The following is a 115,343-nucleotide window of genomic DNA, read 5'->3' as shown; positions in this document are numbered from 1 at the left end:
CCGGGCTCCCCGGTGCCGGGGCCGGCTGCGGTGCCGGCCGCTGTCGTGGTGTGGTCGCCGTCACGCTAACGGGCCGGACCCCCGACGACGAGTGGCTCAGTCCGCGGCGGCGAGCAACCGGGGCAGGGCGGTGCCGATCGGCTCCCGCACGACCAGGTCGGCGAGCCCGTCGTAGGGGGTCGGCTCCGCGTTGACGATGACCACCCGGGCACCGGAGGCGGCGGCCACCTCGACCAGCCCGGCCGCCGGGTGCACCCCCAGGGAGGTGCCGACGGCCAGGAGGACGTCGCAGTCGGCGGCGGCCTGCGCGGCGGCGTCGATCACGTCGGCGTCCAGCGCCTGGCCGAAGCTGATCGTCGCCGACTTCAGGATCCCGCCGCAGTCGGTGCAGGCCGGGTCGGCCTCGCCGGCGTCCACCCGGGCCAGCGCCTCGGCCATCGGCGTGCGCGCTGCGCAGGCCAGGCACTCGACCTCCCGGACCGAACCGTGCAGCTCCAGCACCGCGGTGCTGCCCGCGTCGGTGTGCAGCCCGTCGACGTTCTGGGTGAGCAGCGCCCGCAGCCGGCCCTGCCGTTCCAGGTCGACCAGCGCGGCGTGGCCGGCGTTGGGCCGCGCGTCCGGGGCGGTGTCCCGGCGCATCAGCCAGGCCCGGCGGCGGATCTCCGGGTCGGCCACGTAGTACGAGAGGGTGACCAGCTTCTCCGCGTCCGGGTCGCGGGTCCAGACGCCGTTGGGACCGCGGTAGTCGGGGATGCCGCTGTCGGTGGAGATGCCGGCGCCGGTGAGCACGCAGATCCGGCGCGCCGCGGCGAGCCAGTCGGGGACGGTCACAGCCCCAGGCTAGGCAGCCACGACGTCCGATTGGGGAGCCCCGACCTCGGGCTGGGCAGCCACGACGTCCGGCGCGGCAGCCCCGACCTCGGGCTGGGCAGCCACGGTCTCCGGTCGGTCGGTCACGGCCTCCGGCCGGGCTGCGCCGGCCACCGGCTGCGGCGCGCCACCCGGACGCCGGACCGCGTGGGCGACCGCGGCGACCAGCCGCGGCAGCAGGAACCACACCGCCCCGGCGTAGACCGCCCCGAGGAGCGTGTCCACCACGTAGTGCTCCCCGGACCACACCAGCACGACAGGCATGGCCACCGCGTAGCCCACCAGCGCCGCCCGCTGCCAGACCCGGTGCGCGACCGGCAGCAGCACCAGCGCGGTCAGGACGGCGAAGGCGGTGTGCAGCGAGGGCACCGCCGCCACCTGGTTGACCTGCCCCTGCCCGGAGGAGAGCAGGGCACCGGCCTTGTGCAGCCCCAGCACCGCCCAGCCGGAGTTGCTCAGCCGGTCCACGTGCTCGATGACGCCGTCCTTCGCGGCCAGCCAGGGCGGCGCCGCCGGGTAGAGCACGTAGGTGACCAGCCCGGCTGCCGACAGCCCGACCACCAGGCGGGCGTAGCCGGCCCAGCGATCCCGGTCGCGCAGCCAGAACACGCCGAGCACCACCGGCGTCACCACGAAGTGGCTGCTGTAGACCAGTGACGCGAACACCGCCCACCCGTCGGCGCCCCAGTGCTCCTGCAGCCACACGGTGGGCAGCACGCCACCGGTGAGCCACCGGTCGGCGGCCGCGAGCTCCCCCACGGCCACCGGCACGCCGAGGCCGTCGGCGAACCCGCGGCTGAGGTCGTAGAGCAGCAGCACCCCGGCCAGCGGCAGCCAGTCCACGAGCAGCCGCAGCAGCGCCGACCACCCCCGCCCCAGCGACTGCACCGCCAGCACGGCGAGCACCCAGCCGAGCAGCACCAGCCGGTCGGTCGGCAGGCCGGTGACGAGGCAGGTGGCGACGAAGGCGGCCAGCAGCCCGCCGGTGCCCAGCAGGCGCGCACCGCGGTACCGGGCGACCGGGAGGACCGGCAGGCCGACCGGGGACGCCGTCGTTCCCGTGGTCTCCGCGAGGCTCATGGCGCGGCACGCTAGGTGACCCAGCACACCCGTGGGGGCCGCCGGTGCACGGCACGCCGCGGGCCCGCGCCCCCCGTGACTGCGGTGACGGGCCGGGCGCGTGGGGTCGGCCGGGTCGGCGTCCGCCGGGACGAGCTGCTCACCGAGGGTGAGGAAAGGGTGGCCTTGCTCCACATCTCCGAGCGGGGGCTGGGATGATCGGGGGTGGCACATCGAGGCGCAGGACGCGCGCAGGACCAGCGAGGGTGAGGCGCAAGCAGTGGCAGCCAGCAAGAACAGCTTCGGAGCCCGGGCGACGCTCGACGTCGACGGCACCGAGTACGACATCTTCCGGCTCGACGCGGTGGAGGGCGCCGACAAGCTGCCCTTCAGCTTGAAGGTCCTGCTGGAGAACCTCCTCCGCACCGAGGACGGCGCGAACATCACCGCGGACCACATCCGCGCCCTGGCGAACTGGGACCCGTCCGCGGAGCCGGACCAGGAGATCCAGTTCACCCCGGCCCGTGTGGTGATGCAGGACTTCACCGGCGTCCCGTGCATCGTCGACCTCGCCACCATGCGCGAGGCGATGGCCGACCTGGGCGGCGACCCGCAGAAGATCAACCCGCTCGCCCCGGCCGAGCTGGTCATCGACCACTCGGTCATCGCCGACGTCTTCGGCACCCCGGAGTCCTTCGAGCGCAACGTCGAGATCGAGTACGAGCGCAACGGCGAGCGCTACCAGTTCCTCCGCTGGGGCCAGGGCGCCTTCGACGACTTCAAGGTCGTCCCCCCGGGCACCGGCATCGTGCACCAGGTCAACATCGAGCACCTGGCCCGCGTGGTCTTCCCGCGGGCCGAGGGTGACCGCACCCTCGCCTACCCCGACACCTGCGTGGGCACCGACTCCCACACCACCATGGTCAACGGCCTGGGCGTGCTGGGCTGGGGCGTCGGCGGCATCGAGGCCGAGGCCGCGATGCTCGGCCAGCCGGTCTCGATGCTCATCCCCCGCGTGGTCGGCTTCAAGCTGACCGGCCAGCTGCCCGACGGTGCCACCGCCACCGACCTGGTGCTCACGATCACCGAGATGCTCCGCCAGCACGGCGTGGTCGGGAAGTTCGTCGAGTTCTACGGCGCCGGCGTCTCCGCCGTCCCGCTGGCCAACCGCGCCACCATCGGCAACATGAGCCCGGAGTTCGGCTCGACCGCGGCGATCTTCCCGATCGACGGCGAGACGATCACCTACCTCGAGCTGACCGGCCGTTCGCCGGAGCAGATCGCGCTGGTCGAGGCCTACGCCAAGACCCAGGGCCTGTGGCACGACGACAGCCGCGAGCCGGCCTTCTCCGAGTACCTCGAGCTGGACCTCGCGACGGTCGTGCCGAGCATCGCCGGCCCCAAGCGCCCGCAGGACCGGGTCGCGATGACCGACGCCAAGGAGGCCTGGCGCGAGGCGCTGCCCACCTACGTCAAGGACGACGAGACCGGCGGCGAGGACCGCAAGCCCGGCGTCCCGTCCAACGAGCAGCCCTACGGCGTCGAGTCCGCCGCCGACGAGGCCTCGGCCGAGTCGTTCCCGGCCTCGGACCCGGTCAGCCCGTTCGCGCACGGCAACGGCGAGGCCGGCAAGCCGCACCCGTTCGTGGCCGACGACGTCCTCCCCGACCGGCCGAACAAGCCGACCAAGGTGGTGATGGAGGACGGCACCGAGACCTACGTCGACCACGGTCACGTGGTCATCGCCGCGATCACCTCCTGCACCAACACCTCCAACCCGTCGGTCATGATCGGCGCCGCGCTGCTGGCCAAGAACGCCGTCGAGCGGGGCCTCAGCAGCAAGCCGTGGGTGAAGACGACGCTGGCCCCGGGGTCGAAGGTCGTCACCGACTACTACGAGAAGTCGCAGCTCACCCCCTACCTGGAGAAGCTCGGCTTCTACCTGGTCGGCTACGGCTGCACCACCTGCATCGGCAACTCCGGCCCGCTGCCGGAGCCGGTCAGCAAGGCCGTCAACGAGGCCGACCTCGCCGTCGTCTCGGTGCTCTCGGGCAACCGCAACTTCGAGGGCCGGATCAACCCCGACGTCAAGATGAACTACCTGGCGTCCCCGCCGCTGGTGATCGCCTACGCGCTCGCCGGGACGATGGACCTGGACCTGACGACGGAGCCGCTGGGCAAGGGCAGCGACGGGCAGGACGTCTACCTGCGCGACATCTGGCCCTCGCCGCACGAGGTGCAGCGGGTCATCGACGAGGCGGTCTCGGCCGAGCAGTTCGGCGACAGCTACCAGGACGTGTTCGCCGGCACCGAGCAGTGGCAGAACCTGCCCACGCCCACCGGTGACACCTTCGCCTGGGACGCGGAGAGCACCTACGTCCGCAAGCCCCCGTACTTCGACGGCATGCCGGCCGAGCCGACCCCGGTGCAGGACATCACCGGCGCCCGCACGCTCGCCGTGCTGGGCGACTCGGTGACCACCGACCACATCTCGCCGGCCGGTTCGATCAAGGCCGACTCCCCCGCCGGCAAGTACCTGCAGGAGCACGGCATCGAGCGCCGCGACTTCAACTCCTACGGGTCCCGCCGCGGCAACCACGAGGTGATGATCCGCGGCACGTTCGCCAACATCCGGCTGCGCAACCAGCTGGTGCCGGGCACCGAAGGCGGCGTCACCAAGGACCACCTGACCGGCGAGACGACGTCGATCTACGACGCCTCCCAGGCCTACCAGGCGCAGGGCATCCCGCTGGTCGTGCTGGCCGGCAAGGAGTACGGCTCCGGGTCCTCCCGCGACTGGGCGGCCAAGGGGACGGCGCTGCTGGGCGTCAAGGCGGTCATCGCCGAGAGCTACGAGCGCATCCACCGGTCGAACCTGATCGGCATGGGCGTGCTGCCGCTCCAGTTCCCCGAGGGCCAGGACCGCGAGTCCCTCGGCCTGACCGGGGACGAGGAGTTCACCATCACCGGGATCACCGAGCTGAACGACGGCTCGATCCCGCGGACGGTGAAGGTGACGGCCGGGGACGTCGAGTTCGACGCCCGCGTCCGCATCGACACCCCTGGTGAGGCGAACTACTACCGCAACGGCGGGATCATGCAGTACGTGCTGCGGTCCCTCCGCGGTTCCGCCACCGCCTGATGGACCTGGGCCTGGGTGGTCGCGGACTCCTGCTCACCGGTGCGAGCCGGGGGCTGGGGTTCGCGACCGCCCAGGCCCTCGTCGCGGACGGGGCCCGGGTGCTGCTCAGCTCCCGGTCCCCGGAGTCCGTCGACGCCGCCGTCGCCTCGCTCGGCGGGGCGCCGGCAGCGTCCGGGCTCGCCGCCGACCTGGCCGACCCCTCCGCCGCCGAGGAGCTGGTCGGCGCGGCGGTCGACCGGCTCGGCCGGGTCGACGGCGCGCTGATCTCCGTCGGCGGCCCGACCCCGGGCAGCGTGCTCGAGGTCGGTGAGGACGCCTGGCGGGCCGGTGTGGAGAGCGTGCTGCTCGGGCCGCTGCGGCTGATCCGGGCACTCGTCCCGCACCTGTCCCCCGACGCCGCGATCGGGCTGGTCCTCTCCACCTCGGTGCGCCAGCCGATCGGGCACCTGGCCGTCTCCAACGGCCTGCGGCCCGGGCTGGCGATGACCACCAAGGCGCTGGCCGACGAGCTCGGACCGCGCGGCGTCCGGGTGTTCGGCCTGCTGCCCGGCACCATCGCCACCGACCGGGTCACCGAGGTCGAGGCGGCCTCCGGCGACCCGGCCGGCGCCCGGGCCCGCACCGAGGCCGCCATCCCGCTGCGCCGGGTCGGCCGCCCCGAGGAGTTCGGCGCGGTCGCCGCCTTCGCCCTCTCCCCCGCTGCCTCCTACGTCACCGGCACCATGCTGACCGTCGACGGCGGCATCACCCGCGCCCTGTGACGCTGCCGCGCCACGACTGGTCGCCGACCGCGGTCCCGATGCCCAGGAGGCAGCCATGAACGACCACTCGCAGCCGGTGCTGGTCGCCTGCGCCCACGGCACCCGGAACCCCACCGGACGGCGGCTGATCGGTCAGCTCGCACTGGCCGCCCGCGCGCTGCGGCCGGGGCTCACCACCACCGCTGCCTTCGTCGACGTGCAGCCGCCCACCGTGGTCGACGTCGTCCGCGGGCTGGGCGAGTCGGCGACCCCCGCCGTCGTCGTCCCGCTGCTGCTGTCCGGCGGGTTCCACGTGCACGTCGACATCGCCGGGGCCGTCGCCGACCACCCGTCGGCGGTGGCCGCGCGGCCGCTGGGTCCCGATGGCCGGCTGGTGGGCGTGCTCACCGACCGGCTGCTCGCCGCCGGCGCCGACCGCGACGACCAGGCCACCGCGATCGTGCTGGCCGCCGCCGGGTCCAGCGACCCGCGGTCGGTGCAGGACGTCGAGGACACCGCGGCGCTCCTCCAGCGGGACTGGGCCGGCCCGGTCACCACCGGCTACGGGTCGGCCGCCCAGCCCCCGGTGCCCGACGCCGTCGCCGCCGCCCGCGCGGCCGGCGCCCAGCGGGTCGTCGTCGCCGCCTACCTGCTCGCGCCCGGGCACTTCCACGACAAGCTCCAGGGCGCCGGCGCCGATTGCGTCACGGCACCATTGCTGCCCGACGAGCGGATCGCCGCCGTCCTGCTCGACCGCTACGACGCAGCCCTCACCCCGGCGCAGTAGGCGCCGGGGTCCGCCTCACTGCAGGGCCAGGACCAGGCAGACGAGTGCGAGCACCAGCGCGACCGGCGTCATGACCAGGCACTCGCGGCGGCTGCGTGAGGCGGCGTTCATCAGCACCCCGAGCGTGAAGTAACCGGTCAGCACCCAGATGGCCACGTCGGCCACCCCGCGCGGGAGGACGTCCAGCGCGCCGGCCACCTGCAGGAGCAGTGCGGCGAAGACCCCGTAGAGCACGATCGACACGGCGCTGCCGATCCGCAGCCCACGCGGCAGGACGACGTGCTGACCGCCCCAGGCGAACCGGCCCAGCGGCGCGCCGGCGATCAACGACACCTGGAAGACGGCGAGGCAGCCGAGCAGCACGACACCCACGACGGCAGCGAGCATGATCACCGGCGCAGGCTATCGGCGCGTGGCCTCCCGCGGTCGTGCTCCGTCAGCGGACCCTCGTGTGACCCGGAACACCTGGTCGTCACCGCTCCGAGGTCCGGGTGCACCACTCGGACGACGTCCCGACCGCGGCCCTCACGGTCCGGTGGCCACCGGGCGGTCGGGGTCGTTCGACCACTCCGACCAGGAGCCGGGCCACAGAGCCGCCTCGATGCCGGCCTCGGCGAGCGCAGCCACCTCGTGGGCGGCGGTCACACCCGAGCCGCAGTAGACGCCCACCGCCGTCTCCGGCCGGACGCCGAGGGCGGCGAACCGCTCGGTGAGTACAGCGGCTGTAGCGAAGCGCCCGCTGCGATCCAGGTTCTCCGTGGTGGGTGCGCTGACCGCGCCGGGCACGTGGCCCGCCCGTGGGTCGACCGGTTCCACCTCACCGCGGTAGCGCTCGCCGGCCCGGGCGTCGAGCAGCACCCCACCGGCCGTGGGCAGTGCAGCCGCCTCGTCCGCGGTGAGCACGGGCATCCCGCCGCCGGTCAGCACCACGTCGCCGGGCTGGGGGACGACGTCACCCTCCACCAGTTCGCCCCCGGCCGCGGTCCAGGCGTCCAGCCCACCGTCGAGGACCGTGACGTCGGGAAGGCCGCCCCAGCGCAGCAACCACCAGGCCCGGGCCGCCGCCAGGCCACCCGTGGCGTCGTAGACGACGACACGGGAGCCGGTGGAGATCCCCCACCGGCGGGCCGCTGACTGCAGTGCCTGTACCGACGGGAGCGGGTGGCGGCCGGCCGTCGGCGAGGCGCCCTCGGCCAGCTCGGTGGGCAGGTCGACGTACACCGCACCCGGCAGGTGGCCGGCCAGGTACCGGTCGCGGCCGTCGGACCTGCCGAGCGCCCAGCGGACGTCGAGCAGGACGACGTCCCCGGTGCGGCCGAGCAGCTCCGCGGCCGCGGTCAGCACGCTCACCGCGCGGCCTCCTGCCGCGCCGCCTCCAGTTCCGCGGTCAGCGCGGTCAGCGCGTCGGCCCGGCCGCCGTAGCGGGCCGGGGTGCTCTGCAGGAGGGCGATCTTCCACCGGCCCTCCTCCTCCACGGCGGTGAGCGCGTGGACGGTGTGCCGGGACGGGTCGACGGCGTCGGCGCCGGCCGGGACCATGCCGGCCACCGCGTGCAGCACGACCACCCGGTCGGTCAGCCGGCGCACCGAGCGCACGACACCGACGAAGGTGGGGGTGGCGTGCTCGGTGAACATCCGGCGCATGTCGGCGGCGATGCTCAGCCGGCCGCTGCGCAGGGTGCCGTCGAGGTCGATGAGCTCACCGTCGTCGGCGAACACCGACGAGACCGTCACGCCGCTGCGCTGGTTCCATCCCGCCAGGTACCGCGCGTACAGCGCCCGGATCTGGGTGTCCTGCGGATGACCTGCGCTCAAGGGAGTGCTCCTGCGGGTGGTACGAGTGGGTCAGGAGTGACCGTAGTGTGCCCGCCCAGACGGCAGCCGACCCCGTGCCGTCCGGCGCGGCTCCCGAGCGGCTGCAGGTGGCTCAGAAGGCCGCGAGGGGCTCGGCCACGAACCCGCCGTCCCGCTGCGAGATGTGCCAGACCCGGACGTCCTTGCCGCCGATCTCGTCCTTCTCGTGGAAGCGGACCCGCTCGCCGAGCGACACCCCGTGGCCGCGGACCAGCAGCGGCCCGCCGCTGTCGACGGTGAACTCGGCGTCCCCGACGAAGAGCTCCAGGGACGCGGCCTCACCGGCCGGCGGCTCGGTGACCGGACACGGCCGGCCGGACGCGACGGAGGGCGGGGGCTGGATGGTCACGGTGGGCCTCCCACGGTGGCGGTGCACGGTGGCGGATCAGGTGACGGCGGTGTCGGTGGGAACGTGCCATGGAGCGCGTGATGCCTGCAGTCCCCGCCGACACCCTCCGGCACGGCTCTTACTCTCCGTGCCCGCGTCCTGACGTACCGCTCACCCCACCTGGACGGCCCGGTCGTCTCCGGCCGGGGCGAACTGGGTGCGGTAGAGCTCCGCGTAGTGGCCGCCGGCGGCGAGCAGCTCGTCGTGGGTGCCCCGCTCGACGATCCGGCCGGCCTCGACGACCAGGATCTGGTCGGCGCCGCGGATGGTGGACAGCCGGTGCGCGATCACCAGCGAGGTGCGCCCGGCCAGCGCCGCGTCCAGCGCGTGCTGCACGGCCACCTCGGACTCGCTGTCCAGGTGGGCGGTCGCCTCGTCGAGGATCACGACGCCCGGTGCCTTCAGCAGCACCCGGGCGATCGCCAGCCGCTGCTTCTCCCCGCCGGACATCCGGTGCCCACGGTCCCCGACCACGGTGTCCAGCCCGTCGGGCAGCGAGTGCACCAGCGCGGCGATCCGGGCCCCGGTGAGCGCGGACCACAGCTCCTCCTCGGTGGCGTCCGGCTTGGCGTAGCGCAGGTTGGCCCGGATGGTGTCGTGGAACAGGTGGGCGTCCTGGCTGACCACGCCGATCGCGTCGCGCAGCGAGGCGGTGGTCGCCTGCCGGACGTCGATCCCGCCGACCCGCACCACGCCCTCGGTGACGTCGTAGAGCCGGGAGACCAGCGCGGCGATCGTCGACTTCCCGGCACCGGAGCTGCCGACCAAGGCGACCAGCTGGCCCGGCTCGGCCCGGAAGGAGACGTCGTGCAGCACCTCGGCCGGGAGCCCGTGCTCGGGGACGGCGACGTCCTCCAGCGACGCCAGCGAGACCTCGGCGGCGGACGGGTAGCGGAAGGAGACCGACTCGAACTCCAGCGACCGGTCCGCGTCGGGGACCGGCACGGCGTCGGGGGCCTCGGCGATCATCGGCGCCAGGTCGAGCACCTCGAAGACGCGGTCGAAGCTGACCAGCGCGCTCATCACGTCGACCCGGACGTTGGCCAGCGCGGTCAGCGGTCCGTAGAGCCGGGCCAGCAGCAGGGCCAGGGCGACGACGTCACCGGCCGACAGCGATCCGGTGAACGCCAGCCAGCCACCGAGCCCGTAGACCAGGGCGGTGGCCAGGGCGGCGACCAGGGTGAGGGCGGTGAAGAAGGTGCGGCCGTACATCGCCGACAGGACGCCGATGTCGCGCACCCGGGACGCCCGGCCGCGGAAGGACTCCGCCTCGACCTCCGGGCGGCCGAACAGCTTGACCAGCAGCGCACCGGCCACGTTGAACCGCTCGGTCATCGTGGCGTTCATCGACGCGTTGAGCCCGTAGGACTCCCGGGTGATCGTCTGCAGCTTGCGGCCGATCCGCTGGGCGGGCACCACGAACAGCGGCACCATCACGATCGACAGCAGGGTGATCTGCCAGGACAGGGTGAGCATGACCCCGGCGGTGAGCACCAGGGCGATCACGTTGGAGACGACGCCGGACAGCGTGGAGGTGAAAGCCCGCTGCGCACCGATGACGTCGTTGTTCAGCCGGCTCACCAACGCGCCGGTCTGGGTGCGGGTGAAGAAGGCGACCGGCATCCGCTGGACGTGCTCGAAGACCCGGGTGCGCAGGTCGTAGATGACGCCCTCACCGATCCGGGCGGAGTACCAGCGCTGGACCAGCGAGCTGGCAGCGTCGAGCACGGCGAGCCCGGCGATGAACAGCGCGATCCGGACGACGTCGCCGGCGGTGCCGGTCAGGTTGGCGATCCGGTTGACGATGTCGCCGGCGAGCAGCGGGGTGACCACCCCGATCACCGCGGAGAAGACCACCAGCGCCAGGAAGCCGATCAGCTCCCGCCGGTAGGGCCCGGCGATGCCCAGGATCCGGCGCACCGTCCCCTTGGGGACGCCGCGGGACGTCACCGACCGGTCGGTGCTGAACGACCGCATCGCGGCCATGGACGTCATCGGTGAGCTCACGACGCGCCCCCTGCTGCTGGATCCGGTTGACCACCGAGCCGAACAGCGACTGCGGTCGTCCTGTTCCGCGCGGTCAGTCCTGCCCGGCCAGCCGGCGCAGCCGCCGCACCTGGGCAGCGCGCTCGGCGGCGTCCTGCTCCTCGGGGCCGTTGCGGACGGCCGAGCGCACCAGCGCCAGCGTCTCCCGGGCGGCGTCGGCGTCCGGTCCGAGGAGGGCCGCGGTCAGGTCGGCGACCGCCCCGTCCAGCTCGGCGGTCGGGACGGCGAGGTTCGCCAGCCCGGTGGCCACGGCCTCGGCCGCGCCCACCGCCCGGCCGGTCAGGCAGATCTCCACGGCTCGGCTGTAGCCGACCAGCTCCACCAGCGTGCTGGTGCCGGTCAGGTCGGGCACCAGCCCGAGGCCGGTCTCGGGCAGGCGCAGCTGGGCGTCCTCGGTGACCACCCGCAGGTCGCAGGCGAGGGCCAGCTGGGCGCCTGCGCCGATCGCGTGCCCCTGCACCGCGGCCACCGAGACGACGCCGGGCGAGCGCAGCCAGCGGAACGCCGCCTGGTACCCCCGGATGCGCTCCTGGGCCGCCTCGGTGGGCAGGGAGCCCAGCTCGGCCAGCCCGCCGGGCACGCCGGGGTCGCTGCTGAAGAGGGTGCGGTCCAGGCCGGCGGAGAACGCCCGGCCCGCACCGCGGACGACGACCACGCGCACGTCGTCGTCCAGCGACTCACCCACCGCGCGCAGCGCGGCCCAGGTGGCCGGGGTCTGCGCGTTGAGCTGATCGGCCCGATCGAGGGTCACGGTGAGGACGGCACCGTCGCGCGCCGTCCTCACCCAGCCGTCGGGCTGCTCGCTCACGCAGACTTCTTGGCGTTCCGGTTCGCCCCGCCCCGCCCCCGCAGGGTGGCGCCCGACTCCGACAGCAGACGGTGCACGAAGCCGTAGGAGCGGTTGGTCGAGGTCGCCAGCGAGCGGATGCTCTCGCCGCTGTCGTACCGCTCCCGGAGCTCGCCGGCCAGCGACGTCCGGTCGTCCCCGGTGATCCTCTTGCCCTTGCTCAGGTCCGCAGTGCTCGAGTCGGCCATGACTCCCCTCCGTGTCAGGGGTGCTGCCGACTCGTGCCGACGACATCCCGCTGATCCCCCGGCGCCGATGTCCCGGTGACCTCGGCGTCCCACTGGCCATGATCACCCAGGCGCGGGGGCTCGGCCACCGCAACAAGACCGCGCACAGCCGGACCCGCAGGTCAGGCCGGGGACGACCGGATCCGGTCGTTACGCGAGCGAGACCAGGTCGGCGAAGTCGGCGCTCCAGGTGTCCTCGGTGCCGTCGGGCAGGATGATCACCTTGTCCGGGTCCAGCGCAGTGACCGCGCCCTCGTCGTGGGTGACGAGCACGATGGCGCCCTGGTAGGTGCGCAGCGCCTCGAGCACCTGCTCGCGGCTGGCCGGGTCGAGGTTGTTGGTCGGCTCGTCCAGCAGCAGCACGTTCGCCCCGGAGATGACCAGCGTGGCCATGGCCAGCCGGGTGCGCTCGCCGCCGGAGAGCGTGCCGGTGCGCTGGTCGACGTTCTCCCCGGAGAAGAGGAAGGCGCCCAGGATCTTGCGCAACTCGGTGTCGGTGGAGCCCGGCGCCGACGACCGCATGTTCTCCAGCAGCGTGCGGTCCATGTCCAGCGTCTCGTGCTCCTGGGCGTAGTAGCCCACCCGCAGCCCGTGACCGGGCTTCACCTCGCCGGTGTCCGGGGTCTCGGTGCCGGCCAGCATCCGCAGCAGGGTGGTCTTGCCCGCGCCGTTGAACCCGAGGACGACGACCCGGGCGCCCTTGTCGATGGCCAGGTCGACGCCGGTGAAGATCTCCAGCGAGCCGTAGCTCTTGGACAGGCCCTCCGCGGTGAGCGGGGTGCGGCCGCACGGTGCCGGGGTCGGGAAGCGCAGCTTGGCGACCTTGTCCTGCACCCGGACGTCGGCCAGGCCGGCGGCCAGCCGCTGGGCGCGCTTGTCCATGCTCTGCGCGGCCTTGGCCTTGGTGGCCTTGGCGCGCATCTTGTCCGCCTGGGCGGTCAGCGCGTCGATCTTCTTCTCGGCGTTGGCCCGCTCGGAGCGGCGGCGGCGCTCGTCGGTCTCCCGGGCGTCCAGGTACCGCTTCCAGCCGAGGTTGTAGACGTCGACGGTGGCCCGGTTGGCGTCCAGGTGCCAGACCTTGTTGACCACGGCCTCCAGCAGCTCGACGTCGTGGCTGATCACGATCAGCCCGGCGCGGTGGCTGGCCAGGAACCCCTTGAGCCACACGATCGAGTCGGCGTCCAGGTGGTTGGTGGGCTCGTCGAGCAGCAGCGTGTCGGCGTCGGAGAACAGGATCCGGGCCAGCTCCACGCGGCGGCGCTGACCGCCGGAGAGGGTGCGCAGCGGCTGCTGCAGCACCCGGTCGGGCAGGCCGAGGTTGGTGCAGATCCGCGCGGCGTCGCTCTCCGCGGCATACCCGCCGAGGGCGGCGAACTGGTCCTCCAGCCGGCCGTACTGCCGCACAGCGCGGTCCATCTCGGCGTCGTCGGCGGGCTCGGCCATGGCGACCTGGGCCTTGGTCAGCTTCGCCTTGAGGACGTCGAGCCCGCGGCCGGAGAGCACCCGGTCGCTGGCGGTGATGTCGAGGTCGCCGCTGCGCGGGTCCTGCGGGAGGTAGCCGAGCTCGCCGGTCACCTCGACCTTGCCGGCGTGCGGCACGCGTTCGCCGGCGAGGGTGGTGAGAGTGGTGGTCTTGCCAGCACCGTTGCGCCCGACCAGCCCGATACGGTCACCGGGCTGGACCCGCAGATCGGCGTCGCTGATGAGGATCCGGGCGCCGGCACGCAGCTCGAGGCCGGTCGTCGTGATCACTGATGCCATGGTAGGCGCTCGGCGCCGGTCTTCCGACCCCTTTCCCGGGTGACCTCCACATCACCTCGGGTACGCAGGGCACGGCCGTGGCGTCGCAGTGGTCCGGACAGCGGAGGTGGGCGGTGCCGAGCGACCCCGAGGTGGTCTACCCGCCGCCGCTGGACCGCCCCTCGCCGACCACAGCGCCGGCGCACGCCAGCCCCGGTGCCGCCGCGGATGACCGTGTTGGCGGCGACGGCACCAGTGACGGCTCCCTCGACCTCGGCGGAGACCGCACCCATGACGGCGGCGGCCTCGTCGGCGACCGCACCAGTGACGCCGCCGGCGACCTCGACGGCGACCACCCAGGTGGCGTCGGCGACGACCTCGCCGGTGACGTCGCACCCCAGCAGGTGCTGCTCGGCGCCGGTGTGGTCGCCGTGGTCGCCGCCGGCGCCGCCTCGCTGACCGACGCCGGGTCGGTGCCCGGGCTCCTCGTGGTCACCCTGCTGACCGTCGCCGCGACGCTCGGCTCGTTCCGCGCCGGTGCGCGCGGTCTGCGCAGCAGCGAGGAGGCGCTCGCCTGCGCTGCCGTGGTGCTCGCCGCGGTGGCCGCCTGGTCGGCCGGGGACGGCCCCGGCGGGCCCACCGCGGTGCTCCTCTCGCTGCTCGCCGCGGTCTTCGCCGTCCTGGGCCTGCTCGCCAGGACGACGCGGACCTGGCCGATCGCCGCCTGGGGGGCCGGGCAGGTGGCGGTGCTGAGCGCGCTGACCGGCTCCGGGCTGTCGCTCGCCCCGCACGCCAGCGTCGTGTTGGCCACCGCCGTCGCCGGGCTCGCGATCACGCTGGCCGCGCGCCGGGACGTCGCGGTGGTCACCCTGGTCACCGCCGCCGCCTGGTGGGCGACCGGGGTGGTCGAGGGCTCGCTGCACGTCTGGACGTCGGAGTCGGTCGCGGCCGCCCTGGCGCCCGCCACGCTGATGCTGCTGGCGGCCGGGGCGCTGCTCGGGCTCGGCCGCCGACCGGAGCTGCGGCCGCTGCTGGGCCGTCCGAACGCGGCGCCCGTGCTCGCCGGGCTGGCGGCCGGGTCCGCCGTGGCGGGTCTGCTCCAGGCTGCCGGGCTCGCCGGGGTGGTCACCAGCGGACACCTGGGCGTCGCCCTTGCGGCGGTGGTCGGTGCCCGGGCGGCCCCGGGCCCGGCCGCCCTGCCCCGGCCGGCGGGGCTCGCCGCCGCCGCGGTGCTGACCGGGCTCGCCGTCGTCCAGCTGCTCGGGTCGGGGCACTGGTCGGCCCTCGCCACGGTCGTCGCCGGCGCGGCGGTGCCGGCGGTGCTGGTCGCCGTCCGGCGACCGACCGGACGCCGGTGGGCGCTGCCGGTCGCGGTGGGGTGCCCGGCCGCCGCCGTGCTGCTGACCGAGGCCGACGGCAACCTCTCCCCCGCGCCGGCTGGTGCGCTGCTCGTGCCGCTGTGCCTGCTCGCCCTCGGCGGCGCGACCGTGCTCCGCCGGCAGCCCGCGGAGCTGCCGCTGACCTGGGCGGCCGCCGTCGTGGCCGTCGCCGGGTCGGTGGAGCTCGCCCGCACCGGGCACCTGTTCGGGCTGGGCCTCGGGCTGGCCGTCGTCGGTGCGGGCTTCCTCGCCGCCGGCACGGTCACCGACCGGGCGCGGACCCGGGCCGGTGGGTGCGTCGCGCTCGTCCTGGCGGCCTGGCTCGCCGCCGGGGACGCCGGGACCGGCGTGCCGGAGGCCTACACGCTGCCGGCCGCCTCGGTGCTGTGGCTGTACTCAGGACGGCGACTGGCCACCGGCGCCTCTTGGCCGGCCTGGGGCCCGGGCCTGGTGGTCGCCTTCGTCCCGTCGGTCTGGCTGGCGGTCGTGGAACCGGACCTGCTGCGACTGGTGCTGGTGGTCCTCGCCGCGACGCTGACCGCGATCGCCGGCAGCCGCTGGCAGGTGCAGGCGCCGCTCGTCGTGGGCGCGGCCTCGCTGACCGCGGTCGCTCTCGGCCGGGTCGTGGCCTACCTGCCCGTCACCGGTCTGCTGGTGGTCGGGGCCGCCGGTGCGGTGCTGCTCGCGGCCGGTGCGGTCTACGAGGAGCGGCGGGCCCGCGCGCGGGCGGCCCTCGCGCGCGTCGCCGACCTGCGCTGACGCGCGCTGGCTACAGCCACTGCATCGACTCCGACCGCGTCACCGCGGCGCGGGTCAGGAGCCGAACAGCACCTCGGCGCCGACCGGGCGCCAGCCGGCGGCCAGGAAGGACCGCAGCGAGGCGGTGTTGGCCGGGGCGACCTGCGCCCACAGCGACGCCACGCCCGGGACCAGCGCCGGAGCAGCCGCGGCCAGGGCGGTGCCCAGCCCGCGGCCACGGGCATCCGGGCGGACCTCGGTGCCGGCCTCCCACCGGCCGGCGACCCCTCGGCCGAGGACCAGCAGGCCGGCTCCGTCGGGCGTCGTCCAGACCCGTACCCCGGTGCGGTGCCGTAGCGCGCGCCGGACCCGGGGGTGCTCCCCCGGTGCCACCTCGACCAGCTCGGGCCCGGGGGCCGTCGGCGCAGGCGGCGCGATCAGCAGGGCGTCCAGGACGCCGGGTTCGGCACCGACCTCCTCGGCGAGGGCCGTGAGGAAGCGCGCGCCCAGCGGCGCCTCGATCGGCTCGCGGGCGACCTGCCCGGCGACCCAGCCCGGGTCGACGTCGGCGGCCACCACGTGCCACCCGGTCCCACCCACGACGAGTGCCGGCACCCGCTGCCCGTCGAGGAGCAGGGGTGCCGGCACGGTCGTGACGCTGGCATCAGCCGGCGGGGTCTCCCCCGCAGCCAGCCGGGTGAACAGCTCGTCGAGGCCCTCGCCCCGCGCGAGCGGAGGGAGGGGTGCCTCCACTAGACCCGGAAGCCCAGGGCGCGGAGCTGCTCGCGGCCGTCGTCGGTGATCTTGTCCGGGCCCCACGGCGGCATCCAGACCCAGTTGATCCGGATGTCGCCGACCAGGCCGGGCCCGGGGCCGCCGGTGAGGGCCTGGCGGGCCTGGTCCTCGATCACGTCGGTCAGCGGGCAGGCCGCCGACGTCAGCGTCATGTCGATGATCGCGACGTTGGCGTCGGTGTCGACGTCCAGCCCGTAGACGAGCCCGAGGTCGACGACGTTGACGCCCAGCTCGGGGTCGACGACGTCGCGCATGGCCTCCTCGATGTCCTCGATCAGCGCGGACTTGCCGCCGTAGAGGCCTGCGTCGGGGGCCACTGCGTCCGTGGTGGGGGTGTCCGTGGTGTTCTCGGTCATGCGTCTGCTCCTCCGGTCGGGACCGCGAGCGCGCGGGCGCTCGCGTCCTTCAGCGCCATCCAGCTCATCAGTGCGCACTTGACCCGTGCCGGGTACTTCGAGACGCCGGCGAACGCCACGGCGTCCTCCAGGTCGTCCTCCAGCTCCTCGGCCACGGCCGTGTCGCCCTTGCTCTGCATCAGCGTCATGAACTGATCGCCGGTGTGCATCGCCTCGGGCACGCTCTTCCCGATCACCAGGTCGTACATCGCCGAGACCGACGCCTGGCTGATCGAGCAGCCCATGCCCTCGTAGGAGACGTCGGCGATGGTGTCGCCGTCCAGGTGCACCCGCAGGGTGACCTCGTCGCCGCACGTCGGGTTGACGTGGTGCACCTCGGCCTCGAACGGGTCGCGCAGACCGCGCCCGTGGGGGTTCCGGTAGTGGTCCAGGATGATGTCCTGGTACATCGACTGCAGCTGCATCAGCTCGTTGCTCCCTCGTCCTCAGAGGGTGCAACACCGAAGAACCGCTGGGCTTCCCGCACGCCCTCGACGAGCGCGTCGACGTCGTCGTAGCCGGTGTGCACGTAGAACGTGGCCCGGGTGGTGGCCGGGACGCCGTAGCGGCGCACCACCGGCCAGGCGCAGTGGTGCCCGACCCGGACGGCGATGCCCAGGTCGTCGAGGACCTGGCCGACGTCGTGCGGGTGGATCCCCTCGACGGTGAAGCTGATCGCGCCGCCGCGGGCCACGGTGTCCGGCGGGCCGATCACGGTGACCCCGGGGACGGCCCGCAGCTGCGCCAGGGCGTACTCGGTGAGCGCCTCCTCGTGCGCCTGCACCTGGTCCATCCCCAGCCGCTGCAGGTACTCCACGGCGGCGGCCAGCCCGATGACCTGTGCGGTCATCGGCACGCCGGCCTCGAAGCGCTGCGGCGGGGGCATGAAGGTGCTGCCCTCCATCCGGACGACCTCGATCATCGAGCCGCCGGTGAGGAAGGGCGGGAGCGCGTCGAGCACGTCGTAGCGGCCCCACAGCACGCCGACCCCGGTGGGCCCGAGCATCTTGTGCCCGGAGAACACCAGGAAGTCCGCACCGAGCTCGGTGACGTCGACCCGCTGGTGCGGCACCGACTGGGCGCCGTCGACCAGCACCAGGGCGCCGACCTCGCGGGCCCGGGCGACGATGTCGCCCAGCGGGTTGATCGTGCCCAGGATGTTCGACTGCTGGGTCACCGCGACGAGCTTGGTCCGCTCGTTGACCACGGTGGCCAGGTCGGAGAGGTCCAGCCGGCCGTCGTCGGTGAGCCCCAGCCAGCGCAGGGTCGCCCCGGTGCGCTCGCAGAGCTGCTGCCAGGGCAGCAGGTTGGCGTGGTGCTCCATCTCGGTCACGACGATCTCGTCGCCCTGGCCGACGGCGTACCGGCGGAACTCCGGCTCCTTGGCCGTCGCCGCGTTGGACAGCGCGTAGGCGACCAGGTTGATCGCCTCGGTGCTGTTCCGGGTGAAGACGACCTCGTTCTCCGGCGCCCCGATGAACGCACCGATGGTGGTGCGCGCCGCCTCGTAGGCCGCGGTGGCCTCCTCGGCGAGCTGGTGCGCACCCCGGTGCGGGGCGGCGTTGACGTTCTCGTAGAACCACCGCTCGGCGTCCAGCACGCTGGTCGGCTTCTGCGAGGTGGCGCCGGAGTCGAGGTAGACCAGCCGCTTCCCGTCCCGGACGGTGCGGGACAGGATCGGGAAGTCCGCCCGGATCGCCTCGACGTCCAGCGGGAGCGGCACCTGCTGCGCCCCGGCGGGACGCGAGACGGTCTCGGTCATGCGGTCGCAGCCTCGCTGGCGGCCTGCTCGTTCGAGTCCTTTACGTACGCGGCGTAGCCCTGGTCCTCGAGCTTCTGCGCGAGCTCCGGGCCACCCTCGTCGACGACCCGGCCGGCGACGAAGACGTGCACGAAGTCGGGCTTGATGTACTTGAGGATCCGCGTGTAGTGCGTGATCAGCAGGACGCCGACCGGGCTGTCGGCCTTGGCCCGGTTCACGCCCTCGGAGACGACGCGGAGCGCGTCGACGTCCAGGCCGGAGTCGGTCTCGTCCAGGATCGCCATCTTCGGCTTGAGGAGGCGCATCTGCAGGATCTCGTGGCGCTTCTTCTCACCACCGGAGAAGCCCTCGTTGACGTTGCGCTCGGCGAACGCGCTGTCCATCTCCAGCGCGGTCATCTCGGTCCGCACGTCCTTGACCCAGGTGCGCAGCTTCGGCGCCTCGCCGGTGATCGCGGTGGCGGCGGTGCGCAGGAAGTTCGACACCGAGACGCCGGGGACCTCGACCGGGTACTGCATGGCCAGGAACAGGCCGGCCCGGGCGCGCTCGTCGACGGTCATCGCGAGGACGTCCTCGCCGTCGAGGGTGACGGTGCCGCCGGTGATCGTGTACTTCGGGTGCCCGGCGATCGAGTAGGCCAGGGTCGACTTGCCCGACCCGTTGGGGCCCATGATCGCGTGGGTCTCGCCCGCGCGGACGGTCAGGTCGACGCCGCGGAGGATCTCCTTGGCGTCGTCACCCTCGCCGACGCTGACGTGCAGGTCGCGGATCTCGAGCACGCTCCCGGCCGAGAGGCCGGTGGCGGACGGGGTCGCGGTGGGGCTGGTCACGGGTTTCTCGCTCCTCAGTGGGTGGCCGCGGCGAGGGGGGCGTCGACGTCCACCAGGACGTCGTCACCCTCCACCCGGACCGGGTAGACGGGGACCGGCTCGGTGGCCGGGAGGTTCGTGGGCTGGCCGGTGCGCAGGTCGAAGCACGAGCCGTGCAGGGCGCACTCGATGGTCGGCGCGCCGTCGACGTCGTCGACGTCGCCGTCGGTCAGCGGGACGTCGGCGTGCGAGCAGACGTCCTGGATCGCGTAGACCTCGCCGTCGAGCTGGACGACGGCGACGTCGACGTCGGCGAGCTCGACCCGCAGGGACCCGTCCTCGGGCACCTCGGACAGCGCGCAGACCCGCTCGTACGTCATGCGCCGACCTCGACCGGCTGCTCCTCGAGCTCCGGCAGGGCACCCAGGCGGGCCTCGATGGTGCCCATCAGCCGGTCCTGCAGCTCGGGGATTCCGATGTGCTGCACGACGTCGGCGAAGAAGCCGCGCACCACGAGGCGACGCGCGGTCTCGGCGTCGATCCCCCGCGAGCAGAGGTAGAACAGCTGCTCGTCGTCGAACCGGCCGGTGGCGCTGGCGTGACCGGCGCCGACGATCTCGCCGGTCTCGATCTCCAGGTTCGGCACCGAGTCGGCGCGGGCGCCGTCGGTGAGCACCAGGTTGCGGTTCAGCTCGTAGGTGTCCGTGCCGGTCGCGGCCGGCCGGATCCGGACGTCGCCGACCCAGACCGTGTGCGCCTTCTCCCCCTGCAGCGCGCCCTTGTAGACGACGTTGCTGCGGCAGTTCGGCGTGCCGTGGTCGACCCACAGCCGGTGCTCCTGGTGCTGGGTCTCGTCGGCGAAGTAGACGCCGTAGAGGTCCACGGAGCCGCCGGGGCCGGCGTACTGGACGTTGCTGACCAGCCGGACCAGGTCGCCGCCGAGGGTGACCACGACCTGCTTGAGCGAGGCGTCCCGGCCGACGACGGCGTCGTACTGCCCGCCGTGCACCGTGCCCGGCGCCCAGTCCTGGACCGAGACGACGGTCAGCTGCGCACCGTCACCGAGCACGAAGGCGACCCCGCCGGAGTAGCGGGCCAGACCGGAGTGGTCCAGGACGACGGTCGCCTGCGCGAACGCGCCGACCTCGACCACGAGCTGGCCCCACACGACGTCGTCGCTGCCGGTGCCGGACAGGCCCAGGGTGACCGGGCGGTCGAGCACGGCCTCCTTGGCGATCCGCAGCACGGCCGCGCCCCCGCTGCGCTGACGGGTCAGCGCGGCGAGCCGGTCGACCGGCTCGGGCAGGCCCTTCAGCAGCGGGTCGCCGGCCTCCACCGAGGTCAGCTCGGCGCCCTCGGGGAGGTCGCTCTGCCACGTCAGCGAGGCGTCGGACGGCGCGCCGTCCAGCAGCGCGCGGACCCGGCGCATCGGGGTGAAGCGCCACTCCTCCTCGCGGCCGGTCGGGGCGCCGAACGCCTCCGGGTCGGTGGAGGTGAACCGCTCGGCCGGCGAGCCGGTCGGCGCCGGCCCGCCGTGCGAGTGCGACCCGGGGGGCGCGTCGCCGGCGGTGCCGGTGCCGGCCGCCGGGGTGGTCGGCGGACCGGCCTGGGCACCCACGCCGGGAGCGAAGAGCTCGCCGGCGAGGGTGGCCGTCTCGGTGGTCAGGGTGGTCTGGTCGTCAGTACCGGGGTTGCGTGGAGCCGACATCAGCCGACGGCACCTTCCATCTGGAGCTCGATCAGGCGGTTGAGCTCGAGGGCGTACTCCATGGGCAGCTCCCGGGCGATGGGCTCGACGAAGCCGCGCACGACCATCGCCATCGCCTCGTCCTCGGAGAGCCCCCGGCTCATCAGGTAGAACAGCTGGTCGTCGCTGACCCGCGAGACGGTCGCCTCGTGGCCCATCGACACGTCGTCCTCGCGGACGTCGACGTAGGGGTAGGTGTCCGAACGGCTGATCGTGTCGACCAGCAGCGCGTCGCACTTCACCGTCGACTTGGAGCCGTAGGCGCCCTCGTCGACCTGGACGAGACCGCGGTAGGAGGTGCGGCCACCGCCCCGGGCGACCGACTTCGACACGATCGTCGAGGAGGTGTGCGGCGCGGCGTGCACCATCTTGGCGCCGGCGTCCTGGTGCTGGCCCTCACCGGCGAAGGCGATGGACATGACCTCGCCCTTGGCGTGCTCACCGGTCATCCACACGGCCGGGTACTTCATCGTCACCTTGGAGCCGATGTTGCCGTCGACCCACTCCATGGTCGCGCCCTCGTGGGCCACGGCCCGCTTGGTGACCAGGTTGTAGACGTTGTTCGACCAGTTCTGGATGGTCGTGTACCGGCAGCGCGCGTTCTTCTTCACGATGATCTCGACGACCGCGGAGTGCAGCGAGTCGGTCTTGTAGATCGGCGCGGTGCAGCCCTCGACGTAGTGCACGTAGGCGCCCTCGTCGATGATCATGAGGGTCCGCTCGAACTGGCCCATGTTCTCGGTGTTGATCCGGAAGTAGGCCTGCAGCGGGATCTCCACGTTCACGCCCGGCGGCACGTAGATGAACGAGCCACCGGACCACACCGCGGTGTTCAGCGCGGCGAACTTGTTGTCCCCGGAGGGGATGACCGAGCCGAAGTACTCACGGAACAGGTCCGGGTGCTCGCGCAGCGCGGTGTCGGTGTCCAGGAACAGGACGCCCTGCTCCTCGAGGTCCTCACGGATCTTGTGGTAGACGACCTCGGACTCGTACTGCGCCGCGACACCGGCGACCAGGCGCTGCTTCTCCGCCTCCGGGATGCCGAGCTTGTCGTAGGTATTCTTGATGTCGTCGGGCAGCTCGTCCCAGGTGGTGGCCTGGGCCTCGGTCGAGCGCACGAAGTACTTGATGTTCTGGAAGTCGATGCCGGAGAGGTCCGAGCCCCAGTCGGGCATGGGCTTCTTGCCGAAGATCTTCAGCGCCTTGAGCCGGCGCTCGAGCATCCACTCGGGCTCGTTCTTGCGGCGCGAGATGTCGCGGACGACGTCCTCGTTGAGGCCGCGGGTGGCGGAGGCACCGGCGGTGTCCGCGTCGGCCCAGCCGTACTTGTAGCGGCCGAGCGCGTCGATCGTCTCGTCCTGCGTCATCGGCGTGCTCACTGCCGGCTGCTGGGTGCTGGTCATGCGGGGGTCCTCTCCCGGTCGATCGAGGGGGTGGTGCGAGTGCTGGCGCCGGCGGTCGGGTGCTCCGAGGCCGTGGCGCGACCAGCAGGTACAGGGCGTGCAGAGGTGGCTTTGTTCCCGGCGCGGAGCCCGGCCCGGAGGGCGAGCTGCGCGGGGATGTGGGTGGTGCAGATGCCGTCGCCGTGGGCGATCGTGGCCAGCCGCTGCACGTGGGTGCCGACCAGCCGGCTGATCACCGCGGTCTCAGCCTCGCACAGCTGCGGGAACTCGGCCGCGACGTGGGCGACCGGGCAGTGGTGCTGGCACAGCTGCCCGCCGCTGGAGATCGCCGAGGCGGTCGCGGCGTAGCCCTCGGCGGTCAGCGCGACGGCGAGCACCTGCGCGCGGTCGACGTCCTCGGAGCCCGGCTCCGCCTGCTCGATCGCGGACTCCACGGCGGTGGAGCACCGCTGCGCCAGCCCGGAGAGCTGCTGCTCGGCGACGGCGCGGACGGCCTCGGGCCCGCCGTGCTCGGCGACGAAGCGCAGCGCCGTGAGCGCCAGGTCGTCGTAGGCGTGCGGGAAGGACTCGCGGCCGGCGTCGGTCAGGGCGAACCGGCGGGCCGGGCGCCCTCTCCCCCGCTGGCCGCCGGGCGCCTCACGCTCGGTGACCCGACCTGCGGCCACCAGGCCGTCGAGGTGCCGGCGTACGGCGGCCGGGGAGATCCCCAGCCGGCCGGCGAGCTCGGCGGCGGTCTGCGGACCGTGCTCGAGGAGGAGGCTGCTCACCCGGTCACGGGTGCGTCCGTCCTCGGCCGGCGCACCGGCTTGGGGGACGGCGGCTCGGGCCGCAGCGGATTCCACAACACGATTGTGTGCTTAATCGGGGAGCCCGCAAGCAAGGCCGTCCTTACCTGCGGGCTCCCCGAGAGGCAGGTCACATCGCCGCCGGGGCCTCCGCGTCGGTGGCCCGGTCGCCCGCGGCCACCTGCAGGTCCAGCTCCCCGTCGGTGACGTCGACGGTCACCCGCTGGCCGGCCCCCAACTGCCCGCCGAGCACCAGCCGGGAGAGCCGGTTGTCGACCTCCCGCTGGATCGCCCGGCGCAGCGGCCGAGCCCCGAACTGCGGCTCGTGCCCCCGCTCGGCCAGCCAGGCCACCGCCTCCGGCGTGAACTCGATGGCGACGTCCTGGGCGGACAGCCGTCGCCGGGTCTCGTCCAGCAGCAGGTCGGTGATCCGCGCCAGCTGCTCGGCCTCCAGCTGTCGGAAGACGACGATCTCGTCGATCCGGTTGAGGAACTCCGGCCGGAAGGCGTCCCGCAGCCGCCGCATCACCTGGTCGCGCAGGTCGTCGCCCGCGTTGCCGTGGGCGGTGAAGCCCAGCGGGCCCCGGCCGGCGTTGACGATCGCCTCCGACCCGAGGTTGCTGGTCATGATCACGACGGTGTTGGTGAAGTCGACCGTGCGGCCCTGCGAGTCGGTCAGCCGGCCGTCGTCCAGCAGCTGGAGCAGCGTGTTGAACACGTCCGGGTGCGCCTTCTCCACCTCGTCGAGCAGCACCACCGAGTAGGGACGGCGCCGCACCGCCTCGGTCAGCTGACCGGCGTCCTCGTACCCCACGTAGCCGGGGGGCGAGCCGACCAGCCGGCTGACCGCGTGCCGCTCCTGGAACTCGCTCATGTCCAGCCGGGTCATCCGGTCGGAGTCGCCGAACAGCGCCTCCGCCAGCGCCCGGGCCAGCTCGGTCTTGCCGACCCCGGTCGGGCCGAGGAACAGGAAGCTGCCGATGGGCCGGTCCGGGTCGCCCAGGCCCGCCCGCGAACGGCGGATCGCCTCGGCGACGACCTCGACGGCCTCGTCCTGGCCGACCACCCGCTGGTGCAGGACGTCCTCCAGGCGCAGCAGCCGGTCGCGCTCCTCCTCGGTCAGCTGGGCCACCGGCACGCCGGTCGCCCGGGAGACGACTTCGGCGATCTCGGCGACGCCGACCTCGGGGATGCCGGCGTCCCCACCGGAGCGGGCGCGGTCCAGCTCGGCCTGCGCCGCCTTGCACTCGTCACGCAGCGTCGAGGCGCGCTCGTACTGCTCGGCGGCGACCGCCTGGTCCTTCTCCCGGTGCAGCCGCTGCACCTCCTGCTCCAGCGCCCGCAGGTCGGTGGTGGGCCGCTTGACGCGCAGCCGGGTGCGGGCACCGGCCTGGTCGATCAGGTCGATCGCCTTGTCCGGCAGGTGCCGGTCGGTGACGTACCGCTCGGACAGCTCGGCGGCGGCGACCAGCGCCTCGTCGGTGAACCGGACCTGGTGGTGCGCCTCGTAGCGGTCCCGCAGCCCACGCAGGATCGCGATGGTGTCCTGCGTGCTGGGCTCGGGGACCAGGACGGGCTGGAAGCGCCGCTCCAGCGCCGGGTCCTTCTCGACGTTGCGCCGGTACTCCTCCAGCGTCGTCGCGCCCACGATGTGCAGCTCCCCGCGGGCCAGCGCCGGCTTGAGGATGTTGCCGGCCCCGGCCGATCCCTCCGACCCGCCGGCGGCGACCACGGTGTGCAGCTCGTCGATGAAGACGATGACCTCGTCGCTGTGCTCGCGGATCTCGTCCATCACCTTCTTGAGCCGCTCCTCGAAGTCACCGCGGTACCGGGTGCCGGCGACCAGTCCGGTGAGGTCCAGCTCGACCAACCGGCGACCACGGAGGGACTCGGGGACGTCGCCCTCGGCGATCTGCGCGGCGATGCCCTCGGCGATCGCCGTCTTGCCGACGCCGGCCTCCCCGATAAGCACCGGGTTGTTCTTGGTCCGGCGGGAGAGCACCTCGATCGTCTGCTCGATCTCCTGCGCCCGGCCGATGACCGGGTCGATCTTCCCGTCCCGGGCCAGCTGGGTGAGGTCGCGTCCGAACTCGTCGAGGGTCGGGGTGGAGGACGGCGGCTGCTCGCCACCAGCCCCGCCGCCCCGGACCGCGCTGGGCCCGCCGGCCGCGGCCCGCTGCAGCGCCTCCGGGGTGACCCGGGCGCCGCCCAGCAGACGGCCGGCACCGGAGTCCTGGTTCACCGACAGCGCGAACAGCAGGTGCTCGGGGCCGATGTAGGTCGAGCCGCTGGCCCGGGACACCTGGTGGGCGTCCAGGAGCGTCCGCTTCGTGGCCGGGCTCAGCGACACCGGCTGACCGGTCGGCTCGCCCTGCTGGAGCAGGCCGGCCAGCTGCTGGCGCAGCTGCTCCGGGTCGGCCCCGGCGCGGTCGAGCAGGGTGCGGGTCGGCTCGTGGCCGGCCAGCGCCCAGAGCAGGTGCTCGGTGTGCAGGTCCGCGCTGCCCCACTCGCTGGCCTGCTGTGCCGCGGTGGTGACCACCTCACGGGAGTGCTCGCTGAGCAGCTGGGTGATGTCCACCCGCTGCATGCCGCGCCGCGCGCCGGGGCCGCCGAGGAAGGCGGAGAAGAAGTCGTCGAACGGGCTGCCCCCGAAGGAGCCGCCGGGGAAACCACTGGTCATCGGAGATGGCCGCCTCTCGTGTCGATGTGGCGGTGCACACAGGCCCACGGCGGTCGCTGCCCACGGATCGCCGGGTTCTCGGCGCGGGGCTGCACGCTCGTGGCGCGGGCCGCCGGACGGCTGATCGGGCCGGGCGGCGCGGGCACCGAGATAAGTAGCATCGGGAGCGTGTCGGTTCTTCCCGCGTCGGTGCGCTCAGCCTCGGTGAGCCCGTCGACCGTCTCGCGCATCGCGCTGGCCAACGTGGTCGCCAACGGGGTGATCGTGGTGACCGGCGGTGCGGTCCGGCTGACCGGCTCGGGCCTCGGCTGCCCGACCTGGCCCGAGTGCACCGACGGGAGCATCCGCCCCACGGCGGAGCTGGCCGGCCACGGGCTGATCGAGTTCGGCAACCGGCTGCTGACCTTCGTGCTGGTGGCCGTGGCGTTCGCCACCGTGGTGGCGGTGTTCCGCTCCGCGCGCCGCGACCTGCGCCGGCTGGCCGTGCTCGGCCTGCTCGGCATCCCGGCGCAGGCGCTGCTGGGCGGGGTCACCGTGCTGACCGGGCTGAACCCGTGGACGGTCGCCGCACACTTCCTGGTCTCCAGCGTGCTGGTGGCCATCGCCACGATCCTGTGGCTGCGGTCGCGCGAGCCCGGGGTCGGTCAGCTGGTGGTCCGGCGGCCGTTCGCCCTGCTGGTCACCGGGGTCGCCGCCACCGTGGCCGCCGTGCAGGTGCTGGGCACCGTGGTCACCGGCAGCGGGCCGCACAGCGGCGACCCGGAGGCCGGGCGCACCGGTCTCGACCCGGAGCTGATGAGCCAGTTGCACGCCGACGCCGTCTTCCTGCTGATCGGGCTGACCATCGCGCTGCTGGTCGGGCTGCACGCCACCGACTCCCCCGGCCGGGTGCGCCGGGCCGCGCGGGACCTGCTGATCGTCGAGCTGGCCCAGGGGGTCATCGGCTACGTCCAGTACTTCACCGACCTGCCCGCCTTGCTGGTGCTGCTGCACATGGCCGGCGCGGTGCTGATCGTCGTCTACACCGCCCGGCTGGCCTGGTCGGTCCGCGGCCCAGCGTCCGAGCTCCCCGTGGCGGCCACCCCCACCCGCGAGCGCGCCACCCGCTGACAAGGGTGCGGCGCCGTCACCTCCTGCGTGGCGCCCCCCCGCGCGCCACCCGCTGACGCGCCCCCCGTTCGCGTCGCACCCGCCGCACGCCGCTCAGGCGCCCCGCGTCGTTCGCTCTCGCGGCCACCCGCGCGGCGTGCACGGCAATGTGCGCCCACTGCCCACCTCTGCGGGAAGCGGGCACCCAGCGCACAGTGCCCGGCTGCTCCGGACACCCAGCGCACAGTGCCGCCTGCTCCGACCACCCCCGCGCTGCTCCGTGCTCCCACGCGCCAAGCGCCCGGCGATGTGCGCCTGCTGCCCACCTACCCGGCGAAGCGGGCACCGGCCGCACAGTCCCCACCTGCACCGCGGTGGGCCAGCCCATGCCGCGTGCCACGGTCCTGGCCGGCCTCGCGCGTCGGCCGCGGCCGTCGGCCGGGCCTCAGATCGCGCAGCACAGCCGTGGCGCGGCAGTCCGGGCCGCCAGAGAGGACGGCCGAACCGACAGCGCGTCCCTCGGGCAGCGCGACCCGCCAGGCAGCACGACCCGTCAGGCAGCGCGTCCGTCAGGCAGCACGACCCGTCAGGCAGCGCGTCCGTCAGGCAGCGCGTCCGTCAGGCAGCGCGTCCGTCAGGCAGCGCGTCCGTCAGGCAGCGCGTCCGTCAGGCAGCGCGTCCGTCAGGCAGCGCGTCCGTCAGGCAGCGCGTCCGTCAGACGAGGACGTCGGCCACCAGGCAGGGCGACCGCCAGGCAACGCGTCCGCCAGGCAGGGCGACCGCCAGGCAGGGCGACCGTCGGGCAGGGCGACCGTCAGACGAGGACGTCGGCCACCAGGGCGATCGACAGCAGCGTCATGTAGGTGATCGACACCGAGAACAGCCGCATCGGACGGTCCGGGACGCCGGCCTTGATCCGCCGCAGCCAAGCGTGCGACTCCGCGACGTACCAGGCGCCCAGGCCCAGCGTGGCGAGGCCGGTGACCCAGCCCAGCTGCGGCGTCGCCGGCACCATCAGCAGCGAGGTGCCCAGCGTGCCCCAGGCCCAGGCCACGGACTGGCGCCCCACGGTGACCGGCCCGGCGACCACCGAGAGCATCGGCACCCCGGCCCGGAAGTAGTCGAAGCGGAACCGGCTGGCCAGCGCCCAGAAGTGCGGCATCTGCCAGCAGAAGACGATGCCGAAGAAGACGAAGGCGGGCCAGTCCAGCGAACCGGTGACCGCGGCCCAGCCGATCAGCACCGGCGCGGCACCCGGCAGCCCACCGAAGACTGTGTTGTGCCTGGTCCGGCGCTTGAGCACCATCGTGTAGAGCACCGAGTAGGCCAGCACCGCGGCGGCCGCGAGGGCCGTGGCCAGCGGCGTGGTGAACAGGCCGAGCAGGATCAGCGAGACCCACGCCAGCAGGACACCGAAGACCAGCGCGTTGCGCGGCGCGATGACCCCGCTGGGGATCGGCCGGTCGCGGGTGCGCGACATCAGCCGGTCGATGTCCCGGTCGTACCAGCAGTTGATCGTGTTGGCGGCCCCGGCGGCGAGCATGCCGCCGACCAGGGTGGCGACGACCAGGCCGGTGCCCGGCCAGCCCCCGGCCGCGAGCATCATCGCCGGCAGCGTGGTGACCAGCAGCAGCTCGACGAGCTTCGGCTTGGTCAGCGACACGTAGGCGGCGACCGTCCCGCCGGTGGACCGCAGTGGCCGGGGCCGGCTCACGGCGCGGTCGGCGATCGCCGTCACCGGGGGCCCAGAGGCGCGGCGTCGCGCGGGCAGCAGGGCACCACGAGGTCCTTCTCCGCCGGGGATGGGGTAGCCCGACCACTGTAGCCCGGCCCACCTACGGGGAATTGCCGGACACCACTAGGGTTTGATCACGTTGACTCTGCGCGTGATGCGGGTAGGGCGGACGTCGAGGACGACGGCGCGCCCACGCTCACGACCTCCGACCGCGCCGACCGGGGCGGCCGTGGTGTGCATCGTCGTCCGCCCGGGGTGAGATCGCCCCCGCGCCCCCGGGCGGGTCCGACACCGACCGATCCCCGAGGGAGCTCCGAGCGCCACATGACCAGCGACAACGGAACCAAGAGCACCGCAGCCGAGGCCCCCGCCGAGGCTGCCACCGACTCCTCCACCGGCTCGCCCCGCCAGCCCGAGCCGACCCTCCCCGAGGGCTTCGGCGACCTGGACCGCGCGGCCATCGACACGGCGCGCGTCCTGGCCATGGACGCGGTGCAGAAGGTCGGCAACGGCCACCCCGGCACCGCGATGAGCATGGCCCCGGTCGCCTATCTGCTGTTCCAGAAGTGGCTCAAGCACGACCCCAGCGACCCGAACTGGGCTGCCCGCGACCGCTTCGTGCTCTCCATGGGGCACTCCAGCCTCACCCTCTACGTGCAGCTCTACCTGGCCGGCTACGGCCTGGAGCTCGAGGACCTGCAGGCGCTGCGCACCTGGGGCTCCAAGACCCCGGGCCACCCCGAGGTCGGGCACACCGCCGGCGTCGAGACCACCACCGGCCCGCTGGGCCAGGGCGTCGGCAACGCGGTCGGCATGGCGATGGCCGCCCGCCGCGAGCGCGGCATGCTGGACCCCGACGCCCCCGAGGGCGAGAGCCTGTTCGACCACACCGTCTGGGCCTTCGCCTCCGACGGTGACCTGGAGGAGGGCGTCAGCGGCGAGGCGTCCTCGCTGGCCGGCACCCAGGAGCTGGGCAACCTCGTCCTGGTCTACGACGACAACAAGATCTCGATCGAGGACGACACCACCGTCGCCTTCACCGAGGACGTCGGCGCCCGCTACGCCGCCTACGGCTGGCACGTCCAGCACGTGGACGACGGCGAGGACCTGGCCGCCGTCGACGCCGCCTTCGCCGCTGCCAAGGCCGAGACGACCCGCCCCTCGATCATCGTGCTGCGCACGGTCATCGGCTGGCCGTCGCCGAACAAGCAGAACACCGGCGCCGTGCACGGCTCGGCGCTCGGCGACGACGAGGTCAAGGCGACCAAGGAGATCCTCGGCTTCGACCCGGAGAAGTCCTTCGACGTCTCCTCCGAGGTCATCGAGCACACCCGCAAGGCGATCGCCCGGGGCCAGCAGGCGCACACCGAGTGGCAGCAGCGCTTCGACGCCTGGACCTCCGCCAACCCCGAGGGCGCCGCCCTGCTGGAGCGGATGAGCACCCGCACCCTCCCCGAGGGCTGGGCGGAGAAGCTCCCGTCCTGGGACGCCGACCCCAAGGGCGTCGCCACCCGCAAGGCCTCCGGTGAGGTCCTCGCCGCCCTGTACCCCGAGCTCCCCGAGCTGTGGGGCGGGTCGGCCGACCTGGCCGAGAGCAACAACACCGCGGTCAAGGGCGAGCCGTCGTTCCTGCCGGCCAGCCGCCAGACCAAGATGTGGACCGGTGGCCCCTACGGCCGCACGCTGCACTTCGGTGTCCGCGAGCACGCCATGGGCGCGGTCATGAACGGCATCGCGCTGCACGGTGGCACCCGTGTCTACGGCGGCACCTTCCTCACGTTCTCCGACTACATGCGCGGTGCGGTGCGGCTCGCCGCACTCATGCAGCTGCCGGTCACCTACGTGTGGACCCACGACTCGATCGGCCTGGGCGAGGACGGCCCGACCCACCAGCCGATCGAGCACTACGCCGCGCTGCGCGCCATCCCCGGGCTGGACTTCGTCCGCCCGGCCGACGCCAACGAGACGGCGGTCGCCTGGCGCACGATCCTCGAGCACAACGACCGGCCCGCCGGGCTGGCGCTGTCCCGGCAGAACCTGCCGGTGTTGGACCGCACCGAGTTCGCCTCTGCCGAGGGCACGGCCAAGGGCGGCTACGTGCTGGCCGAGGCCTCCAACGGCCAGCCGGAGGTGGTGCTCATGGGCACCGGCTCCGAGGTGCAGATCGCGGTGGCCGCCCGCGAGCAGCTCGAGGCCCAGGGCGTGCCGACCCGCGTCGTCTCCCTGCCCTGCTGGGAGTGGTTCGCCGAGCAGGACGAGGCGTACCGCCTCCAGGTGCTGCCGCCCTCGGTCCGCGCGCGGGTCAGCGTCGAGGCCGGGGTGCCCATGGGCTGGCGCGAGTTCGTCGGCGACGCCGGCCGGATCGTCGGCCTCAACCACTACGGCGCCAGCGCGTCCTACTCCACGCTCTACGAGGAGTTCGGGCTGACCGCGGAGGCCGTCGTGGCCGCCGCACAGGAGAGCATCCAGGCCGCTGCCTCCGGCGCCACCCCGCCGAGCGGCGCCGGCGTCTCCCGCGGCGGGGTCTTCGGCTCCGACGCAACCGCCGACCACTGACGCAAGGACCCTGGTGCCCTCCACAACGTGCTCCGCGCGTCGTGGAGGGCACCGGGGCCGGAGAACACACACCGACAGGAGGGCATGAGATGGCCCAGAACGAGAACCTGGCACAGCTGTCGAAGGCGGGGGTCGCCGTCTGGCTCGACGACCTCTCCCGGGACCGCATCCGCAGCGGCAACCTGCAGTCGCTGGTCGACGAGCAGAGCGTCGTCGGCGTCACCACCAACCCGAGCATCTTCGCGGCGGCGATCAGCGGCTCGAAGTCCTACGACGACCAGCTGCACGCGCTGGCCGTCCGCAAGGTCAGCGTCGAGGAGGCGCTGCGCACCATCACGGCCGCCGACGTCCGCGACGCCTGCGACCTGCTCGCCCCGGTCGCGGCCCGGACCGGCCGCGACGGCCGGGTCTCCCTCGAGGTCGCGCCGGGCCTGGCGCACGACGAGGACGCCACCGCCGCCGAGGCCGCCCACCTGTGGTGGCTCGTCGACCGGCCGAACCTCTTCATCAAGATCCCGGCCACGCTGGCGAGCCTCCCGGCGATCACCACCTCGATCGCCAAGGGCATCAGCGTCAACGTGACCCTGATCTTCAGCCTCGAGCGCTACAAGGCCGTCATGGACGCCTACCTCTCCGGCCTCGAGCAGCGGCTGGCCGAGGACCCGGACGCCTCCTTCGAGGGCATCGAGTCCGTGGCGTCGTTCTTCGTGTCCCGCGTGGACACCGAGATCGACAAGCGGCTGGACGCCAGCGGCGCGGACGCCTCGCTCAAGGGCAAGGCCGGCGTCGCCAACGCCCAGCTGGCCTACCAGGCCTACGAGGAGGTCTTCTCCTCCGACCGCTGGAAGGCCCTGGAGGCCAAGGGCGCGAGCAAGCAGCGCCCGCTGTGGGCCTCCACCGGGGTGAAGAACCCGGAGTACTCCGACACCCTCTACCTGTCCGAGCTCATCGCCCCGGACACGGTGAACACGATGCCGGAGAAGACGATGCAGGCCTACGCCGACCACGGCCAGGCCGGCACCCCGGTGCAGTCGGCCTACGCGGATGCCGAGAAGGTCATGCAGTCGGTGGCCGACGCCGGCGTCGACCTCGACGACGTGTTCCGCGTCCTCGAGGACGAGGCCGTGCAGAAGTTCGTCGACGCCTGGGACGAACTGACCGGCTCGGTGCAGGAGCAGTTGCAGGACAAGGCCTGAGGTAGGACCCCTGCTCCCCCACCGCTCGCCAGCTCGCGGCGGGCGCCTGCAGGGACCGACGGGGGGCACGGCGCACCGTGCCCCCCGTCAGCACGACCCCACCACCTGAGCACCGCCGCCGTCCGGTCCGGCGCCGCACCGGACGGCGGCACCCAGCGAGCTGATCGAGGACGGACACGATGCCCACCAACCCGTTGCGCGACCCACGGGACCGGAGGCTGCCCCGGGTCCCCGAACCCTGCGCCCTGGTCGTCTTCGGGATCACCGGGGACCTCTCGCGCAAGAAGCTCCTCCCCGCCGTCTACGACCTGGCCAACCGCGGCCTGCTGCCCACCAACTTCGCGCTGCTGGGCTTCGCCCGCCGCGACTGGGGCGACGTGGAGTTCTCCGAGCTGGCCCGCTCGGCCGCGCGCGAGCACGCACGCACCCCGTGGCGCGAGGAGGTGTGGGAGCGGCTGGCGAACAGCGTCCGGTTCGTCCAGGGCTCCTTCGACGACGACGACGCCTTCGACGAGCTGGCCAGCAACCTGGCCGAGCTGGAGGGCAGCCACGGCATCGGCGGCAACGCCGCCTTCTACCTGTCCATCCCGCCGGCGCTGTTCCCCACCGTGCTGAAGCAGATGCAGCGCACCGGGATGGCCGAGAGCAGCATGGACCGCTGGCGCCGGGTCGTGGTGGAGAAGCCCTTCGGCACCGACCTGGCCTCGAGCCGCGAGCTGAACGAGCTGGTCGACTCGGTGTTCACCGCCGACGACGTCTTCCGGATCGACCACTACCTGGGCAAGGAGACGGTCCAGAACCTGCTGGCCCTCCGCTTCGCCAACTCGCTCTTCGAGCCCATCTGGAACGGCCACCACGTCGACTCCGTCCAGATCACCATGGCCGAGGACGTCGGCATCGGCGGGCGGGCCGGGTTCTACGAAAAGACCGGCGCCGCCCGCGACGTCCTGCAGAACCACCTGCTCCAGCTCCTGGCCCTGACCGCCATGGAGGAGCCGGTCGAGTTCTCCGCGGAGGAGATCCGCACCGAGAAGCTCAAGGTGCTGCGCGCGGTCTCCGTCCCCGACGAGCAGGACATGGTCCAGTTCGCCATCCGCGGCCAGTACGAGCAGGGCTGGCTGGCCGGCCAGCGCGCGATCGGCTACCGCCAGGAGGAGGGCGTGGCCGGCGACTCCACCACCGAGACCTATGCCGCCGTCCGGCTCGGCGTGGAGACCCGCCGCTGGGCCGGCGTGCCGTTCTACCTGCGCACCGGCAAGCGGCTGCCCCGCCGGGTCACCGAGATCGCGCTGGTGTTCAAGCGGGCTCCGCACCTGCCCTTCGCCCCGACCGACACCGAGGAGCTCGGGCACAACCAGCTCGTCATCCGGGTGCAGCCCGACGAGGGCATGACGCTGAAGTTCGGCTCGAAGGTCCCGGGCAGCGTGATGGAGGTCCGCGACGTCGCGATGGACTTCCTCTACGGGGAGCAGTTCACCGAGGCGAGCCCGGAGGCGTACGAGCGGTTGCTGCTCGACGTGCTGCTCGGCGACGCCACGCTCTTCCCCCGCAACGCCGAGGTGGAGGCCTCCTGGGCCGTCATCGACCCCCTCGAGGCCTACTGGGCGTCCACCGAGCCGCACCCGTACCGGGCGGGCGAGTGGGGCCCGCGGGCCGCCGACGCCATGCTCGAGGCCGACGGCCGGCAGTGGCGGCGACCGTGAGCAGCGACTCCCCCACCGCCCGCGCCACCCCTCAGGAGGGGATCTCATGACCACGCTGTGGGACACCACCGGATCCGCGGTGGTCAAGGAACTGGCCGCCCAGCGCCGCACCGGCGGCGCCGTGATGAGCGGGGTGGCGCTGACCCTGGTGGTCGTCGCCGACGAGGGCCGGGTCGCCGAGGCCGAGCAGGCAGCGTCCGCCGCGGCGGAGGTGCACCCCTGCCGGCTGCTGATCGTGGTGCGCCGCCAGGTGGAGGCGCCGGTGCCGCGGCTGGACGCCGAGGTGCAGATCGGTGGCCGGCTGGGGCCGGGCGAGGCCGTCGTCATGCGGATGTACGGCCGGCTGGGGCTGCACGCGGAGTCCGTCGTGCTGCCGCTGCTGGCCGCCGACGCCCCCGTCGTCACCTGGTGGCACGAGGCGCCGCCGGAGCAGATCGCCCGGGACGCCCTCGGCGTGATCGCCGACCGCCGGATCACCGACTCCGCCATGGCCGCCGACCCGATCGCCGCGCTGCGGACCCGGGCGCACGACTACGCGCCAGGTGACACCGACCTGGCGTGGACGCGCAGCACCCCGTGGCGCGCGACCCTGGCCTCGACCCTGGACTCGGTGTCCGGGCGCCGTGGCGACTCCGTGCGCGTCCGGGGTGGGCAGGTCGAGGGAGACCCGGAGAGCGCGACCGCCCAGCTGGTCGCCGGCTGGCTGTCCTCCCGGTGCGGCTGCGACATCCCGGTCGTCCCCACCCCACGGGTGCCCGGGTCCGCCGGCATCGACAGCGTCGAGCTCCGGCTGGACCAGGACGAGGTCGTCCGGGTGCAGGACGACCGCAAGGGCGGCGCGGTGATCAACCAGCCGTTCCGCCCGGAGGCCATCGTCGCGCTGCCCGACCGCAGTCTCGGTGAGCTCATCGGCGAGGAGCTGCGCCGGCTGGACTCCGACGAGCCCTACAGCGAGGCCCTGGAGGCGGTGACCGGCGCGGCCGGCCTGTCGGATCGCCCGGCCTGCCGCGACCACGTCTGGTACGACCCCATGCGGCCGCAGCAGACCTCCGAGCCGGCCAACGGCAACGGGGGCGGCACACCTCCCAGCGCCTCCCCTGCGGCGTCGGCGGCCACCCCGGCCCCCACGGTGCCCGCCGACTCGGCCGACGCCGACGAGGTGGCCGAGAGCGGCGAGCACGACTCCCCCGCCGACGACTCCGACGAGCAGGCGGTCGTGCAGTCCCCCGCCGCCCCGCCGGCGGCGGGCGGCCGTGCACCGACCAGGAAGGCGCGCACCCGATGACCCACAGCTCCCCCGGTGACCAGGTCGACCAGGCCCTGTCCGAGTCCGGGCGGCCGACCCCGGACGTGGTCGTGCAGCCCGACGCCGACCACCTGGCCCGCGCCGTGGCCTCCGCGCTGGTGGCCCGGCTGGCCGCCGCGCAGGCCGTGCACGGGACGGCGTCGGTCGTGCTCACCGGCGGCGGCATCGGGACGGCGGTGCTGGAGCGGGTCGCCGCCCTGGCCGCCGAGCCGGAGCACGCCGTCGTCGACTGGGGCGCCGTGGACGTCTGGTGGGGCGACGAGCGGTTCGTGCCGGTCGACCACCCCGACCGCAACGAGCTCGGCGCCCGGGAGTCGCTGTTGAGCAAGGTGGCGCTGGACCCGGAGCGGGTGCACCCGATCCCCTCCTCCGACGCCGGCTTCGACGAGCCGGAGGAGGCCGCAGCCTGGTACGCCGAGCAGCTCGCCACCGCTGCTGGCGAGGGCCGGACGATGCCGCGCATCGACGTCCTGCTGCTGGGCATGGGGCCGGAGGGGCACGTCGCCTCGATCTTCCCCGACTCCCCGGCCGCCACCGACGACCGTCCGGTGGTCGCGGTGCGCGACTGCCCGAAGCCGCCCCCGACCCGGGTGAGCCTCGGCTTCCCCGCGATCACGGCGGCGGAGGAGGTCTGGCTGCTGGTCAGCGGCGAGGGCAAGGCCGAGGCCGTCGCCCGGGCGCTCGGCGGCGCCGAGCCGGTCGATCTCCCGGCCGCCGGGGCGCAGGGGAAGCAGGCCACCCGGTGGCTGCTGGACGCTGCAGCGGCCAGCCGGCTCCCCCGCGCCTGAGGACCGTCCCGCTCCTGCAGACGGCGACGGCCCGGTCACCCCAGCTGCTCATGGGGTGACCGGGCCGTTTCCCGTCCTGCTGACCTGGCCCGGTCCCGGCACCGCCCCGACGTCGGGTGGAGTGCGGCTCGGTCAGGCGCCGCGGCGGGCGCGCAGCCGGCTCAGCGCCTCCTCCAGGAGCGCGTCACCGTCGGCGTCCGACCGGCGCTCCCGGACGTAGGCCAGGTGCGTCTTGTACGGCTCCGTCCGCGGCGCGGGCGGCGGGTTCTGCTGGTCGGTCCCGGCCGGGAGCCCGCACCGCGGGCAGTCCCAGGTCTCCGGGACGTCGACGTCCGTCGCGAACGCGATCCGCGACTCGTGGTTGTTCGCGCACCAGAAGCCGATCCTGTTCCGAGGCGCCACCTCGCCACGTTCGGCCTCACCCATCGGTCCCGCACCGACCCGGCTCCCCCGGATCGCGTTCCCACCAGCCACGAGCGGCCCCCCTGATCGCTGCCACGTCGCGGTGACTGAGTTGATCACCGCGGGGGCAGTCTAGGGCCGGACCAGCCGGTTCTGGGTCACGATGTGGACACCCTGTGTTCCGACACGACCCGGTTCCGCGATGGGATCGTTCGCATGCGTGCGTACCGGGAGAACCAGGACCACGCCGGTCCCGCGGGGGTGGACCACCCCTCCCCGGGCAGAGCCGACGAGGGAGAGGACGCGCCTCAGATCTTGAGCAGGATGCCGAGCGCCACGATGCAGACGGCCCACAGCACACCGGCGAAGACGGTCAGCCGGTTGAGGTTCTTCTCCACCACCGAGCTCCCGGACAGCTGGGAGGACACCGCGCCACCGAACATCGAGGACAGGCCGCCGCCCTTGCCGCGGTGCAGCAGGATGAGCACGATCAGCAGCAGGCTGGTGAGCACCAGCAGGACGTTGAGGAACAACTCCATCGTTCTTGGTCTCCTGTCCCGTACACACGGGTGGGTGGGCTCGCACCCGTCGGTCGGGGGCTCTCGACGGTCCAGCCTAACCGACGGGGCGCGGGGGCCGGCTCAGCCTGCGCCGGTCAGCGGACTCCGGCCGTCGCCACGTCGTAGCCCCCGTAGGGCTGCATGACCACGCCGTTGCGCAGCCGCTGGCCGGCCAGCAACTGCACCCGGTTCTCCACCAGCGGGACGTAGGCCGACGTCTCCTGCACCGCGTACCCGACCTGGCGCCAGGCGTCGGCGGCCGCGGCCGGGTCGGTCGCCGCCCGAGCGGTGTCCACCAGCCCGTTGACCGCCGGGTCGTCCAGGTGGGCGTAGTTCGTGTTGCCGACCCGGCGGATCGACCGCCCGTCGACCAGCGGGAGCAGGAAGGACGCCGAGGTCGGGAAGTCCGCGGTCCAGGTGGCCAGCACCATCCCGTAGCCCGCCGCGGTCACGGCGTCGGGGTTGCCGACGTCGGTCGCGTAGTAGGTGGCCGGGTCCAGCGGACGGACCTCGACGTCGATCTGCACCTCCGCCAGGTCGGCCGCGATGGCGTCGGCCACCTCGACGCTGGACGGCACGTCGGGCACGGCCAGCACGGTGCTGAAGCCGTCGGGCCGGCCGCACGCGGCCAGCGCCGCCCGGGCCGCGGCCAGGTCCGGCCGGGGGTCGGACTCCTCGGGGGCGCCGGCGACCGCGCGCGGCCAGAGCACCGAGGTCCGCACGGCGTTGCCGGCCCCCTGCAGGGCCTGCTGCACGGCCGAGCGGTCGACGGCGGCGGTCACCGCGGCCCGGCAGGACGGGTCGTCCATCGGGGCCACCGTCATCGGCAGCGCCAGCAGCCGCACCGTGCCGGTGGTGACGTCGTCGATCCGCCCGGCCAGGTCCTCGTCGTCCAGCCGGCTGGTGGTGGCCTGCTGCACGCCGGTCCCGGAGAGGTCCGCGTCGGCTGACCCGGCCAGCAGGGCCTGGTCCCGGGTCACACCGGACAGGCCGGTGCGCACGACCACCTGGTCCGGCAGGGCGGTGCGGACCTCGTCGGTGGCCGGGTCCCACTGCGGGTTGCGGGACAGCACGATCCCGGCCACCGGGTCCACCGAGGTGATCAGGTAGGGGCCGGAGCTGACCGGGCGGGCGCCGTAGTCGCCGGCGGTGTCGCTCTCCACCGGCACCGGGCTGCTCGAGGGAAGCGCCATGACGAAGGGGAAGTCCGGCGCCGGGCTGGTGAGCCGGAAGACGATCGTCCGGTCGTCGAGGGTCTCGATCGAGGCCAGCCCCAGCCGGTCGGCGGTCTCGTCCTGGTAGGGGCCGGCGTAGGGGTCCGCCGGGTCGTCGAGCAGGTCGACGACGTAGGTGGGCCCACCGACGACCACGTCGGAGGCGAAGGAACGCTCGATCCCGTACTTCACGTCGCGGGAGGTGATCGGCCGGCCGCTCTCGAACCGCACGCCCTCGCGCAGGGTGTACGTCCAGGTGCGGCCGCCGTCGGTGCTGGTGCCGAGGTCGGTGGCGAGGTCGGCGACCAGTTCGTCGGTGCTGCCGGGCTCGGCGGAGTAGGTGACCAGGGTGCGGGTGTACAGCCGCATCAGGTTCCACACCGACGGCATGTAGGAGCGTTGCGGGTCCAGGCTGTCGATCTCGCCGGTGACCAGCCGCAGGGTGCCGCCGGTCTCCGCCGAGGGGGCTCGCACGCCCTCGACGCCGCTGCCGGCCTCCGCCGCCACGGTCGGCACGCCGGCCACCCCGCTGTTGTCGCTGCCGCACCCGGTGAGCACCGCCAGGAGCGCGGTCAGGACCACGACGACGACCGACCGCCCTGCTCCCCGGGGGGTGCGCTGGGCGGCCGGTCGCCGTGTGGTGCCGTTCCTCAACTGCTGTGCCTCAACGTGGGTGCTGCTCCGCCCGGTCAGTGCCGGCGGCGGTCAGCTCCCACCGGCAGCGGTACGACAGATCTGTGCGAACTCGTCGGCGTCCAGGCTGGCCCCGCCGACGAGTGCACCGTCGACGTCCGGCCCGGCGAGGATGCCGCCGGTGCTGGCGGCCTTGACCGATCCCCCGTAGAGGATACGGATCGCGGCAGCCGTCTCCGGGCCGTGACGTTCGGCGAGCCGTGCCCGCAGCGCCCCACAGACCTCCTGCGCATCATCCGGCGTCGCCACCTCGCCGGTGCCGATCGCCCACACCGGTTCGTAGGCGACCACCAGCTCCTGGAGCTGCTCGGTGGGGATGCCCTCCAGCGCCCGGTCGAGCTGGTCGGTGCAGTGCGCGACGTGGGTGCCCGCCCGGCGGACGTCCAGCCCCTCCCCCACGCACAGGATCGGGACCAGGCCGTGCCGCAGCGCCGCCTGCACCTTGGCGGCGACCACCGCGTCGTCCTCACCGTGCAGCGTGCGCCGCTCGGAGTGGCCGACCAGCACGTACCGGCAGGCCAGCGCGGCGAGCATCGCCCCGCTGACCTCACCGGTGTAGGCGCCGGAGTCGTGCGCCGAGACGTCCTGCGCGCCGTACCCGATCTCCAGCTTGTCGCCGGCCACCAGCGTCTGCACGCTGCGCAGCGCGGTGAACGGCGGGACGACGACGACCTCGGCGTCCTCCAGCTGCGGCTCGGTCAGCGAGAAGGCCAGCTTCTGCACCAGCCCGATCGCCTCGAGGTGGGTCAGGTGCATCTTCCAGTTGCCCGCGATGAGCGGACGGCGGCCCTCCCGGGGCGGCCGGGGCTTGGTGCGTGCCATCGTCGCCCCCTCAGTCCGCGAGCACCGCGAGCCCGGGGAGCTCCCGGCCCTCGAGGTACTCCAGCGACGCGCCGCCGCCGGTGCTGATGTGACCGTAGGCCGCCTCGTCCAGTCCGAGCTGGCGCACGGAGGCCGCGGAGTCGCCGCCGCCGACGACGGAGAGCCCGTCGATCGCGCCGACGGCCTGGGCCACCCCACGGGTGCCGCCCTGGAAGGGGGCCAGCTCGAACACGCCCATCGGCCCGTTCCAGAACACGGTGCGCGCACCGGCGAGCGCCTCGGTGAAGAGCTCGACGCTCTTCGGCCCGATGTCCAGGCTCATCTCGTCGGCCGGGATCTCGGTGGCCGGCAGCACCCGGGTGGGCACGTCGGCGCTGAACTCCGGGGTGACGACGACGTCGACCGGCAGGACGATCCGGTCGCCGGCCTCGGCGAGCAGGCGCCGGCAGCTGTCGACCTGGTCGGCCTCCAGCAGCGACGTCCCGACCTCGTGGCCCTGGGCGGCCAGGAAGGTGTAGGTCATCCCGCCACCGATGAGCAGCCGGTCGACCTTGGGCAGCAGCGCCTCGATCACTCCGAGCTTGTCGCTGACCTTGGAGCCGCCGAGCACGACGACGTAGGGCCGCTCCGGGCTCTCGGTGAGCCGGGTGAGCACCTCCAGCTCGCGGGCGACCAGCCGGCCGGCCGCGTGCGGGAGACGCTCGGCGACGTCGAACACCGAGGCGTGCTTGCGGTGCACCGCGCCGAACGCGTCGTCGACGTAGAGCTCGGCGAGCCCGGCCAGCCGGTCGGCCAGCTCGCCGCGGACGGCGTCGTCCCTGCTGGTCTCGGCCGCCTCGAAGCGGACGTTCTCCAGCATCAGCACCTCGCCGTCGCCCAGCGCCGCGGCCTTCGCCGTGGCGTCGGGGCCGGCGACGTCGGTGGCCAGCGGCACCTCGGTGCCGAGCAGCTCACCGAGCCGGGCGGCGACCGGGGCCAGGGAGTACCGCGGGTCGGGCTCGCCCTTGGGGCGGCCCAGGTGCGCGGCGACGAGGACCCGGGCACCGGCCTCGCGGAGCGCGGTGATCGTGGGCAGGCTCGCCCGGATCCGGCCGTCGTCGGTGATCGCGCCGCTGTCCTTGTCGAGCGGGACGTTCAGGTCGGCGCGCAGCAGCACGCGCCGACCCGACACCCCGTCGGCGATGAGCTCGTCGACGGACCGCATCAGAGCTTGCTGCCGACCAGCACGACGGAGTCGACGAGGCGGTTGGAGTAGCCCCACTCGTTGTCGTACCAGCCGACGACCTTGACCTGGTTGCCGAACACCTTGGTCAGGCCGGCGTCGTAGATGCACGAGGCCGGGTCGGTGACGATGTCGGAGGAGACGATCGGCGCGTCGGTGTAGACCAGGTACGGCGCCAGCGGGCCGGCGGCCGCCGCCTTGTAGGCCTCGTCGACCTCCTCGACGGTGACCTCGCGGGACAGCGTGACGGTGAGGTCGGTGGCCGAGCCGGTCGGCACCGGGACGCGGAGGGCGTAGCCGTCGAGCTTGCCCTTCAGCTCCGGCAGCACCAGGCCGATCGCCTTGGCCGCACCGGTGGAGGTGGGGACGATGTTCAGCGCGGCGGCGCGGGCGCGGCGCATGTCCTTGTGCGGGCCGTCCTGCAGGTTCTGGTCGGCGGTGTAGGCGTGGATCGTGGTCATCAGGCCACGCTCGATGCCGAAGGCGTCGTTGAGCACCTTGGCCAGCGGGGCCAGGCAGTTGGTGGTGCAGGACGCGTTGCTGATGATCGTCTGCGAGCCGTCGTACTGCTCGTGGTTGACGCCCATGACGATCGTCAGGTCGTCGCCGGTGGCCGGCGCCGAGATGATGACCTTCTTGGCCCCACCGGCGTCGACGTGCTTGCGGGCGTCGTCGGCCTTGGTGAAGAAGCCGGTGGACTCGACGACGACGTCGACGCCCAGCTCGCCCCAGGGCAGGTTGGCCGGGTCGCGCTCGGCCAGCACCTTGATGGTGGCGCCGCCGACCTTGATGCCGTCACCGACGACCGAGACGTCCTCGGCGAGCTTGCCCAGGATGCTGTCGTACTTGAGCAGGTGCGCGAGCGTCTCGGGGGTGGTCAGGTCGTTGACCGCCACGACCTCGACGTCGGCCCCGCTGGCGGCGACCGCCCGATAGAAGTTGCGGCCGATCCGACCGAACCCGTTGATCCCGACCCGTACCGTCACTGTGGACCTCCCAGACCGTGTTGCCCAGCCGGGCCGGTCGGCCCAGCGGCGCCCGTGGGCCGTGCGTGCGCACGACCACATTCCGGGGACAGCCTATCGGCCCGCGGACCGGCGCCCGACCGCGCGTCCGGGCCGTTCCCGCTGCTCCGGAAGACGTCGCGGACGTCTCCACGGCCTCTCAGCGCGCTCGCCACCGGCAGTTCGGCGGCCGTTGGGCCACCCGTCCACCCGCCGTCACCGGGGACGACGGGGTCCGGCCCTGCGCCCCGGCCGCCGGCAACGGCCCGGACCCCGTGGCCGGCCGGCTGCGGAGGGTCGGCCGGGCTACTGGGCCAGCATGTCGTCGGTGACCACGGACTCGGTGTCCGGGATGCCGAGGTCCTTGGCCCGCTTGTCCGCCATCGCCAGGAGACGCCGTATGCGCCCGGCAACGGCGTCCTTGGTCATCGGCGGGTCGGCGCGCTGACCGAGCTCCTCCAGCGACGCCTGACCGAACTCCAGCCGCAGCCGCCCGGCGACGAGCAGGTGCTCGGGCGCCTCGTCGGCCAGGATCTCCAGGGCCCGCTCGACCCGGGCGCTCGCCGCGACCGCCGCCCGCGCCGAGCGGCGCAGGTTGGCGTCGTCGAAGTTGGCCAGCCGGTTGGCCGTGGCGCGGACCTCGCGGCGCATCCGCCGCTCCTCCCAGGCCAGGACGGCGTCGTGGGCGCCCATCCGGGTCAGCAGCGCGCCGATCGCGTCGCCGTCCCGCACGACCACCCGGTCGGTGCCGCGCACCTCACGGGCCTTGGCCGCGATGCCCAGCCGGCGGGCGGCACCGACCAGCGCCATCGCCGCCTCGGGCCCGGGGCAGGTGACCTCCAGGGACGACGAGCGCCCCGGCTCGGTCAGCGACCCGTGCGCCAGGAAGGCACCGCGCCACGCCGCCTCGGCGTCACCGATCCCGCCGGAGACCACCGACGGCGGCAGGCCCCGGACCGGCCGGCCCCGCTGGTCGACCAGCCCGGTCTGCCGGGCCAGGCCCTCGCCGTGCTTGGCGATCCGGACCAGGTAGCGCACCCCCCGGCGGATGTTGCCGCCGGCCAGCACGCTCACGCCGCTGGTGTAGCCGTACACCTCGCTGATGTCCCGGCGGAGTCGCCGGGCCACCGAACCGGTGTCCAACTCGGCCTCGATGACCACCCGGCCACCCACGATGTGCAGACCCCCGGAGAAGCGCAGGAGGGCCGTCACCTCGGCCTTGCGCTCGGATGTCCTCGTGCACTCCACGCGGGAGAGCTCGTCCTTCACCATCGCCGTCATCGCCATCAGCGGTGTTCCCTTCCCCCTGTGTGCCGGCCGGTGTCACGGTCGTCCCCGTGTCCGGCCACTGCCCTCCCGGTCACCGCGCGCCGACCACGGAGGCCAGCGCGGCGGCGAGCCGGGAGGGGTCGTGCTGTGGTGTCCCGTCGGGTGCAGCCACCGGTGCGAGCACCAGTTCTGCACCACATGCCTGCACAGCAGACAGCAGACCACGCCGGTCAACAACCGCAGCGGTGTCCGCGATCACCGTGTGCAGCGACACGCCCCCGAGATGGGCCAGCAGGACGCGCAGGTGCTCCTCGGGCGAGAAGCCGTCGGTCTCGCCCGCCTGCGGCTCCAGGTTGAGCACCACGACCACCCGCGCCGTGGTCTCCGCCAGTGCCGTCCGCAGCCGCGGGACCAGCAGGTGCGGCAGCACGGAGGTGTACCAGGACCCCGGCCCGAGGCTGACCACGTCGGCCTCCGCGATCGCCGTCAGCACCTCCGGGGGGACCGGGGGGTCGGCCGGGGAGACCCGGATGTCCTCGACGTGCCCGGGGGTGGACGCGATCGCCACCTGGCCCCGGATCCGCCGGGTCTCCTGCGGGTCGTCCGGGTCGACGCTGGCCACCGTGGCCACCAGGTCCAGCGGCACCTCGGCCATCGGCAGCACCCGGCCCTGCGTCCCGAGCAGCTCCTCGAGGACGCCGAGGGCCCGCACGGCGTCGCCGCCGTGCATCTCGGTCAGGCCGGTCAGCATCAGGTTGCCGACCGGGTGACCGGCGAGCACCCCGCTGCCACCGAAGCGGTGCTGGAGCAGGTCGGCCATCTGCTGGGTGCGCGGGGACTCCCCGGCCAGTGCGGCCAGCGCCATCCGCAGGTCGCCGGGGGGCAGCACCGGCATCTCGCGGCGGATCAGCCCCGAGGAGCCGCCGTCGTCGGCGACGGTGACCACCGCGGTCAGCTCCGCGGTGAGCCGTCGCCAGGCGGCCAGGGCGGCGGCCAGCCCGTGGCCGCCGCCGAGGGCGACGACCCGCAGGCCGGGGGTCTCCACTACTCGCGCCCCAGGTCGCGGTGGCGGGCGGTCGCCGGGACTCCCTCGGCGTTGAGCCGGCGGGCGAACTCCTCGGCGATGGCGACGCTGCGGTGCTTCCCGCCGGTGCACCCCACGGCCAGGGTCAGGTAGCGCTTGCCCTCGCGCCGGTAGCCGGGCAGCAGCAGCCGGAGCACCTCGCTGTACCGGTCGAGGAAGGCCCCGGCGTCGTCCTGGGCGAGCACGTAGTCGCGCACCTCGGGGTCCCGGCCGGTCATCGGACGGAGCTCCGGGACCCAGTGCGGGTTGGGCAGGAACCGGGCGTCGACGACGAGGTCGGCGTCCAGCGGCAGGCCGTACTTGAAGCCGAAGCTCAGCACGGTCGCGACCACCTCGGGGAGCTCGCCGTCCGGCACGAACGACGCCTCGAGGGTGGCGCGCAGCTGGTGCACGTTGAGGTCGCTGGTGTCGATCCACAGGTCGGCGTCACCGGCGATGCCGGTGAGCAGCTCCCGCTCGGTGTCGATGCCGTCGATCAGCCGGCCGCTGCCCTGCAGGGGGTGCTCGCGCCGCACCGACTCGTAGCGCCGGATCAGCACCTCGTTGCGGGCGTGCACGTACACGACGCGCGGGCGGTGCCCGGCGTCGGCGAGCTGCCGGATGGACTCCTGCAGGTCGCTGGAGAAGGCCCGGCTGCGCACGTCGACGACGGCGGCGAACCTGCGCAGGTCGCCGCGGGCGCCCAACTCGACCATCGGCTGGAGCAGGGCCGGGGGCAGGTTGTCGACCACGAAGAAGCCGAGGTCCTCCAGCACGCGGCCGGCGCTGTTCTTGCCCGCGCCGGACAGCCCCGTCACGACCACGACGTCCAGCGGGGCGAGCTCGGTGCTCGACCCGTCGGCCGCCGGCGGGACGTCGCTCTGCGGACCGGCCGCAGCCGCCTGACCGGCGGTCATGCCGGCTGCCCGGCGGCGGGGTGGACCCGGCCGATCTCGGCGGTCCCGCCGGCGTCCGGCCCGCGCACCGGCGCCGCGGCGGCCGGCGGCTCCAGCTCGACGGCGTCCTCGGCGACCGCGTCGGGCGACGCCCCGGCGGCCACCGGCTCGGCGACGGCGGCGAGCACCGCCTCGGCCGTGCGCCGGCCGATGCCGGGCACCGCCGTGAGCTCCTCCACCGAGGCCGCACGCAGCCGCTTGAGGGATCCGAACTGCTTCATCAGCGCCTTCCGCCGGGTGTCGCCGAGCCCCGGGACGTCGTCCAGGAGCGAGACCAACATGGTGCTGGATCGCTTCTGCCGGTGGTAGGTGATGGCGAACCGGTGCGCCTCGTCGCGGACCCGCTGCAGCAGGTAGAGGGCCTCGGAGGTGCGCGGCAGGATGACCGGGTCGGGGTCGTCGGGCAGCCAGACCTCCTCCATCCGCTTGGCCAGGCCGCAGACGGCGACGTCGACGATGCCCAGCTCGGCCAGCGAGCGGCTGGCCGCGGCCACCTGCGGGGCGCCGCCGTCGACGACCAGCAGGTTCGGCGGGTAGGCGAACCGGCGCGGCCGGCCCTCCTCCGCGGCGACGCCCTGCTCGTCCTTGCGGTCCTGCTCCTCCTTGAGGTGCCGGGCGAACCGGCGCCGCACGACCTCGGCCATCGCCGCGGTGTCGTCGGTGCCCTGGGCCACGGAGAAGCGCCGGTAGTCGGCCTTCTTGGCCATGCCGTCCTCGAAGACGACCATGCTGGCGACCACGTTGGTGCCCTGCACGTGGGAGATGTCGATGCACTCGATCCGCAGCGGCGCGTCGGGCAGGTCGAGGGCCTCCTGGATCTCCGACAGCGCCAACGAGCGGGCGGTGAGGTCGCTGGCCCGCTTCACCCGGTGCCGGGCGAAGGACTCCTTGGCGTTGCGCTCGACGGTCTCCATCAGGCTGCGCTTGTCGCCGCGCTGCGGCACCCGCAGCGACACCCGGGAGCCGCGCAGCTCGGTGAGCAGCTCGGCGTAGACCTCGGCGTCGTCGGGCAGCTCGGGCACGAGCACCTCGCGGGGCACGGACTCCCCCACCTCACCGACGCCGGTCTCCTCGTCGACCCCGCCGTAGACCTGCAGCAGGAACTGCTCGACCAGCTGGCCGGTGGTGACGTCCTCGACCTTGTCGATGATCCAGCCGCGCTGCCCGCGCACCCGGCCGCCGCGGACGTGGAACACCTGGACCGCGGCCTCCAGCTCGTCCTGGGCGAAGGCGACGACGTCGGCGTCGGTGCCGTCCCCGAGCACGACGGCCTGCTTCTCCAGGGCCCGGCGCAGCGCGCCGAGGTCGTCGCGCAGCCGGGCGGCCCGCTCGTAGTTCATCTCCTCGGCGGCCTCGGTCATCTGCCGCTCGAGCCGGCGGATCATCTGCTCGGTGCGGCCGCCCATGAAGTCGCAGAAGTCGTCGACGATCTCCCGGTGCTCCTCGGCGCTGACCCGGCCGACGCAGGGGGCCGCGCACTTGCCGATGTAGCCGAGCAGGCACGGCCGGCCGATCTGGGCGGCGCGCTTGAAGACGCCGTTGGAGCAGGTACGGGCCGGGAAGACGCGGGTGAGCGTGTCGACCGTCTCGCGGATCGCCCAGGCGTGCGCGTAGGGGCCGAAGTACCGGACCCCCTTGCGCTTGGGGCCGCGCATGACCTGCAGCCGCGGGAACTCCTCGTTCAGCGTCACGGCGAGGCTGGGGTAGCTCTTGTCGTCCCGGTACCGGACGTTGAACCGGGGGTCGAACTCCTTGATCCAGTTGTACTCGAGCTGGAGGGCCTCGACCTCGGTGCCGACGACGGTCCACTCGACGCTGGCTGCGGTGGTGACCATCTGCCGCGTGCGCGGGTGCAGGCCCCAGACGTCGGCGAAGTAGCTGTTCAGCCGCTGCCGGAGGCTCTTGGCCTTGCCGACGTAGATGACCCGGCCGGCCGGGTCACGGAACTTGTAGACCCCGGGGCTCTCCGGGATGCTGCCGACCGCCGGTCGGTACGTGGACGGGTCGGGCATGCCGTCCAGGTTAGGTCGGCACACCGACAGTCCGTCGGCCGCCACACCCCCACCGCGGCGCACGTCCCCCACCGGCCCGCTGACCTGCGACGGGCCCGTCAGGCCGCCCACCGCCCCGCCTGTGGACGACGCGGCCCGACCCCGGCTGGAGCTGTCAGGGTGGCCGGGTCAGCGACCGAGGACGGACGGGGTGGGCATGCGCGGGACGACGAGCAGCGAGCGGGACGGCGTGCTGGTGGCCGACCGCTGGGGCGGGCACTGGCGGGTCAGCTGTCACCGCGCGGGGGTGCTGCCGTCGCCCGCCACGCCGCCGGACGGCGGGGCGGTCGGCCGGTTGCTGCTGCCCCGCGGTGCCGCGGCCGACGTGCCTCCGAGCTGCCCCGGGCCAGCTGGGTGCTGGGCCGCTCGGCGCGCTGGCAGGGCCCGTGGGCACCCGGCGCGAGCGAGGACCCGCTCCGGGACGAGACGCTGGCGGTCCGCAACGCGCTCGCGGTGACCGCCGGTGGGCCGGCCGCCGGGGGCGCGCTGCTGTGGGCCAGGCGGGTGCTGCGGACGGCACGACAGGAGCGCACGCACCCGTGGCTGGTGCAGCTGTCCAGCGCCGACGGCACCGACCGCTGGGCGACCTGGGTGGTCGCCGGCCCGGAGGCCGCCGAGGCCGCGGTGACCGACGTGGTCGGAGCCGTGGGGGCGGGCCGACTGCCGGAGCCGGTCGGCGCGCGCCTGCTGGACGTCCGGGACAGTCCGCGCTGAGCCGGGCCGCCCTCGGAGACGGCCCGGCGGGCTCAGCCGGCCAGGCGGTCGTCCAGCCAGCCGAGCAGGTCGGCGACGACCTCGTCCCGGTTGGTCTCGTTGAAGACCTCGTGCCGCGCCTCCGGGTACACACGCTGGTCGACCGGCAGGCCGCGGGCCCGGAGCAGCTCGGCCAGCGCGGTGACCTGACCGGCGTCCTGGCCCCCGACCGGGTCGTGCTGCCCGGACAGCAGCAGCACGGGCAGTGACCCGGGCAGCCCGGCGACCCCCTCGGGGCTGGCGGCGCGGACCGACATGCCGAAGACCCCGGCCGCGTAGCCGTGGGTCAGCGGCACCTGGTCGCCGGCGAGCGGGTCGGCCAGGTAGGCATCGACCTCGGCCGGGTCACGGGACAGCCAGTCGTAGGGGGTGCGGGCGGGTTCGAACGGCTCGTTGAAGGCACCGAGCGCGTCCAGCGGCTGGTCCCCCAGCCCGGCGGCCACCACACCGTCCAGCGCGGCCACCGTCTCGGCCAGCTGCGGCGAGACCCCGATCGGACCCGACAGCACCAGCCCGGTGAGCCCGGCGCCGTCCCGCTCCGCGCTGGCCAGGGCGACGATCGAGCCCATCGAGTGGCCCAGCAGCACCCGGGGCAGGCCCGGGTGCTCCTCGGCGGCGAGCCGGTGCAGGGCCTCGACGTCATCGAGGAGACCGTCGGCTCCGGCCGGCCCGAACCGGCCGGCGCCGGTGGCCTCGGCGGTGCGGCCGTGCCCGCGCAGGTCCATGGCGTAGACGGCCAGGCCCCGCTCGGTGAGCGCGCCGGCCAGCCGCTCGTAGCGACCGGAGTGCTCGGAGGCCCCGTGGACCACCTGCAGGGTCGCGCGGACCTCGCCGGCGGGCAGCCAGCGCCGGTAGGGGACGGCCACCCCGTCGGGGCGCGGGAGCACGGGCAGGTCGCCGGACGTCGTCGTCACGGATGGTCCTCTCGGTCGGGAGCGCACGGGGCGGCCGGAGCCGCCCCGTGCACCGGTCAGCTGGCCTTCTTCCGGGTCTTCTTCTTCGCACCGGCGGCCGCCGCCGCGATGGCCTCCGGGTCGAGGATCCCGGCGAGGAACCGGCCGGTGTGGCTCTCCGGCACCGTGGCGACGAGCTCCGGCGTCCCCTCGGCGACGACCTGCCCGCCGCGGAACCCGCCCTCGGGGCCCATGTCGATGAGCCAGTCGGCGCTCTTGATCACGTCGAGGTTGTGCTCGATGACGATGACCGAGTTGCCCTTGTCGACCAGCCCCTGGATCACCTGCAGCAGCTTGTTGATGTCCTCGAAGTGCAGCCCGGTCGTGGGCTCGTCGAGGACGTAGATCGTGCGGCCGTTGGAGCGCTTCTGCAGCTCGCTGGCGAGCTTGACCCGCTGCGCCTCACCACCGGACAGCGTGGTGGCCGGCTGCCCGAGCCGGACGTAGCCCAGCCCGACGTCGGTGAGGGTGCGCATGTACCGGGCGATCGCCGGGATGGCCGCGAAGAAGTCCGCGGCCTCCTCGATCGGCATGTTGAGCACCTCGGCGACCGTCTTGCCCTTGTAGTGCACCTCGAGAGTCTCCCGGTTGAACCGGGCCCCCTTGCAGACCTCGCAGGGCACGTAGACGTCGGGCAGGAAGTTCATCTCGATCTTCAGCGTGCCGTCACCGGAGCACGCCTCGCAGCGCCCGCCCTTGACGTTGAAGGAGAACCGGCCCGGCTGGTAGCCGCGGACCTTCGCCTCCGAGGTGCTGGCGAAGAGCTTGCGGACGTGGTCCCAGACCCCGGTGTAGGTGGCCGGGTTGGACCGCGGGGTGCGGCCGATCGGCGACTGGTCGACGCCGACGACCTTGTCCAGCTGGTCCAGGCCGGTGATGGTGCGGTGCCGGCCGGGCACCATCCGTGCGCGGTTCAGCTCGTTGGCCAGGGTCGTGTAGAGGATGTCGTTGACCAGGCTGGACTTGCCCGAGCCGGAGACACCGGTGACGGCGACCAGCATGCCCAGCGGGAACGCCACGTCGATGCCACGCAGGGTGTTCTCCCGGGCGCCCTTCACGACCAGCTCGCGCCCTGCCGTCCGTTCCCGGCGAATGGCCGGGACGGTGATCTCCCGGCGGCCGGAGAGGTACGCCCCGGTGACCGAACGCTCGCTGGCCAGCAGCTCGTCGAGCGTGCCGCTGACGACGACCTCGCCGCCGTGCTCACCGGCACCAGGGCCGATGTCGACGATCCAGTCGGCCTGCTTGATGGTGTCCTCGTCGTGCTCGACGACGATCAGCGTGTTGCCCATGTCGCGCAGCCGCACGAGCGTCTCGATCAGCCGCACGTTGTCGCGCTGGTGCAGCCCGATCGAGGGCTCGTCGAGCACGTAGAGGACGCCGACCAGCCCGGAGCCGATCTGGGTGGCCAGCCGGATCCGCTGCGCCTCACCACCGGCCAGGGTGGCGGCCGGCCGGTCGAGGGACAGGTAGTCGAGGCCGACGTCGACGAGGAAGGACAGCCGGGCCTGGATCTCGCGGAGCACCCGGTCGGCGATGGCCCGCTCGCGCTCGCCGAGCTCGAGGGCGTTGAGCCACTCCGACGCCTCGCCGATGGACAGTCCGGTGACCTCGGCGATCGACCGGCCCATCATCTTGACGGCGAGGATCTCCGGCTTGAGCCGGGTGCCGTGACAGACGGGGCAGGGCACGTCCCGCATGTAGCCCTCGTACTTGTCCTTCATGAACTCGCTGTCGGTGTCCTCGTGGCGGCGCTCGAGGAAGGGCAGCACGCCCTCGAAGGCGGCGTAGTAGCTGCGCTCGCGGCCGTAGCGGTTCTTGTAGCGGACGTGCACCTGGTCCGGGGAACCGTGCAGCACCGCCTTCTGCACCTTCGCCGGCAGCTCCTCCCAGGGCGTGTTCATGGAGAAGCCGATCATGTCGGCGAGCCCGCCGAGCAGGCGCTGGAAGTACTCGTTGCTCATCGAGCCCGCCCAGGGGGCGATCGCTCCCTCACCGAGGCTCTTGCCCGGGTCGGGGACCACGAGGTCGGGGTCGACCTCCTTGCGGGTGCCGATGCCCGTGCACTCGGGGCAGGCGCCGAAGGGCGAGTTGAACGAGAACGACCGGGGCTCGAGCGCCTCGAAGGAGAGCCCGTCGTCGATGCAGGCGAGGTGCTCGGAGAAGGTCCGCTCGCGGTGCGGGTCGTCCTCGGGGAGGTCGACGAAGTCGAGCACCACGAGGCCGCCGGCGAGGCCGAGGGCCGTCTCGACCGAGTCGGTCAGCCGCCGCTTGGCGTTCTCCTTGACCGTCAGCCGGTCGACGATCACCTCGATCGTGTGCTTCTCCTGCTTCTTGAGCGTCGGCGGCTCGGTCAGCGGGTGGATGGTGCCGTCGACCCGCACCCGGGAGAAGCCCTGGGTCTGCAGCGAGCTGAACAGGTCGACGTACTCGCCCTTGCGCGCCCGCACGACCGGGGCGAGGACCTGGAACCGGGTGCCCTCCTCCATCGCGAGCACCTGGTCGACGATCTGCTGCGGGGTCTGCCGGGAGATCGGCTTGCCGCAGTTGGGACAGTGCGGCTGGCCGGCGCGGGCGTAGAGCAGCCGCAGGTAGTCGTAGACCTCGGTGATCGTGCCGACCGTCGACCGCGGGTTGCGGTTGGTCGACTTCTGGTCGATCGACACCGCCGGCGACAGGCCCTCGATGAAGTCGACGTCCGGCTTGTCCATCTGGCCGAGGAACTGGCGGGCGTAGGCCGACAGCGACTCGACGTACCGGCGCTGGCCCTCGGCGAAGATCGTGTCGAAGGCCAGGCTGGACTTGCCCGAGCCGGAGAGCCCCGTGAACACGATCATCGCGTCGCGGGGCAGGTCGAGGTGGACGTCCTTGAGGTTGTGCTCTCGGGCGCCGCGGACGACGAGCCGGTCCATGTGATCCCTGTCATTCGCAGTGGTTCGGTGCTGGTCCGGTCGCGGGGCGGCGGAGACCAGTGGTGCGGGGCCGAGCTGGGGGCCGGTGCGGTGCATCACCCGGTGGAACGGTGGCCCGTCGGACGGGCTTCCCGGACCGGGTGTCGGCTGGGTCTCCCCCACCGCGGACCGGGCGACCCTGGCCGGTCAGCCGGCGGGTTCGCCGACTCCTCCGGCCGGGTCGAAGACCGGCGCGTGCCGGCGCCAGGGCAGCCGGCCCTCCAGCTCCCCGGCCAGCCAGAGTAGCCGCGTCTCGGCACCGGCCGGGCCGACGAACTGGACCGAGCTGGGGAGCCCCTCCCGGCCGGGGCCGGCCGGCAGCACGAGCGCGGGCAGGCCGGCGACGTTCCACGCCGACGTCCACGGCGCCCAGCGGGCGTTGGCCGTGATGTTGGCCAGGAAACCCCGCTCGTGCCACGGCCGGGCGGGCAGCGGCGGGCCGGAGACGACCGGGCTGAGCAGCACGTCGACGTCTGCGAAGTAGCCGGCCATCCGGGCCCGGAACGCCGCCGCCGTCTGCGGCCGGACCAGGCCGGCCCGGCGCACCCAGCGGCCCAGCCGGGCGTGGGTGCGGCTGCGCGGCTCGAGCGCCTGCCGGTCGAGCCCGAGGGCCTCGGCGTCGGAGTCGGCGCCGGCCAGCCACCGGGTGATGGTGCCCAGCGCCGCGGCCGGGGTGATCACCGGTTCCTTCTCGACCACCACGTGCCCGGCCGCCCGCAGCTCGGCGATCACGACGTCCAGCGCCGCACGGCCGGCGGCGTCCAGCCGGACGCCGGGCACGGGCGACCGGGTCGACACCGCGACCCGCAGCGGGCCGACCGGCGCTGCCGGCGTGGCCGGCTCGGTGCCGGCCAGCACCGCGAAGCCGACGGCCAGGTCGGCGACGGTGGTGGCCAGCACGCCGTTCTCGGCCATGCCGGACCAGCTGTCCGCACCGATCTGGGCCGGGACCACGCCGGAGCCGGGCTTGAGCGTGACCAGCCCGCACGCGGCGGCGGGCAGACGGAGGGAGCCCATGCCGTCGTTGCCCTGGGCCAGCGGGACGACGCCGGCGGCCACCGCGGCAGCGCTGCCACCGGAGGAGCCGGCGGCCGAGCGTGCGGTGTCCCAGGGGTTGCGGGTGACCGTGCCCGCGCCGTCGGTGGCGCTGTAGAGGCAGAGCTCCGGCACCCGGGTGATGCCGACGACGACCGCACCCGCCGCCCGCAGCCGGGCGACCACCGGGTGGTCGGCGGCCGCCGGCGCCGGCAGGTGGGCCCGTGACCCGTCGGTGACCACCTCGCCGGCCACCGCGACGTTGTCCTTCACCGCGATCGGGACACCGGCCAGGGGCAGCCGGGACCGGTCGGGGTGGGCGTCGACCGCGGCGGCCTCGGCCAGTGCTGCCTCGGTGCGGACCACCCGGAAGGCCCCGACCCGCGCCTCGACGGCGGCCAGGTGCCGCAGATGGGCCCGGACGACGTCGACCGCGGAGAGCTCACCCGCGCGGACCCCGGCGGCCAGCTCGGTCGCCGGCAGACCGACGACCCCGTCGAGCATCCCCTCCCCGGACCCCACCCCGACCGGCACACCGGAGGGCCCGGAACCTGCACTAGCGTCCATGCCGACGAACCTAGACGGCGGCACCGACAGTCTCAGACGGGAGCGGGATGACCGGCCAGGCGTACACCGGGGACGTGCAGGTCGGTGGCCCCGCCGACGTCCGTGAGCTCCCGGGGCTGACGATCCGCAAGCTGGCCGTGAGCGAGATGGCGAACAACGTCTACCTGCTCACCAGCACCGCCACCGGGGAGTCGCTGCTCGTCGACGCGGCCGCCGAGCCGGCGGCGCTGCTCGAGCTCATCGGCGACGCCGACGTCCGCACGGTGGTGACCACGCACGGGCACTGGGACCACCACCGCGCGCTCCCGGAGGTGGTGCGGGCGACCGGCGCGGACACCGTCGCCCACCCGGCCGACGCGGCCGACCTGCCGGTGCCGGTGACCCGCCCGGTGCAGCACGGGGACACCGTCCCGGTCGGTGACCAGCTGCTGGAGGTCGTGCACCTGCGCGGGCACACCCCCGGCAGCATCGCGCTGGTGTGGCGCGGCCCCGCGGGCGCCGGCACCCACGTCTTCACCGGCGACAGCCTGTTCCCCGGCGGCGTCGGCAACACCCGGTCCGACGCGGCCCGGTTCACCAGCCTGGTCGACGACGTGGAGAGCCGGCTGTTCGGCGAGCTGCCCGACGACACCTGGGTCTACCCGGGCCACGGCGCGGACACGACGATCGGCGCGGAGCGACCGAACCTGCCGGAGTGGCGCGCCCGCGGCTGGTGAGCACGGCTCGGCCGCCGACCCGGCGTGCTGACCGGGGCCTGATGCCGCGGGTCAGAGCTGGATCCCGCGGGTCAGCGCGCCGTCCACGACCAGGTTGGTGCCGGAGATCCGGCTGGCGACCGGGCTGCTCAGGAAGACGACCGCCCGGGCCGACTCCTCCGGCGTGCCCATCTGCCCGGTCGGGTTCAGGCCCAGCGCGGTGCTGAAGAGCTCCGCGTCGCCCTGCTCGATCTGCTGCCAGACGCCGCCGGCGAAGTACGTGTTCCCCGGGGAGACGACGTTGGCCCGCACCCGGCCGGCCAGCTGGAGGGCCAACCCGGAGACGTACCCGACGATGGCCGTCTTCATCGTCCCGTACGGGCCGGAGGCGAAGTCGGCCTCCCGCCCCGAGACGCTGGAGACCGCGACGACGGACCCGTGGGCGCTGGCCTCCAGGTGCGGCAGGGCGGCCTGCACCAGGCGCACGGTGTGCATGAGGTCGACCTCGAAGGAGGTGTACCAGTTCTCCTCGGTGTCCGGGATGGCGAGCGCGCTGACGTTGGCCACGACGGCGTCCAGACCGCCCAGCCGCCCGGCCGCCGCCGCCACCCACCCGGCCAGCGCCGCACCGTCCCGGACGTCGAGCTGCACGCCGCGCACACCCGGGCCGCGACCGGCGAGCGCCTTCTCGGTCGACTCGATCTCGCCGGCATCGCGCGCGCAGAACTCGACGGCCGCCCCCTCGTCGGCGAACGCCTCGACGGTCGCGCGCCCGATGCCACGCGTGCCACCGGTGACGAGCACGCGGGAGCCGGCCAGCTGCAGGTCCATGATCGGTCCGATCTAGCGGAGGGTCGCTGCGCGGGCGCGCAGGTCGTCGTGCAGGCCGCCGAAGGCCGAGGCCCTGGGCAGCAGTGACTTGCGCGCCTTCACGACGGCGCTGTAGTTCGCGTCGACGACGTTGGCGATGGGGACCTCGGTGATCTGCGAGAGCAGCTGGTAGGCGTCCATCGCGGCCAGGCCGTAGAGCTCGCCGAACCAGCGCACGAGCTCCACCTGACCGATCCGCCACGCGTCCTCCAGCGGGCGCGACGAGCCGACGGTCATCCAGTGGCTGTCGTCCTCCAGCCGGGGCCACGCCGGGGTGGCGGACGACGCCCCGCCCTTGACCAGCTCGACGATCAGCGTCGTCGTCATGGCGCCCTCGACGGCGGTGCCGCAGGCCTCGCCCTCGCCCTGCCGGTAGTGCCCGTCCCCGACGGAGAACAGCGCGCCCTCGACGAACACCGGGAGGAAGCAGGTGGTCCCGGCCCGCATCTGCGGGGTGTCCATGTTGCCGCCGAACCGGTCGGGCACCAGCGAGCTGCGCGCCTCTCCCCCGGGCGGCGCGACGCCCACCGTGCCGAGCATCGGCTCCACCGGCAGGTCGACCGAGAAGTCGCTCGAGCCGGCCACGAAGGTCACCGTGTTGCGGGCCCGGTCGAGCTCGTAGATCCAGGTGGTGTCCGGCAGCGGGTCCTGCAGGGTGGCCACCCGGTCGGTGCTGGTGAGGCCGCCGAAGAACGGGATCGCGGCCGACGCGCCCCAGTCCCGGGCGGGCTCCAGCGCCACCAGGTGCAGGGCCAGGGTGTCGCCGGGTTCGGCGCCCTCGACGAAGAAGGGGCCGGTCTGCGGGTTCACGAAACGCAGGTCGACCTTCTCGCAGGACAGGTCGTGCACCGACCGCAGCCTGCCGCCGAACGCGTCGTCGGACCACAGCCGCAGCGCCGTCCCGGGCCGCACCCGCATCAGCGGCGCGACGCCGCCGAAGGTGAAGGCGTACTGCTCGGGAGACGGGGTGACCTCGACGACGTCCATGGCGCAGCCTAGGACGGCTGGCAAGGCCCAGGTCAGGGCCGCGGCCGCGCCCCCGCAGGTGGGTCGTCGCCGCGCCCTCCGTCACCCGGCGGGGCGGGAGCGACCTCGTCGTCCGGCTGTCCGTGCGGTCGGTGCTGGACCAGCGGGACCGACCGATCGGTTCGGCCTGCGGGGTGACGCCGGACCGGCACCCGGCCGACCTACCCTCACGCGCATGACCTCAGGGACAGGGATCACGCTGGGTGCCGTCAACGTGCAGGCCGACGACCCGCCCGCCCTGGCCGCGTTCTGGGCCGACCTGCTCGGGGGTGCGGTCGCCGGCGAGCACGACGGCTACGTCTTCGTCTCGGCCCGGGAGCCCGACGGCTTCGCGATGTCCTTCCGGACGCGCACCGGTGACCGTCCGCTCGAGCCGGTGCAGCACCTCGACCTGACCGTGCCGTGGGGGTCGCGCGCCGCTGCCGTCGAGCGCGCCGTCACGCTCGGCGCGGTGCACCGGTGGGACGTGCTCGACGAGGTCCCCTGGGTGCAGTGGTCGACCCTCGCCGACCCGGAGGGGAACCTGTTCTGCCTCGCGGAGCACCCGCCTGCCGGGTGACCCGGCGGGCGCGGCGACCCGCGGTGCTCAGTACGCGAGGTCGTGGAACAGCAGCGCGTACGCGGCCAGCCAGTGCTCGACCATGTAGTCGCTGCCGGTGACGTGCGGCAGCGCGGCCGCGGCGTGCTCGGCGGCGGAGTCGACCAGCAGCGGACGGCGGACGTCGCCGTCCGGCAGCACCGCGGCCAGCCGGCGCAGGCACCAGGCGCGGCTGAGGTTGAGCCCGTGCAGGTGGGCGGTCTGGCCGTCACCGGCGTCGCTGACCACCGCGGGGTGGAACAGCGGCCCGGCGGCCAGCCCGGGCAGGAAGCGGTCGAGCCACGGGCCGGGCTCGGGCAGCACCTCGGTCATCAGCACCGCCTCCACCAGTGACGGCGAGAGGAAGTCCGAGCCGGACGGTTCCCAGCGCACCGGGGCGTCGGCGTCGTCGGCGTACCAGCGCATCGCGGCGTCGACCAGCACGCCGTCGTCCCCCGCCCGCCGGGCTGCGGGCAGCGACATCAGCAGCCCGAAGGCGCTGCACGGGTGCAGCCCGGACCGCACCGGGTAGGTCGCCGACGGGAGCCATCGCCGGAGTGCGCCGAGGAAGTGGTCGGCCAGGGGCTGCAGCGTGGCCGACCAGCCCCGCACCTCCTCGGACGCGTCGGGCTCGGCCGCCCAGGACGCCGCCTCCTCGGCCAGGGTGAGCGCCCACGCCCAGCCGTACGGGCGCTCGTCCCCCGGCGAACCGGCGAAGTACGCGACCTCGGCGCTGATCGCCGCCGGCGTCCAGTGCGCGGCGAACACCGTGCGGACCTCCTCGGCCGGGACGACGTCCGGGGCGATGCGCAGCAACCGGAGCAGGACCCAGTGCATCTCCACCGACGAGTGCCAGTCGTAGCTCCCGTAGAAGGCGGGGTGCCTGTCCCGCGGCCGGTACGGCGCCTGGCCGGCGTGCCGGTAGTGCACCCGCAGGACGTTGGGGAACTCCTCCTGCACCGTCCGCAGCGCGGTCGCGGCCAGCTCCGGGGCCGCGGCGCGCAGGTCCGGCGTCGTCACGACAGCCGGGTCGCCTCGACGGTCAGCGGCTCCCCCACGGCCGACCCGCTCGCCGCCGCACCGGCCGGCAACTGGGCCACCGCCGAGCTGTTCCGCGAGGTGGGCAGCCAGCGCCCCCACCAGCGCAGCACGTGCTCCAGCCGGGCCTGGCGGTGCTTCGGGCGCCCGGACCGGGACAGCTCGTGCCCCTCTCCCGGGAAGAGCAGCAGCTCGGTGGGGACGCCGCGGCGCTTGAGCTCGACGTAGAGCCGGGTGCCCTGCTCCAGCGGGCAGCGCCAGTCCTCCTCCGAGTGGATCACCATCGTCGGCGTGGTGATCCGGTGCGCCGAGGCCATCGGCGACTGCGCGGCGACGCGCTCGGGGTCGGTGCCCACGTACTCGTCGGGGAAGAAGAACCCGATGTCGGAGGAGCCGACGAAGCTCACCGGGTCGTTGAACCCCCGCTCGCTGATGCCGGCGACGAACCGGTCGGTGCGGCCGAGCAGCAGCGTGGTCATGAACCCGCCGTACGAGCCGCCCATCAGCCCGACCCGGGTGGCGTCCAGCCCCGGGTCGGCCAGGGCCGCGTCGAGGAAGGCCAGCACGTCGTCGGCGTCCAGCTCGCCCATGTGCTCCTTGATCACCCGGCCGTGCGCCTGGCCGTAGCCCGACGACCCGCGGGGGTTGCACATCAGCACCGCGTAGCCGGCCTCGACGTAGGCCTGGGTCTCGTCGAACAGCGTCCAGCCGTACTGGCTGAACGGCCCGCCGTGCACGGTCAGCAGCACCGGGTGCGGCCCCGGCCCGGGCGGCGTGGTCACCCAGCCGTGCACCGGGTAGCCGTCCGGTGCGGTCGCCGTGGTCTCCCGCATCCGGTGCAGCCGGCCGGTGGCCTGCAGCGGCGCACCGAAGCCGGTGATCAGCCGGCGCCGTCCGGGGGTGACCGCGATCAGCTCGCCCGCGGAGCGGTCGTGCGCGACGGTGGCGACCACGACGCCGCCGCCGACGGCGAACCCGCGCACCGTGTAGGACCCGTCGACCAGCGTCTCCGGCTCGCCGCCGTCGAGCGGCACCCGCAGCAGCTCGACCGCGCCGCGCCGCTGGATGCCGATGTGGGCCGCGCCGCCGGCCACCACCGTCGCCGGCGTCTCGTCGCCGCGGTCGTGCTCCTCCGGGTCCAGCAGCGGCACCACCGGGCCGCCGGCGGCGCTGACCTGCGCCAGCGTGGTGTTGCGGCCGACGAAGTCCCGGCCGGTCGGACCCAGGTCGGGGATGGCGGAGAGGTAGATCGTGCTGCCGGCCGGGTCGTCCGGGTCGTAGGCCGGGTGAGCGCACGTCGCCCGGGAGTCGGTGACCCGACGCAGGCCGCCGCCGTCGGGCCGGACGACGTAGACGTCGGAGACCAGGTCGGTGTCGGCGCCCTCGTGCCGCGCGGAGACGAACGCGAGCTCGGCGCCGTCCGGACGCCAGGCGACGTCGGTGTCGTCGACGTCGCCGCCGGTGACCTGGAACGGCGTGGGCCGCTCCTCGGCGGTGTCCGCGGCGTCGTCCGGCAGGTCGACGACGAAGACGTGGCTCCGGCGGTCGTTGGTGAAGCCGAGGTCGTCGGCCCGGTACTTCAGCGTGGTGATCAGCCGCGGGGGCTCCGCACCCGGCGACACGTCCTCGTCGGTGCCGTACCGCCCCTGCTCGGGCACCCGGGCGGTGTAGGCCAGCCGGCGAGAGTCCGGTGACCAGACCGGTGTGCCGGCGCCGAGGTGGTGGTCGGTCAGCCGCCGGGCCGTGCCGCCGTCGACGGCCAGCACGTGCAGCTGCGGCTTGCCCTTCGGCTCGGCCGACAGGTAGGCCAGCCAGCGACCGTCCGGGGAGAAGACGGGGGCCGAGTCGTGGTGGCCGTGGGTGAGCGGGCGGGCCGGCGCCGAGCCGTCGGTCGGGACGGTCCACAGCTGGCTGCGGTACTCGTCGGCGTCCAGGTCCAGCCGGCTGACGGCGACGACGGCGGTCGCTCCGTCCGGGGACACCGTCGGCACACCGGGGACGCGCAGCAGGGAGAGGTCGGTCGGCCGCATGCCGGGCACGCTAGCCCACGCACCGCGGCGCAGATGATGAGCCCTGCTAAGGGGTGAGGGCCCCGGGGTCGCGCCGTTCCGCCCGGATGCCGCGGACGAGACCCAGCGCACCGATCAGCGGCAGCAGGGCGAGCAGCAGCAGGCTGCGGTCCAGCCCGAGCACCTCGCCCGCACCGCCGACCACCGCCGACCCCACCCCGCCGCCGACCAGGAAGACGAGGGTGGCGATGCCGAGCGCGACGCCGCGCACCTCGGAGGGGACGGCGCCGCCGACCGCGGCCATCAGGGCCGGCTGGCCCAGCCCGAAGGCCACCGTCACCAGGACCACCGCCGTCACCAGGCCGGGGGCCGAACCAGCGGTGGCGCCGAGAGCGGCGACCAGCAGCGCGACGGTCGCGGTGACCCCGGAGATGGCCAGCGACCGGGCGGGGCCGAGCCGGGCCAGCAGCGGGCCGGCCAGCCGCGGGGCGAGGAAGCCGGTGACCGCGCTGGGCACCAGGGCCAGGCCGATGTGCAGCGGCGTCCACCCCTCGCCCGCCAGCACGGCGGGGACGGCGATCAGCAGCGCGAACCAGGCGGCCGGGACGGCGGAGGCGGCCAGCGCGCTGCGGACCACCACCGGCTCCCGGAGGACCGCCGTGGGCAGGAAGCCCTCCGGCCGGCGGCGCACCTGCGCGGCGACCGCCGGGATGCCCAGCCCCAGCAGCGCGGCACCGACGGCGGCGATCACCACCCCGGAGGCCGGGGACTGCACGAGCAGCACCAGGCCGGCGGCGGTGCCGGCGACCAGGACCGCGCCGAGCACGTCCAGCCGGGCACCGGTGCCCACGGCGGGGACGGCGCGCCACAGCACCGGCACCAGCAGCAGCCCGAGGGCCGGCAGCACCACGACCGCCCGCCAGCTGGCGACGTCGGCGACCAGCCCACCGACCAGCGGCCCCAGCGCGCTGACCGCCGCCGCGGTGCCGGCGACCTTGCCCAGCGCGGCGGTGCGCACCGCTCCCTCGTACCGCGCGCTCACGATCGCCATGCCGAGCACCGGGACCGCCGCCGCGCCCAGGCCCTGGAGGACGCGTGCGCCCAGCAGGACCGGGTAGCTGGGGGCCAGGCCGCCGAGCACCGCCCCGGCGGTCATCAGGGCAACGCCGACGACCAGCGGCAGCCGGATGCCGGCCAGGTCGGCGACCCGGCCGTACACGGCGGTCGCCACGGCCAGCATCAGCGCGTAGAGGCTGATGACCCAGGAGACACCGCCGGTGGTCAACCCGAGGTCGGCGGCGATGGCGGGCAGCGTGACCGCGACCGCGGCACTGCCCATGCCGGCGAGGCCGAAGAGCGTCCCGACCAGACCGGCGATGCGACCGGCGTCGGTCGGGGGGCTCATGACCGGCAGCCAACCACGAGCCGGCCCGGCCCTCCCCTCGGCCGCACGGTCCGGCGGCCCGCCGACGGATGGCTAGTGTGACGCGGATGACACGACAGGTGTTCGCCGGTGGTCAGGTGTTCGACGGCACGGGCGGCCCCGCAGCCATCGCCGACGTCCTCGTGGAGGACGGCCGGGTCCTCGAGGTCGGCCCGGGGTTGGACGGCGACGAGGTCGTCGACTGCACCGGCGCCACCGTGCTGCCGGGCCTGTTCGACTGCCACGTGCACGTGATGCTCAGCGGCGTGGACATGCTGCGGCTGCTGCAGACGCCGTTCAGCTACGGCTTCTACGAGGCGGTGCACAACCTCCGCCGCACCCTGGCGGTGGGCGTCACGTCGGTCCGGGACGCCGGCGGTGCCGACCTGGGGGTGGCCCAGGCGGTGCGCGACGGGCTGATCGCCGGACCGCGGATGCAGATCGCGATCAGCATGCTGTCCCAGACCGGCGGGCACGGCGACGGCTGGCACGTCTGCGGCGCCGAGGTGCCGCTGATGGGACCGCACCCGGGGCGGCCGGGCACCGTCGTGGACGGCGCGGACGAGATGCGCCGCACCGTCCGCGAACTGCTGCGCGCCGGCGCGGACGTGCTCAAGGTGGCCACCAGCGGCGGCGTCCTGTCGGCCCGGGACGACCCGCGGCACCCGCACTTCCGCCCCGCCGAGCTCGACGTGCTCGTCGAGGAGGCGGTGGCTGCCGGGGTGCACGTGATGGCCCACGCGCAGGGCGCCGAGGGGATCAAGGCCGCCGTCCGGGCCGGCATCCGCTCGATCGAGCACGGCATCTACCTCGACGACGAGGCGATCGACCTGATGCTGACCCACGGGACCTGGCTGGTGCCCACGCTGGCCGCGCCGCGGGCGGTGCTCGCCTCGGTCGCCGCGGGGGCGTCCCTCCCCGACGCCGTGATCGAGAAGGCGCGCGCGGTGCAGTCGGTGCACGACGAGTCCGTCCGCCGCGCGGTCGAGGCCGGGGTGAAGGTCGCGATGGGCACCGACAGCGGCGTGGGCCCGCACGGCGACAACCTCGCCGAGCTCGGCCTGATGGCCGGCTGCGGGATGACCGCCCCGCAGGCCTGGCACGCCGCGACGTTGTCGGCCGCCGAGCTGCTGGGGGTCGACGGCGAGCTGGGCAGCCTGCAGCCCGGCAAGCGGGCCGACCTGGTGGTGCTGGCCGGCGACGCCGACGACCTGACCGGCCTGGCCGGCCGGGTGCGGGAGGTGTGGCGGGACGGCGTCCTGGTCGCGGCCGGTGGTCAGGTCGTCGAGCCGGGCACGATCCCGCCCCGCTGAGCGAGCCGCGGCGGCCCGGGAAGCCGGGCCGCCGCTGGGCTCAGCTGCGGTGCTGGTCCTCGCCGGTGGCGCTGCGGGCGCGCCGCTCGTCCTCGGTGAGCGCGTCGGCCCGCCCGGGCTCCCCGGTGTCGGTGGCGGCGGGGTCCACCGCGGCGCCGTCGGCGTCGGGCACCTCGCCACGCGTCTTCAGCAGGCTGGCCACGGTGGCGACCAGCAGGACCACCAGGATCACCGTCAGGGACAGCCAGGTGGGGATGGCCGGGATGCTCTCCAGCGGCTCGCGCTCCCCGGCGAAGGGGTACTGGTTCTCGTGCAGCGCCTCGAGGATCAGCTTGACGCCGATGAAGGCCAGGATGACGGCGAGCCCCAGCGACAGGTACACCAGCCGCTTGAGCAGCCCGCCGAGCAGGAAGTACAGCTGCCGCAGGCCCATCAGCGCGAAGATGTTCGCAGTGAAGACGATGAACGGCTCCCGGGTCAGCCCGAAGATCGCCGGGATGCTGTCCAGCGCGAACAGCAGGTCGGTGGTGCCCAGCGCCAGGAACACCACGATCATCGGCGTCCACAGCTTCTTGCCGTCCTGGACGACCCGGATCTTGCTCTCGTGGAAGTCCTGGGTCATCGGCAGGACCTTGCGCATCCGCCGGATCAGGCCGTTCTCCTCGTAGTCCTCGTCCTCGTCGCGGTGCCGGACCAGGTTGATCGCGGTGTAGACGAGGAAGGCGCCGAAGAGGAAGAAGACCCAGATGAACCGCTCGATCACGGCGGCGCCGGCGAGGATGAAGAGACCGCGGAGGACCAGCGCGATGATGATCCCGACCATCAGGACCTCTTGCTGGAGCTTCCGGGGCACCCGGAAGCGGGCCATGATGATCACGAAGACGAAGAGGTTGTCGACCGACAGCGAGTACTCGGTCAGCCAGCCGGCGTAGAACTCGGTGGCGAACTGCCCGTTGGTCACCGCCAGCACGATCCCGCCGAAGGCCAGCGCGAGGCCCACGTAGAAGACGACCCAGGCGGTCGCCTCCTTGACGGAGGGCTCGTGCGGACGACGGACGACGAGGGCGAGGTCGGCGAGCAGCAGGACGGTGAGCCCCACGAACGTCGAGATCTCGAACCAGACGGGGAGCTCCACGGGCCGAGACTGTACGTGCTCGTTGCCCCGTGCACCGGACGACGACCCGGAGTCCGCCGCGGGTCACACCAGGGGCCGGGGACGACGCGTCGTCCCCGGCCCCTGTCCGTTCGGTCCTGCGTGGCTCCGGCTCAGTCCCGGCGTGACTCCGGCCGGGCGACCGGCGCCTCCCGCGGGTCCGGCGGCGCGGCGGCCGTGTCGGCGTCCGGGTCGCCGGGCGCCCCGATGTGCCGCCCTGCGCTGTCGGCGGCCGGCTCGCCGGCGCCGCGCTCCTGACGCCGCTGGGCGTCCTTCTTGTTCTTCCGCAGGCTCGCCCAGGTCGTGACCAGCAGGGTCACCAGGATGACCAGCAACGACAGCCAGGTCGGGATCTCCGGCACCAGGGTGACGTGCTCACCGCCGTTGATGAACGGCAGCTCGTTCTCGTGCAGCGCGTGGATGACCAGCTTGACGCCGATGAAGCCGAGGATCACGGCGAGGCCGTAGGCCAGGTAGACCAGCTTGTCGAGCAGCCCGTCGAGCAGGAAGAAGAGCTGGCGCAGGCCCAGCAGGGCGAAGGCGTTGGCGGTGAAGACCAGGTAGGTCTCCTGGGTGAGACCGAAGATCGCCGGGATGGAGTCGACGGCGAAGAGGATGTCCGCGCTGCCGATCGCGATCAGGGCGATGGCCAGCGGGGTGATGTGGCGCTTGCCGTCCAGCTTCGCGGTGAGCCGGTCGGAGTGGTACTCCTCGGTCGTCGGCACCACCTTGCGGGTGAGCCGCAGGACCGAGTTCTCCTTGAACTCCTCGTTCTCGTCGTGCCCACCGCTCTTGGCCTGCGCCCAGGCGGTGTAGATCAGGAACCCGCCGAAGACGTAGAAGATCCAGCTGAAGTTCTCGATGGCCGCAGCCCCGACGAAGATGAACACCGTCCGCAGCACGAGCGCGAAGGCGATGCCGAACAGCAGCACCTTCTGCTGCAGCTCCCGCGGCACGGCGAAGCTGGCCATGATCAGCACGAAGACGAACAGGTTGTCGACCGAGAGGCTCTTCTCGGTGACCCAGCCGGCGAAGTACTCACCGGCGTACGTGCCGCCCCAGAACACGAGCACGATCAGCCCGAACACGATGGCGATGCCGACGTAGATCGCCGACCAGGTGCCGGATTCCTTCAAGGTCGGCGCGTGCGGCTTGCGCACGTGGCCGAAGAAGTCGAAGACGAGCATCCCGACGATCGCGGCGACGGTGATGCCCCAGACCCACAAGGGGACGTCCATGCACATTCCTCCGGTGCTGGCAGGTGTCAGTACCGGAGGTCTCTCCCACCGACCCGATCACGGGCCGGCCAGCAGCGCCGGGGGTCATCGGACCCCGTGTTGACGACGGTGCCGTGCCGGGATACTCCCCTCCACGTCAAGACCAGCCACTGAGGGCAGCCGAAAGCTACCCCCGGGGGCGGACCCGAAGCACGTAACGCCTCGCGTCCCGGCCGAGTTCCCGGCCCCGGCGAGTTCTTTCCCGCGCCGTCGTCTTCCTTCCCGCGCCGTCGTCCGCCCGGTGCCCTCCCCTGCCCGTCCCGGCCGGAGGCAGTCCCGGCCGGAGGCAGTCCCGGCCGGAGCGGGCGACGGGAGGGGCCGAGGCGTCAGGCGTGCGCCGCGTCGAACTGCCGCAGCTCCTTCTTCAGCTCGGTCAGCTCGTCGCGCAGCCGGGCCGCCACCTCGAACTGCAGCTCGCGGGCCGCGGCCAGCATCTGCTCGTTCATCGAGGTGATCATGTCGGCGAGCTCGTTGCGCGGCAGGCCCTGGACGTCGATCGACCCGGCCTTGGCCCGGCTCTTCGACGACAGCCCCGGCACCGGCGACTTGCCGCGCGACTGCTGGCGCCCCGAGCCGCCGAGCAGCTCGGTCGTGGCCCCGCCCGTGACGTCCTCGGTGTCCTCCGCGGCCTTGTAGATGCCGTCGAGGATGTCGACGATCTTCTTGCGCAGCGGCTGCGGGTCGACGCCGTGCTCGGTGTTGTAGGCGATCTGCTTCTCGCGCCGCCGGTTGGTCTCCTCGATCGCCTGGGCCATCGAGGGGGTGATCTTGTCGGCGTACATGTGGACCTGGCCGGAGACGTTGCGCGCCGCCCGGCCGATGGTCTGGATCAGCGAGGTGCCCGAGCGGAGGAAGCCCTCCTTGTCCGCGTCGAGGATCGCGACCAGCGACACCTCGGGCAGGTCGAGCCCCTCGCGCAGCAGGTTGATGCCGACAAGCACGTCGTACTCGCCCTGCCGGAGCTCCCGCAGCAGCTCGACCCGGCGCAGCGTGTCGACCTCCGAGTGCAGGTAGCGCACCTTGATGCCGAGCTCGAGCAGGTAGTCGGTGAGGTCCTCGGACATCTTCTTGGTCAGCGTCGTGACCAGGACCCGCTCGTCCTTCTCGGTGCGCAGCCGGATCTCGTGGACCAGGTCGTCGATCTGGCCCTTGGTCGGCTTGACCACGACCTCGGGGTCGACCAGGCCGGTCGGGCGGATCACCTGCTCCACGACGTCACCCTGGACCCGGCCGAGCTCGTAGTTGCCCGGGGTCGCCGACAGGTAGACGGTCTGGTGGATGCGGTCGGTGAACTCCTCCCAGCGCAGCGGGCGGTTGTCCATCGCCGAGGGCAGCCGGAAACCGTGCTCGACCAGCGTGCGCTTGCGGCTCATGTCGCCCTCGTACATGCCGCCGATCTGGGGCACCGTCACGTGCGACTCGTCGATGACGAGCAGGAAGTCGTCGGGGAAGTAGTCGATCAGGCAGGCGCCGGCGCTGCCGGGGGCCCGGCCGTCGATGTGCCGCGAGTAGTTCTCGATGCCCGAGCAGAACCCGACCTGCCGCATCATCTCGATGTCGTAGGTGGTGCGCATGCGCAGCCGCTGGGCCTCCAGCAGCTTGCCCTGCTTGTCGAGCTCGGCCAGCCGCTGCTCCAGCTCGGCCTCGATGGTCCCGATGGCCCGCTCCATGCGCTCGGGGCCGGCGACGTAGTGGGTGGCCGGGAAGACGAACAGCTCGTCGACCTCGCGGATGACCTCACCGGTCAACGGGTGCAGGTAGTAGAGCCGCTCGACCTCGTCGCCGAACATCTCGATCCGGCAGGCGAGCTCCTCGTAGACCGGGAACACCTCGATGGTGTCGCCGCGTACCCGGAACGTGCCGCGGGTGAAGGAGAGGTCGTTGCGGGTGTACTGCTCGGTGACCAGGGTGCGGAGCAGCTCCTCGCGGTCGCGCTCCTCGCCCACCTTGATCTTCAGTGCCCGCTCGACGTACTCCTCGGGCGTGCCCAGGCCGTAGATGCAGGAGACGGTCGAGACGACGACCACGTCGCGCCGGGTGAGCAGGCTGTTCGTCGCGGAGTGCCGCAGCCGCTCGACCTCCTCGTTGATCGAGGAGTCCTTCTCGATGTAGGTGTCCGTCTGCGGGACGTAGGCCTCGGGCTGGTAGTAGTCGTAGTAGGAGACGAAGTACTCGACCGCCGCGTCGGGCATCAGCTCCCGGAACTCGTTGGCCAGCTGCGCGGCCAGCGTCTTGTTCGGCGCCATCACCAGGGTGGGGCGCTGCACCTGCTCGATCAGCCAGGCGGTGGTGGCCGACTTGCCGGTGCCGGTGGCGCCGAGCAGGACGGTGTCCTGCTCGCCGGCGTTCACCCGCTCGGCCAGGGCCTTGATCGCGGTGGGCTGGTCGCCGGAGGGCTCGAACTCGCTGACGACGCGGAACCGCCCCTGGGTGGGCCGGATGTCGGTGGATGCGCGCACGCCGACGACGGTACGACGGGCCTGTGACAGAAGTGGCCCGAGCGCCGCGCGGGCCGGTGGCGCCGTCCGGTGGGCCGCACGGGACGCGTGGGACGGCGGATGTGACCGACGTCGTCGTGGAGCCTTGTCGACACGCCGACGGACCCCTACCGTCAGCGCCCGCAGGAGCGAGCAGCACCGGTCGCCGCCAGTGCCACCCGGGTCCCCCGGGCGAGGTCGGCGTCGCCCGGGCTGCCGCTCCCGGCCCGGCCCGGCGCGCACCCTGCCGCAGCCGGGCGCCGACGCCCTCCCCGGTCCGCCGCGGAGGGCGTCGCCGTCCCGGGAGGCAGGCCGCGGAGCCCCGTGGGCGGCGCCGCGGGTCGGCTCGGTGGGGGCGGGCGGACCGGTCTTGGCAGACTCCCTCCGAGGACCGCCCGCGCTCGTCCTCCCCCGTCGCCGGTGTCCTGATCGTCACAGGTGTGCGGAGGCCCGGGAGCGGGCATCCGACCACGACCCCTCGGTTCAGCCGTGACGATCCGCGCCCCCGCCCCGAGCCCAGGGGCGATCAGCTCAGGAGGACGACCTTTCATGACCACCCAGGTGTGGCCCGGTTCCGCTTACCCCCTCGGGGCGACCTACGACGGCACCGGCACCAACTTCGCGATCTACAGCGAGGTGGCCGAGAAGATCGAGCTGTGCCTGTTCGACGAGGCGGGCACCGAGGAGCGCATCCGCCTCCCGGAGATGGACGCCTACGTGTGGCACGCCTTCCTCCCCGGCATCCAGCCCGGCCAGCGGTACGGCTTCCGCGTGTACGGCCCGCACGACCCGGCCCAGGGCCACCGCTGCAACCCGAACAAGCTGCTGCTCGACCCCTACGCCAAGGCCATCGACGGCCAGGTCGACTGGGACGAGGCCGTCTTCGGCTACCACTTCGAGTCCGGCGAGAAGAACGACGACGACTCGGCGGCGCACATGCCGAAGTCCGTCGTCATCAACCCGTACTTCGACTGGGGCGTCGACCGCCCGCCGAGGACGCCCTACAACAAGACGGTCATCTACGAGGCCCACGTCAAGGGCCTGACGATGACCCACCCGCGGATCCCCGAGGAGCTGCGCGGCACCTACTCGGCCATCGCCCACCCGGCGATCATCGAGCACCTGCAGGAACTGGGGATCACCGCGATCGAGCTGATGCCGGTGCACCAGTTCGTCCAGGACGACACCCTGCTGCAGAAGGGCCTGCGCAACTACTGGGGCTACAACACGATCGGCTTCTTCGCGCCGCACAACGAGTACGCGCAGCAGACCGACGGCCAGCAGGTGCAGGAGTTCAAGGGCATGGTCCGCGCCCTGCACGAGGCCGGCATCGAGGTCATTCTCGACGTGGTCTACAACCACACCGCCGAGGGCAACCACATGGGCCCGACGCTGTCGTTCCGGGGCATCGACAACCAGGCCTACTACCGGCTGGTCGAGGACGACAAGCAGTACTACATGGACACCACGGGCACCGGGAACTCGCTCAACGTCCGCACCCCGCAGTCCCTGCAGCTGATCATGGACTCGCTGCGCTACTGGGTCACCGAGATGCACGTCGACGGCTTCCGCTTCGACCTGGCGTCGTCCCTGGCCCGGCAGTTCCACGAGGTCGACCGGCTCTCGGCGTTCTTCGACCTCTGCCACCAGGACCCGATCGTCAGCCAGGTGAAGCTGATCGCCGAGCCGTGGGACATCGGCGACGGCGGCTACCAGGTCGGCAACTTCCCTGCGCTGTGGACGGAGTGGAACGGCAAGTACCGCGACACCGTCCGCGACTTCTGGCGGGGCGAGGACGCCACGATCGGTGAGTTCGCCAGCCGGATCACCGGCTCCGCCGACCTGTACCAGCACTCCGGCCGTCGCCCGGTGGCCAGCATCAACTTCGTCACCGCGCACGACGGGTTCACGATCAACGACCTGGTCTCGTACAACGAGAAGCACAACGAGGCCAACGGCGAGGACAACAACGACGGCGAGAGCCACAACCGCAGCTGGAACTGTGGCGTCGAGGGCGAGACCGACGACGCCGACATCCTGGCGCTGCGGGCCCAGCAGCGGCGCAACTTCATCACCACGCTGATGCTCTCCCAGGGCGTGCCGATGCTGCTGCACGGCGACGAGCTCGGCCGCACCCAGGGCGGCAACAACAACGGCTACTGCCAGGACTCCGAGATCACCTGGATCGACTGGGAGGACGTCGACGAGGGCCTGCTGGAGTTCACCAAGCTGGTCACCAAGCTGCGCACCGACCACCCGACGTTCCGCCGCCGGCGGTTCTTCCACGGCCGCCCGGTGCGCCGGGCCGAGGGCGACCCGGTCCAGGACGTCGCCTGGTTCACCCACGCCGGTGAGCTGATGAGCGAGGAGGACTGGGAGTCCCACTACGCGAAGTCGATCGGCGTCTACCTCAACGGGCACGGCATCCGCTCGACCGACGAGCGGGGCGAGCCGGTGGTCGACGACTGCTTCTACCTGGTGTTCAACGCCTGGCACGAGGACATCGAGTTCACCCTGCCCAGCAGCGAGTACGCCGAGGGCTGGACGGTGGTCGTGGACACCGCGGAGATGGACGAGGTCGAGCCGGTCGTGGTCAAGGCCGGTGACACGCTGACCGTGGCCGCCCGCGCCACCGTCGTCCTGCAGGCCGCGCCGTGACCCAGCCGGCCACGGCGCAGCCGGCCGGGAGCCGGCGGCGGGAGGTGCCCGCGAGCACCTACCGCCTGCAGGTGACCGCCGACTTCACCCTCGACGACGCGGCGGCCGTGGCCGGCTACCTGGCCGACCTCGGCGTCACCCACGCGTACTCCTCCCCGCTGCTGCGCTCGGCGGCGGGGAGCACGCACGGCTACGACACGGTCGACCACGCGCACATCGACGAGCCGCGCGGCGGGCGGGCCGGGCTCGACCGGTTCGTCAGCGCGCTGCACGAGCGGGGGCTCGGCCTGGTCCTGGACCTGGTGCCCAACCACATGGGCGTCAGCGACCCGGCCGAGTCCGCCTGGTGGTGGGACCTGCTGCAGCACGGGCGGGAGTCGGCCCACGCCGACGCCTTCGACGTCGACTGGGACTTCGGTGGCGGCCGGATCCGCATCCCGGTGCTGGGCAGCGCGGACGACGTCGCGCAGCTGGAGGTCGTCGACGGCGAGCTCCGGTACTACGACAACCGCTTCCCGATCGCCCCGGGCACCGGTGCGGGCACGCCGCAGGAGGTGCACGACCGGCAGCACTACGAGCTGGTCGACTGGCGGCGGGCGGACGACCAGCTGAACTACCGGCGGTTCTTCGCGATCAACACCCTGGCCGGGCTGCGGGTCGAGGACCGGGACGTCTTCCGGGCCACGCACGCGCTCGTCGTCCAGCTGGTGGAGAACGGCGCGGTGGACGCGCTGCGGATCGACCACCCCGACGGGCTGGCCGACCCGAAGGGCTACCTGGAGCTGCTCGCCGAGGCCACCGGTGACCGGTGGACCGTCGTGGAGAAGATCCTCGAGCCGGGCGAGGAGCTCCCCGAGAGCTGGAAGACCGCCGGGACGACGGGGTACGACGCGCTCGCCGAGGTCGACGACGTCCTGGTCGACCCCGCCGGCGAGAGCGCCGTCACCGCGCTGGACACCGAGCTGGCCGGCGGCCGGGTCGACTACGCCGAGCTCGTGCACGACTGCAAGCGCGAGGTCACCGACGGCATGCTCGGATCCGAGGTGGCCCGCCTGCACCGGATCGTCGGCGACCTGCCGGGCGTGCCCGACGAGCAGGTCACCGAGGGGCTGGCCGAGCTGCTGGCCGGCTTCCCGGTCTACCGCAGCTACCTGCCCGACGGCCGTGAGCACCTGGACGCCACGGTGGCCGCGGTGAAGCGCCGCCGGCCCGACCTCACCGCCGCCGTCGACGCCCTGCACCCGCTGCTCGGCTCGGCCGGCACCGAACTGGCCACCCGGTTCGAGCAGACCTCGGGCCCGGTGATGGCCAAGGGGGTCGAGGACAGCGCCTACTACCGGTGGTCCCGCTTCGTCGCGCTCAACGAGGTGGGCGGTGACCCGGCCCGGTTCGGGTCGACCGTCGAGCAGTTCCACGCGGCCCAGCAGCACCGCCAGGAGGTCAAGCCGGCGTCGATGACGACGCTGTCCACGCACGACACCAAGCGCAGCGAGGACGTCCGGGCCCGGCTGGCCGTGCTCGCCGAGGTGCCGTCCGAGTGGGCCGGCCTGGTCCGCGGCTGGCTCGGCCGGCACCCGCTGGCCGACCGCCCGCTGGCCCACCTGGTGTGGCAGAACCTCGTCGGCGCCTGGCCGCTGTCGCGGGAGCGGGCGCACGCCTACGTGGAGAAGGCGGCCCGGGAGGCGGGCACCTCGACCACCTGGACCAACCCGGTGCAGGAGTTCGAGGACCAGCTGCACGCCCTCGTCGACGCCGCGTTCGACGACGCCACCACGCACGCGGAGATCGAACGGTTCGTCGCGCGGATCGCGCCCTTCGGCTGGTCGAACTCGCTGTCGCAGAAGCTGCTGCAGCTGACCATCCCCGGGGTGCCGGACGTGTACCAGGGCAGCGAGCTGTGGGACTTCTCGCTGGTCGACCCGGACAACCGCCGTCCGGTCGACTACGCCCTGCGCCGCGACCTGCTGGCCCGGCTGGACGGTGGCTGGGTGCCGCCGGTCGACGAGACCGGCGCGGCCAAGCTGCTGGTGGTCTCCCGCACGCTGCGGCACCGGCGCGACGCCCCGGAGGCGTGGTCGGGGTACACCCCGGTGCCGGCCCGCGGACCGGCGGCCGACTCGGTCGTCGCCTTCGACCGGGGCGGCGTCGTCACCGTCGCGACCCGTCGGCCGGTCCACCTGGCCGAGACCGGCTGGGGCGACACCGCCGTCGGCTCGCGGACCGGGGCCTGGCGGGACCTGCTCACCGGCTCGCGACTGGTCTCCGACTCGGGCGGCATCCGGCTGAGCGAGCTCTGCGCCCAGCTGCCGGTCGCCCTGCTCGTCCGGGACTGAGCCGGGCCGGCGCCGCCTCCTGCGACCGCAGGGGGCGGCGCCGACCTGGCCACGCGCGGTCGCCGCCCTTCCGGCACGGAGCGTGACTGATCGCATCCGTTGCGCAGTGACCCGACGGGCTTTCCGGGCCCGGGGGGTCTCGGAACCATCGATTGCCGCATTGGACGGGCGTCGTCGTCCGCCGGTGCCTACCTTCGGCCTCGTGCCTGCGCCCCACCGGCCGGCATGAGGACCGCCGGACCGCCCAACCCCGTCCGCCGGTGGCCTGACACCGAACAGCCTCGGACGGGGGTGGGGGACCCACTTCCGACGTGCCCGGCCTCGTGCCGCCACGTCTCGGGGTGAAGCCGTGTCGCGTCCTGTCGACGCACCCGGCCGGGCACCGATCGCCCGAACCCGACAGCTCACCTCGCCGGCGGTGATCGGAGGATCACCTTGTCCCAGCACCTCACGTCCCGGACCCGTCGCCTGACCCGCGGCGGCGCCGTCCTCGCCGGGGCCGCGGCTCTCGGCATCGGCGTCCTCGCCGCGCCGGCCTCGGCCGCCACCGCCGGGCAGCACGACTGGAGCGGCGTCGCCCAGTGCGAGTCCGGCGGCAACTGGAGCATCAACACCGGCAACGGCTACTACGGCGGGCTGCAGTTCTCCCAGCCCACGTGGGAGGGCTACGGCGGCCTGGAGTTCGCGCCGCGCGCCGACCTGGCGAGCCCGGCCGACCAGATCACGGCCGCCGAGCGGGTGCTCGTCGGCCAGGGCATCGGGGCCTGGCCGACCTGCGGCCAGTACCTGGCCCCGGGCACCACCGAGGTGCCCGGCCCTGCTCCGGCCCCGGCACCGGCGCCCGCCCCGGCTCCGGCGCCCGCCCCGGCTCCGGCTCCGGCGCCCGCCCCGGCCGGCGGCACGTACACGGTGCAGCCGGGTGACACCCTGAGCTCGATCGCGGCCGCCCAGGGCGTCGCGGGTGGTTGGCAGGCCCTGTACGCCGCCAACCAGTCGACGATCAGCGACCCGAACCGGATCTACGTCGGGCAGCAGCTGACGCTCTGACAGGGAAGCCCCCTTGCGGCTCGTCCGGCCTCCACCACCTGTGGTGGGGGCCGGACGAGCGTCAGAACCGGATCGCGTCGATCACCTTCACCCGGACGGCGATCAGCGCGGGGACCAGCCCGGCCAGCGCGCCGACGGCCGTCGCCGCGACCAGCCCCTCGATCGCCGCGGAGACCGGGAACCCGGGTGCCTCCACGAGCGGTACGCCGCCGGCCAGCCACCGCTCCAGCGGCAGGTTCCGGACGATCGCCACCGACAGCGCGACCGCGGCCAGCCCCGCCAGTGCGGTGGCGACCACGCTCTCCAGCACGACCGCGGAGAAGACCCGCGACGAGGTGGCCCCGAAGCTCCGCCGGACGCCGATCTCCCGGATCCGCTGGCGCACCGTGACCAGCCCGATGTTCAGCACGCCGAGCCCGCCGAGGGCCAGGACCACCAGCCCGGCGGCGCGCACCGCGAGCCGGAGCTTGGCGATGGTGTCCTCCAGGTTCTCCGGGTCCTGGCGGTAGGCCTGCACCTCCGCCCCGGGCAGCAGCCGGGCCAGGTCGCTCTGCACCGCCGCGACGACCGCGTCGGCCTGCTCCGAGGGCACCCAGAGCTCCAGCGTGGGCTGCGCCCCGTAGTACCCCGGGCCCCCCGCCGCCGTGGCGGCGTCCCCGGCGGAGGAGTCGATCCGGTACGTGCTCGGCCAGCCCTCGTTCCAGTCGACCACGCCGACGATCGTGGCCAGCACCGGCTGCGGGCCGCCGATCACCACGGTCGGGCGGGTGCTGAGGTCGGTCACGCCGAGCAGCGTCAGGAAGTCCCGGTTGACGACCAGCGCGGGCGACATGCTCTGCCGGTCACCGGCGCGGAACCAGCGGCCCTCGACCGGCTGGACGCGGTGCAGCGGCCCGTAGGACGGCGAGACTCGGCGGGTCTCGACGGACTGGGTGCCCGCGGGGAACCGGTAGAGCCCGCTCTCCTGGGCGAGGGTGGCCACCGCCTGCTCGGGGAGTCCGTAGCGGGCGACCAGCGCGTCGACCCCGGCGTCCCACTCCTCCTGCGGGACGGCGCCGGTCATCGGGTCGTAGGCCGAGACGCCGATGGTCGCCGTCCGCCCGCCGCTGGCCTCGGCCTGCTCCTGCTGCACCTGGGCGGCGATCTGGCCCAGCGCCGTCACGGTGGTCATCGCCAGCACGGCCAGGAAGACCCCGACCAGGGACAGCAGGACCCGGGCCTTGTGCACCCGGACCTCACCCCAGGCCTCGCTGAAGGTGCCCAGCAGCCCGGTCATGCGTCGGTCCGGTCGCTGGTCGCCGCGGCGAGGGCGTCCCCCGCCGCCACCGGGGTGAGCCGGCCGGCGTCCAGCCGGAACCGGCGCCCGGCCAGCGCGGCCACCGAGAGGTCGTGGGTGATCGTCACCAGGGCGGCCCCGTTCTCGGCGGTCACCTCGGTCAGCAGTGCCATCACGGCGGCGCCGGTCTCGACGTCCAGCGCGCCGGTGGGCTCGTCGGCGAGCACCACCCGCGGCCCGCGGACCAGGGCCCGGGCGATCGCCACCCGCTGCTGCTCACCACCGGAGAGCCGCTCCGGCACCGACAGCGCTCGGGCGCTGAGCCCCACCCGGTCGAGCATGGCGCGGGCGGCCCGGTTGCGGGTGAAGAAGTCGCGGCCGCGGGCGTAGAGCAGCGGCGCGGCGACGTTCTCCTCCGCGGTGCGCCGCGGCAGCAGGTTGAACTGCTGGAAGACGAAGCCGAACGTCTCCCCCCGCAGCCGGGACCGCCGCCGTCCACCAAGGGAGTCGGTCGGCTGCCCGTCGAGCAGGTAGCTGCCGGCGGTCGGGCTGTCCAGCAGCCCCAGCACGTTGAGCAGCGTCGACTTCCCCGACCCGGACCGGCCGACGATGGAGACGTGCTCGCCGGCCGCGACGCTCAGGTCGACGCCGGCCAGCACCGGCAGCAGGCTCCCGTCGGGGAGCCGCACGTCCCGGCCGACGCCGGAGAGCTCCAGCAGGCTCATCCGAACGGCCCGCCCGTGGCGTAGGGGTCGGCGGCCGTGTCGTCGGGCACCGGCACGAACTCCAGCACCGACTCGCCCTCGGTGAGGCCGCCGGTGATCTCCACCTGCTGGCCGTCGGTGAGCCCCAGGGTGACCGGCCGCTCCTCGGGGGTGCCGTCGGCACCGGGCACCCAGACCAGGCCGTTCTGCACCGAGCCCTGCACAGCGGTCACCGGCACCACCAGCGCGTCGGCGACCTCGCCGGCCAGGACGTCGACGGTGGCGGCCATCCCGGGGAAGACGGTCACCCCGGCCGGGACGGCGCACCGGGCGGTCGTGGTCGCGGTGATCGGCATGCCGGTCATCGGGTCCACGCCGGCGTTCGCCTGGTCCTCGTCATCCGACGGGGCACCGAGGGTCAGCCCGGTGCAGGTGAACGGCGCCGGGCCGCCGGTGACGGTGACCTCGGCCGTGCTCGGCGGGCTGAGCAGCCGGAACTGGTCGGCCTGGGAGAGCGACGCGGTCACCGAGAGGGTGCCCGGGGAGATGGTGCCGACGGCGTCGCCCACGGCCACGACCTGGTCCTTGAGGACGTCGAGGGTGGCCAGCCGGCCGGCCGCCGTGGCGGTGACCGTGACCACCTTCACCAGCGGGTCGCGCGGGGTCGAGGTCGGGTTGCCCTCGGCGTCCGTGCCGACGACCGGGTCCCGCTCCTCCTCGAACCGGACGTCCAGCAGCTTGTCACCGACCGCCACCGGCGCCCCGGCGGCGACGTGCAGCCGGCTCACCGTCCCGGCGGCGGTGGCCTTCACCGGCACCGCGGGGTCGGCGGCGACAGCACCCTGCACCGAGACGGTGTTGGTCACCGTGCCGCGGCCGACCGGGACCTCCGGGGAGGCCAGGTCCACCCCCGGGGCGCTGGTGGCGCCACCCGGCCCGGTGCCGCCCCCGCCCCCGCGGAAGGCGAGGACGACGAGGGCCACCGCGATCACCGCCCAGATCAGGATGCGCAGCACGGGCAGGACCCATGTCCGGACGACCGTCATGTCGGCTCTCTTCGTCTCGCGGAACGGAAGCGTCGCAGAACCTAGCGGTGCGGCGAGCCTCCCGGCGTCATCCCGCCGACGGAGACGCCACCGCGAGCAGGTCGTCCCCGGGTGCGACGCCGTCGGAGTGCGAGACGTGCGCTCCGGCGACGGTTGACCGCCGGACGCCCGGGCATGATCGACCTGCCCGTCCCCCGCACCGCCCTGGAGGCACCCGCATGTCCGAGCCCGTCGACTTCGCCGTCTGGGCGCCGCTGCCCGAGCGGGTCCGCCTGCAGGTGGACGGCGGGGTGCACGACATGCAGCGGGACGACGCCGGCTGGTGGCACGCCACGGTCGCCGCCTCCCCCGAGGCCGACTACGGCTACCTGCTCGACGACGACCCGACGCCGCGCCCCGACCCGCGCTCCCGCCGTCAGCCCGAGGGCGTGCACGGTCTCTCCCGGCGCTTCGACCCGGCCGCCCACCGCTGGGGCGACGACGCCTGGACCGGGCGTCCGCTGGCCGGTGGCGTCGTCTACGAGCTGCACATCGGCACGTTCACCCCCGAGGGCACCTTCGACGCGGCGATCGGGCGGCTGGAGCACCTGGTCGAGCTCGGCGTCGACTTCGTCGAGCTGCTCCCGGTGAACGGCTTCAACGGCACGCACAACTGGGGCTACGACGGCGTCGCCTGGTACGCGGTGCAGGAGACCTACGGCGGGCCGGCGGGCTACCAGCGCTTCGTCGACGCCTGCCACCAGCGCGGCCTGGGCGTCATCCAGGACGTCGTCTACAACCACCTGGGCCCGTCGGGCAACTACCTCCCGCTGTTCTTCCCGGTCTTCGCCGAGGGGGCGAACACCTGGGGCAACTCGATCAACCTCTCCGGCCCGGACTCCGACGAGGTGCGCCGTTACATCCTGGACAACGCCCTGATGTGGCTGCACGACATGCACGCCGACGGTCTGCGGCTGGACGCGGTGCACGCCCTGGTCGACGAGCGGGCCACGCACGTCCTCGAGGAGATGGCCGGTGAGGTCGCCAGGCTCTCGGTCGCCGAGGGCCGCCCGCTGACGCTGATCGCGGAGAGCGACCTCAACGACCCGCGGATGGTCACGCCCCGGGTCGCCGGCGGCACCGGGCTGGACGCGCAGTGGAGCGACGACTTCCACCACTCCCTGCACACCCAGCTGACCGGCGAGGGGCAGGGCTACTACGCCGACTTCGAGGCCGCCGGGCTCGGCGGGCTGGCGAAGGTGCTCACCGGTGCCTTCTTCCACGCCGGCGACTGGTCCAGCTTCCGCAAGCGGCACCACGGCCGCCCCGTGGACACCGCGGCCCTGCCGGGCTGGAAGTTCCTGGCCTACCTGCAGGACCACGACCAGATCGGCAACCGCGCGGTCGGCGACCGGATCTCCGCCTCGCTCTCCCCCAGCCTGCTCGGCGTCGGCGCCACCCTGGTGCTGACCAGCCCGTTCACCCCGATGCTCTTCATGGGCGAGGAGTGGGGCGCCTCCACCCCGTGGCAGTTCTTCACCAGCCACCCGGAGCCGGAGCTGGGCCGGGCCACCGCCGAAGGTCGGATCGGCGAGTTCGCCGAGCACGGCTGGGACGCCGCCGTGGTGCCCGACCCGCAGGACCCGGAGACCTTCACCCGCTCGAAGCTCGACTGGTCCGAGGCCGGGCAGGAGCCGCACGCGCACGTCCTCGCGGTGCACAAGGCGCTGCTGGCGCTGCGTCGCCGGCACCCGGAGCTGGTCGACCCCGACCTGTCCGCGGTGCAGGTGCACTGGGACGACGCCGACCGGTGGCTGGTCGTGCACCGCGGCTCGCTCCGGGTGGTCGCCAACCTGTCCGACCAGCCGCGGGAGATCGACCTGGACGTCGCGGGCCGTGAGGTGCTGTTCAGCAGTGGCGAGCTCCCCGAGCTGGACGGGACGACGGTGACGATGCCGGCGGAGAGCGCCGCCGTCCTCACCACGCGCTGAGCGTGGCGCTGCTCCCCCGGGACCCTGCCGGCCTGGCCGACGCCTACCGCGCGCCGGCCGGCCGGCACCTGCGGGTGAACTTCGTCGCCGCGCTGGACGGCGCCATCAGCGTCGACGGGCGCAGCGGCGGGCTGGGCTCGGACGGCGACCGGCGGGTGTTCCGGATGCTGCGCGCGCTGGCCGACGCGGTGCTGGTGGGCGCCGGGACGGCGGCGGCCGAGGGCTACCGGCCGGTGCTCCCCGACTCCGCCGTCGGCCGGCTGCGCACCGAGCTCGGCCGCCCACCGGTCGCCCCGGTGGCGATCGTGTCCCGGCGGGCCTCGCTGGCCCCCGACGACCAGCTGGTCACCGGTGCGGTCACCCCGACGCTGCTCGTCACCTGCGCCGCGGCCGACGCCGACCGGCGTTCAGCGCTCACCGCCGCCGGCGTCGAGGTGGTGGTCTGCGGCGACGACGACGTCGACCTGCCGACCGCGCTCGACGCCCTGGCCGCGCGTGGCCTCGAGCAGGTGCTGTGCGAGGGCGGGCCGGCGCTCTTCGCCGCCGCGCTCGCCGCCGGGGTGGTCGACGAGCTGGACCTGACCCTCGCCCCGCTGCTCGTCGGCGGCGGCCCCGGCCTGCTGCCACATGCACTGCCCACCCCCGCGGCGGCGGAGCTGGCCCAAGTGCTGGAAGAGAATGGCGCCCTCTTCACCCGCTGGCTATTCGCACCCCAGCAGACTTAGGTTCGTGGAGCACCGCGCTCCCTCTTCTTCGCGACTGGACGCCGACCTACCGCAACTTGTCGGAGGCGTCGCTTAGCCTGAGTGCTCGCTCGTCGCAGGCGAGGTTAGGTCGATTCGCTTCTCTTGGGGGCCCCGTGAACGCGAACGCAGTTGTGCTTCTACAAGGTCTTCTGTCGAAGAGTCGCGATCAAACGCGACAACAGCTATCAGATGACGACCACAACACCTACTGGGTGGCAGAACAGTATCTTAAGAGCACTGGTATCAGCCCTGAAGAGACCATCAGCGGTATCGTGGACGGCGAGAAGGACTGTGGCCTTGACGCGATCTACGTGTTCGCCAACGGCATCTGCTTGAGTGATGACACTCCACTGCCAGCCCTAGGCAAGCGTGCGAAGTTGGAGTTAACCCTTCTTCAAGTGAAAGACTCCAAGGGTTTCGGCGAGGAGGCTATCGACAAGCTGATCGTCAATCTCCCACGGCTTCTCACGTTTGATCGGAACGAACAAACGCTGCTCAGTTTCGCCAATTCGCGCGTTATCGAATCGACTCGACGGTTCTTGAATGCATACCGCGAACTGGACATGCCAGAACTTCACGTGTATGTCGCCTTCGCTAGCTTGAAAGCCACTCACTTGCACGAGAACACGAACGCCAAAGCGGGCCACCTGAAGACAGTGTGCACGTCCCTCTTTGGCGACTGCCCTGTACATGTTCAATTCATGGACGCAAGTAGCCTCTACGATCTGGCGCGCGAATCGCAGGTGACCACGCACAACCTGCAGCTATCCGAGAACCCCATATCTACCGACACAGCCGGTGGCTACATCGGGGTGGCTCGTCTCGATGACTATCAATCATTCATCAGCACCAAGACAGGGGAATTGGACACTTCGCTATTTGAGGCCAACGTGCGCGACTACGAGGGCGAAACCGCGGTCAATCAAAGCATTGAGAAAACCCTATCGACCTCTGATCCGGATGTTGACTTCTGGTGGCTGAACAATGGAGTGACCATCGTGGCATCGGAGGTTCAGCTAGCCAACAAATTGCTAAAGCTGGAATCTCCACAGATTGTCAACGGCCTGCAAACATCAACAGAGATTCATAAGCGCAGTCGCAGCCCCCACGACCCGTCAGACGAGCGCTCCGTCCTGGTCAAGATCATCCAGGCGAACGACTCCGCTGTTCGGGAGCGCATCATTCGAGCAACCAACAGTCAGACATCCTTCGGCCCGTCTGCTCTACGGGCGACAGATAAAGTGCAGAGGCAGATTGAGGACTATCTCCTGACTCGCGGGTTCTTTTATGAGAGGCGACGCCGCCAGTACTACAATGAGGGGCGACCCATGGATAGGATTGTTTCTATCGACAGCATGGGTCAAGCACTCCTCAGCACGCTTGTGCAGGTGCCACACATTGCGAGAGCAACACCTAGCCGCGTCTTTGAGCCGGAGATCTACGACTTTGCCTTCAGTACAGAGTTCCAGGTACAAATGTACGCGGCAGCCATTGAGGTGATGCGTCAATGCGACGAGTACCTTCGATCCGTCCGCGCTGAGGGAGCCGAGGATTTTCGCTTCCAACTCGCTATGCTGGCGGTCATTGCCGCGACGCGCAAGCAAAAGCCATCAACGCAGGACCTGGCAAAACTAGAGTCCACCACGCTCGAGACTTCGCTGCTCGGTACGCAATATGAGATTCTGCGAACCCAGTACGATATTGAGTCTCGGCGCACGCGGACTTATCTGCTCGACCAGATAGCCAAAAGCGAAAGTGTGACGCGGGCACTGCTAGCTGAAGCTACGAGGCAACTGCGCGGTCACGTGCGTCAGGTCACGCGTCGTCCACGCTCTAACTACTGATACCTATGGTCCCAGTCAACAGCCGCGCTTGTTAGTGGCTGCTTGACTGGGGCCATGGACCTGCCCGTGAACCCCCCGGTCAAGCCGATGCTCGCCAAGCCGGTGGCGACGCTGCCCACCGGCGACGGCTGGTTCTACGAGCCGAAGTGGGACGGGTTCCGGTGCATCGTCTTCCGGGACGGCGACGAGGTCGAGCTGGGCAGCCGCAACGAGCGCCCGCTGACCCGCTACTTCCCCGACGTCGTCGAGGCGGTGAAGGCCCAGCTGCCCGAGCGGTGCGTCGTCGACGGCGAGATCATCGTCCCGCGTGGTGACCGGCTGGACTTCGAGTCGCTGCTGCAGCGGATCCACCCGGCCGCCTCGCGGGTGACCCGGCTGGCCGCGGAGACTCCGGCGTCCTTCGTCGCCTTCGACCTGCTGGCGCTCGGGGACGACTCGCTCCTGGAGACCCCGTACGCCGAGCGCCAGGCCAGGCTGCGCGAGGCGCTGGCCGGCGCGCAGGCGCCGGTGTACGTCAGCACCGTCACCTCCGACGTCGAGGTGGGTCAGCGCTGGTTCGGCGAGTTCGAGGGCGCCGGCCTGGACGGGGTGATCGCCAAGCGCGGCGACCAGCCCTACTCCCCCGACCAGCGGGTGATGACCAAGGTCAAGCACGTCCGGACGGCGGACTGCGTGGTCGCCGGCTTCCGCTGGCACAAGAGCGGTCCGGTGGTCGGCTCGCTGCTGCTGGGCCTCTACGACGACGCCGGCACCCTGCAGCACATCGGCGTCGCGGCGTCCTTCTCGATGAAGCGCCGGGCCGAGCTGGTCGAGGAGCTCGCCCCCTACCGGGCCGAGGCGCTGGACGGGCACCCCTGGCAGGACTGGGCCAACGCCCAGACGGGCGAGGACGGCGAACACCGGATGCCCGGGGCGACCAGCCGCTGGAACGCCGGCAAGGACCTCTCCTGGGTGCCGCTGCGGCCGGAGCTGGTGGTGGAGATCAAGTACGACCAGCTGGAGGGCAGCCGGCTGCGGCACACCGGCCACTTCCTGCGCTGGCGTCCCGACCGGGACGCACGGTCGTGCACCTACGAGCAGCTGGAGGTCCCGGTCCACTACGACCTCGCCGAGGTCCTGGGCGGATGACCAGCGGCCGGCTGGACGGCGTCGGTGGCCGGGTTCCCGAGGGAACTGAGCGGATCGTCACGACCGAGCTGGCTGCCGCTCCCAGGTTCGCCTCCTACCCTTGCCGATCATGACCGCGCGCCACCGCCTCACCGCCACCGGAGGAGCTGTCCTCGCTCTCGCCCTGACCCTCGCCGGGTGCACCTCCTCCGGCGAGGGCGAGGGCGAGGGCGAGACGGCCGCGGCCGGCTCCACCACCGAGGCGCCGGCCGAGCCGGAGGCGCAGCTGATCGACTGGACCGACTGCGACAGCGAGATCGACCCGATCATCGCCGGGCGGCCCGGTTCGGAGCGCGACCTCACCTTCTCCTGCGGGACGACGACGGTGCCGGTCAGCTACGACGACCCCGAGGGCGGCACCCTGCAGCTGTTCCTGGTGCGGGCCAGCCTGAACGGCCAGACCTACCCGATCGGCTCGCTGTTCGTGAACCCCGGCGGTCCCGGGCAGTCCGCGGCCGATGCGGCCATCCAGGCGGCGCTGACCCTCCCCGAGGCGATCGTCAACCAGTTCGACATCGTCGGCCTCGACCCGCGCGGTTCGGGCCTGTCCACGCCCGTCGAGTGCATCTCCGACGAGCAGAAGGACGAGCTGTTCGCCGCCGACCCGCGGGTCATCGACGCCGCCGCCCAGGACGCGCTCTTCAGCGAGATCGAGGAGGTGGCGGCCGGCTGCAGCGACGAGTACCAGGAGGCGCTCGGCGCCTTCAACACGGTCGACGCGGCCCGCGACATGGACCTGGTCCGCCAGTCCCTCGGTGACGACCAGCTCAATTACCTGGGCTACTCGTACGGCACGACCCTGGGCTCCACCTACGCCGAGCTGTTCCCCGAGCAGGTGCGCGCGATGGTGCTCGACGGCGCGGTCGACCCGAACGCCACCGAGCAGGAGGCGGCCGAGGCGCAGGCCCAGGGCTTCGAGGCCGCGTACGACGCCTTCGCCGCCAACTGCCTGTCGCTCATCAGCGGCTGCCCGCTCGGCCCCGACCCGCGGGCGTTCCTGGGCGAGCTGCTCACCCAGGCCGCCGCGGCCCCGATCCCCAGCAGCCGGGAGGGCGAGACCCGCCAGGCGACGCCCGGCCTGATCCTGGGTGGGGTCCGCTCGGCGCTCTACCAGCCCTCGGCGTGGCCGCAGCTGGCCCAGTCGCTGGCCGCCGCCCGCAACGGTGACGCCGCCGGCATCCTGACGCTGGCCGACACCTACACCGGCCGCAACGACGACGGCACCTACAGCAACGTGGTCGACGCCAACCTGGCGGTGAACTGCGCCGACACCGACGAGGAGTTCAGCGCCTCGGACGTGCAGGCACTGGCCGCGGACTGGAACGCGCGCTACCCGCTCTTCGGCGCCGACGCCGCGCTGAGCCTCTACACCTGCTCGGCCTGGGAGGCCCCGCGCACGCCCCTGCCCGAGCGGGACGCCGCGGGCAGCCCGCCCATCCTGGTCATCGGCACGCAGGGCGACCCGGTCACCCCGGTGAGCGGCGCGGTCGACCTCGCCGAGGAGCTGGAGAACGGGGTGCTGCTCACCTGGCAGGGCAGCGGACACACCGCCTACCCCAAGACCGAGTGCGTGACGGCGGCCGTCAACGCGTACCTGATCGACCTCGCCGTCCCGCAGGACGGGCTGACCTGCCCCGCGTGACCGGCTCCGGCAGGATCGTCCCCGTACCCGGTCCTGCCTGACCCGAACGGAGCCCCATGGCCAGCAGCAAGGACGCCGTCGTCCTGGAGCTCGACGGCCACGAGGTGCGGGTGAGCAACCCGGAGAAGCCGTACTTCGGCGACCTCGGCGTCCGCAAGATCGACGTCGTCGAGTACTTCGTCGCCGTCGGTGAGGGCATCCTCTTCGCCCTCCGGGACCGGCCGACGACGCTGGAGCGCTGGCCCGGTGGGGTGTTCGAGGGGGCCCGGCTCTCCACCCGGGTCGACAACACCGGCGACGCGTTCTACCAGAAGCGGGTGCCGAAGAACGCCCCCGCGTGGGTGCCGACGGCGCACATCACCTTCCCCAGCGGGCGGACCGCGGACGAGATCGCCCCGGACTCCGTCGCCGTCGTCGCGTGGTGCGCCAACCTCGGGACGCTGACCTTCCACCCGTGGCCGGTGTCCAAGGGCGACGTCGAGTCCCCCGACCAGATCCGGATCGACCTCGACCCGCAGCCGGGCACCGACTTCTCGGACGCGGTCTGGGTGGCCCCGCACGTGCGTGAGCTGCTGCACGAGTTCGGCATGGAGGGCTGGCCGAAGACCTCCGGCGGCCGGGGCGTGCACGTCTACGTGCCGATCCAGCCGCGCTGGACCTTCCCCGAGGTGCGCCGGGCGGTGATCACGTTCGGTCGCGAGCTGGAACGGCGCATCCCCGACCGGGTCACGATGAACTGGTGGAAGGAGGAGCGCGGCGAGAAGATCTTCATCGACTACAACCAGATGGCCCGGGACCGCACGATCGCCAGCGCCTACTCGATCCGGGCCAAGCCGCACGCGCCGGTGAGCGCCCCCGTCGACTGGGACGAGCTGCCCGACGTGTCGCCGTTCGACTTCGACGTCCGCACCATGCCGGCCCGCTTCGCCGCCGTCGGCGACAAGCACGCCGGCCTGGCCGACCACGCCTTCGACCTCACGCCCCTGGTCGAGCTGGCCGACCGGCAGGAGCGCGACCTCGGGCTGGGCGAGATGCCCTATCCGCCGGACTACCCGAAGATGCCCGGCGAGCCGATGCGGGTGCAGCCCAGCCGCGCGAAGAAGCAGGCGGCCGACCCGGCCTGACCAGTGACGCACCTCCCGGTGCGCGAGCCCTGCCGGGTCATCCCCCCGCGATGTCGCCGAGCGCCACGTCGAGTGCCCGCTCAGCGGCCGGCAGGAGGGCCTCGTAACAGCCCCGGTAGACGGCGGCGCTCTGGGCCGAGGGCCAGTCGGCTCCCAGGTGGCGGACGGGCAGGCCGGGATCAGCGCGCAGGACCCGGAGCCAGTCCGCCCCCAGACACGTGATCTGCACGAGCGGGTCCGGACCGTTCGGGCGGGCCGCCCAGGACCGGATGAACTCCTCGTGTCGCTCGCGGATCTGGTCGACCGGCCAGGCACGGCGGATGACGTCGGCCACCCGAACGCCCGACATGGGCGAGGCGGCGAACCACTCCGCCAGCTCCGCCACCTCGTCGAGCCCGGCCCCGGCCAGGACGGCGGCGACGTCGACCGTGCCGGGTGCGATCCACACGCCGTCCCGCAGCCCACCGAAGCCGGCCCACGACAAGGTGGACCGCACCCGCTGTCGCAGGTCACGTCGGCTCTCCGGGATGGAGTACGTCAGCAACGTCCACTCGCCGTCCGGATGGTCGAACGGCGCTGGAGCTGAGACCCGCTCGTCGGCCCTCCGGACCAGGGCGGCTGCGTCACGCGTGAGCCGGTAGTACGCCGTCCGGCCGGCTTGCGTGCGTTCCAGCAGCCCCCGGTCGACCATCCGCGCCAGCGTGGCGCGTGCAGCTGCCTCGGCCACCCCCAGACCGCTCAGCAGCCGCAGGAACACCACGGTGGGGATGGGTGGCAGGTCGCGGCCGTGCACCACTCCCCCGAAGAAGGCGAAGAGCAGCGCTTGCGGACGGTGGACGCCCGACGGGCCCTCCGCAGTGACGTCACCGCCGGGACCCACCCGCCGGGCGTCCCTCTCGCCATGTCCTGCCAGCTCATCGACACCCACGACGCCCGTCCCCTCACTGGTGCTCACCAAGAAACCATCATTCGACACACGGTTGACGACCGTCTCTACAAGCTCTACCTTTCGTGTGACGCCGATCACCTGACACGTGACCTCGGCGACTGCACTCAGCCGGCCGTGCGCAGGGCACCGGCCAGGCCGCGGGACACACCGTCCCGCGTCGGCGACGACACGCTCCCTTGACCGGACCCCGTCCTCGGCCTGCGCCGATCCCTACCGACAGAGGTGATGACCGATGAGCACCACCCCGAACGAGTCCTCCAGCGGCGCCGAGAGCACGGGCCGCCGCACCCGCCACGCAGCTCGGGACTCGGACGCCCGGGCGTCCGGCGGGGTGTCCCGCCGGTCCTTCGTGGGCCTGGTCGGTGCAACGGCCGCCGCCACGGTGGCCGTGACGGCGGGGCCTGCCGCGGCCGAGCAGCCCTTCCGGGCCGCCGGGCGGCCGGACGGGGGGCAGCGTCCCAACATCCTGTTCATCATGGCGGACGACATGGGATGGGCCGACCTGTCCAGCTACGGGGCCCCCCACATCTGCACGCCCAACCTCGACCGGCTGGCCGCCAGGGGCGTCCGCTTCACCGACGGGTACGCGGGGTCCTCCACGTGTTCCCCGACGCGGATCGGCACGTACACCGGGCGGTACCCGGGTCGCCTGGTCGGCGGGTTGGCCGAGCCGATCAGCGGACCACCCTCCGAGTCTGCGGGCCTGCCCCCCGAACACCCCACCTTGGCGTCCCTGCTCCGGGACGCCGGGTACGCGACCGCGATGTACGGCAAGTGGCACTGCGGCGAACTGCCCTGGTTCAGCCCGCTGAAGTCCGGGTGGGACGAGTGGCTGGGCAACCTGAGCGGCGGCGTGGACTACTTCTCGAAGGTCACCAACAGCGGGAAGTACGACCTGTACGAGGACGACGTGCCGTACCAGGACCTCCGCTACTACACGGACATCCTCACGGAGCGCACCGTCGACTACATCGAGCGACCGCACGACAAGCCGTGGCTGCTGAACCTGAACTACACCACTCCGCACTGGCCCTGGGAGGGCCCCGGCGACCAAGCCCTCAGTGACGAGCTCACGGCGCGGGCCAAGTCCGGGGAGCCCCGGGTGCTCTTCCACACGGACGGTGGCTCCGTGGCGAAGTACGTGGAGATGGTCCAGGACCTGGACGCCTCCATCGGCACCGTGCTCAAGGCGCTGCGCACCAGCGAGCAGGAGCGCAACACGATCGTGGTCTTCAAGAGCGACAACGGCGGAGAGCGGTTCTCCTACCAGTGGCCACTGCGGGGCGCCAAGCAGGACGTCCTGGAAGGCGGCATCCGCGTGCCCACGATCATGCGGTGGCCGGCGGTCGTGCGGGGCGGGCAGGTCTCCGATCTCCCTGTCGTCTCCATGGACTGGACCCGCACCCTGCTCGCCGCCGCGGGCGTGGACCCGCACCCGGAGTACCCGATGGACGGCCGCGACCTGAGTGAGCACCTCTGGGGCTCTGGGCGACTCCCGGAGGGCGACCTGTTCTGGCGGGTCGTCGACCAGGGCGCGCTACGGCGGGGGAAGTGGAAGTACTGGGTCACCTTCGACGTCGACCGCAACGTGGTGGAGGAGAGGCTGTTCGACCTGTCGGCGGACGAGCGCGAGGAGGCCGACCTCTCCCAGAAGCAGCCCGCTGAACTGGTGGCGCTACGCGATGCATGGAACCGCATCGAGGAGGGTCTCCTCGACTACCCGCCGGGCGCAGTCCGCTACGCGTGACCGCGGGTGCCCCGCACCGCCCGGTGCGGGGCACCCGCGCCGACCGATGCGCCCGTGGCTCCTCGGGCAGGCGCCGTCGGTCTAGCGTCGCAGCGTGTCCGACGACCCGCCGCAGGTGTGGGACCTGGTGGCGGAGGGGCGCCGGCACCGGGTGGAGACGACCGGCTCCGTCTCGCGGACGGTCCGGTGGTGCGTCGACGGGCAGCTGGTGGCCGCCACGAAGTCCAGCGAGGACACCGTGCGGCTCGAGCCGGGCGACCGGCTCAAGGGCGAGGACGACGTCCGCCCGGACGACCAGCCGGCCGCCGTGGAGCCGGACGTCGGCTCGGTCACGGTGCAGTTCACCGCCCTCGGGAAGCCGAAGCGGGCCACCTGGTACCCGCCCGCAGGCGGCGCCGCCGTGCGTGCGGCGCTCGGCACCGGCGGGATCGACCTGGAACCGGAGACCGGGTCCCCGGCCGCGCTGCGGGAGGAACGGATCCGTCAGCACCCGCGCCGGTACGCGGTGCTTGCCGTGGCCGGCGGCGTGGCGAAGGTGGTCCTGCCGCTGCTGCTCGGGCTGCTCGCCGTCCGACTGACCGTGGCACTCCCCTAGCCCGACTGGGACCTGCCGTCGATCCCGTGGCCGGACGTCGACCTGCCGTCGATCCCGTGGCCGGACGTGGACCTGCCCGACGTGGACCTGCCGGACTGGCAGGCCCCCGCCTGGGTCCGATGGATCGCCGACAAGGCCCAGTTCGTCTGGCCCGTCCTGCTGGCCGCCTACCTGGCCCGTCGGGAGATCCGCCGCCGGCGCGAGCAGGACGCCCTGCGGGCGCAGCGCCGGGCGGAGCAGACCGAGGCCGGCCGCGAGGAGGACCGCCAGGACGACGACCGGCCGCCGTCGCACTGACGGGCCGCAGGCGACGGCGGCGGCCCCCGGCCGGTCGGGCCACGGTGGGGCGACGACGGCTCCTCACCCGCAGGGGTGAGGGAGTCAGACAGCGCTGTCGCACGGGGCGCTTCCTGTCGTTGAGGAACCGTTCGGTCCCACGGTCAGACAGGCGGAGGAGCAGAGGTCATGCGGGTCGCGGTCCTGGTGTACGGCGTGCTGTACGTCGTCATCGAGGTCGTCGGGTACCAGCTGGAGCAGGTGAGCTGGCCCGAGATCACGCCGCTGGACGTGGCCACCGCGCTGACCAACGCCTTCCTCACCGTCGCCGTCCTCGTCGCCGTGCTGGTCGGGATCGACGTCGCCGGGCACCGCTGGCGCCGCCACCTGCGGGCGGTCGCGCTGGAACGCGCCCGGCTGGCCCTCGACGCCTGGACGTCCCCGGAGTCGCTCACCGTGCAGGCGTGGCGGCCCGAACCGCGCGCCCTGCCCGCCGCCGTCCCACCCGCTGCTGCCCGATCCGCGCAGGCGGGCCACACCCCCGGCCGCAGCGCCTACGCGGACAACGCCTACGCCCGCCAGGCGTGGTCGGAGGACGCCGTCCGGGACGCCTCCGGGCGCCTGCTCTGACCTCCTGCACCACCGCCCGGGCAGCTCGCCGGGGATCTTCTTGCCCCTGGCCTCCCGCACAGCGCCAGAACCCGCTAGGGTCGTACTCGTCGGGAAGGCCCTGCGCATTGGCAGGACCCCGACGCACGACCTCAGCTAGGAGCGAGCAATGCCCGAAGGAACAGTGAAGTGGTTCAACGCAGAGAAGGGGTTTGGCTTCGCCACCCCGGACGGCGGCGGCCCGGACGTCTTCGTCCACTACTCGGCCATCCAGACCAGCGGGTACCGCTCGCTCGATGAGGGCCAGCGCATCTCGTTCGACATCGAGCAGGGCCAGAAGGGCCCGCAGGCGGCGAACGTCAACCCGGTCTGATCTCCAGACCGAGGAGCTGAACGCAGCCCTCTCGAACCACCGACAGTGCCCCCGCCCGGGAAACCGGACGGGGGCACTGTCGCGTCCGGCCCCGGTGGTCAGCGCGCCCGGGGCACGTAGCCGCCGATCAGGGCGGACATCAGCAGCGCTCCGTCGTCGGGCCCGATCGCCGCAGCGGCGTCGGCGAAGGCCCGCCAGCGGTCCCGCTCCACGTCGGTCATCGCGCCGGCCGCCCGGGCGTCGGCCTGTTCCAGCAGGCGGTCCCACTCGCTCTGCGGCGTGGGCCAGAGACCGGTGAGCCGGCGGGCCTCCCCCGAGACGGCGGTGAACCGGACGATCTCGCCGGCGTGGTTCGTCAGCGCCTCGGCATAGCCGGCGGTGACCAGCGCGTTGGCCGCCGAGACGACCTGCGGCTTGGGCAGGCCACTGGCCGGTACGACCGCCCCGAGGTAGGGGGCACTGCCGTGCGGCGGTTCGTCGATCAGCCGCACGATCGCCCGCAGCACGGGGAGATCGCGGGTGAACCAGGTGTCGGCCAGGGGCTGCGGAGTGCTCATGGGTCCTCTCGGCGGACGGCGGCGCCACCGGACGCGGCGCCGCGCCCACGGTACGAGCACCCGGCCGGGGCGCTGCGGTCGCACATCGCCGGCCACCCGGCGGCTGCTTAGCAGGGCGAACTTCGTTACCGGATGTTGATCGACCCTTGCGCTGGGCGATGACAGGATCGAGGGGTCCGCCGCCCAGCACGCGAACCCTCCGTCCGCCCGTCCGAGGAGAACCGTGTCCCGACGCAGCACGCCCCGCGCCGTCCGCGGCCGCGTCCTCGGCTCTGTCCTGGGGCTGGCCCTGGCTGCGTCCGCCATCGGGATGGCCGGTGCGGCATCGACCGCCGACGCCGGTCCGCCGACCGCGGAGGTGACCGCGGCCGACGGGCCGGCCGCCCCCGGTGACCTCCCGCCCCTCGCACCCTCCTCGGCCGCCGAGCTGGCCCCGACGTCCGGCACGGTCCCGGCTCCGGCCGCCGGCGCGGTCCCGGCTCCGACCGCCGGCATGAGCACTGCACCGGCCGCCGGCACGGACCCCGCCCCTGCCGCCGCGGGCACCATCCCGGCTCCGAGCGCCGGCGTGGGCCCCGCCCCGGCCGCTGGCGTCACGGACGACGAGCCCACCGCCACGGTCAGCGACCCGCAGCCGCTGCGGGAGGAGGAGGTGACCGTGATCGGCACGGGGTTCTCGCCGGCGGAGAAGGTCACCGCGGAACTCCCGGCGCGTCTCCGGGGACAGCTGGGCAGCGCGGTGGCCGGTCCCGACGGCACCGTCTCCATCCCCGTGCGGGCGCCGACGGCGCTGCAGGCCGGCGCGCACGAGGTGGTCCTGCGTGGCTCCTCGGGCACCACGGCCAGCACGAGCGTCCAGCTCCGCCCACTGGTCGAGGACCAGCTCGCCCGCCTCGCCCGCTGGTGGCCGCGCGACTGAGCGCACCCTGCGGTGGCCGCCTCGACTGAGCGCATCCTCCGGTGGCCGCGCGGCTGAGCGCGTCCTGCGGCGCCCGCGCCGGAGGGCCCTGACCAGGGCGGGACGGCCCCGGCGCGGGTGGCGGAGCCGCCGTACCGTGGGGTCATGACCACTTCCGCCCACCAGCCCCAGGTCGTCAAGAGCGACGAGGAGTGGCGCGCCCAGCTGTCGCCGGAGGAGTACGCGGTGCTCCGCCAGGCGGGCACCGAGCGGCCGTGGACCGGTGAGTACGTCGACACCAAGGCGGTCGGCACGTACTCCTGCCGCGCCTGCGGTGCCGAGCTCTTCCGTTCCGAGACGAAGTTCGACTCGCACTGCGGCTGGCCGTCGTTCTACGAGCCGTCGGAGGCCGACAACGTCGTCCTCCGCGACGACACCACCCTCGGGATGCGGCGCACCGAGGTGCTCTGCGGCAGCTGCCACAGCCACCTCGGCCACGTCTTCGCCGACGCCCCGCAGACCCCCACCGGCGACCGCTACTGCATCAACTCCGTGAGCATCACGCTCGACCCCACCGAGAGCTGATCACCCAGCGGCACAGAGTCGAAGGCCCGTTCCCCACCAGGGGAACGGGCCTTCTGCGTCGCCAGACAGCGGCTCCTGCATCGTCGGGCACGAGTACGGACCCGCCGCTCTGTCGCGCCAGCGACCCCGCGGTGTCCGGCGCGGGCGCGGAGGGTCCCGCCGGACACCGCGGCCAGCGGCTCCGTGATCCGGACGCGGGGCCGGAGGCTCCCGTCCGGATCACGGCCATCGGCTCAACGCCGGCCGGGCACGGCACCTGGCCGCGGTGTCATCCGGAGGATGACGATGTGCACGGTCAGGGCAGGTCGGCGACCAGCTCGGCGACCTGCTTGCGCGTGCCGGTGTAGAACGGCACCTCCTCGCGCACGTGCCGGCGGGCCCGGCTGGCCCGCAGGTCGCGCATCAGGTCGACGATGCGGTGCAGCTCGTCGGCCTCGAAGGCGAGCATCCACTCGTAGTCGCCGAGCCCGAACGAGGAGACGGTGTTGGCCCGCACGTCGGGGTAGGGCCGGGCCTGCATGCCGTGCTCCTTGAGCATGTCCCGTCGCTCCTCCTCGGGCAGCAGGTACCACTCGTAGGAACGCACGAACGGGTAGACGCAGACGTAGCGCCGCGGTTCCTCGTCGGCGAGGAACGCCGGCACGTGGCTCCGGTTGAACTCGGCGGGACGGTGCAGCGCCATCTGCGACCAGACGGGCTCCAGGCGCCGGCCCAGGGCGGTGCGGCGGAACCGGCCGTAGGCCTCCTGCAGCGCCTCCGGGGTCTCGGCGTGCCACCAGATCATCAGGTCGGCGTCGGCGCGCAGGCCGGCGACGTCGTAGACGCCACGGACGACGACGTCCTTGCCGGCCAGCTCCTCGAAGAGCGCGGTGACCTCGTCGGCGGCGGCGCTGCGCTCGTCGTCGCCGAGTGGCCGCGCCAGCTTGAACACCGACCACATCGTGTAGCGGATGAGGGCGTTCAGCTCGTTCGCCCGCTTGCCGATGCTGCGCTCTCCGGTCTGCTGCTCGCTCATGACCCCATTGTCGCGCGCCCGCAGTGCTTCGTCGCGGGGCCGGGTCAGCCGGCGGACGACGACCGTCGCCGCGGTGGCCGCAGCACCAGCGCGACGCCGACGGTGGTGACCACCACCCCGACCAGCGACAGCAGCGGCAGCTCCTCGCCGAAGAGCAGGTGGGCCTCCACGGCGGTGGCCGGTGGCACCAGGTACAGCAGGCTGGAGACCCCGGAGGCACTGCCCCGGCGCAGCAGGAACAGCAGCAGCAGCACCGCGCCGAGCGACAGCGGGAGCACCAGCCAGACCAGGGCGAGGACGAAGTCCGCCGTCCACTCGATGGCCATGGACTCGGTGACCCCCGCCAGCGCGACCAGCGCCAGCGCGGCCGCCGCGTACTGCACCACGGTGCCCGAGAGCAGCGGGATGTCGTCGCCGTGCTCCTTCTGCCAGAGCGTGCCCGCGGTGCCGCACAGCAGCGCCACCACGCAGGAGGCGACGCCGGCCGGCGGGAAGGCGCCGCCCTCCCCCGCCGCACCGGCCAGCCCGGGGGCGAGGACCAGCGCCACACCGCCCACGCCCAGCACGAGGCCCAGCCACTGCACGGGCACCAGCCGCTCGCCCAGCAGCCGGGTGGCCAGCGCCGCGGTCAGCACCGGCTGCAGGCTCACGGTGACCGCGGCGACGCTGGCCGGCAGGCCGGAGTCGATGGCGAAGAAGACGCCACCCAGGTAGCCGGCGTGCAGCAGCAGCCCGGCGACGCCCGCCCGGCCGGTCTGCGCGCGGCCGGCCGGCCACGGGGCCCGCAGCGCGACGGCGAGCGCGGCCAACAGCACCCCGGCCAGGGCCAGCCGCAGGGCGAGGAAGGTGAACGGCTCGGCGTAGGGCAGCCCGTACTTCGCCCCCACGAAGCCGGTGCTCCACAGCAGCACGAAGACGACCGGCGCCGCGGCGAGGGCCGCGCCCCGGACGCCGGCGGGTGCGCTCACATCAGCGCGGCGACGGCGCGGCGCGCGTCCCGGATGCAGGCGGGCACGCCGACGCCGCCGTAGGCGGCCCCGGCCACCGCGAGCCCGGGGACGGCGTCGACCGCGGAGCGGATCGCGGCGACCCGCTGCGGGTGCCCGACCAGGTACTGCGGCAGCCCGTCGACCCAGCGGACCAGGTCCGTCTGCACCGGCTCCGGCCGGCCGAGGTCGAGCAGCTCGGCGACGTCGGCGACCACGGCGGCGGTGAGTCCGGCGTCGTCCCGCTGGAGGGCGGCGTCGTCACCGAACCGCCCGACCGACGAGCGGACCCGCAGCACGGGCGCCCCCTCGGGACCGGACAGGTGCGGCCACTTCGACGAGGAGACGGTGACGCCCTTGACCAGCCGACCGGTCACCGGCGGGACGAGCAACCCCGACCCGGCGGCGACCGGCTGGTCGGGGAAGGCCATGGCGACCACGGCCATCGACGCGTACGGGATCCCCTCCAGCGGCTCCACCGCGTCGGGCGCGACGTCGCCGAGCAGCCGGGCGGTCGGGCCGGCCGGGGTGGCCAGCACGACGGCGTCGGCGGTCAGCGTCGTCGCCCCGTCCACCTCGAGCTCGAAGCCGCCGGCGGCCCGGCGCAGGGCGGTCACCCGGGTGCCTGTCCGGACGTCGGCGCGGGCGGCCGCCACCAGCGCCGCGGGCAGCGAGCCGACGCCCTCGCGGACCGTGACGAACACCGGGCCGTCGACGTCGCCGCGGCTGCGGGCCCCGGCGTCCCGGGCGGCCACAGCGGCTCCGAGCAGGGAGGTCGACCCGGGCAGCTGGGCGGCCAGCGCCGGCATGGTGGCGGCGAGGGAGAGGTCGTCGGGACGGCCGGCGTAGACGCCGCCGAGCAGCGGCTCGACGAGCCGGTCCACCACCTCGTCGCCGAGCCGTTCCCGCAGCAGGCCGCCGACGGACACGTCGCCGTCCAGCCGCAGCGGGGGCAGCTCCGCCTCGGCCCGCACCCGGGCGACCCCGGCGGGGGTGAGGACCCCGTCCAGGCCGTCGGCGGTCGTCGGTACGCCCTGGAGCGTGCCGGCCGGCAGCGGGAAGCGGCCCTCGGGCAGCACGATGGAGGCCTGGGTGGTCTGCGCCGGCACCAGCTGGTCGGCCAGGCCGAGCTGCTCGATCAGCTCGACGGCCTCCGGCACGCGGGCCAGCACGGCCTCCGGGCCGGTGTCGTACCAGCGCCCGGCGAGGTCGACCCGGTCCAGCTTCCCGCCGACCCGGTCGCCGGCCTCCAGGACGACGACCTCGCCGTCGGGGTGGGCGCGACGCCACTCGAAGGCCGCGGTGAGCCCGGTGATCCCGGCGCCCACCACGACCAGCCGGGGAGCGCTCATCTCGCGGTGAGCTCGTGCACCAGCTCCACGACGTGGGTCAGCACGCCCGGGTCGGTGTCGGGCAGCACGCCGTGGCCGAGGTTGAACACGTGCCCACGGGCGGCCTTGCCCTGCTCGACGATGCGGCGGACCTCGCGGTCGACGGTCTCCCGGTCGGCCAGCAGGACGGCGGGGTCGAGGTTGCCCTGCAGCGAGTACCCGGGGCCGACGCGGCGGGCGGCCTCGTCCAGCGGCACCCGCCAGTCGACGCCGACGACGTCGGCACCGGCGTCCCCGATCAGCGGCAGCAGCTCCCCCGTGCCCACGCCGAAGTGCACCTTGGGCACCTCCGGGCGGGCCAGCCCGTCGAAGACGGCGCGCGAGTGCGGCAGCACCCGGCCCGCGTAGTCTGCGGCCGACAGCACCCCGGCCCAGGAGTCGAACAGCTGCACCGCGCTGGCCCCGGCGTCGACCTGCACCCGCAGGAACGTCGCGGCGCTGACCGCGAGCCGCTCCAGCAGTCGCTGCCAGGCCGCGGGCTCGGCGTACATGAAGGCCTTGGTGCGGGCGTGCTCCTTAGAGGGGCCGCCTTCGATCAGGTAGGTGGCGAGGGTGAACGGCGCGCCGGCGAACCCGATCAGCGGTGTGGCGCCGAGCTCGGCCACCAGCCGGCGGACCGCGGTGGCCAGGAAGTCCAGCCGGTCGGGCTCCAGGGCGGGGAGTGCGTCGACGTCGGCGACGGTGCGGATCGGCGAGGCGATCACCGGCCCGACGCCCGGCTTGATCTCGATGTCGACGCCGGCGACCACCAGGGGCAGCACGATGTCGGAGAACAGGATGGCCGCGTCGACACCGTGCCGGCGGACCGGCTGCATCGTGATCTCGGTGACCAGGTCGGGGTCCTGGCAGGCCTGGAGCATCGCGGTGCCCTCCCGCAGGGCGCGGTACTCGGGCAGCGAGCGACCGGCCTGGCGCATGAACCAGACCGGCGTCCGGGAGACCGGCAGCCCCCGGGTCGCTCGGACGAGATCGGAGTCGGCGGCCGGTCCTGCAGCTGTTCCCACGGACGCCGATCCTCCCAGACGTCACCGGGAGCGGCTCCGCCCCCGCCATCGAACCGGGGCGCACAGAGGTCACGGCTGTGCGTCGGCTGGGCGGGGCGGCGCGTCGGGGCGGCCACTCCGGTGGTGGGCGACCTACCCTGCGCACGTGCCCCAGCCGCGCAAACGCCTCGACGACGGCGCCCCGCCGCCGCCGGAGCGGCCGGCCGCGTTCCGGGCCGCCCTGGAAGCGCTGGCTACGGTGCGCCCGCGGCCGGAGGTCGTCCTCGAGCAGATCCCGGCCCCGCAGCGCCTCGCCCCCTGGTCCCACGCGATCGGCGTGCGGGTCGGCCACCCCGAGGACGACGAGGACGAGCTGGCCAGCGGCCGGTTCATCCTGCTGTTCGACCCGGAGGGCCATGAGGCCTGGCAGGGCACCACCCGCTGCGTCGGCTACGTCTCGGCCAGCACCGACTCCGAGATGGTCGACGACAGCATGTTCTCCGAGGTCGCCTGGAGCTGGCTGACCGACGCGCTGACCGCCTCCGGGGCCGCCCACCACTCCCTCGGTGGCACGGTCACCCGCACCGCCTCCACCCGCTTCGGGTCGATCGCCGCCCCGGAGCACTCGGTCGACGTCGAGATCCGGGCCTCCTGGACCGCCGAGGGCACCGACCTCGACCGGCACCTCACCGCCTTCCTCGACGTGCTCGACACTGCGGCCGGCCTGCCCCCACCGGGGATCCGGCTGCTCGCCGCGACCGAGCAGCCCCGACCCGACGACGCCTAGACTCGGCCTCCGTGCTCGACCGGGCGTGATCGGACGTCGGCTGAGCGCGCGGACACGCCGGGCCGGAGGTCGGGTGACCACCTGCTGGTCACCCGGTCGTCGACCCGGTCCGACGACGGGAGGGCCGATGCCCCAGGGCCAGCCGTGGTCCGACGGCGTCCTCTTCGGTCCGCACGCCAGCGCCCTGGTCGTCGACCCGTTCCCGCTCGTCCGGGAGGCCCTGGCCGGCCGGCTGCGCGCGCTGGGCGCCCGGGAGGTCGAGGAGGCCGCCTCCCTGGAGGAGGCACGGGTCCGTGCGCACGTCTCCGGCCCGCGGGCGCTGTGCGTGCTGGAGGTCGACCTGCCCGAGGTCGCGCCCGAGGCCGCCGGCCGGGGCGGGGACCACGGGCGGGGACTGGAACTGCTCCCCACCCTGCGCACCGAGGGCTGGCCGGTGACCGTCGTGCTGACCGCGGTGACCGACCCGGCCGTCGTCCGGGCGGCCTTCCTGGCCGGGGTGCAGGGCTACCTGCTGAAGACCAGCCCGCTGACGACGGTGACCGGCGGGCTGCGGGCGTCGCTGTCCGGGGAGGTCTTCGCCGACCCCGGGATCGCCACCAGCCTGGCCCAGGGGCTGACCCGGAGCGGGGTGGAGGAAGCTGTCGGGGAGTTGTCCGCCCGGGAACGGGACATCCTGCGGCTCGTCGCCGACGGGCACACGAACAAGGAGATCGGCGAGAAGGTGGACCTGTCCGCACTGACCGTGAAGAGCCACCTGGCGCGCATCGCGCGCAAGCTGGGCACCGGCGACCGGGCGCACATGGTGGCGCTGGGCCTGCGCTCGGGGGTCATCGAGTGACCGCCGACCCGGGCACCGGGCTGCCCACCGACCCCGGAGCCGGGCCCACCGGCCCGGAGGAGGAGCCCACCGACGCCGCCGCGTCCGTCGAGGAGGGCCCGCCGCCCACGCCGCTGCTCGCCCCGCGTGACGGGCTCCCCCCGGTCGTCGAGACCTCGACCGCGCTGGTCGCCTACGCCGACGCACTGGCCGCCGGCACCGGTCCGGTCGCCGTCGACGCCGAACGCGCCTCGGGCTACCGCTACGGCCAGAGCGCCTACCTGGTGCAGCTGCGCCGGGCCGGCGCCGGCACCGGCCTGATCGACCCGGTCCCGCTGCCGGACCTCACCGCCGTGCAGCGCGCGATCGGCGACGCCGAGTGGGTGCTGCACGCGGCCAACCAGGACCTGCCCTGCCTGGCCGAGCTGGGCCTGGTGCCCACCCGGTTGTTCGACACCGAGCTCGCCGCCCGGCTGGCCGGGCTGCCCCGGGTGGGGCTCGGCGCCGTCGTCGAGTCGCTGCTGGGCTGGTCGCTGCAGAAGGGGCACTCGGCGGCCGACTGGAGCACCCGCCCGCTGCCCGAGGACTGGCTGGTCTACGCCGCGCTGGACGTCGAGGTGCTGGTCGAGCTGCGGGACGCCCTCGCGGAGATCCTCGAGGACCAGGGCAAGACCGAGTGGGCCCGGCAGGAGTTCGCGGCGATCCTGGCCGCCGGCCCCCCGGCACCGAAGGTCGACCCGTGGCGGAAGACCTCCGGGATGCACGGCCTGCGCAACCGCCGCCAGCTGGGCATGCTGCGGGCGCTGTGGCAGGCCCGGGACGACCTCGCCCGGCGGCGCGACATCGCCCCCGGCCGGGTGCTGCCCGACGCCGCCATCGTCTCCGCCGTGCAGGCCGACCCGAAGAACGAGGGCGCGCTGCTGGAGCTCCCGGTGTTCCGCGGCCGGGCCAACCGCAAGCTGGTGAACACCTGGTTCGGCGCGCTGGTCCGGGGCCGGGAGCTGCCGGAGGACCAGCTGCCGCTGCACAGCCGCCCCGGCGACGGGCCGCCGCCGGTGAACCGCTGGGGCGACCGCGACCCCGCGGCCGCCGCCCGGCTCAAGGCGGCCCGGGCTGGTCTGGCCCAGGTGTCGGAGCAGTGGTCGGTGCCGGTGGAGAACGTGCTCTCCCCCGACCTGGTGCGCCGGCTGATGTGGTCGCCGCCCACGCCGGCCGACGCCGACTCGGTGGCCGCGGCGCTGCGGGCCGCTGGTGCCCGGGAGTGGCAGGTCGAGCTGACCCGCGGCCTGCTCACCGAGGCGATCGCCGCCGGCTGACCCGGGCTCCGGGCACCGCGATCGGCCCCGACACGACGCGCTTCGTCGCGCGCCGTGCCGGGGCCGACTGCGGTCAGCGGGCGGTGGCCGCCCGCCGGCGGGCCAGGGCGTCGACCGAGGCGGCCAGCAGCAGCACCCCGCCGGTGATGACGAAGTTCAGGTACGCCGCCACCCCGAGCAGCCCGAGGCCGTTGGCGATGATCGCGATGACCAGGCCGCCGAGCAGTGCGTCCCGGGCCCGCCCGCGCCCGCCGAAGAGGCTGGTGCCACCGATGACCGCGGCCCCGACCGCGTACAGCAGGGTGTTGCCCGCACCGGCGTCCGGCGTCACCGAGCTCAGCCGCGAGGTGGCGAGGATGCCACTGACCGCGGCCAGGCTGGAGGAGATGACGAAGGCCAGCACCCGGATCCGGGTCACGTTGATGCCCGCCCGGCGGGCCGCCTCGGCGTTGCCGCCGACCGCGTACATGTGCCGGCCGAAGCTCGTGCGGGACAGCACGAAGGTGACCACCAGCAGCAGCAGGATGACCAGCGGGATCGCGTAGGGGATGCCGGCCAGCTCGATCGCCGCCGACAGCGCACGGTCCTGGTTGAGGATCGCGGTCACGCCCAGCACCACCACGGCCATGAGCACGACCCGGACGACCACCAGCAGGAGCGGCTGGTGGGCCAGGTCCTTGGCCTTCTTGGCCCGCCAGCGCCAGAGCTCGATCACGGCGTAGGCCACCGCCACCAGCACGGCCAGCACCCAGCCGATCGTCACCGGCACGTTCTCGTTGGCCAGCGCCCGGATCACCGGCTCGCGCACCGGCACGGTGCCGCCCTGGCCGATCAGCCGCAGGGTGACGCCCTGCCAGCCGAGGAACAGCGCCAGGGTCACCACGAACGACGGGATGCCGACCATGCCGACGAGGCTGCCGGTGAACAACCCGATCACGGCACCGGCGGCGATCGCGGCCAGGACGGCGACCGGCCAGCTGAACCCGCCCTGCACCAGCAGCTGGGCCAGCACCGCCGAGCACACCCCGCTGACCACCCCGGCCGACAGGTCGATCTCGCCCAGGAGCAGGACGAAGACCAGGCCCATCGCCAGCACGATGATCGGGGTGGCCTGCACGGCGAGGTTGGCCAGGTTGATCGGGCTCAGGAAGGTGCCCGGGCGCAGCACCGTGAAGAGGATGCCGAGGGTGATGATGCCCAGGACGGCCGGGAGTGCGCCCAGGTCACCGCCGCGCAGCTTGTCCAGGTACCCCCGGACCGCACCGCCGACGGTGTTGTCCTGCCGGTCCCCCTCGAAGCCCGCGGCGGGCTTCTGCGGACCGCTCGCCTCGGCGGCGGTCAGTGTGTTGCTCGACATGACGTCCTCTCAGTCCTCGAGGTCTTCGGCCGAGAGGCCCAGGTCACCGGAACGGCCGGAGGTGATGAGCTCGATCACCTGGGTCCGGTCGACCTGGTCGATCGGGACGTCGGCGGCCACCCGCCCCAGGTACAGCGCCGCGACCCGGTCGGCGACCTCGAAGACGTCGACCATGTTGTGGGTGATGAAGACGACGGCGTGCCCGGCGTCCGCCAGCCGGCGGACCAGGTCGAGCACCTGGCGGGTCTGGGCGACCCCGAGCGCGGCGGTCGGCTCGTCGAGGATGACGAGCTTGGACTCCCACAGCACCGCCTTGGCGATGGCGACCGTCTGCCGCTGCCCACCGGAGAGGCTGGACACCAGCTGCCGGACGGACTTCAGCGTGCGGACCGACAGCTTGCCGAGGGTCTCCCGCGCGGCCTGCTCCATCGACTGCTCGTCGAGCACCATCCCGCGCTTGCGCTCCCGGCCCAGGAACATGTTCTGCACGACGTCGAGGTTGTCGGCGAGCGCGAGGTCCTGGTAGACGACCTCGATCCCCAGCCGGGCGGCGTCCCGGGGGCTGTGCAGGTTCACCTGCTCCCCCTCGAACTCCACCTCGCCGGAGTCGAACGGGTGGATGCCGGCGATGCCCTTGATCAGGGTGCTCTTGCCCGCCCCGTTGTCACCGACCAGCGCGGTGACCTTCCCGGGGTAGACCTGGAGGTGGACGCCGTGCAACACGCGGACGGCGCCGAAGCTCTTGGTCACGCCGCGCAGTTCGAGGGTGGGCCGGTCGACTGCGGTGGTGTCGCGATCGCGCTCTGGAGCGGACACGTGGGTCCCTTCCTGCCTGGACAGGCCAGCAGGGGCGTCCCCCGGAGAGGACGCCCCTGCTGACGGTGAACTACTGGATGCCGAGCTCGGTGCAGGCGGCGGCGTACTCACCGGTGCACAGGTCCGCGGCCTCGACGAAGCCGTCGTCGACGACCTGCTTGACGTTGTCGCGGAAGACCGAGACCGGGTCCAGCAGCACGGCCGGGACGGTGCGACCGCCCTCGGTGTCCTCCACCTCGCCGTCGACCTCCGGCGTCTCGCCGTTGACCAGGGCCACCGCGAGGTCGGCCAGCGCGTTGGCCTCGTCGGCGATCGGCTTGTAGACGGTCATGCACTGGTTGCCGGCCAGGATGTTCTGCAGGCCCTCGGTGGTGGCGTCCTGCCCGGTCACCGGCACGGTGCCGGCCACGTTGTTGCGGCCCAGGATGGAGATGACCGCGTTGGCCAGCCCGTCGTTGGCGGCCAGCACGCCCTGGATGTCGCCCCCGGCCTGGGTGTACATCTGCTCGAAGATCGTCGCGGCCTGCTGGTTGTCCCACTCGGGGACGGCCTGCTCGGCGACCTGGGTGTACTGGGTCATCGGGTCCAGCACCTCGTGGGCGCCCTCGGAGAACAGCGTGGCGTTGTTGTCGTCCGGCGAGCCGTTGAGGAAGGCGATGTTGGCCGGCTGGTCGCCCAGGCACTGGGCCAGGCCCTCGCCCTGGAGGCGACCGACCTCGGTGTTGTCGAAGGAGACGTAGTAGTCGGACTCCCCACCGAGGGTCAGCCGGTCGTAGTCGATCGTCTGCACGCCCTGCTGCTCGGCCTGCCGCTGGATGGCGGCGCCGGAGGCGGAGTCCAGGTTGGTGATCGCCAGGACCGTCGCCCCGCCGGTGATCATCTGCTCGGCGATCGTCGCCATCTGCTGGGCATCGCCCTGGGCGTTCTGGATGTCGTAGTCGACACCGGCCTCCTCGAAGGCGGCCTCGAGCAGCGGGCGGTCGGCGCTCTCCCAGCGGGCCGAGGACGCGGTGTCGGGGAGGATCACCCCCACCTTGCCGGCGGCCTCGCCGCCGCCGGCGTCGCCGCCACCACCGCCGGAGTCGTCGCCGCCGCAGGCGGCCATCGAGAAGACGAGCGAGGCTGCGAGAGCAGTCATCAGGGTGCGCTGTCGCGCCATGTTCGACCTGCCGTTCCGTCGTTGGATCCGGGAGATTTCCGGAAGGGATCGTGTCCGCCTCCGGGTGTGACCGCAAGCACATGTGCGCTCTGTTGCCGGACCGTGATCCGGAACCCGCCGGTCACCCCCGTGGGTGTGGAGCCCGCGGTTACCAGCGGGTAACTTCGGGACGCCGCCCTGGCCGGGGCGGCACCGAGCTCATCGCGGAGGTCCTGTGTCATCTGGAGAGCGGTTGCCACGCCGGTTGCGTGAGGTCGTCTTCGTCGACGGCGTCCGCACCCCCTTCGGCAAGGCAGGGCCCTCGGGCATCTACGCCGAGACCCGCGCCGACGACCTGGTCGTGCGCTGCATCCGCGAGCTGCTGCGCCGCAACCCGTCGCTGCCGGCCGAGCGGGTCGACGAGGTGGCCATCGCCGCCACCACCCAGATCGGCGACCAGGGCCTGACCATCGGGCGCACCGCCGCGCTGCTGGCCGGGCTGCCGAAGAGCGTGCCCGGCTACGCCGTCGACCGGATGTGCGCCGGCGCGATGACCGCGGTGACCACCACCGCCAGCGGCATCGCCTTCGGCGCCTACGACGTGGCCATCGCCGGCGGTGTCGAGCACATGGGGCACCACCCGATGGGCGAGGGGGTCGACCCGAACCCGCGGTTCGTCAGCGAGAAGATCGTCGACGGCTCCGCGTTGGTCATGGGCTCGACCGCGGAGAACCTGCACGACCGGTTCCCGCACCTGACGAAGGCCCGCGCCGATGCCTTCGCGCTGGCCAGCCAGCAGAAGTACGCCGCGGCCGTGGCCGCGGGCAGGATCGGACCGGAGCTGGTGCCGGTGGCGACCCGCTCCGCCGAGGCCGGCTGGGGCCTGGCCACGGTCGACGAACCGCCGCGGCCGAACACCACCCTCGAGGGCCTGTCCGGGCTGAAGACGCCGTTCCGCCCGCACGGCCACGTCACCGCCGGCAACGCCGCCGGGCTGAACGACGGCGCCACCGGGTGCCTGCTCGCGGCCGAGGAGGTCGCCGAGGAACTGGGGCTCGACGTCGGCATGCGGCTGGTCGGCTTCGGTTTCGCCGGGGTCGAGCCCGAGGTCATGGGGGTCGGGCCGATCCCGTCGACGGAGAAGGCGCTGGCCCGCACCGGGCTGTCGATCTCCGACATCGGCCTGTTCGAGCTGAACGAGGCCTTCGCCGTCCAGGTGCTCACCTTCCTGGACCACTTCGGCATCGCCGACGACGACGAGCGGGTCAACCCGTGGGGCGGCGCGATCGCCGTGGGCCACCCGCTGGCCTCCTCCGGCGTGCGGCTGATGACCCAGCTGTCCCGGCAGTTCGCCGAGCGGCCCGACGTCCGCTACGGCCTCACCGCCATGTGCATCGGCATCGGCATGGGCGGCACCGTCATCTGGGAGAACCCGCACTGGTCGGGAGCACGCACCGAGGGAGCACAGCAGTGAGCGCCGTCTTCGCCGACGAGGTCGTGACCGAGGCCAAGGTCCGCTTCCTGCGGGTGCCTCGCATCGCCGGGGAGGTCGCGCTGATCACCCTGGACAACCGGCACGACCACACCCGCCCGTCCACCTTCGGACCCGGCGGGCTCGCCTCGCTGGACGCCGCCCTGGACGAGGTCGCCGCCCACTCCCCCGCCCCGGCGGCCATCGCCGTCACCGGCAAGCCGTTCATCTTCGCCGTGGGCGCGGACCTCTCCGGCGTCCCGTCGATCACCTCGGCTGCCGACGCCCGGGAGATCGCCGAGACCGGGCACCGGGTGTTCCGCCGGCTCAAGGAGTCGACGATCCCGACGTTCGCGTTCGTCAACGGCGCGGCGCTCGGTGGGGGCCTGGAGCTGGCGCTGCACTGCCACCACCGCACGATCGCCAGCACCGCCGTCGTCGCCTTCCCCGAGGTCTTCCTCGGCCTGGTGCCCGGCTGGGGCGGCACCCAGCTGCTGCCGGAGCTGATCGGCATCGACGCCGCGGTCTCGGTGATCGTGGAGAACGCGCTGGCGCAGAACAAGGTCACCCCGGCGCCGCGGGCCGCTGAGCTGGGCATCGCCGATGCGGTGTTCGAGCCGGCGGACTTCCTGGAGCGCTCGCTGGAGTGGGCGGCCGGGGTGCTCTCCGGCGAGGTGACCGTCCGCCGTCCCGAGGTCGACCGGTCGGCCTGGGACGACGCCATCGCCCGGGCGCGGCAGGTCGTCGCCGCCCGCACCCGCAACGCCTCCCCCGGCGCGCTGCGCGCGGTCGAGCTGCTCGACCTGGCCCGGGCCGGCGACGCCGGCTTCACGGCCGGGACGGCGGCCGAGGACGACGCCCTCACGGACCTGCTGATGAGCGACGAGCTGCGGGCCGGCCTGTACGCCTTCGACCTGGTCAACCGGCGGGCCAAGCGCCCCGCCGGTGCGCCGGACCGGGAGCTGGCCCGGAAGGTGACCAAGGTCGGCGTCGTGGGCGCCGGGCTGATGGCCTCCCAGCTGGCGCTGCTGTTCGTGCGGCGGCTCGAGGTGCCCGTCGTGCTCACCGACGTCGACCAGGCGCGCGTGGACAAGGGCGTGGGCTACGTGCACGGCGAGCTGGAGAAGCTGGCCGGGCGCGGCCGGCTCTCCCCCGACGCGCTCAACCGGCTGAGGGGCCTGGTCACCGGCTCGCTGGACAAGTCCGCCTTCGCCGACGCCGACCTGGTCATCGAGGCGGTGTTCGAGGAGATGGGCGTCAAGCAGCAGGTGTTCGCCGAGGTCGAGGCGGTCGTCTCGGCCGAGTGCGTGCTGGCCACCAACACCTCGGCGCTGTCGGTGACCGAGATGGCGTCGCAGCTGCAGCACCCGGAGCGGGTGGTCGGCCTGCACTTCTTCAACCCGGTCGCCGTCCTGCCGCTGCTGGAGGTGGTGCGCGCCGAGCGCACCGACGACGCGACGCTGGCCACCGCGTTCGCCGTCGGCAAGGCACTGGGCAAGTCCTGCGTGCTGGTCGCCGACGCCCCGGCGTTCGTGGTCAACCGGCTGCTCACCCGGTTCCTCGGCGAGGTCACCGCCGCCGTGGACGCCGGCACGCCGGTCGCCGTGGCGGAGACGGCGCTGGAGCCGCTGGGGCTGCCGATGACGCCGTTCGAGCTGCTCACGCTGGTCGGCCCGCCGGTGGCGCTGCACGTGGCCGAGCGGATGCACGAGGCGTTCCCCGACCGGTTCGGCGTCGGCGTCGGCCTGCGCCGGATGGTCGAGCTGGGCAAGACGTCGGTGTTCGCCGAGCCCGGCCTGATCGACCCGGAGCTGGCCGGCATCGACAGCGGCGACTCCCCGCTGACCGCCGAGGAGCTGCGGTCGCGCGCCGAACGCGCGCTGGCCGAGGAGATCGGGCTGATGCTGGACGAGGGCGTCGTCCAGGCGGTGCAGGACGTCGACCTGGCGATGCTGCTGGGCGCCGGCTGGCCGTTCTGGCTGGGCGGCATCTCCGCCTACCTCGACCGCGCCGGGGTGTCGGAGGCGGTCACCGGTCAGCGGTTCCTCCCCCGCGGGGTGGCCTCGCTCCCCGCCTGACGAATGCCCTCAGCGTTGATCAGGTGACCTGATCAAGGACTGTCCCCCTGCACCAGCGTTGGTGCAGGGGGACAGCCTCTGCTGCGGTGGGACGGGGCGCGCGACGCGCCGCGGCCTCAGCGGAACTTGTGGGTCAGCGAGTCCATCGTCCGGTCGACCGAGGCGATCTTCACGTGCGAGATCCCGGCGTTCGCGCCGGCCGCGATCATCGCCTCGTGCGCGGCCCGCAGGGTCGCCCACACCGTGTCGGCGTCGCCCTCGAGCGTGGTGCCCAGCGCCCCGACCTCCGACCGCAGCCCGGAGGCCTTGATGACCGCGATCGCCGCCTCGACGAAGGCGTGCGGGTCCTCCGGGGTGCCGGGCGGGGACGGCGCGACCTGGATCTCGGCGATGATCATGGCTCTCCTCCGGCCCGCGTGCAGGGGCCCGCCGCGAGCGTGCGAGTGGTGGGGGGCACGGGGTCCTTCTACTGCTGGCCCTCGACCTCGGCGGGCTCGGTCGAGGCGGAGTTGCGGTCGGCGACGCGGGCCGCCCACTCCACGATCCGGCGGGCGACGTCCTGCTCGGTGAGGCCGGCGTCGGCCAGCACCTGACCGCGGCTGCCGTGCTCGAAGAACTGCTGCGGCAGGCCGAGCGTGCGCACCGGCACGTCGACGTCGGCGTCCTGCAGCGCCTGGGACAGGAGCGTGCCGACGCCGCCGGCCCGGCCGCCGTCCTCGACGGTGACCACCAGCCGGTGCTCCCCGGCCAGCGCGACCAGCTCGTCGGCGACCGGCATCACCCAGCGCGGGTCGACGACGGTGACCTCGATGCCGTGGTCGGCGGCGCGCTCGGCGACCGCCAGGCACATCGGCACCAGCGAGCCGACGGCGACCAGCAGCACCTCGGGGGCCGCACCGCGACGCAGCACGTCGACCCGCCCGCGCCGCTCGAGCGCCGGCACCTCCGGCGGCAGCGCGCCCTTCGGGAAGCGGACGACGGTGGGACCGTCGGAGACCTGCACCGACTCGCGGAGCGCCTCGCGCATCGTCGCCTCGTCCCGCGGGGCGGCCAGCTGCAGCCCGGGGACGATCGAGCAGATCGACATGTCCCACATGCCGTTGTGCGAGGCGCCGTCGGACCCGGTCACGCCGGCCCGGTCGAGCACCAGGGTGATCGGCTGGCCGTGCAGCGCGACGTCCATCAGGAGCTGGTCGAAGGCGCGGTTGAGGAACGTGGAGTAGATGGCGACGACGGGGTGCAGGCCGCCCATGGCGAGCCCGGCGGCCGAGGTCAGCGCGTGCTGCTCGGCGATGCCGACGTCGTAGGTGCGCTCCGGGAACCGTTCGGCGAAGGGCGCGAGCCCGGTGGGGTGCAGCATCGCCGCGGTGATCGCCACGACGTCGGAGCGCTCGGTGCCGATCCGGACCAGCTCGTCGGCGAAGACGTCGGTCCACTCCGGGCCCTTGGCGGCCGAGGAGAGCCCGCTGTCGGGCTCGAAGACACCGGTGGAGTGCCAGGCGTCGATGGTGTCGGTCTCCGCCGGCGGGTAGCCGAAGCCCTTGGTGGTGACGGCGTGCACGATCACCGGCCCGCCGAAGGAGCGGGCCCGGCGCAGCGCGGACTCCATCATCTCCACGTCGTGGCCGTCGACCGGGCCGACGTACTTCATGCCGAGGTCCTCGAACATGCCCTGCGGGGCGAGCACGTCCTTGAGCCCCTTCTTGATCGCGTGCAGGGCGTCGTAGAGCTTCGTGCCGACGACGGGCGCGCGGTGCAGGGCCTGCCGGACGGCGGCCAGCGCCTCCTCGTAGCCGGGGCGCAGCCGGAGGGTGGCCAGCGCGTCGGCCACCCCACCGATCGTCGGGGAGTAGGAGCGGCCGTTGTCGTTGACCACGATGACGACCGGGCGGTCCTGCGCGGCGGCGATGTTGTTCAGCGCCTCCCAGGCCATGCCGCCGGTGAGCGCACCGTCGCCGATCACCGCGACCACGGGGCGGACGTCGCCGCGCACGGCGAAGGCCTTGGCCAGTCCGTCGGCGTAGGACAGCGACGTCGAGGCGTGGCTGTTCTCCACCCAGTCGTGCTCGCTCTCGGCCCGGCTCGGGTACCCGGACAGGCCGTCGCGCTGGCGGAGCTGGGCGAAGCCGTCGAGCCGGCCGGTGAGCAGCTTGTGCACGTAGGCCTGGTGCCCGGTGTCGAAGATGATCGGCTCGCGCGGGGACTCGAACACCCGGTGGACGGCGATCGTCAGCTCGACCGCACCGAGGTTCGGGCCCAGGTGGCCACCGGTCTTGGCGACCGCTGCCACCAGCGCGTCCCGGATCTCACCGGCCAGCGCCGGGAGCTGGTCGGGGCGCAGTGCCCGGAGGTCGGCGGGCCCGGTCAACGAGCTGAGCAACGACACGACGGGGCAGGGTCCTCTCGACGTCGGCGCGCCCGGTGGGGCGCAACCGGTGGGACCCCACTGTAGCTGCGAACCGGCACCGTGCCCGGTGGGCCGCGGCCCTAGAGCCGGGGCACCCAGCGCTCGCCGCGCAGTGCCCCGGCGACCACCTCGACCCCGCGGGCGGCCCGGGTGAGCCGGGCTCCCTCCCGCTCGTAGGCGCTGATCGCCGCCTCCATCGCCTCCGGCGGCAGCTGGTCGGCGAGCTCCACCCGCACGGTGCGCCAGCCGGCCCGGGCCGCCTCCAGACCGGCGGCGACGTGGTCCCCGGCGAACCGGGCCAGCAGCACCGGGTAGCGGCGGAGGACCTCGTGCGCCCGGTAGTCCGGCGGCACCAGGTCGAACAGCCAGCTGACCGCGGTCCGCTCCCAGTCCGGGGCGCCGGGCGGCCAGACCTCGTCCGGCCAGCCGGGTGGCAGTGCGGTGTCCACCCGGTCAGTGTGCGCGGCCGGCCCGGGGAGCTCGACCGCGGATCGCACGTGTGTTCGAAGCGTGACCTGTCGGTGCCGGGTCGTAGGTTGCGCGGCGTGACCGAGACGGACGGCGTGACCGAGCCCGACCACGTGACCGAGGCCCGCACCGCCTACGACACGGTGGCCGACTCCTACGCCGAGCTGGTGGAGGGAACGCTCGCGGAGACGCCGCTGGACCGGGCCGTGCTCGGCGTCTTCGCCGAGCAGGTGCTGGCCGGAGGCGGCGGTCCGGTCGGCGACCTCGGCTGCGGGCCGGGCCGGCTCACCGCGCACCTCGACGCCCTGGGGCTGGACGCGTTCGGCGTCGACCTCTCCCCCGGCATGCTCGCCGTCGCCCGCCGCCGGCACCCACGACTGCGGTTCGAGGTCGGCGCGCTGGCGTCGCTGCCGCTGGCGGACGCGTCACTGGCCGGGGCGCTCGCCTGGTACTCGGTGATCCACACCCCTCCGGAACGGCAGCCCGCGGTCTTCGCCGAGTGCGCCCGGGTGCTGCGCCCCGGGGCGCCGCTGCTGATGGCGTTCCAGGCGGCCGACGACGTGCCGGTCCACCACCGGCAGGGCTACGGCCACGACGTCTCGCTGCGCATGTGGCGGATGGACCCCGACCGGGTCGTCCGGGAGCTGACCGAGGCGGGGTTCGCCGTCCGGGCCCGGGTGCTGCGCGAGCCGGAGCTCCCGCACGAGAAGAGCCGTCAGGCGCACCTGCTGGCCGTCCGGTCGTGACGCCCCATCCCGCGCCGGCCACCCCCGCGCGAGTGAGGGCGCACCCGACGACGGTACGGAGGAGGCGCGCAGCCGCCGATGCTGAGGGTGACCTGGAACACAGGGACCGCTCGCGGGCCGATCCGGACCCACAGGCACTCGGCAGCACCGGAGGCCCGACGTGACCACCTTCCGCAACGTCCGTGAGCTGATCGCCGAGGCCGTGCACGAGGCGTTCCTGCTCGCCGACTTCCTCATCCGCCGCGCCGACGACCGGTGGGCCCTGCCGCGCGAGGACGCCGGTCGTACACCTCTCTGACGCGCTGATCCGACTGCGGCACCTCCAGGGGTGGATCTGGCGGCCGTCGACCCGGGTGATGCGCTGCATGAACGGCAGGCGCAGGTTCCCGGCGACCGGGATGACGCCGTCGCCCTTGAAGGGACGCGCCCGGAGGGGACGAGGTCCCAGGCGCTGCTCGGGTTCGCCGACGTGGGTCCTCGCAGGCAGGACGACGGCCCCGGCCAGCCGAGTGGCCGTGCGGGTGTGGACGAGCGGAGTGGGTCAGATGGTGGGGGTGTAGCCGCTGTACCAGGTGGCGGCAGCAGCGAGCGACGCCAGGGTGGCGGCGTTGTCCCGCATGTACGTCTGGAAGGCGGCCAGCGTGGTCAGCTGCTGAGCGCGGCGCAGGGCCAGGCCGGCGGAGGCGTCCTGCGGGGACTCGGTGAACACCGAGGGGATGCCGCCCCGCTTCCATGCCTGCGTGGCGCCGTCGTCGGGGATCGAGCCGTTGTAGCGAGCGGTCGTGTGTCCCGCGTCGGTGGCCGCGGTCTTCATCGCGGCGAGCACCGCGCCAGCAGCGCTCACGACACCCGCCGGGGTGCCGGTCGGGTTCACCGTGCCCGGGTCGAAGCGCAGGATGCCCGACGTGGAGTCCGCCGGGGCGCCGTACTCGTGGGTGTCGAGGATGAGGCGGGGGTGCCAGGCCAAGATCGCCTGACGCACCGCCTGCTGCTCCGGCTGGTAGGCGGTCCCGTTCGTCGTCTGGTTGGCGCCGGTGGAGTTCCACAGCCGGTTCGGGTCGATGCCGTTGGCGAGTCTCCGGTCGGGGATCAGGAAGCCGTCGGGGTTGACCGTGGGCAGGTAGACGATGGTCTCGGTGTCGTTGCCGGCGGCGTGGTCGCGCATGTGCGAGAAGATCGCTTCCCGGCCGGCCCACTCGTCGCCGTGGTGGCCGCCCATGACCATCGCCACGTTGGTCGCCCGGATCTTGTCGCGGGTGCGCGGGGGGCCGACGAGGACAGCGCGGATCGGGCGCCCCAGAGCGGACGTGCCGATGGTGACGACGTGCACGCGCGGGCTGGCCGCGTCGAGCTCGCTGAGGTAGGTGGCTTCCTCGGCGAGGGTGGCCGGGGTGTTCGGGTGCAGGTCCCACGGCGGGGTCGGCAGCGTCCTGGACGGAGCGGGGCGCAGTGCGCCGATCAGCCGCCCGAGTCGGGTGACCCTCTCCACCTGGGTGAGCGCCAGGGACTGGACGCCCGGGGTCGGCACCGCCCGTGACACCGAGATGGCCGCGGTGTCCGTGTTCGTGCCCCCGGCCTTCGACGTGGCCTTGGCTGCCACGGTGTCAGCGGTGGTCCACCCGATGTCGGTGTCCCCGGCTGGTCCGGCAGTCCCAGCGAGCATGACGACGGCCGCGTTGGGGGTGGACGTCGCCCCGACAGGGTCTTCGCCCCCACACCCCGTGAGGGCGAGCAGGACGGCCAGTGCCAAGGTCGTGCGCTTCATCGTTCCCCCACGTTGTGATGTGGGTGCGGACGGTAGTCGAGTCGGATGGTGCGGTGCGCCTCGTCGTGCGCCACTGGTGCGCCAGAACACCGCCGGGAAGGCGCTGGTCCGTGCACTCATCCGCGGCGACCTGCGGAACCAGTCGTGGCGCTGACCTGGACGTCTACGCCCTGACCAGCAGCGCAACACATTCGACGTGGTGGGTCATCGGGAAGCAGTCGAAGGCCCGCAGCCCGGCCAGCCGGTAGCCGGCCCGGGCGAACGCGGCGACGTCCCGGGCCAGCGACGCCGGGTCGCAGGCGACGTAGACCACGGCGCGGGCACCGGACCCGGCGAGCACCCCGCTGACGTCCTGCCCGGCACCCGCCCGCGGCGGGTCCAGCACGACGACGTCGGGGCGGCCGAGGTCACCGAGCAGCTCGGTCAGCCCGGGGGCGTCCACGTCGCCCTGCCAGACCTCGGCCTGCGGCAGGTCGGCGAGGTTGGCGTCGGCGGCGGCGCAGGCCGCGGCGTCGGACTCCACGCAGACCACCCGGCCCGCCGCACCCACCCCGGGCGCCAGCGCCCCGCCGAACAGGCCCGCCCCGGCGTAGAGGTCCAGCACCGTCTCCCCCGGCTGCACCGCGGCGAAGTCGAGGACCGCGCCCACGAGCGCGTCGGCGGCGGCCGGGTGCACCTGCCAGAAGCCGGTGCCCTCGACCTCCCAGTCCCGGCCACCGGCGGTCCGCTGCGCCCGCCCGGCCGGCTCCTCGGGCACCTCGGCCCCGGGGCGCAGCACCTGGGTCTCCAGCGGGCGGCCACGCCGGTCCAGCGTCGTCGTCGTCACGACGCCGGCCGAGTCGAGGGCGACGTCCACGGCGCCGGCGTCCAGCCAGCGCCGGGCCAGCACCGCCCGGGCGGCGGGCTCGGCGGTGATCGGGCAGTCGTCGAGCGGGACGACGTCGTGCGAGCGGTGCCGCCGCAACCCGGGCGACCCGGTGCGGTCGACGGCGAACCGGGCCCGGGACCGCCAGCGCAGCGGCCCGCCGGGCAGCGCCTCGACGGTGACGTCGACGTCCAGCCCGGCGAGCCGGGACAGCTGCTCGCGGACGACGTCGGCCTTGAGCCCGAGCTGGCCGGCGTGGCTGACGTGCTGCCAGTCGCAGCCGCCGCACCGCCCGGGCCCGCTGTACGGGCAGGGTCGCTCGACCCGGTCCGCCGCCGGCTCGAGCACCTCGACGGCGTCGCCGCGGCAGAAGCCCTTCTGCCGGTCCTCGGTCACCTCGACGACCACCCGCTCGCCGGGCAGCGTGTGCCGCACGAAGACCACCCGGCCCTCGTGCCGGGCCACGCAGTGCCCGCCGTGCGCCACGGGGCCGACGGTCACCTCGAACCTGCGGCCCACCCAGCCGCCGTGCACGTCGGGCGCCTGTCGCTGCGGGCGGGCGGCCGGACGGCGGCGATCAGCCATAGGGCGTCTGCTCCGCCTCGGAGGTCAGCCCGCGCCGCAGGTCGCCGGGGGCCGGGCCGCCGCCGTTCCCGCCCTCCTGGCCCAGCGAGCTCTCCAGCTGCCAGGGCACGCTGGTGATCATCACGCCGGGCAGGAACTGCAGCCGGGTGCGCAGCCGCAGCGCGCTCTGGTTGTGCAGCAGGTTCTCCCACCAGTGCCCCACCACGTACTGCGGCACGAACACCACGACCAGCTCGCGCGGGCTGGAGCGCCGGATGTCCTTGACGAAGTCCAGGACCGGGCGGGTGATCTCCCGGAACGGCGACTCCAGCACGGTCAGCGGCAGCGGGATGTCGTAGCGCTCCCAGTCCTGCTGCAGCGCGCGGGTGTCGGCGTCGTCCACGTTGACCGTCAGCGCGGTCAGCACGTCGGGCCGGGTGGCCCGGGCGAAGGCGAGCGCCCGCAGCGTCGGCTTGTGCACCTTGGAGACCAGGACGACGGCGTGCACCTTGCTCGGCTTGGTCCGCGCGTCGCTGTCGGGCACCAGCTGGGAGGCGACGTGGGAGTAGTGCCGGTTGATCGCCCGCATCAGCAGGAAGATCACCGGCATCGCGGCGATCACGATCCACGCCCCGCCGGCGAACTTGGTCACCACGACGATGAGCAGGACGACGCTGGTCAGCGTGCCGCCGACGGCGTTGATCACCCGGGAGCGCTGCATCCGGCCGCGGGCGGCGGGCTCGGTCTCGGTGCGCAGCTCCCGGTTCCAGTGCCGCACCATGCCCCACTGGCCGATCGAGAAGCTGGTGAAGACGCCCACGATGTACATCTGGATCAGCTTGGTGGAGTCGGCGTCGAAGACGACCAGCAGCAGGATCGCGAACCCGGCGAGCAGCAGGATGCCGTTGCTGTAGACCAGCTTGTCGCCGCGGGTGTGCAGCTGCCGCGGCATGAACCGGTCCTGCGCGAGCACCGAGCCCAGCAGCGGGAAGCCGTTGAACGCCGTGTTGGCCGCCAGGATCAGCACCAGCGCCGTCGCCGCCTGGACGAGGTAGAAGCCCAGGGAGTCCGCGCCGCCGAAGGTGGCCGCGGCCACCTGCGCGATCACGGTCCGCTGCGGCTGGTCCTCGCAGGGGAAGCCCACGAGGTCGCAGGCGTTCTCCACGTACTTCACGTCCGCGAGCAGCGCCATCGCCGTGACGCCGGCGAACATCGTGGCGGCGATGCCGCCCATCAGCGCCAGCGTCGTCGCCGCGTTCCTGCTCTTCGGCGGGCGGAACGCCGGCACGCCGTTGGCGATCGCCTCCACCCCGGTGAGCGCCGTGCAGCCCGAGGCGAAGGCCCGCAGCACGAAGAAGATCAGCGCCAGGCCGGTCACCTGCTCGTAGCCGGGCTCGGGCTGGATCGCGTAGCCCGCGCTCTCGGCCACCACGTCCCCGTCGGTGAACAGCTCCCGGATCAGACCGGTGCCGATCATCACCAGGATGCAGGCGATGAACGCGTAGGTCGGGATCGCGAAGGTCTTGCCCGACTCGCGCACCCCGCGCAGGTTGACCGCCACGAGCAGCCCCACCAGGCCCACGGCGATGGCGACCCGGTGCTCGGCGAGCTCCGGGAACGCGGAGATGATGTTGTCCGTGCCGGAGCTCACCGACACCGCGACGGTGAGCACGTAGTCCACGAGCAGCGCACTGGCGACGACCAGGCCGGCGAACTGGCCGTGGTTCTTCATCGCCACCTCGTAGTCGCCACCGCCCGAGGGGTAGGCGTGCACCACCTGGCGGTAGGAGAGGACGACGACGGCCAGCAGCACGACCACGAGCGCGGCCAGCCACGGGGTGAGGAACAGGAACGACGTCCCGGCCAGCGTCAGGAAGATCAGGATCTCCTGCGTCGCGTAGGCGACGGAGGAGAGCGGGTCGCTGGCGAAGATCGGCAGCGCGAGGTGCTTGGGGAGCAGCGACTCACCGGCGCGGTCACTGCGGACCGGCCGGCCGAGGACGAGCCGTTTCGGGAGTTGTCCGAGGTCGGACAGGGTTGGCACGGCGGCGATGGTACGGACGCTGGGCCCGCCGTTGGGCCGATCCGGGGCGACCTCACTCACACGAGCCGCCCAGGCGCCTGTCGGGCCGCCGGGGTGTGCCACGACGGGCCTGCTTCGGGTGTACGTTCGCGCGCTGTACGCCCCGGCGGTCCGCAGGGGCGGCACGGATGCAGCAGACGGGGTGGGACAGGTGCACGTGGTCGTGATGGGCTGCGGCCGCGTCGGCTCGGCGATCGCCCGGCGGC

The 115,343-nt window shown here is 73.4% G+C and carries 98 protein-coding genes and 1 riboswitch (1 of these 99 cut by a window edge); of the genes, 38 read left to right on the top strand and 60 right to left on the bottom strand.

Translation table 11 applies throughout. The features are described from left to right. Nucleotides 1-96: 96 nt before the first annotated feature. Nucleotides 97-831 carry an SIR2 family NAD-dependent protein deacylase gene (locus tag FB380_RS14960; protein WP_166755726.1) on the bottom strand — a complete coding sequence of 245 codons (735 nt, stop codon included), beginning with the start codon at nucleotides 829-831 and terminating at the stop codon, nucleotides 97-99. Nucleotides 832-840: 9 nt separating this feature from the next. Continuing rightward, the gene (locus tag FB380_RS14955; RefSeq protein ID WP_166755725.1) at nucleotides 841-1,950 is read right to left on the bottom strand and encodes a phosphatase PAP2 family protein; all 1,110 of its coding nucleotides are present in this window, start codon (nucleotides 1,948-1,950) and stop codon (nucleotides 841-843) included. 259 nt (nucleotides 1,951-2,209) lie between these two features. Between FB380_RS14955 and FB380_RS14950 the strand changes: the two genes are divergently transcribed. The 3 genes from FB380_RS14950 to FB380_RS14940 are packed head-to-tail and all read left to right on the top strand — an operon-like array spanning nucleotide 2,210 to nucleotide 6,598. Further along, complete coding sequence (locus FB380_RS14950) at nucleotides 2,210-5,071, top strand: aconitate hydratase (protein ID WP_166755724.1); 2,862 nt, start codon at nucleotides 2,210-2,212, stop codon at nucleotides 5,069-5,071. Beyond that, nucleotides 5,071-5,832 (top strand): SDR family oxidoreductase, encoded by a 762-nt coding sequence (locus tag FB380_RS14945; RefSeq protein ID WP_166755723.1) that lies wholly within the window; start codon nucleotides 5,071-5,073, stop codon nucleotides 5,830-5,832. Before FB380_RS14950 ends, FB380_RS14945 begins: the two co-directional genes overlap by 1 nt. A 55-nt stretch (nucleotides 5,833-5,887) precedes the next feature. Continuing rightward, nucleotides 5,888-6,598, top strand: a complete 711-nt coding sequence (locus FB380_RS14940) for a sirohydrochlorin chelatase (protein ID WP_166755722.1) — start codon at nucleotides 5,888-5,890, stop codon at nucleotides 6,596-6,598. A 15-nt stretch (nucleotides 6,599-6,613) separates the two neighbouring features. Here the strand turns inward: FB380_RS14940 and FB380_RS14935 are convergent, their stop codons facing one another. From FB380_RS14935 to FB380_RS14900, 8 genes are all read right to left on the bottom strand, one after another. Next, a complete protein-coding gene (locus FB380_RS14935) occupies nucleotides 6,614-6,985 on the bottom strand; it encodes a hypothetical protein (RefSeq protein ID WP_208383613.1) in 372 nt (123 codons plus the stop codon). A 138-nt stretch (nucleotides 6,986-7,123) separates the two neighbouring features. Continuing rightward, a complete protein-coding gene (locus FB380_RS14930; RefSeq protein WP_166755720.1) occupies nucleotides 7,124-7,948 on the bottom strand; it encodes a sulfurtransferase in 825 nt (274 codons plus the stop codon). Then, complete coding sequence (locus tag FB380_RS14925) at nucleotides 7,945-8,412, bottom strand: SgcJ/EcaC family oxidoreductase (RefSeq protein ID WP_166755719.1); 468 nt, start codon at nucleotides 8,410-8,412, stop codon at nucleotides 7,945-7,947. Before FB380_RS14925 ends, FB380_RS14930 begins: the two co-directional genes overlap by 4 nt. A 112-nt stretch (nucleotides 8,413-8,524) precedes the next feature. Then, nucleotides 8,525-8,800, bottom strand: a complete 276-nt coding sequence (locus FB380_RS14920; RefSeq protein ID WP_166755718.1) for a hypothetical protein — start codon at nucleotides 8,798-8,800, stop codon at nucleotides 8,525-8,527. A gap of 150 nt (nucleotides 8,801-8,950) precedes the next feature. After that, the gene (locus tag FB380_RS14915) at nucleotides 8,951-10,846 is read right to left on the bottom strand and encodes an ABC transporter ATP-binding protein (RefSeq protein ID WP_229681898.1); all 1,896 of its coding nucleotides are present in this window, start codon (nucleotides 10,844-10,846) and stop codon (nucleotides 8,951-8,953) included. A gap of 73 nt (nucleotides 10,847-10,919) precedes the next feature. Further along, nucleotides 10,920-11,693 carry an enoyl-CoA hydratase/isomerase family protein gene (locus FB380_RS14910; RefSeq protein ID WP_229681897.1) on the bottom strand — a complete coding sequence of 258 codons (774 nt, stop codon included), beginning with the start codon at nucleotides 11,691-11,693 and terminating at the stop codon, nucleotides 10,920-10,922. Continuing rightward, entirely contained in the window at nucleotides 11,690-11,920 is a 231-nt protein-coding gene (locus tag FB380_RS14905) for a helix-turn-helix domain-containing protein (protein ID WP_036338653.1), read from the bottom strand. Before FB380_RS14905 ends, FB380_RS14910 begins: the two co-directional genes overlap by 4 nt. A 189-nt stretch (nucleotides 11,921-12,109) precedes the next feature. Beyond that, entirely contained in the window at nucleotides 12,110-13,720 is a 1,611-nt protein-coding gene (locus tag FB380_RS14900; protein ID WP_208382866.1) for an ABC-F family ATP-binding cassette domain-containing protein, read from the bottom strand. Nucleotides 13,721-13,833: 113 nt separating this feature from the next. Here FB380_RS14900 and FB380_RS14895 point away from each other — a divergent pair, with 113 nt between their 5' ends. Then, a complete protein-coding gene (locus FB380_RS14895) occupies nucleotides 13,834-15,837 on the top strand; it encodes an SCO7613 C-terminal domain-containing membrane protein (protein WP_166755716.1) in 2,004 nt (667 codons plus the stop codon). 54 nt (nucleotides 15,838-15,891) lie between these two features. Here FB380_RS14895 and FB380_RS14890 read toward each other — a convergent pair whose 3' ends face one another. The 10 genes from FB380_RS14890 to FB380_RS14845 all read right to left on the bottom strand — a co-directional run bounded on the left by FB380_RS14890 (nucleotide 15,892) and on the right by FB380_RS14845 (nucleotide 26,192). Then, nucleotides 15,892-16,464 carry a GNAT family N-acetyltransferase gene (locus FB380_RS14890; RefSeq protein ID WP_208382865.1) on the bottom strand — a complete coding sequence of 191 codons (573 nt, stop codon included), beginning with the start codon at nucleotides 16,462-16,464 and terminating at the stop codon, nucleotides 15,892-15,894. A gap of 104 nt (nucleotides 16,465-16,568) precedes the next feature. After that, complete coding sequence (locus FB380_RS14885) at nucleotides 16,569-16,967, bottom strand: metal-sulfur cluster assembly factor (protein WP_166755715.1); 399 nt, start codon at nucleotides 16,965-16,967, stop codon at nucleotides 16,569-16,571. Next, on the bottom strand, nucleotides 16,964-17,431 hold the full coding sequence (gene sufU / locus FB380_RS14880) for a Fe-S cluster assembly sulfur transfer protein SufU (protein ID WP_166755714.1): 468 nt from the start codon (nucleotides 17,429-17,431) through the stop codon (nucleotides 16,964-16,966). Before sufU ends, FB380_RS14885 begins: the two co-directional genes overlap by 4 nt. Then, a complete protein-coding gene (locus tag FB380_RS14875; protein WP_166755713.1) occupies nucleotides 17,431-18,768 on the bottom strand; it encodes a cysteine desulfurase in 1,338 nt (445 codons plus the stop codon). The genes sufU and FB380_RS14875 overlap by 1 nt, the downstream gene beginning before the upstream one ends. After that, entirely contained in the window at nucleotides 18,765-19,598 is an 834-nt protein-coding gene (gene sufC, locus FB380_RS14870) for a Fe-S cluster assembly ATPase SufC (RefSeq protein ID WP_166755712.1), read from the bottom strand. Before sufC ends, FB380_RS14875 begins: the two co-directional genes overlap by 4 nt. Nucleotides 19,599-19,612: 14 nt before the next feature. Continuing rightward, nucleotides 19,613-19,957 (bottom strand): Rieske (2Fe-2S) protein, encoded by a 345-nt coding sequence (locus FB380_RS14865; protein ID WP_166755711.1) that lies wholly within the window; start codon nucleotides 19,955-19,957, stop codon nucleotides 19,613-19,615. Further along, a complete protein-coding gene (gene sufD, locus FB380_RS14860) occupies nucleotides 19,954-21,285 on the bottom strand; it encodes a Fe-S cluster assembly protein SufD (protein ID WP_166755710.1) in 1,332 nt (443 codons plus the stop codon). The genes FB380_RS14865 and sufD overlap by 4 nt, the downstream gene beginning before the upstream one ends. Beyond that, nucleotides 21,285-22,691, bottom strand: a complete 1,407-nt coding sequence (gene sufB, locus FB380_RS14855) for a Fe-S cluster assembly protein SufB (protein ID WP_424991933.1) — start codon at nucleotides 22,689-22,691, stop codon at nucleotides 21,285-21,287. Before sufB ends, sufD begins: the two co-directional genes overlap by 1 nt. A 32-nt stretch (nucleotides 22,692-22,723) precedes the next feature. After that, on the bottom strand, nucleotides 22,724-23,494 hold the full coding sequence (locus tag FB380_RS14850) for a helix-turn-helix transcriptional regulator (protein WP_229681896.1): 771 nt from the start codon (nucleotides 23,492-23,494) through the stop codon (nucleotides 22,724-22,726). 148 nt (nucleotides 23,495-23,642) lie between these two features. Next, entirely contained in the window at nucleotides 23,643-26,192 is a 2,550-nt protein-coding gene (locus tag FB380_RS14845; protein WP_166755707.1) for an ATP-dependent Clp protease ATP-binding subunit, read from the bottom strand. Nucleotides 26,193-26,396: 204 nt separating this feature from the next. Here FB380_RS14845 and FB380_RS14840 point away from each other — a divergent pair, with 204 nt between their 5' ends. Next, nucleotides 26,397-27,302, top strand: a complete 906-nt coding sequence (locus FB380_RS14840; RefSeq protein WP_166755706.1) for a COX15/CtaA family protein — start codon at nucleotides 26,397-26,399, stop codon at nucleotides 27,300-27,302. 793 nt (nucleotides 27,303-28,095) lie between these two features. Here the strand turns inward: FB380_RS14840 and FB380_RS14835 are convergent. Next, nucleotides 28,096-29,019 carry a heme o synthase gene (locus FB380_RS14835; protein WP_166755705.1) on the bottom strand — a complete coding sequence of 308 codons (924 nt, stop codon included), beginning with the start codon at nucleotides 29,017-29,019 and terminating at the stop codon, nucleotides 28,096-28,098. Nucleotides 29,020-29,340: 321 nt separating this feature from the next. Between FB380_RS14835 and tkt the strand changes: the two genes are divergently transcribed. From tkt to pgl, 5 genes are all read left to right on the top strand, one after another. Further along, entirely contained in the window at nucleotides 29,341-31,572 is a 2,232-nt protein-coding gene (gene tkt / locus FB380_RS14830) for a transketolase (protein WP_166755704.1), read from the top strand. A gap of 89 nt (nucleotides 31,573-31,661) precedes the next feature. Then, nucleotides 31,662-32,768 (top strand): transaldolase, encoded by a 1,107-nt coding sequence (gene tal, locus FB380_RS14825; RefSeq protein ID WP_166755703.1) that lies wholly within the window; start codon nucleotides 31,662-31,664, stop codon nucleotides 32,766-32,768. Between the two features lie 179 nt (nucleotides 32,769-32,947). After that, nucleotides 32,948-34,471: a glucose-6-phosphate dehydrogenase gene (gene zwf / locus FB380_RS14820; RefSeq protein ID WP_166755702.1), complete on the top strand. Its 1,524-nt coding sequence runs from the start codon at nucleotides 32,948-32,950 to the stop codon at nucleotides 34,469-34,471. 46 nt (nucleotides 34,472-34,517) lie between these two features. Beyond that, entirely contained in the window at nucleotides 34,518-35,756 is a 1,239-nt protein-coding gene (locus FB380_RS14815) for a glucose-6-phosphate dehydrogenase assembly protein OpcA (protein WP_166755701.1), read from the top strand. After that, on the top strand, nucleotides 35,753-36,565 hold the full coding sequence (gene pgl, locus FB380_RS14810) for a 6-phosphogluconolactonase (protein WP_166755700.1): 813 nt from the start codon (nucleotides 35,753-35,755) through the stop codon (nucleotides 36,563-36,565). Before FB380_RS14815 ends, pgl begins: the two co-directional genes overlap by 4 nt. 132 nt (nucleotides 36,566-36,697) lie before the next feature. Here the strand turns inward: pgl and FB380_RS14805 are convergent, their stop codons facing one another. The 10 genes from FB380_RS14805 to uvrC all read right to left on the bottom strand — a co-directional run bounded on the left by FB380_RS14805 (nucleotide 36,698) and on the right by uvrC (nucleotide 47,782). After that, nucleotides 36,698-37,039, bottom strand: coding sequence for an RNA polymerase-binding protein RbpA (locus FB380_RS14805; protein WP_166756341.1), 342 nt, complete (start codon nucleotides 37,037-37,039; stop codon nucleotides 36,698-36,700). Between the two features lie 236 nt (nucleotides 37,040-37,275). After that, nucleotides 37,276-37,506: a preprotein translocase subunit SecG gene (secG, locus tag FB380_RS14800; RefSeq protein ID WP_166755699.1), complete on the bottom strand. Its 231-nt coding sequence runs from the start codon at nucleotides 37,504-37,506 to the stop codon at nucleotides 37,276-37,278. A 116-nt stretch (nucleotides 37,507-37,622) separates the two neighbouring features. Next, nucleotides 37,623-39,323, bottom strand: a complete 1,701-nt coding sequence (locus FB380_RS14795; protein WP_229681894.1) for an ABC transporter substrate-binding protein — start codon at nucleotides 39,321-39,323, stop codon at nucleotides 37,623-37,625. A gap of 123 nt (nucleotides 39,324-39,446) precedes the next feature. Then, nucleotides 39,447-40,256: a triose-phosphate isomerase gene (gene tpiA, locus FB380_RS14790; RefSeq protein WP_166755698.1), complete on the bottom strand. Its 810-nt coding sequence runs from the start codon at nucleotides 40,254-40,256 to the stop codon at nucleotides 39,447-39,449. A gap of 10 nt (nucleotides 40,257-40,266) precedes the next feature. After that, entirely contained in the window at nucleotides 40,267-41,460 is a 1,194-nt protein-coding gene (locus FB380_RS14785) for a phosphoglycerate kinase (protein WP_166755697.1), read from the bottom strand. Then, on the bottom strand, nucleotides 41,460-42,464 hold the full coding sequence (gap, locus tag FB380_RS14780) for a type I glyceraldehyde-3-phosphate dehydrogenase (protein ID WP_166755696.1): 1,005 nt from the start codon (nucleotides 42,462-42,464) through the stop codon (nucleotides 41,460-41,462). The genes FB380_RS14785 and gap overlap by 1 nt, the downstream gene beginning before the upstream one ends. Before the next feature lie 324 nt (nucleotides 42,465-42,788). Further along, nucleotides 42,789-43,769 carry a DNA-binding protein WhiA gene (gene whiA, locus FB380_RS14775; RefSeq protein ID WP_166755695.1) on the bottom strand — a complete coding sequence of 327 codons (981 nt, stop codon included), beginning with the start codon at nucleotides 43,767-43,769 and terminating at the stop codon, nucleotides 42,789-42,791. 73 nt (nucleotides 43,770-43,842) lie between these two features. After that, a complete protein-coding gene (locus FB380_RS14770; RefSeq protein ID WP_166755694.1) occupies nucleotides 43,843-44,796 on the bottom strand; it encodes a gluconeogenesis factor YvcK family protein in 954 nt (317 codons plus the stop codon). After that, complete coding sequence (gene rapZ / locus FB380_RS14765) at nucleotides 44,796-45,731, bottom strand: RNase adapter RapZ (RefSeq protein ID WP_166755693.1); 936 nt, start codon at nucleotides 45,729-45,731, stop codon at nucleotides 44,796-44,798. The genes FB380_RS14770 and rapZ overlap by 1 nt, the downstream gene beginning before the upstream one ends. Continuing rightward, complete coding sequence (gene uvrC, locus FB380_RS14760; protein WP_166755692.1) at nucleotides 45,728-47,782, bottom strand: excinuclease ABC subunit UvrC; 2,055 nt, start codon at nucleotides 47,780-47,782, stop codon at nucleotides 45,728-45,730. Before uvrC ends, rapZ begins: the two co-directional genes overlap by 4 nt. A 393-nt stretch (nucleotides 47,783-48,175) precedes the next feature. Here uvrC and FB380_RS14755 point away from each other — a divergent pair, with 393 nt between their 5' ends. Further along, nucleotides 48,176-48,535: a hypothetical protein gene (locus FB380_RS14755; RefSeq protein WP_166755691.1), complete on the top strand. Its 360-nt coding sequence runs from the start codon at nucleotides 48,176-48,178 to the stop codon at nucleotides 48,533-48,535. Nucleotides 48,536-48,567: 32 nt separating this feature from the next. Here FB380_RS14755 and FB380_RS14750 read toward each other — a convergent pair whose 3' ends face one another. The 3 genes from FB380_RS14750 to FB380_RS14740 all read right to left on the bottom strand — a co-directional run bounded on the left by FB380_RS14750 (nucleotide 48,568) and on the right by FB380_RS14740 (nucleotide 54,080). Continuing rightward, nucleotides 48,568-49,488, bottom strand: coding sequence for an alpha/beta fold hydrolase (locus tag FB380_RS14750; protein ID WP_166755690.1), 921 nt, complete (start codon nucleotides 49,486-49,488; stop codon nucleotides 48,568-48,570). A 56-nt stretch (nucleotides 49,489-49,544) separates the two neighbouring features. After that, on the bottom strand, nucleotides 49,545-52,439 hold the full coding sequence (gene uvrA / locus FB380_RS14745; RefSeq protein ID WP_166755689.1) for an excinuclease ABC subunit UvrA: 2,895 nt from the start codon (nucleotides 52,437-52,439) through the stop codon (nucleotides 49,545-49,547). A gap of 186 nt (nucleotides 52,440-52,625) precedes the next feature. Continuing rightward, entirely contained in the window at nucleotides 52,626-54,080 is a 1,455-nt protein-coding gene (locus tag FB380_RS14740) for an amidase (RefSeq protein ID WP_229681893.1), read from the bottom strand. A 47-nt stretch (nucleotides 54,081-54,127) separates the two neighbouring features. Between FB380_RS14740 and FB380_RS14735 the strand changes: the two genes are divergently transcribed. After that, nucleotides 54,128-54,796, top strand: a complete 669-nt coding sequence (locus FB380_RS14735) for an MBL fold metallo-hydrolase (protein WP_166755688.1) — start codon at nucleotides 54,128-54,130, stop codon at nucleotides 54,794-54,796. Nucleotides 54,797-54,847: 51 nt separating this feature from the next. On the opposite strand, the gene FB380_RS14730 is transcribed toward FB380_RS14735, so the two are convergent. Next, entirely contained in the window at nucleotides 54,848-55,606 is a 759-nt protein-coding gene (locus FB380_RS14730) for an SDR family NAD(P)-dependent oxidoreductase (protein WP_166755687.1), read from the bottom strand. 12 nt (nucleotides 55,607-55,618) lie between these two features. Then, nucleotides 55,619-56,632 (bottom strand): acetamidase/formamidase family protein, encoded by a 1,014-nt coding sequence (locus FB380_RS14725; protein WP_166755686.1) that lies wholly within the window; start codon nucleotides 56,630-56,632, stop codon nucleotides 55,619-55,621. Between the two features lie 214 nt (nucleotides 56,633-56,846). Here FB380_RS14725 and FB380_RS14720 point away from each other — a divergent pair, with 214 nt between their 5' ends. Continuing rightward, the gene (locus FB380_RS14720; protein WP_166755685.1) at nucleotides 56,847-57,230 is read left to right on the top strand and encodes a VOC family protein; all 384 of its coding nucleotides are present in this window, start codon (nucleotides 56,847-56,849) and stop codon (nucleotides 57,228-57,230) included. 27 nt (nucleotides 57,231-57,257) lie between these two features. Here the strand turns inward: FB380_RS14720 and FB380_RS14715 are convergent, their stop codons facing one another. Genes FB380_RS14715 through FB380_RS14705 form a run of 3 tightly spaced genes read right to left on the bottom strand, consistent with a single transcriptional unit; the run spans nucleotide 57,258 to nucleotide 61,700 of the window. Next, a complete protein-coding gene (locus FB380_RS14715; protein WP_166755684.1) occupies nucleotides 57,258-58,268 on the bottom strand; it encodes a DUF2891 domain-containing protein in 1,011 nt (336 codons plus the stop codon). After that, nucleotides 58,265-60,316: a S9 family peptidase gene (locus FB380_RS14710; RefSeq protein ID WP_166755683.1), complete on the bottom strand. Its 2,052-nt coding sequence runs from the start codon at nucleotides 60,314-60,316 to the stop codon at nucleotides 58,265-58,267. Before FB380_RS14710 ends, FB380_RS14715 begins: the two co-directional genes overlap by 4 nt. 46 nt (nucleotides 60,317-60,362) lie before the next feature. Then, a complete protein-coding gene (locus FB380_RS14705; protein WP_166755682.1) occupies nucleotides 60,363-61,700 on the bottom strand; it encodes an MFS transporter in 1,338 nt (445 codons plus the stop codon). Nucleotides 61,701-61,786: 86 nt separating this feature from the next. On the opposite strand from FB380_RS14705, the gene FB380_RS14700 reads away from it, so the two are divergent. Beyond that, a complete protein-coding gene (locus FB380_RS14700) occupies nucleotides 61,787-63,031 on the top strand; it encodes a metal-dependent hydrolase family protein (protein WP_166755681.1) in 1,245 nt (414 codons plus the stop codon). Between the two features lie 40 nt (nucleotides 63,032-63,071). Here the strand turns inward: FB380_RS14700 and FB380_RS14695 are convergent, their stop codons facing one another. The 3 genes from FB380_RS14695 to uvrB form a co-directional block, all read right to left on the bottom strand. Next, the gene (locus tag FB380_RS14695) at nucleotides 63,072-64,166 is read right to left on the bottom strand and encodes a TerC family protein (protein WP_166755680.1); all 1,095 of its coding nucleotides are present in this window, start codon (nucleotides 64,164-64,166) and stop codon (nucleotides 63,072-63,074) included. A gap of 131 nt (nucleotides 64,167-64,297) precedes the next feature. After that, a complete protein-coding gene (locus FB380_RS14690) occupies nucleotides 64,298-65,422 on the bottom strand; it encodes a TerC family protein (RefSeq protein WP_166755679.1) in 1,125 nt (374 codons plus the stop codon). 365 nt (nucleotides 65,423-65,787) lie between these two features. After that, complete coding sequence (gene uvrB, locus FB380_RS14685; RefSeq protein WP_166755678.1) at nucleotides 65,788-67,920, bottom strand: excinuclease ABC subunit UvrB; 2,133 nt, start codon at nucleotides 67,918-67,920, stop codon at nucleotides 65,788-65,790. A 567-nt stretch (nucleotides 67,921-68,487) separates the two neighbouring features. Between uvrB and glgX the strand changes: the two genes are divergently transcribed. The 3 genes from glgX (at nucleotide 68,488) to FB380_RS25520 (ending at nucleotide 73,976) form a co-directional block, all read left to right on the top strand. Then, nucleotides 68,488-70,596, top strand: coding sequence for a glycogen debranching protein GlgX (glgX, locus tag FB380_RS14680; protein WP_166755677.1), 2,109 nt, complete (start codon nucleotides 68,488-68,490; stop codon nucleotides 70,594-70,596). After that, entirely contained in the window at nucleotides 70,593-72,929 is a 2,337-nt protein-coding gene (gene treY / locus FB380_RS14675) for a malto-oligosyltrehalose synthase (RefSeq protein ID WP_166755676.1), read from the top strand. Before glgX ends, treY begins: the two co-directional genes overlap by 4 nt. Nucleotides 72,930-73,188: 259 nt before the next feature. Beyond that, nucleotides 73,189-73,362: riboswitch (cyclic di-AMP (ydaO/yuaA leader) on the top strand. 2 nt (nucleotides 73,363-73,364) lie between these two features. Next, on the top strand, nucleotides 73,365-73,976 hold the full coding sequence (locus tag FB380_RS25520; protein WP_166755675.1) for a LysM peptidoglycan-binding domain-containing protein: 612 nt from the start codon (nucleotides 73,365-73,367) through the stop codon (nucleotides 73,974-73,976). Nucleotides 73,977-74,037: 61 nt separating this feature from the next. On the opposite strand, the gene FB380_RS14665 is transcribed toward FB380_RS25520, so the two are convergent. From FB380_RS14665 to FB380_RS14655, 3 genes are read right to left on the bottom strand one after another with little or no spacing between them, the layout of a single operon-like run. Continuing rightward, the gene (locus FB380_RS14665; protein ID WP_166755674.1) at nucleotides 74,038-75,252 is read right to left on the bottom strand and encodes an ABC transporter permease; all 1,215 of its coding nucleotides are present in this window, start codon (nucleotides 75,250-75,252) and stop codon (nucleotides 74,038-74,040) included. Next, the gene (locus FB380_RS14660; RefSeq protein ID WP_166755673.1) at nucleotides 75,249-75,977 is read right to left on the bottom strand and encodes an ABC transporter ATP-binding protein; all 729 of its coding nucleotides are present in this window, start codon (nucleotides 75,975-75,977) and stop codon (nucleotides 75,249-75,251) included. Before FB380_RS14660 ends, FB380_RS14665 begins: the two co-directional genes overlap by 4 nt. Beyond that, nucleotides 75,974-77,002 carry an efflux RND transporter periplasmic adaptor subunit gene (locus FB380_RS14655; RefSeq protein ID WP_166755672.1) on the bottom strand — a complete coding sequence of 343 codons (1,029 nt, stop codon included), beginning with the start codon at nucleotides 77,000-77,002 and terminating at the stop codon, nucleotides 75,974-75,976. The genes FB380_RS14660 and FB380_RS14655 overlap by 4 nt, the downstream gene beginning before the upstream one ends. 218 nt (nucleotides 77,003-77,220) lie before the next feature. Between FB380_RS14655 and treZ the strand changes: the two genes are divergently transcribed. From treZ to FB380_RS14625, 6 genes are all read left to right on the top strand, one after another. Then, on the top strand, nucleotides 77,221-78,972 hold the full coding sequence (treZ, locus tag FB380_RS14650) for a malto-oligosyltrehalose trehalohydrolase (RefSeq protein ID WP_166755671.1): 1,752 nt from the start codon (nucleotides 77,221-77,223) through the stop codon (nucleotides 78,970-78,972). Between the two features lie 2 nt (nucleotides 78,973-78,974). Beyond that, nucleotides 78,975-79,697 carry a dihydrofolate reductase family protein gene (locus FB380_RS14645; protein WP_229681892.1) on the top strand — a complete coding sequence of 241 codons (723 nt, stop codon included), beginning with the start codon at nucleotides 78,975-78,977 and terminating at the stop codon, nucleotides 79,695-79,697. 134 nt (nucleotides 79,698-79,831) lie between these two features. Further along, nucleotides 79,832-81,562, top strand: coding sequence for an AIPR family protein (locus FB380_RS14640; RefSeq protein WP_166755670.1), 1,731 nt, complete (start codon nucleotides 79,832-79,834; stop codon nucleotides 81,560-81,562). Nucleotides 81,563-81,616: 54 nt separating this feature from the next. After that, nucleotides 81,617-82,690 (top strand): ATP-dependent DNA ligase, encoded by a 1,074-nt coding sequence (locus FB380_RS14635; RefSeq protein WP_166755669.1) that lies wholly within the window; start codon nucleotides 81,617-81,619, stop codon nucleotides 82,688-82,690. 109 nt (nucleotides 82,691-82,799) lie between these two features. Continuing rightward, nucleotides 82,800-84,371 carry an alpha/beta hydrolase gene (locus FB380_RS14630; RefSeq protein WP_166755668.1) on the top strand — a complete coding sequence of 524 codons (1,572 nt, stop codon included), beginning with the start codon at nucleotides 82,800-82,802 and terminating at the stop codon, nucleotides 84,369-84,371. Nucleotides 84,372-84,427: 56 nt separating this feature from the next. Beyond that, nucleotides 84,428-85,495, top strand: coding sequence for a DNA polymerase domain-containing protein (locus tag FB380_RS14625; protein WP_166755667.1), 1,068 nt, complete (start codon nucleotides 84,428-84,430; stop codon nucleotides 85,493-85,495). A gap of 37 nt (nucleotides 85,496-85,532) precedes the next feature. Here FB380_RS14625 and FB380_RS14620 read toward each other — a convergent pair whose 3' ends face one another. Beyond that, nucleotides 85,533-86,450 carry a PaaX family transcriptional regulator gene (locus tag FB380_RS14620; RefSeq protein WP_229681891.1) on the bottom strand — a complete coding sequence of 306 codons (918 nt, stop codon included), beginning with the start codon at nucleotides 86,448-86,450 and terminating at the stop codon, nucleotides 85,533-85,535. A gap of 226 nt (nucleotides 86,451-86,676) precedes the next feature. Here FB380_RS14620 and FB380_RS14615 point away from each other — a divergent pair, with 226 nt between their 5' ends. From FB380_RS14615 to FB380_RS14595, 5 genes are all read left to right on the top strand, one after another. Continuing rightward, nucleotides 86,677-88,191 (top strand): sulfatase-like hydrolase/transferase, encoded by a 1,515-nt coding sequence (locus FB380_RS14615; protein ID WP_166755666.1) that lies wholly within the window; start codon nucleotides 86,677-86,679, stop codon nucleotides 88,189-88,191. A 94-nt stretch (nucleotides 88,192-88,285) separates the two neighbouring features. Then, nucleotides 88,286-88,786 carry a hypothetical protein gene (locus tag FB380_RS14610; RefSeq protein WP_166755665.1) on the top strand — a complete coding sequence of 167 codons (501 nt, stop codon included), beginning with the start codon at nucleotides 88,286-88,288 and terminating at the stop codon, nucleotides 88,784-88,786. A 66-nt stretch (nucleotides 88,787-88,852) separates the two neighbouring features. Beyond that, on the top strand, nucleotides 88,853-89,083 hold the full coding sequence (locus tag FB380_RS14605; protein ID WP_166755664.1) for a hypothetical protein: 231 nt from the start codon (nucleotides 88,853-88,855) through the stop codon (nucleotides 89,081-89,083). A gap of 168 nt (nucleotides 89,084-89,251) precedes the next feature. Next, on the top strand, nucleotides 89,252-89,692 hold the full coding sequence (locus tag FB380_RS14600; RefSeq protein ID WP_166755663.1) for a hypothetical protein: 441 nt from the start codon (nucleotides 89,252-89,254) through the stop codon (nucleotides 89,690-89,692). A gap of 148 nt (nucleotides 89,693-89,840) precedes the next feature. Next, entirely contained in the window at nucleotides 89,841-90,044 is a 204-nt protein-coding gene (locus FB380_RS14595) for a cold-shock protein (RefSeq protein WP_014741881.1), read from the top strand. 98 nt (nucleotides 90,045-90,142) lie between these two features. Here FB380_RS14595 and FB380_RS14590 read toward each other — a convergent pair whose 3' ends face one another. Beyond that, nucleotides 90,143-90,601 (bottom strand): hypothetical protein, encoded by a 459-nt coding sequence (locus tag FB380_RS14590; protein WP_166755662.1) that lies wholly within the window; start codon nucleotides 90,599-90,601, stop codon nucleotides 90,143-90,145. A 223-nt stretch (nucleotides 90,602-90,824) separates the two neighbouring features. Here FB380_RS14590 and FB380_RS14585 point away from each other — a divergent pair, with 223 nt between their 5' ends. Then, nucleotides 90,825-91,520 carry a hypothetical protein gene (locus FB380_RS14585; protein ID WP_166755661.1) on the top strand — a complete coding sequence of 232 codons (696 nt, stop codon included), beginning with the start codon at nucleotides 90,825-90,827 and terminating at the stop codon, nucleotides 91,518-91,520. A gap of 144 nt (nucleotides 91,521-91,664) precedes the next feature. Then, nucleotides 91,665-92,084, top strand: a complete 420-nt coding sequence (gene msrB, locus FB380_RS14580) for a peptide-methionine (R)-S-oxide reductase MsrB (RefSeq protein WP_166755660.1) — start codon at nucleotides 91,665-91,667, stop codon at nucleotides 92,082-92,084. A 295-nt stretch (nucleotides 92,085-92,379) separates the two neighbouring features. Here the strand turns inward: msrB and hemQ are convergent, their stop codons facing one another. The 4 genes from hemQ to hemE are packed head-to-tail and all read right to left on the bottom strand — an operon-like array spanning nucleotide 92,380 to nucleotide 96,480. Further along, the gene (gene hemQ, locus FB380_RS14575) at nucleotides 92,380-93,099 is read right to left on the bottom strand and encodes a hydrogen peroxide-dependent heme synthase (RefSeq protein ID WP_166755659.1); all 720 of its coding nucleotides are present in this window, start codon (nucleotides 93,097-93,099) and stop codon (nucleotides 92,380-92,382) included. A 44-nt stretch (nucleotides 93,100-93,143) separates the two neighbouring features. Further along, complete coding sequence (locus tag FB380_RS14570; protein WP_166755658.1) at nucleotides 93,144-94,067, bottom strand: DMT family transporter; 924 nt, start codon at nucleotides 94,065-94,067, stop codon at nucleotides 93,144-93,146. Beyond that, complete coding sequence (gene hemG, locus FB380_RS14565; RefSeq protein WP_166755657.1) at nucleotides 94,064-95,437, bottom strand: protoporphyrinogen oxidase; 1,374 nt, start codon at nucleotides 95,435-95,437, stop codon at nucleotides 94,064-94,066. Before hemG ends, FB380_RS14570 begins: the two co-directional genes overlap by 4 nt. After that, nucleotides 95,434-96,480 carry a uroporphyrinogen decarboxylase gene (hemE, locus tag FB380_RS14560; RefSeq protein ID WP_188959523.1) on the bottom strand — a complete coding sequence of 349 codons (1,047 nt, stop codon included), beginning with the start codon at nucleotides 96,478-96,480 and terminating at the stop codon, nucleotides 95,434-95,436. Before hemE ends, hemG begins: the two co-directional genes overlap by 4 nt. Nucleotides 96,481-96,625: 145 nt before the next feature. Between hemE and FB380_RS24780 the strand changes: the two genes are divergently transcribed. From FB380_RS24780 to FB380_RS14545, 3 genes are all read left to right on the top strand, one after another. Further along, nucleotides 96,626-97,246 carry a DUF3000 domain-containing protein gene (locus tag FB380_RS24780; protein WP_166755656.1) on the top strand — a complete coding sequence of 207 codons (621 nt, stop codon included), beginning with the start codon at nucleotides 96,626-96,628 and terminating at the stop codon, nucleotides 97,244-97,246. A gap of 127 nt (nucleotides 97,247-97,373) precedes the next feature. Further along, nucleotides 97,374-98,084 carry a LuxR C-terminal-related transcriptional regulator gene (locus tag FB380_RS14550; protein WP_166755655.1) on the top strand — a complete coding sequence of 237 codons (711 nt, stop codon included), beginning with the start codon at nucleotides 97,374-97,376 and terminating at the stop codon, nucleotides 98,082-98,084. Then, complete coding sequence (locus tag FB380_RS14545; protein WP_229681890.1) at nucleotides 98,081-99,379, top strand: HRDC domain-containing protein; 1,299 nt, start codon at nucleotides 98,081-98,083, stop codon at nucleotides 99,377-99,379. Before FB380_RS14550 ends, FB380_RS14545 begins: the two co-directional genes overlap by 4 nt. A 73-nt stretch (nucleotides 99,380-99,452) precedes the next feature. Here the strand turns inward: FB380_RS14545 and FB380_RS14540 are convergent, their stop codons facing one another. From FB380_RS14540 to FB380_RS14530, 3 genes are all read right to left on the bottom strand, one after another. After that, the gene (locus FB380_RS14540) at nucleotides 99,453-100,736 is read right to left on the bottom strand and encodes a sugar ABC transporter permease (protein ID WP_166755654.1); all 1,284 of its coding nucleotides are present in this window, start codon (nucleotides 100,734-100,736) and stop codon (nucleotides 99,453-99,455) included. 9 nt (nucleotides 100,737-100,745) lie between these two features. Next, a complete protein-coding gene (locus FB380_RS14535) occupies nucleotides 100,746-101,552 on the bottom strand; it encodes an ATP-binding cassette domain-containing protein (protein WP_166755653.1) in 807 nt (268 codons plus the stop codon). Nucleotides 101,553-101,622: 70 nt separating this feature from the next. After that, on the bottom strand, nucleotides 101,623-102,690 hold the full coding sequence (locus FB380_RS14530) for a sugar ABC transporter substrate-binding protein (protein ID WP_229681889.1): 1,068 nt from the start codon (nucleotides 102,688-102,690) through the stop codon (nucleotides 101,623-101,625). Nucleotides 102,691-102,943: 253 nt separating this feature from the next. On the opposite strand from FB380_RS14530, the gene FB380_RS14525 reads away from it, so the two are divergent. Together FB380_RS14525 and FB380_RS14520 are read left to right on the top strand one after the other, a co-directional pair. Further along, nucleotides 102,944-104,164: a thiolase family protein gene (locus FB380_RS14525; protein ID WP_166755651.1), complete on the top strand. Its 1,221-nt coding sequence runs from the start codon at nucleotides 102,944-102,946 to the stop codon at nucleotides 104,162-104,164. After that, nucleotides 104,161-106,239, top strand: a complete 2,079-nt coding sequence (locus FB380_RS14520; protein WP_166755650.1) for a 3-hydroxyacyl-CoA dehydrogenase NAD-binding domain-containing protein — start codon at nucleotides 104,161-104,163, stop codon at nucleotides 106,237-106,239. The genes FB380_RS14525 and FB380_RS14520 overlap by 4 nt, the downstream gene beginning before the upstream one ends. A 116-nt stretch (nucleotides 106,240-106,355) precedes the next feature. Here FB380_RS14520 and FB380_RS14515 read toward each other — a convergent pair whose 3' ends face one another. The 3 genes from FB380_RS14515 to FB380_RS14505 form a co-directional block, all read right to left on the bottom strand. After that, entirely contained in the window at nucleotides 106,356-106,637 is a 282-nt protein-coding gene (locus FB380_RS14515) for a thiamine-binding protein (RefSeq protein ID WP_166755649.1), read from the bottom strand. A 68-nt stretch (nucleotides 106,638-106,705) separates the two neighbouring features. Then, nucleotides 106,706-108,625 (bottom strand): 1-deoxy-D-xylulose-5-phosphate synthase, encoded by a 1,920-nt coding sequence (gene dxs / locus FB380_RS14510; protein WP_166755648.1) that lies wholly within the window; start codon nucleotides 108,623-108,625, stop codon nucleotides 106,706-106,708. A 101-nt stretch (nucleotides 108,626-108,726) separates the two neighbouring features. Then, on the bottom strand, nucleotides 108,727-109,095 hold the full coding sequence (locus FB380_RS14505; RefSeq protein WP_166755647.1) for a hypothetical protein: 369 nt from the start codon (nucleotides 109,093-109,095) through the stop codon (nucleotides 108,727-108,729). A gap of 96 nt (nucleotides 109,096-109,191) precedes the next feature. On the opposite strand from FB380_RS14505, the gene FB380_RS14500 reads away from it, so the two are divergent. After that, entirely contained in the window at nucleotides 109,192-109,860 is a 669-nt protein-coding gene (locus FB380_RS14500) for a class I SAM-dependent methyltransferase (protein WP_208382863.1), read from the top strand. 160 nt (nucleotides 109,861-110,020) lie between these two features. Continuing rightward, the gene (locus tag FB380_RS14495; RefSeq protein ID WP_166755646.1) at nucleotides 110,021-110,158 is read left to right on the top strand and encodes a hypothetical protein; all 138 of its coding nucleotides are present in this window, start codon (nucleotides 110,021-110,023) and stop codon (nucleotides 110,156-110,158) included. A 243-nt stretch (nucleotides 110,159-110,401) separates the two neighbouring features. Here the strand turns inward: FB380_RS14495 and FB380_RS14490 are convergent, their stop codons facing one another. The 3 genes from FB380_RS14490 to FB380_RS14480 all read right to left on the bottom strand — a co-directional run bounded on the left by FB380_RS14490 (nucleotide 110,402) and on the right by FB380_RS14480 (nucleotide 115,098). Then, complete coding sequence (locus FB380_RS14490) at nucleotides 110,402-111,460, bottom strand: M14 family zinc carboxypeptidase (protein ID WP_166755645.1); 1,059 nt, start codon at nucleotides 111,458-111,460, stop codon at nucleotides 110,402-110,404. Nucleotides 111,461-111,788: 328 nt separating this feature from the next. Beyond that, nucleotides 111,789-113,075: a class I SAM-dependent RNA methyltransferase gene (locus tag FB380_RS14485; RefSeq protein ID WP_166755644.1), complete on the bottom strand. Its 1,287-nt coding sequence runs from the start codon at nucleotides 113,073-113,075 to the stop codon at nucleotides 111,789-111,791. Beyond that, on the bottom strand, nucleotides 113,068-115,098 hold the full coding sequence (locus tag FB380_RS14480) for an APC family permease (protein WP_166755643.1): 2,031 nt from the start codon (nucleotides 115,096-115,098) through the stop codon (nucleotides 113,068-113,070). The genes FB380_RS14485 and FB380_RS14480 overlap by 8 nt, the downstream gene beginning before the upstream one ends. A 181-nt stretch (nucleotides 115,099-115,279) precedes the next feature. Between FB380_RS14480 and FB380_RS14475 the strand changes: the two genes are divergently transcribed. Then, a protein-coding gene (locus FB380_RS14475) for a potassium channel family protein (RefSeq protein WP_229681888.1) crosses the window boundary here: on the top strand, nucleotides 115,280-115,343 show its start. Its footprint extends 614 nt past the window's final position; only the first 64 of its 678 coding nucleotides appear in the window; its start codon is at nucleotides 115,280-115,282; its stop codon lies off the right edge, out of view.

Source organism: Modestobacter marinus (genome assembly GCF_011758655.1).
In the GTDB taxonomy this organism is placed as follows: Bacteria; Actinomycetota; Actinomycetes; order Mycobacteriales; family Geodermatophilaceae; genus Modestobacter; species Modestobacter marinus.
Note: the sequence above shows the minus strand (reverse complement) of the source record. Positions and strands in the feature narration are given on the sequence as shown.

Bases quoted from the DNA above. Each gene is read 5' to 3' on its own strand.
- FB380_RS14690 (WP_166755679.1), bottom strand. From the start codon at position 65,422: ATGGACGTCCCCTTGTGGGTCTGGGGCATCACCGTCGCCGCGATCGTC.
- FB380_RS14705 (WP_166755682.1), bottom strand. From the start codon at position 61,700: ATGAGCCCCCCGACCGACGCCGGTCGCATCGCCGGTCTGGTCGGGACG.
- FB380_RS14655 (WP_166755672.1), bottom strand. From the start codon at position 77,002: ATGACGGTCGTCCGGACATGGGTCCTGCCCGTGCTGCGCATCCTGATC.
- zwf (WP_166755702.1), top strand. From the start codon at position 32,948: ATGCCCACCAACCCGTTGCGCGACCCACGGGACCGGAGGCTGCCCCGG.
- FB380_RS14735 (WP_166755688.1), top strand. From the start codon at position 54,128: ATGACCGGCCAGGCGTACACCGGGGACGTGCAGGTCGGTGGCCCCGCC.
- FB380_RS14955 (WP_166755725.1), bottom strand. From the start codon at position 1,950: ATGAGCCTCGCGGAGACCACGGGAACGACGGCGTCCCCGGTCGGCCTG.
- sufD (WP_166755710.1), bottom strand. From the start codon at position 21,285: ATGTCGGCTCCACGCAACCCCGGTACTGACGACCAGACCACCCTGACC.
- FB380_RS14595 (WP_014741881.1), top strand. From the start codon at position 89,841: ATGCCCGAAGGAACAGTGAAGTGGTTCAACGCAGAGAAGGGGTTTGGC.
- FB380_RS14845 (WP_166755707.1), bottom strand. From the start codon at position 26,192: ATGACCAGTGGTTTCCCCGGCGGCTCCTTCGGGGGCAGCCCGTTCGAC.
- FB380_RS14815 (WP_166755701.1), top strand. From the start codon at position 34,518: ATGACCACGCTGTGGGACACCACCGGATCCGCGGTGGTCAAGGAACTG.
- treZ (WP_166755671.1), top strand. From the start codon at position 77,221: ATGTCCGAGCCCGTCGACTTCGCCGTCTGGGCGCCGCTGCCCGAGCGG.
- glgX (WP_166755677.1), top strand. From the start codon at position 68,488: ATGACCACCCAGGTGTGGCCCGGTTCCGCTTACCCCCTCGGGGCGACC.
- FB380_RS14590 (WP_166755662.1), bottom strand. From the start codon at position 90,601: ATGAGCACTCCGCAGCCCCTGGCCGACACCTGGTTCACCCGCGATCTC.
- rapZ (WP_166755693.1), bottom strand. From the start codon at position 45,731: ATGACCGCCGGTCAGGCGGCTGCGGCCGGTCCGCAGAGCGACGTCCCG.
- FB380_RS14900 (WP_208382866.1), bottom strand. From the start codon at position 13,720: ATGGCATCAGTGATCACGACGACCGGCCTCGAGCTGCGTGCCGGCGCC.
- tal (WP_166755703.1), top strand. From the start codon at position 31,662: ATGGCCCAGAACGAGAACCTGGCACAGCTGTCGAAGGCGGGGGTCGCC.
- secG (WP_166755699.1), bottom strand. From the start codon at position 37,506: ATGGAGTTGTTCCTCAACGTCCTGCTGGTGCTCACCAGCCTGCTGCTG.
- FB380_RS14720 (WP_166755685.1), top strand. From the start codon at position 56,847: ATGACCTCAGGGACAGGGATCACGCTGGGTGCCGTCAACGTGCAGGCC.
- FB380_RS14785 (WP_166755697.1), bottom strand. From the start codon at position 41,460: ATGCGGTCCGTCGACGAGCTCATCGCCGACGGGGTGTCGGGTCGGCGC.
- uvrA (WP_166755689.1), bottom strand. From the start codon at position 52,439: ATGGACCGGCTCGTCGTCCGCGGCGCCCGAGAGCACAACCTCAAGGAC.
- pgl (WP_166755700.1), top strand. From the start codon at position 35,753: ATGACCCACAGCTCCCCCGGTGACCAGGTCGACCAGGCCCTGTCCGAG.
- FB380_RS14625 (WP_166755667.1), top strand. From the start codon at position 84,428: ATGGCCAGCAGCAAGGACGCCGTCGTCCTGGAGCTCGACGGCCACGAG.
- FB380_RS14710 (WP_166755683.1), bottom strand. From the start codon at position 60,316: ATGCGGCCGACCGACCTCTCCCTGCTGCGCGTCCCCGGTGTGCCGACG.
- FB380_RS14615 (WP_166755666.1), top strand. From the start codon at position 86,677: ATGAGCACCACCCCGAACGAGTCCTCCAGCGGCGCCGAGAGCACGGGC.
- FB380_RS14635 (WP_166755669.1), top strand. From the start codon at position 81,617: ATGGACCTGCCCGTGAACCCCCCGGTCAAGCCGATGCTCGCCAAGCCG.
- FB380_RS14725 (WP_166755686.1), bottom strand. From the start codon at position 56,632: ATGGACGTCGTCGAGGTCACCCCGTCTCCCGAGCAGTACGCCTTCACC.
- FB380_RS14550 (WP_166755655.1), top strand. From the start codon at position 97,374: ATGCCCCAGGGCCAGCCGTGGTCCGACGGCGTCCTCTTCGGTCCGCAC.
- tpiA (WP_166755698.1), bottom strand. From the start codon at position 40,256: ATGGCACGCACCAAGCCCCGGCCGCCCCGGGAGGGCCGCCGTCCGCTC.
- FB380_RS14730 (WP_166755687.1), bottom strand. From the start codon at position 55,606: ATGGACCTGCAGCTGGCCGGCTCCCGCGTGCTCGTCACCGGTGGCACG.
- FB380_RS14665 (WP_166755674.1), bottom strand. From the start codon at position 75,252: ATGACCGGGCTGCTGGGCACCTTCAGCGAGGCCTGGGGTGAGGTCCGG.
- FB380_RS14540 (WP_166755654.1), bottom strand. From the start codon at position 100,736: ATGTCGAGCAACACACTGACCGCCGCCGAGGCGAGCGGTCCGCAGAAG.
- FB380_RS14885 (WP_166755715.1), bottom strand. From the start codon at position 16,967: ATGACCGAGAACACCACGGACACCCCCACCACGGACGCAGTGGCCCCC.
- hemG (WP_166755657.1), bottom strand. From the start codon at position 95,437: ATGAGCGCTCCCCGGCTGGTCGTGGTGGGCGCCGGGATCACCGGGCTC.
- hemQ (WP_166755659.1), bottom strand. From the start codon at position 93,099: ATGAGCGAGCAGCAGACCGGAGAGCGCAGCATCGGCAAGCGGGCGAAC.
- FB380_RS14485 (WP_166755644.1), bottom strand. From the start codon at position 113,075: ATGGCTGATCGCCGCCGTCCGGCCGCCCGCCCGCAGCGACAGGCGCCC.
- uvrC (WP_166755692.1), bottom strand. From the start codon at position 47,782: ATGCCCGACCCGTCCACGTACCGACCGGCGGTCGGCAGCATCCCGGAG.
- FB380_RS14935 (WP_208383613.1), bottom strand. From the start codon at position 6,985: ATGCTCGCTGCCGTCGTGGGTGTCGTGCTGCTCGGCTGCCTCGCCGTC.
- FB380_RS14515 (WP_166755649.1), bottom strand. From the start codon at position 106,637: ATGATCATCGCCGAGATCCAGGTCGCGCCGTCCCCGCCCGGCACCCCG.
- FB380_RS14945 (WP_166755723.1), top strand. From the start codon at position 5,071: ATGGACCTGGGCCTGGGTGGTCGCGGACTCCTGCTCACCGGTGCGAGC.
- FB380_RS14865 (WP_166755711.1), bottom strand. From the start codon at position 19,957: ATGACGTACGAGCGGGTCTGCGCGCTGTCCGAGGTGCCCGAGGACGGG.
- FB380_RS14630 (WP_166755668.1), top strand. From the start codon at position 82,800: ATGACCGCGCGCCACCGCCTCACCGCCACCGGAGGAGCTGTCCTCGCT.
- FB380_RS14905 (WP_036338653.1), bottom strand. From the start codon at position 11,920: ATGGCCGACTCGAGCACTGCGGACCTGAGCAAGGGCAAGAGGATCACC.
- FB380_RS14940 (WP_166755722.1), top strand. From the start codon at position 5,888: ATGAACGACCACTCGCAGCCGGTGCTGGTCGCCTGCGCCCACGGCACC.
- FB380_RS14600 (WP_166755663.1), top strand. From the start codon at position 89,252: ATGCGGGTCGCGGTCCTGGTGTACGGCGTGCTGTACGTCGTCATCGAG.
- FB380_RS14700 (WP_166755681.1), top strand. From the start codon at position 61,787: ATGACACGACAGGTGTTCGCCGGTGGTCAGGTGTTCGACGGCACGGGC.
- FB380_RS14530 (WP_229681889.1), bottom strand. From the start codon at position 102,690: ATGACTGCTCTCGCAGCCTCGCTCGTCTTCTCGATGGCCGCCTGCGGC.
- sufU (WP_166755714.1), bottom strand. From the start codon at position 17,431: ATGCAGCTGCAGTCGATGTACCAGGACATCATCCTGGACCACTACCGG.
- FB380_RS14740 (WP_229681893.1), bottom strand. From the start codon at position 54,080: ATGGACGCTAGTGCAGGTTCCGGGCCCTCCGGTGTGCCGGTCGGGGTG.
- whiA (WP_166755695.1), bottom strand. From the start codon at position 43,769: ATGGCGATGACGGCGATGGTGAAGGACGAGCTCTCCCGCGTGGAGTGC.
- FB380_RS14660 (WP_166755673.1), bottom strand. From the start codon at position 75,977: ATGAGCCTGCTGGAGCTCTCCGGCGTCGGCCGGGACGTGCGGCTCCCC.
- FB380_RS14875 (WP_166755713.1), bottom strand. From the start codon at position 18,768: ATGACCGAGACCGTCTCGCGTCCCGCCGGGGCGCAGCAGGTGCCGCTC.
- msrB (WP_166755660.1), top strand. From the start codon at position 91,665: ATGACCACTTCCGCCCACCAGCCCCAGGTCGTCAAGAGCGACGAGGAG.
- tkt (WP_166755704.1), top strand. From the start codon at position 29,341: ATGACCAGCGACAACGGAACCAAGAGCACCGCAGCCGAGGCCCCCGCC.
- sufB (WP_424991933.1), bottom strand. From the start codon at position 22,691: ATGACGCAGGACGAGACGATCGACGCGCTCGGCCGCTACAAGTACGGC.